Annotated in this window: 114 protein-coding genes (2 of these 114 running past the window's edge); 2 read left to right on the forward strand and 112 right to left on the reverse strand. The window is 42.4% G+C overall.

The features are described from left to right. The 111 genes from BMW59_RS02870 to smc form a co-directional block, all read right to left on the reverse strand. Positions 1-335, reverse strand: the 5' portion of a protein-coding gene (locus BMW59_RS02870) for a YlbF/YmcA family competence regulator (protein WP_093047518.1). Its footprint begins 91 nt before the window's first position; the window shows 335 of its 426 coding nt (coding positions 1-335); its start codon is at positions 333-335; the stop codon falls past the left edge of the window. Between the two features lies 1 nt (position 336). Beyond that, positions 337-1881 carry a tRNA (N6-isopentenyl adenosine(37)-C2)-methylthiotransferase MiaB gene (gene miaB, locus BMW59_RS02875; protein WP_093047519.1) on the reverse strand — a complete coding sequence of 515 codons (1545 nt, stop codon included), beginning with the start codon at positions 1879-1881 and terminating at the stop codon, positions 337-339. A gap of 192 nt (positions 1882-2073) precedes the next feature. Continuing rightward, the gene (locus tag BMW59_RS02880) at positions 2074-3249 is read right to left on the reverse strand and encodes a glycine C-acetyltransferase (RefSeq protein ID WP_093047520.1); all 1176 of its coding nucleotides are present in this window, start codon (positions 3247-3249) and stop codon (positions 2074-2076) included. A gap of 19 nt (positions 3250-3268) precedes the next feature. Further along, positions 3269-4309, reverse strand: a complete 1041-nt coding sequence (tdh, locus tag BMW59_RS02885; RefSeq protein WP_093047521.1) for an L-threonine 3-dehydrogenase — start codon at positions 4307-4309, stop codon at positions 3269-3271. Between the two features lie 381 nt (positions 4310-4690). Next, positions 4691-5557: a 2-oxoacid:ferredoxin oxidoreductase subunit beta gene (locus tag BMW59_RS02890; RefSeq protein WP_093047522.1), complete on the reverse strand. Its 867-nt coding sequence runs from the start codon at positions 5555-5557 to the stop codon at positions 4691-4693. Beyond that, complete coding sequence (locus BMW59_RS02895) at positions 5544-7301, reverse strand: 2-oxoacid:acceptor oxidoreductase subunit alpha (protein ID WP_093047523.1); 1758 nt, start codon at positions 7299-7301, stop codon at positions 5544-5546. Before BMW59_RS02895 ends, BMW59_RS02890 begins: the two co-directional genes overlap by 14 nt. 412 nt (positions 7302-7713) lie before the next feature. Beyond that, positions 7714-7974 carry a stage V sporulation protein S gene (locus tag BMW59_RS02900; protein ID WP_093047524.1) on the reverse strand — a complete coding sequence of 87 codons (261 nt, stop codon included), beginning with the start codon at positions 7972-7974 and terminating at the stop codon, positions 7714-7716. A gap of 187 nt (positions 7975-8161) precedes the next feature. Next, positions 8162-8956, reverse strand: coding sequence for a TIGR00282 family metallophosphoesterase (locus tag BMW59_RS02905; protein ID WP_093047525.1), 795 nt, complete (start codon positions 8954-8956; stop codon positions 8162-8164). Positions 8957-9083: 127 nt separating this feature from the next. Next, positions 9084-10646: a ribonuclease Y gene (gene rny, locus BMW59_RS02910; protein ID WP_093047526.1), complete on the reverse strand. Its 1563-nt coding sequence runs from the start codon at positions 10644-10646 to the stop codon at positions 9084-9086. A gap of 275 nt (positions 10647-10921) precedes the next feature. Then, positions 10922-11977: a recombinase RecA gene (gene recA, locus BMW59_RS02915; protein WP_093047527.1), complete on the reverse strand. Its 1056-nt coding sequence runs from the start codon at positions 11975-11977 to the stop codon at positions 10922-10924. Positions 11978-12182: 205 nt separating this feature from the next. Continuing rightward, a complete protein-coding gene (locus tag BMW59_RS02920) occupies positions 12183-13766 on the reverse strand; it encodes a DEAD/DEAH box helicase (protein WP_093047528.1) in 1584 nt (527 codons plus the stop codon). 1 nt (position 13767) lies between these two features. Beyond that, positions 13768-15018, reverse strand: a complete 1251-nt coding sequence (locus tag BMW59_RS02925) for a competence/damage-inducible protein A (RefSeq protein WP_093047529.1) — start codon at positions 15016-15018, stop codon at positions 13768-13770. A 23-nt stretch (positions 15019-15041) separates the two neighbouring features. Then, on the reverse strand, positions 15042-15620 hold the full coding sequence (gene pgsA, locus BMW59_RS02930; RefSeq protein WP_093047530.1) for a CDP-diacylglycerol--glycerol-3-phosphate 3-phosphatidyltransferase: 579 nt from the start codon (positions 15618-15620) through the stop codon (positions 15042-15044). 192 nt (positions 15621-15812) lie between these two features. Next, complete coding sequence (locus BMW59_RS02935) at positions 15813-16718, reverse strand: helix-turn-helix domain-containing protein (protein WP_177174167.1); 906 nt, start codon at positions 16716-16718, stop codon at positions 15813-15815. 16 nt (positions 16719-16734) lie between these two features. Beyond that, positions 16735-17508, reverse strand: coding sequence for a DUF3388 domain-containing protein (locus BMW59_RS02940; protein ID WP_093047532.1), 774 nt, complete (start codon positions 17506-17508; stop codon positions 16735-16737). Between the two features lie 263 nt (positions 17509-17771). Beyond that, a complete protein-coding gene (locus tag BMW59_RS02945; protein WP_093047533.1) occupies positions 17772-18020 on the reverse strand; it encodes a DUF3243 domain-containing protein in 249 nt (82 codons plus the stop codon). A 70-nt stretch (positions 18021-18090) separates the two neighbouring features. Beyond that, the gene (gene ymfI / locus BMW59_RS02950; protein WP_093047534.1) at positions 18091-18828 is read right to left on the reverse strand and encodes an elongation factor P 5-aminopentanone reductase; all 738 of its coding nucleotides are present in this window, start codon (positions 18826-18828) and stop codon (positions 18091-18093) included. Further along, a complete protein-coding gene (gene yfmH / locus BMW59_RS02955) occupies positions 18821-20125 on the reverse strand; it encodes an EF-P 5-aminopentanol modification-associated protein YfmH (RefSeq protein WP_093047535.1) in 1305 nt (434 codons plus the stop codon). The genes ymfI and yfmH overlap by 8 nt, the downstream gene beginning before the upstream one ends. Continuing rightward, positions 20118-21407, reverse strand: a complete 1290-nt coding sequence (gene yfmF / locus BMW59_RS02960) for an EF-P 5-aminopentanol modification-associated protein YfmF (RefSeq protein ID WP_093047536.1) — start codon at positions 21405-21407, stop codon at positions 20118-20120. The genes yfmH and yfmF overlap by 8 nt, the downstream gene beginning before the upstream one ends. 303 nt (positions 21408-21710) lie before the next feature. After that, positions 21711-22433 carry a GntR family transcriptional regulator gene (locus BMW59_RS02965; protein WP_093047537.1) on the reverse strand — a complete coding sequence of 241 codons (723 nt, stop codon included), beginning with the start codon at positions 22431-22433 and terminating at the stop codon, positions 21711-21713. A 114-nt stretch (positions 22434-22547) separates the two neighbouring features. Further along, complete coding sequence (locus BMW59_RS02970) at positions 22548-24929, reverse strand: FtsK/SpoIIIE family DNA translocase (RefSeq protein ID WP_093047538.1); 2382 nt, start codon at positions 24927-24929, stop codon at positions 22548-22550. A gap of 157 nt (positions 24930-25086) precedes the next feature. Next, positions 25087-25293: a YlzJ-like family protein gene (locus BMW59_RS02975; RefSeq protein ID WP_093047539.1), complete on the reverse strand. Its 207-nt coding sequence runs from the start codon at positions 25291-25293 to the stop codon at positions 25087-25089. Beyond that, positions 25290-26021, reverse strand: coding sequence for a ClpP family protease (locus BMW59_RS02980; RefSeq protein ID WP_245732928.1), 732 nt, complete (start codon positions 26019-26021; stop codon positions 25290-25292). The genes BMW59_RS02975 and BMW59_RS02980 overlap by 4 nt, the downstream gene beginning before the upstream one ends. A 144-nt stretch (positions 26022-26165) precedes the next feature. Beyond that, complete coding sequence (locus BMW59_RS02985; RefSeq protein WP_093047540.1) at positions 26166-27836, reverse strand: ribonuclease J; 1671 nt, start codon at positions 27834-27836, stop codon at positions 26166-26168. 151 nt (positions 27837-27987) lie between these two features. Continuing rightward, positions 27988-28851, reverse strand: a complete 864-nt coding sequence (gene dapA / locus BMW59_RS02990; protein ID WP_093047541.1) for a 4-hydroxy-tetrahydrodipicolinate synthase — start codon at positions 28849-28851, stop codon at positions 27988-27990. A gap of 118 nt (positions 28852-28969) precedes the next feature. Further along, positions 28970-30190 (reverse strand): aspartate kinase, encoded by a 1221-nt coding sequence (dapG, locus tag BMW59_RS02995; protein ID WP_093047542.1) that lies wholly within the window; start codon positions 30188-30190, stop codon positions 28970-28972. Between the two features lie 31 nt (positions 30191-30221). Continuing rightward, positions 30222-31268, reverse strand: a complete 1047-nt coding sequence (gene asd, locus BMW59_RS03000; protein WP_093047543.1) for an aspartate-semialdehyde dehydrogenase — start codon at positions 31266-31268, stop codon at positions 30222-30224. A gap of 228 nt (positions 31269-31496) precedes the next feature. Then, positions 31497-32090 carry a dipicolinate synthase subunit B gene (locus tag BMW59_RS03005; RefSeq protein WP_093047544.1) on the reverse strand — a complete coding sequence of 198 codons (594 nt, stop codon included), beginning with the start codon at positions 32088-32090 and terminating at the stop codon, positions 31497-31499. A 1-nt stretch (position 32091) separates the two neighbouring features. Continuing rightward, positions 32092-32994: a dipicolinic acid synthetase subunit A gene (dpaA, locus tag BMW59_RS03010; RefSeq protein WP_093047545.1), complete on the reverse strand. Its 903-nt coding sequence runs from the start codon at positions 32992-32994 to the stop codon at positions 32092-32094. Positions 32995-33158: 164 nt separating this feature from the next. Then, on the reverse strand, positions 33159-33392 hold the full coding sequence (locus tag BMW59_RS03015; RefSeq protein ID WP_093047546.1) for a YlmC/YmxH family sporulation protein: 234 nt from the start codon (positions 33390-33392) through the stop codon (positions 33159-33161). 64 nt (positions 33393-33456) lie between these two features. Further along, positions 33457-34701, reverse strand: coding sequence for a M16 family metallopeptidase (locus BMW59_RS03020; protein WP_093047547.1), 1245 nt, complete (start codon positions 34699-34701; stop codon positions 33457-33459). Between the two features lie 22 nt (positions 34702-34723). Continuing rightward, complete coding sequence (locus tag BMW59_RS03025) at positions 34724-35686, reverse strand: polysaccharide deacetylase family protein (protein WP_093047548.1); 963 nt, start codon at positions 35684-35686, stop codon at positions 34724-34726. Between the two features lie 132 nt (positions 35687-35818). Then, positions 35819-37918, reverse strand: a complete 2100-nt coding sequence (pnp, locus tag BMW59_RS03030) for a polyribonucleotide nucleotidyltransferase (RefSeq protein ID WP_093047549.1) — start codon at positions 37916-37918, stop codon at positions 35819-35821. 269 nt (positions 37919-38187) lie between these two features. Then, positions 38188-38457, reverse strand: a complete 270-nt coding sequence (gene rpsO, locus BMW59_RS03035) for a 30S ribosomal protein S15 (protein WP_093047550.1) — start codon at positions 38455-38457, stop codon at positions 38188-38190. 223 nt (positions 38458-38680) lie between these two features. Continuing rightward, a complete protein-coding gene (locus BMW59_RS03040; RefSeq protein WP_093047551.1) occupies positions 38681-39610 on the reverse strand; it encodes a bifunctional riboflavin kinase/FAD synthetase in 930 nt (309 codons plus the stop codon). 32 nt (positions 39611-39642) lie between these two features. After that, on the reverse strand, positions 39643-40566 hold the full coding sequence (gene truB, locus BMW59_RS03045) for a tRNA pseudouridine(55) synthase TruB (RefSeq protein ID WP_093047712.1): 924 nt from the start codon (positions 40564-40566) through the stop codon (positions 39643-39645). Positions 40567-40648: 82 nt separating this feature from the next. Beyond that, on the reverse strand, positions 40649-40999 hold the full coding sequence (gene rbfA / locus BMW59_RS03050) for a 30S ribosome-binding factor RbfA (RefSeq protein WP_093047552.1): 351 nt from the start codon (positions 40997-40999) through the stop codon (positions 40649-40651). Between the two features lie 152 nt (positions 41000-41151). Beyond that, entirely contained in the window at positions 41152-41433 is a 282-nt protein-coding gene (locus BMW59_RS03055) for a DUF503 domain-containing protein (RefSeq protein ID WP_093047553.1), read from the reverse strand. Beyond that, positions 41430-43583: a translation initiation factor IF-2 gene (gene infB / locus BMW59_RS03060; protein WP_093047554.1), complete on the reverse strand. Its 2154-nt coding sequence runs from the start codon at positions 43581-43583 to the stop codon at positions 41430-41432. The genes BMW59_RS03055 and infB overlap by 4 nt, the downstream gene beginning before the upstream one ends. Before the next feature lie 62 nt (positions 43584-43645). Then, the gene (locus BMW59_RS03065; RefSeq protein ID WP_093047555.1) at positions 43646-43948 is read right to left on the reverse strand and encodes a YlxQ family RNA-binding protein; all 303 of its coding nucleotides are present in this window, start codon (positions 43946-43948) and stop codon (positions 43646-43648) included. Next, positions 43948-44223, reverse strand: a complete 276-nt coding sequence (gene rnpM / locus BMW59_RS03070; RefSeq protein ID WP_093047556.1) for an RNase P modulator RnpM — start codon at positions 44221-44223, stop codon at positions 43948-43950. Before rnpM ends, BMW59_RS03065 begins: the two co-directional genes overlap by 1 nt. Positions 44224-44235: 12 nt before the next feature. After that, positions 44236-45414 carry a transcription termination factor NusA gene (gene nusA / locus BMW59_RS03075; RefSeq protein ID WP_093047557.1) on the reverse strand — a complete coding sequence of 393 codons (1179 nt, stop codon included), beginning with the start codon at positions 45412-45414 and terminating at the stop codon, positions 44236-44238. A 56-nt stretch (positions 45415-45470) separates the two neighbouring features. Next, positions 45471-45941, reverse strand: a complete 471-nt coding sequence (gene rimP, locus BMW59_RS03080; protein WP_093047558.1) for a ribosome maturation factor RimP — start codon at positions 45939-45941, stop codon at positions 45471-45473. A gap of 246 nt (positions 45942-46187) precedes the next feature. Beyond that, entirely contained in the window at positions 46188-50489 is a 4302-nt protein-coding gene (locus BMW59_RS03085) for a PolC-type DNA polymerase III (protein ID WP_093047559.1), read from the reverse strand. A gap of 88 nt (positions 50490-50577) precedes the next feature. Continuing rightward, on the reverse strand, positions 50578-52278 hold the full coding sequence (locus tag BMW59_RS03090; protein WP_093047560.1) for a proline--tRNA ligase: 1701 nt from the start codon (positions 52276-52278) through the stop codon (positions 50578-50580). 57 nt (positions 52279-52335) lie between these two features. Then, complete coding sequence (gene rseP, locus BMW59_RS03095; RefSeq protein ID WP_093047561.1) at positions 52336-53595, reverse strand: RIP metalloprotease RseP; 1260 nt, start codon at positions 53593-53595, stop codon at positions 52336-52338. Positions 53596-53611: 16 nt separating this feature from the next. After that, positions 53612-54760 carry a 1-deoxy-D-xylulose-5-phosphate reductoisomerase gene (locus BMW59_RS03100; RefSeq protein ID WP_093047562.1) on the reverse strand — a complete coding sequence of 383 codons (1149 nt, stop codon included), beginning with the start codon at positions 54758-54760 and terminating at the stop codon, positions 53612-53614. Between the two features lie 33 nt (positions 54761-54793). Beyond that, a complete protein-coding gene (locus BMW59_RS03105; protein WP_342739533.1) occupies positions 54794-55615 on the reverse strand; it encodes a phosphatidate cytidylyltransferase in 822 nt (273 codons plus the stop codon). Then, the gene (locus BMW59_RS03110; RefSeq protein WP_093047713.1) at positions 55602-56372 is read right to left on the reverse strand and encodes an undecaprenyl pyrophosphate synthase; all 771 of its coding nucleotides are present in this window, start codon (positions 56370-56372) and stop codon (positions 55602-55604) included. Before BMW59_RS03110 ends, BMW59_RS03105 begins: the two co-directional genes overlap by 14 nt. A 286-nt stretch (positions 56373-56658) precedes the next feature. Further along, positions 56659-57216 (reverse strand): ribosome recycling factor, encoded by a 558-nt coding sequence (gene frr, locus BMW59_RS03115; protein ID WP_093047564.1) that lies wholly within the window; start codon positions 57214-57216, stop codon positions 56659-56661. Continuing rightward, positions 57216-57941, reverse strand: coding sequence for a UMP kinase (gene pyrH / locus BMW59_RS03120; RefSeq protein WP_093047565.1), 726 nt, complete (start codon positions 57939-57941; stop codon positions 57216-57218). Before pyrH ends, frr begins: the two co-directional genes overlap by 1 nt. Positions 57942-58024: 83 nt before the next feature. Beyond that, a complete protein-coding gene (gene tsf / locus BMW59_RS03125) occupies positions 58025-58915 on the reverse strand; it encodes a translation elongation factor Ts (protein WP_093047566.1) in 891 nt (296 codons plus the stop codon). A 104-nt stretch (positions 58916-59019) separates the two neighbouring features. Further along, entirely contained in the window at positions 59020-59718 is a 699-nt protein-coding gene (gene rpsB / locus BMW59_RS03130) for a 30S ribosomal protein S2 (RefSeq protein WP_093047567.1), read from the reverse strand. A gap of 156 nt (positions 59719-59874) precedes the next feature. After that, on the reverse strand, positions 59875-60399 hold the full coding sequence (locus BMW59_RS03135; protein ID WP_093047568.1) for a DUF6115 domain-containing protein: 525 nt from the start codon (positions 60397-60399) through the stop codon (positions 59875-59877). Between the two features lie 107 nt (positions 60400-60506). Further along, entirely contained in the window at positions 60507-61883 is a 1377-nt protein-coding gene (locus BMW59_RS03140) for a flagellar assembly protein A (RefSeq protein ID WP_093047569.1), read from the reverse strand. A 98-nt stretch (positions 61884-61981) separates the two neighbouring features. After that, positions 61982-62740 (reverse strand): FliA/WhiG family RNA polymerase sigma factor, encoded by a 759-nt coding sequence (locus BMW59_RS03145; protein ID WP_093047570.1) that lies wholly within the window; start codon positions 62738-62740, stop codon positions 61982-61984. A gap of 50 nt (positions 62741-62790) precedes the next feature. After that, positions 62791-63279, reverse strand: a complete 489-nt coding sequence (locus BMW59_RS03150) for a chemotaxis protein CheD (protein WP_093047571.1) — start codon at positions 63277-63279, stop codon at positions 62791-62793. Beyond that, the gene (locus tag BMW59_RS03155) at positions 63272-63913 is read right to left on the reverse strand and encodes a chemotaxis protein CheC (protein WP_093047572.1); all 642 of its coding nucleotides are present in this window, start codon (positions 63911-63913) and stop codon (positions 63272-63274) included. Before BMW59_RS03155 ends, BMW59_RS03150 begins: the two co-directional genes overlap by 8 nt. Next, complete coding sequence (locus tag BMW59_RS03160; protein ID WP_093047573.1) at positions 63913-64389, reverse strand: chemotaxis protein CheW; 477 nt, start codon at positions 64387-64389, stop codon at positions 63913-63915. Before BMW59_RS03160 ends, BMW59_RS03155 begins: the two co-directional genes overlap by 1 nt. A gap of 123 nt (positions 64390-64512) precedes the next feature. Continuing rightward, positions 64513-66540 (reverse strand): chemotaxis protein CheA, encoded by a 2028-nt coding sequence (locus tag BMW59_RS03165; RefSeq protein WP_093047574.1) that lies wholly within the window; start codon positions 66538-66540, stop codon positions 64513-64515. A 15-nt stretch (positions 66541-66555) separates the two neighbouring features. Then, entirely contained in the window at positions 66556-67614 is a 1059-nt protein-coding gene (locus BMW59_RS03170) for a protein-glutamate methylesterase/protein-glutamine glutaminase (protein WP_093047575.1), read from the reverse strand. A gap of 4 nt (positions 67615-67618) precedes the next feature. Then, entirely contained in the window at positions 67619-68512 is an 894-nt protein-coding gene (locus tag BMW59_RS03175; RefSeq protein ID WP_245732930.1) for a MinD/ParA family protein, read from the reverse strand. Between the two features lie 7 nt (positions 68513-68519). Beyond that, positions 68520-69632: a flagellar biosynthesis GTPase FlhF gene (flhF, locus tag BMW59_RS03180; protein ID WP_093047576.1), complete on the reverse strand. Its 1113-nt coding sequence runs from the start codon at positions 69630-69632 to the stop codon at positions 68520-68522. Continuing rightward, positions 69629-71674 carry a flagellar biosynthesis protein FlhA gene (flhA, locus tag BMW59_RS03185; protein WP_093047577.1) on the reverse strand — a complete coding sequence of 682 codons (2046 nt, stop codon included), beginning with the start codon at positions 71672-71674 and terminating at the stop codon, positions 69629-69631. Before flhA ends, flhF begins: the two co-directional genes overlap by 4 nt. Positions 71675-71712: 38 nt before the next feature. Next, on the reverse strand, positions 71713-72792 hold the full coding sequence (flhB, locus tag BMW59_RS03190; RefSeq protein ID WP_093047578.1) for a flagellar biosynthesis protein FlhB: 1080 nt from the start codon (positions 72790-72792) through the stop codon (positions 71713-71715). A 3-nt stretch (positions 72793-72795) separates the two neighbouring features. Beyond that, positions 72796-73572, reverse strand: coding sequence for a flagellar biosynthetic protein FliR (gene fliR, locus BMW59_RS03195; protein WP_093047579.1), 777 nt, complete (start codon positions 73570-73572; stop codon positions 72796-72798). A gap of 4 nt (positions 73573-73576) precedes the next feature. Then, complete coding sequence (gene fliQ / locus BMW59_RS03200; protein ID WP_093047580.1) at positions 73577-73846, reverse strand: flagellar biosynthesis protein FliQ; 270 nt, start codon at positions 73844-73846, stop codon at positions 73577-73579. Between the two features lie 12 nt (positions 73847-73858). After that, positions 73859-74527 (reverse strand): flagellar type III secretion system pore protein FliP, encoded by a 669-nt coding sequence (gene fliP / locus BMW59_RS03205; RefSeq protein ID WP_093047715.1) that lies wholly within the window; start codon positions 74525-74527, stop codon positions 73859-73861. 5 nt (positions 74528-74532) lie between these two features. Then, positions 74533-75207: a flagellar biosynthetic protein FliO gene (locus BMW59_RS03210; protein WP_093047581.1), complete on the reverse strand. Its 675-nt coding sequence runs from the start codon at positions 75205-75207 to the stop codon at positions 74533-74535. 21 nt (positions 75208-75228) lie between these two features. Further along, positions 75229-75591: a response regulator gene (locus tag BMW59_RS03215; RefSeq protein ID WP_093047582.1), complete on the reverse strand. Its 363-nt coding sequence runs from the start codon at positions 75589-75591 to the stop codon at positions 75229-75231. Between the two features lie 33 nt (positions 75592-75624). Then, complete coding sequence (fliY, locus tag BMW59_RS03220; protein ID WP_093047583.1) at positions 75625-76854, reverse strand: flagellar motor switch phosphatase FliY; 1230 nt, start codon at positions 76852-76854, stop codon at positions 75625-75627. Next, positions 76847-77842: a flagellar motor switch protein FliM gene (gene fliM / locus BMW59_RS03225; RefSeq protein ID WP_093047584.1), complete on the reverse strand. Its 996-nt coding sequence runs from the start codon at positions 77840-77842 to the stop codon at positions 76847-76849. The genes fliY and fliM overlap by 8 nt, the downstream gene beginning before the upstream one ends. 35 nt (positions 77843-77877) lie before the next feature. Continuing rightward, positions 77878-78309, reverse strand: a complete 432-nt coding sequence (gene fliL, locus BMW59_RS03230) for a flagellar basal body-associated protein FliL (protein ID WP_093047585.1) — start codon at positions 78307-78309, stop codon at positions 77878-77880. A gap of 2 nt (positions 78310-78311) precedes the next feature. Next, a complete protein-coding gene (locus BMW59_RS03235) occupies positions 78312-78536 on the reverse strand; it encodes a flagellar FlbD family protein (RefSeq protein ID WP_093047586.1) in 225 nt (74 codons plus the stop codon). Positions 78537-78631: 95 nt separating this feature from the next. Then, complete coding sequence (gene flgG / locus BMW59_RS03240; protein WP_093047587.1) at positions 78632-79438, reverse strand: flagellar basal body rod protein FlgG; 807 nt, start codon at positions 79436-79438, stop codon at positions 78632-78634. An 83-nt stretch (positions 79439-79521) separates the two neighbouring features. Next, positions 79522-79905 carry a TIGR02530 family flagellar biosynthesis protein gene (locus BMW59_RS03245; RefSeq protein ID WP_245732932.1) on the reverse strand — a complete coding sequence of 128 codons (384 nt, stop codon included), beginning with the start codon at positions 79903-79905 and terminating at the stop codon, positions 79522-79524. Between the two features lie 26 nt (positions 79906-79931). Beyond that, on the reverse strand, positions 79932-80402 hold the full coding sequence (gene flgD / locus BMW59_RS03250) for a flagellar hook assembly protein FlgD (RefSeq protein WP_093047588.1): 471 nt from the start codon (positions 80400-80402) through the stop codon (positions 79932-79934). A 12-nt stretch (positions 80403-80414) separates the two neighbouring features. Next, a complete protein-coding gene (locus tag BMW59_RS03255; protein ID WP_093047589.1) occupies positions 80415-81722 on the reverse strand; it encodes a flagellar hook-length control protein FliK in 1308 nt (435 codons plus the stop codon). Positions 81723-81744: 22 nt separating this feature from the next. Further along, positions 81745-82305: a MotE family protein gene (locus BMW59_RS03260; RefSeq protein ID WP_143051185.1), complete on the reverse strand. Its 561-nt coding sequence runs from the start codon at positions 82303-82305 to the stop codon at positions 81745-81747. A gap of 14 nt (positions 82306-82319) precedes the next feature. Beyond that, positions 82320-82757, reverse strand: a complete 438-nt coding sequence (fliJ, locus tag BMW59_RS03265) for a flagellar export protein FliJ (RefSeq protein WP_093047591.1) — start codon at positions 82755-82757, stop codon at positions 82320-82322. Continuing rightward, entirely contained in the window at positions 82757-84076 is a 1320-nt protein-coding gene (gene fliI, locus BMW59_RS03270; protein ID WP_093047592.1) for a flagellar protein export ATPase FliI, read from the reverse strand. The genes fliJ and fliI overlap by 1 nt, the downstream gene beginning before the upstream one ends. Beyond that, entirely contained in the window at positions 84066-84872 is an 807-nt protein-coding gene (gene fliH, locus BMW59_RS03275; protein ID WP_177174168.1) for a flagellar assembly protein FliH, read from the reverse strand. Before fliH ends, fliI begins: the two co-directional genes overlap by 11 nt. Then, on the reverse strand, positions 84865-85875 hold the full coding sequence (gene fliG / locus BMW59_RS03280; RefSeq protein ID WP_093047594.1) for a flagellar motor switch protein FliG: 1011 nt from the start codon (positions 85873-85875) through the stop codon (positions 84865-84867). Before fliG ends, fliH begins: the two co-directional genes overlap by 8 nt. Before the next feature lie 15 nt (positions 85876-85890). Continuing rightward, positions 85891-87477: a flagellar basal-body MS-ring/collar protein FliF gene (fliF, locus tag BMW59_RS03285; RefSeq protein WP_093047595.1), complete on the reverse strand. Its 1587-nt coding sequence runs from the start codon at positions 87475-87477 to the stop codon at positions 85891-85893. A gap of 196 nt (positions 87478-87673) precedes the next feature. After that, complete coding sequence (gene fliE / locus BMW59_RS03290; RefSeq protein WP_093047596.1) at positions 87674-87982, reverse strand: flagellar hook-basal body complex protein FliE; 309 nt, start codon at positions 87980-87982, stop codon at positions 87674-87676. A gap of 21 nt (positions 87983-88003) precedes the next feature. Beyond that, positions 88004-88453: a flagellar basal body rod protein FlgC gene (flgC, locus tag BMW59_RS03295; RefSeq protein WP_093047597.1), complete on the reverse strand. Its 450-nt coding sequence runs from the start codon at positions 88451-88453 to the stop codon at positions 88004-88006. A gap of 6 nt (positions 88454-88459) precedes the next feature. After that, on the reverse strand, positions 88460-88861 hold the full coding sequence (flgB, locus tag BMW59_RS03300) for a flagellar basal body rod protein FlgB (RefSeq protein WP_093047598.1): 402 nt from the start codon (positions 88859-88861) through the stop codon (positions 88460-88462). A gap of 350 nt (positions 88862-89211) precedes the next feature. Next, complete coding sequence (codY, locus tag BMW59_RS03305; protein ID WP_093047599.1) at positions 89212-89988, reverse strand: GTP-sensing pleiotropic transcriptional regulator CodY; 777 nt, start codon at positions 89986-89988, stop codon at positions 89212-89214. A 16-nt stretch (positions 89989-90004) separates the two neighbouring features. Beyond that, the gene (gene hslU / locus BMW59_RS03310) at positions 90005-91405 is read right to left on the reverse strand and encodes an ATP-dependent protease ATPase subunit HslU (protein WP_093047600.1); all 1401 of its coding nucleotides are present in this window, start codon (positions 91403-91405) and stop codon (positions 90005-90007) included. A 43-nt stretch (positions 91406-91448) separates the two neighbouring features. After that, positions 91449-91997, reverse strand: coding sequence for an ATP-dependent protease subunit HslV (hslV, locus tag BMW59_RS03315; RefSeq protein ID WP_093047601.1), 549 nt, complete (start codon positions 91995-91997; stop codon positions 91449-91451). Between the two features lie 29 nt (positions 91998-92026). Next, positions 92027-92923: a tyrosine recombinase XerC gene (gene xerC / locus BMW59_RS03320; protein ID WP_093047602.1), complete on the reverse strand. Its 897-nt coding sequence runs from the start codon at positions 92921-92923 to the stop codon at positions 92027-92029. Between the two features lie 180 nt (positions 92924-93103). After that, complete coding sequence (gene topA, locus BMW59_RS03325; RefSeq protein WP_093047603.1) at positions 93104-95176, reverse strand: type I DNA topoisomerase; 2073 nt, start codon at positions 95174-95176, stop codon at positions 93104-93106. Positions 95177-95447: 271 nt separating this feature from the next. Beyond that, the gene (dprA, locus tag BMW59_RS03330; RefSeq protein ID WP_245732933.1) at positions 95448-96329 is read right to left on the reverse strand and encodes a DNA-processing protein DprA; all 882 of its coding nucleotides are present in this window, start codon (positions 96327-96329) and stop codon (positions 95448-95450) included. 251 nt (positions 96330-96580) lie between these two features. Next, positions 96581-97489 (reverse strand): succinate--CoA ligase subunit alpha, encoded by a 909-nt coding sequence (gene sucD / locus BMW59_RS03335; protein WP_093047604.1) that lies wholly within the window; start codon positions 97487-97489, stop codon positions 96581-96583. 16 nt (positions 97490-97505) lie between these two features. Continuing rightward, a complete protein-coding gene (gene sucC / locus BMW59_RS03340; RefSeq protein WP_093047605.1) occupies positions 97506-98669 on the reverse strand; it encodes an ADP-forming succinate--CoA ligase subunit beta in 1164 nt (387 codons plus the stop codon). 694 nt (positions 98670-99363) lie between these two features. Next, the gene (locus tag BMW59_RS03345) at positions 99364-99552 is read right to left on the reverse strand and encodes a hypothetical protein (protein ID WP_093047606.1); all 189 of its coding nucleotides are present in this window, start codon (positions 99550-99552) and stop codon (positions 99364-99366) included. A 62-nt stretch (positions 99553-99614) separates the two neighbouring features. Then, on the reverse strand, positions 99615-99896 hold the full coding sequence (locus tag BMW59_RS03350; RefSeq protein ID WP_093047607.1) for an EscU/YscU/HrcU family type III secretion system export apparatus switch protein: 282 nt from the start codon (positions 99894-99896) through the stop codon (positions 99615-99617). Beyond that, entirely contained in the window at positions 99893-101632 is a 1740-nt protein-coding gene (locus tag BMW59_RS03355; RefSeq protein ID WP_093047608.1) for a hypothetical protein, read from the reverse strand. Before BMW59_RS03355 ends, BMW59_RS03350 begins: the two co-directional genes overlap by 4 nt. Positions 101633-101808: 176 nt before the next feature. Beyond that, positions 101809-102579, reverse strand: a complete 771-nt coding sequence (locus BMW59_RS03360; protein WP_093047609.1) for a ribonuclease HII — start codon at positions 102577-102579, stop codon at positions 101809-101811. Positions 102580-102779: 200 nt separating this feature from the next. Beyond that, entirely contained in the window at positions 102780-103628 is an 849-nt protein-coding gene (gene ylqF, locus BMW59_RS03365; RefSeq protein WP_093047610.1) for a ribosome biogenesis GTPase YlqF, read from the reverse strand. Between the two features lie 15 nt (positions 103629-103643). Beyond that, complete coding sequence (lepB, locus tag BMW59_RS03370; protein ID WP_093047611.1) at positions 103644-104195, reverse strand: signal peptidase I; 552 nt, start codon at positions 104193-104195, stop codon at positions 103644-103646. Between the two features lie 211 nt (positions 104196-104406). Beyond that, complete coding sequence (rplS, locus tag BMW59_RS03375; RefSeq protein ID WP_093047612.1) at positions 104407-104754, reverse strand: 50S ribosomal protein L19; 348 nt, start codon at positions 104752-104754, stop codon at positions 104407-104409. Between the two features lie 123 nt (positions 104755-104877). After that, the gene (gene trmD / locus BMW59_RS03380; protein WP_093047613.1) at positions 104878-105618 is read right to left on the reverse strand and encodes a tRNA (guanosine(37)-N1)-methyltransferase TrmD; all 741 of its coding nucleotides are present in this window, start codon (positions 105616-105618) and stop codon (positions 104878-104880) included. Next, positions 105618-106139 (reverse strand): ribosome maturation factor RimM, encoded by a 522-nt coding sequence (gene rimM, locus BMW59_RS03385; protein ID WP_093047614.1) that lies wholly within the window; start codon positions 106137-106139, stop codon positions 105618-105620. Before rimM ends, trmD begins: the two co-directional genes overlap by 1 nt. Next, complete coding sequence (locus BMW59_RS03390) at positions 106132-106545, reverse strand: YlqD family protein (protein WP_093047615.1); 414 nt, start codon at positions 106543-106545, stop codon at positions 106132-106134. Before BMW59_RS03390 ends, rimM begins: the two co-directional genes overlap by 8 nt. Positions 106546-106630: 85 nt before the next feature. Then, positions 106631-106858, reverse strand: a complete 228-nt coding sequence (locus tag BMW59_RS03395) for a KH domain-containing protein (RefSeq protein ID WP_093047616.1) — start codon at positions 106856-106858, stop codon at positions 106631-106633. Positions 106859-106894: 36 nt separating this feature from the next. Further along, on the reverse strand, positions 106895-107167 hold the full coding sequence (gene rpsP / locus BMW59_RS03400) for a 30S ribosomal protein S16 (protein ID WP_093047617.1): 273 nt from the start codon (positions 107165-107167) through the stop codon (positions 106895-106897). Positions 107168-107326: 159 nt separating this feature from the next. Next, complete coding sequence (gene ffh / locus BMW59_RS03405; protein WP_093047618.1) at positions 107327-108685, reverse strand: signal recognition particle protein; 1359 nt, start codon at positions 108683-108685, stop codon at positions 107327-107329. A gap of 12 nt (positions 108686-108697) precedes the next feature. Beyond that, complete coding sequence (locus tag BMW59_RS03410) at positions 108698-109027, reverse strand: putative DNA-binding protein (RefSeq protein WP_093047619.1); 330 nt, start codon at positions 109025-109027, stop codon at positions 108698-108700. Positions 109028-109134: 107 nt separating this feature from the next. Continuing rightward, complete coding sequence (ftsY, locus tag BMW59_RS03415; RefSeq protein WP_093047620.1) at positions 109135-110133, reverse strand: signal recognition particle-docking protein FtsY; 999 nt, start codon at positions 110131-110133, stop codon at positions 109135-109137. Positions 110134-110166: 33 nt separating this feature from the next. Continuing rightward, the gene (gene smc, locus BMW59_RS03420; RefSeq protein WP_093047718.1) at positions 110167-113730 is read right to left on the reverse strand and encodes a chromosome segregation protein SMC; all 3564 of its coding nucleotides are present in this window, start codon (positions 113728-113730) and stop codon (positions 110167-110169) included. Positions 113731-113808: 78 nt separating this feature from the next. On the opposite strand from smc, the gene BMW59_RS03425 reads away from it, so the two are divergent. Both BMW59_RS03425 and kapB read left to right on the forward strand, forming a co-directional pair. Further along, positions 113809-114132 carry a DUF1128 domain-containing protein gene (locus BMW59_RS03425; RefSeq protein ID WP_342739549.1) on the forward strand — a complete coding sequence of 108 codons (324 nt, stop codon included), beginning with the start codon at positions 113809-113811 and terminating at the stop codon, positions 114130-114132. A gap of 136 nt (positions 114133-114268) precedes the next feature. Next, entirely contained in the window at positions 114269-114655 is a 387-nt protein-coding gene (kapB, locus tag BMW59_RS03430; protein ID WP_093047622.1) for a kinase-associated lipoprotein KapB, read from the forward strand. A 112-nt stretch (positions 114656-114767) separates the two neighbouring features. Here kapB and rnc read toward each other — a convergent pair whose 3' ends face one another. Beyond that, on the reverse strand, positions 114768-115343 hold the 3' portion of the coding sequence (gene rnc, locus BMW59_RS03435; RefSeq protein ID WP_425441251.1) for a ribonuclease III. Its footprint extends 135 nt past the window's final position; only the last 576 of its 711 coding nucleotides appear in the window; the start codon falls outside the window, past its right edge; the stop codon is at positions 114768-114770.

Consider the following 115343-nt stretch of genomic DNA (forward strand, 5'->3'; position numbering starts at 1 on the left):
TTTGAAATCGTGTTGCTGACCATCTGCAGAAGCTGGTTTACTTCAGTCTGCGATTGTTTAAATTCCCTTACTAAAGGAATCTCGTCCAATTCATCCTGAAGCGCGTCAATTTTAGCATCCGTTGCTTTTAAAGCTTCTGACTTCTGGTAATGTTTCAAATTAACAGCTTCTTTTTGAAGCGATTTAATCTTGCCGATAATTTCCTGGACTCGTAAATTTTCATTTATTTGTCCTTCAGCTCTTTTAAAGAAATCCACTTCTTCCGTTTCGGCAATCATAGACGCCAATTCCCGGGCTTTTTCTGTAATCTCTTTTTTAGTATACAACTCACTCATGTTATTTCACCTCTGCCGTTTCTGTAACTTCACCGTCTAAAGACCAGGTTTTTGCCTCTGTAATTTTAACATTAATTAATTCACCGATCGATGTTTTCTGCCCTCTGAAGTTAACTAGTTTATTTGTTCGGGTACGCCCCATTAATACATCAGGGTTTTTCTTACTTTCACCTTCAACTAATACTTCGACTACTTTTCCTTCATATGCCTTATTTTTTCTGGCTGAAATATCGTTCACAACAGCGTTCAGGCGCTGGAGTCGGTCTTTTTTAACGTCCATTGGGACATTGTCTTCCATCTTGGCTGCCGGCGTGCCTTCACGAGGCGAGTAAATATACGTGTACGCGCTGTCGTAGTCCATTTCTTTCATGAGAGAAAGCGTGTCCTCGAACTGCTCTTCCGTTTCATTAGGGAAGCCGACAATAATATCAGTAGTAAATGACGCGTGCGGCATCGCCTTTTTAATTTTTTCTGCCAACTCAACGTACTGTTCTCTCGTATATTTACGAGCCATCAGTTTAAGCACCTCGCTGTTTCCGCTTTGGACGGGCAAATGAATATGCTCAACGAGGTTGCCTCCTTTAGCAAGCACTTCAATAAGATGATCATCAAAGTCGCGCGGATGGCTGGTCGTAAAGCGGACACGGGGAATGTCAATTTTGCGGATTTCGTCCATTAAGTCTCCCAGTCCGTAGTCCATATCCGCCAGATCCTTACCGTAAGCGTTAACGTTCTGGCCAAGAAGCGTAATTTCTTTATATCCATTGCGTGCTAAATGGCGTACTTCTTCAATAATATCTTCAGGGCGCCGGCTTCGCTCTTTCCCTCTTGTATAAGGCACAATACAGTACGTGCAGAACTTATCGCAGCCGTACATAATATTAACCCACCCCTGGAAATGTCCTTTACGGGCGCGAGGCATATTTTCAATAATATCCCCCTCTTTAGACCACACTTCAACGACCATTTCCTTGTTAAAAATGGCATTTTTAAGCAACTCAGGAAGACGGTGAATATTATGAGTGCCGAAAATGAGATCGACATGCTGGTGTTTTTGAAGAATCCGGTTAACGACAGACTCTTCCTGTGACATACAACCGCATACACCAACAATAAGACCCGGATTATCACGTTTCATAGGCTTCAAGTTACCGATCTCGCCAAACACTTTATTTTCAGCGTTTTCACGGATGGCACAGGTATTTAATAAAATAACATCTGCTTCTTCAGTAAGTGACGTGGATTCAAAACCCATCTGGAGAAGGATGCCAGCCATATTTTCTGAATCGTGTTCATTCATTTGGCAGCCGTAAGTCCTGATTAAGAACTTTTTACCTTTGCCGATGCCCTGCATATCTTCAGGGATCTCAAAGTCATAATGGACAGACACGTCTTCTTTTCCGCGTTTTTTGGCCTGCTTTAAGTCAGGCGGAATATAGGTGGTCTGGAAATACTGGGAGTAGTCCTTTTTCTGGCCGGATTTTTTGTCCGCAGAAGAAGTTCCCTCCATCGCTTGCGTCTGCTCCTTGCGTTGTTCTTCATTCATATATTAATCAATCTCCTTTATATTATTTCTCACAACCTATAATTATAAATGGTTTAAGACCTTTATACAACTGTGATTACAGGATAAAAGACAGAGGTCATCCTTAAAAAACATCCGGACAATATTTTACGAATATTGTCCGGATGTTTTTCTAGTGAGTATTCTTTTACTTCAGCCACTTTTGCTCCCGTATTAAATAATACCGAGCTCTTTACCGGCTTTTTCAAATGCTTTCAATGCTTCGTCCAGCAGTTCTTTCGTATGGTCTGCAGTAACGATTGTTCTTACACGTGCTTTCCCCTTAGGCACAGTTGGGAAGGCTATACCTTGGGCAAAGACACCATATTCCAGCAGCTTATCAGACAGCTGGTGAGCTTTTGCCCCGTCCCCAATGACAACCGGAGTAATAGGGGTGTCACTTTTTCCTGTATCAAAACCGAGTTTCTCCAACCCTGCTTTAAAGTATTTTGTATTATCCCATAAACGGTCAATACGCTCTGGTTCTTCAAGCAGGACATCAATTGCTTTGGAACAAGCCGCTGTGACTGCCGGCGGGTGGGAAGTACTGAATAAGAACGGACGTCCTTTATGAATGAGGTAATCCCTGACCGCCTGAGTACTGGCAATATAACCGCCCAGCACCCCGATCGCTTTACTTAATGTCCCTACCTGAATGTGCACACGGCCGTTCAAATCGAAGTGGTCAACGGTTCCGCGGCCATTTCGACCCAGCACACCGCTTGCATGGGCATCATCCACCATTACAAGAGCATCATATTTTTCACACAGCTCCACAATTTCAGGAAGCGGCGCGATATTTCCATCCATAGAGAAGACGCCATCAGTCACTACAAGACGTTTTCTGTAATCCTGAGTTTCTTTTAAAGCATCTTCCAGGCTCTTCATATCGACATGTTTGTAAATTTTTCGGCCGGCTTTAGTAAGCCTGATGCCGTCAATAATGGAAGCGTGGTTTAATTCGTCGGAGATAACGACATCTTCTTTCGTTAAAATAGAAGAAAGAATCGCCTGATTAGCGGTAAAACCGGACTGTAAAACAAGTGTAGCTTCAGTATGTTTAAATTCAGCTAATTTTTTTTCAAATTCCTCATGCATAGAAAACGTCCCGGCTATTGTTCTTACTGATCCGGTTCCTGCACCATACTGGTCAACTGCCCGGACAGCCTCAAGCTTCATTTTCGGGTGGGTGGTCAAACCAAGATAGTTATTGGATGAGAGCTGAATGACTTCTTTCCCGCCAATTTTAACTTTTGCCCCTTGATCAGACTGAAGCGGAACAAGAGACCTGAATACTCCGTCCTCTTTCATTCCTTGTAATTCTTCTTCTAAATATTCGAAACCTTTCATAAAACTGATTCCTCCTTGTCTATGGATGTAGTACTACTTTCCCGCACTTACCTTCAATCATTAAATCAAAACCTTTTTCAAAGTCTTCCAATGGAAAATGATGTGTGATCATTGGTTTCAAATCAACCTGACCCGAACCGAGAAGACCGGAAACCTGCTGCCACGTTTCATACATTTTTCTGCCTGTAATCCCTTGAACAGTAATACCTTTAAATACAATATCATTAGTAACGTCGATTTCGACCGGTTTAACAGGAAGACTGAGGATTGATACTCTTCCTCCGTTTGTAACCATTTTAAAACCCTGGTCCATAGCAATCGGATGTCCGCTCATTTCACAGACGATATCCACGCCATTATTCTCAGTCAGTTTACGGACAACTTCAAGCGGATTTTCCACACCGGAATTAACTGTACGGGTGGCTCCCATTTTTTCTGCCAAGTCAAGGCGGTAATTATTCAAATCAAACGCAATGACCTGCGAAGCACCGGCTGCTTTTGCGACCCCTACTGCCATAATTCCTATCGGCCCGCATCCAATGACTGCCACCGTCTTTCCGGTGACATCGCCTTCTAAAACAGTATGGACAGCGTTTCCAAATGGCTCCTGGACGCTCGCTTCTTCGAAAGAAAGCTCCCGGTCATTCTTCCACAAGTTTTCGGCCGGCAGCGCGACATACTCAGCGAAGCATCCATCACGGTCCACCCCGATAATTTCTGTGTTAGCGCATATATGCGCCTGGCCGGTCAGACATTGCGGGCAATGGCCGCATACGATATGAGTCTCCGCAGAAACGTGGTCTCCTACTTCGACATTATTGACCAGTTTACCTTTCTCTACCACAATTCCTGCAAATTCGTGCCCAAAAACATACGGAGGTTTGACACGGCTTTCTGACCATTCATCCCACGTATAAATGTGAACATCCGTGCCGCAAATAGAAGTTGCTTTTACCTGGATAAGGACTTCCTGGTCACCGATTTCCGGTACAGGCACTTCTTTTAAAATCGCCCCCGGGGCCCTTTGTTCTTTTACAATCGCTTTCATTTTACCCCTCATTAATTATCCACCCCTTTATTTCCTCTCAATTAGACCTTTAAAACGTTAAAAATATACACGAAAATCATCTCGGCAAATCACTGTCTTTATTCTAGCATGATGCTATGTCCACGTAAACAAAACTGTACACCTCACAAGGACAAATGATTCTTCAGGAAAATTTATTTTAAAAAAATTTATTTAGTGCAACCTGAAGCTGGTGAGTGGGTGATAAAACCGAAAAAAAAGCTCCCTGAGAAGCCTGCACGAGAGGTCAGCAAGGTTTAAGTTAATTATGAAAAGGTCTATTTACCCAAAATGAAAGCCCCCCTATTTACTATAAAAATAGGGGGGCTCTATAATTAGAACATTCAATTAAAAGGGCTTCGTGATGCCTCCTGTTTACATGAATTCTGCAGTGAGTTTATCAAATTGCTCTTTTTCAAGATTAATATCCTGTGTCGCAAGAGCTTCTTCTTTAAATCCATTCACTAAAGCCTCATATGAAGGTTTATCTTTATCCTGGTAAATAAGGCCTGTCACTAGACCGTCATGCTCCATGAGCGTATTCATTGCCTGCATGCGGCTGGACGGATTGTAATCCTCAATTGTTGAAAGGGACGTAAGGTTCTCTTTAAACCAGTCATACGTATTGACTTTGTTAAACGTGACGCAAGGACTGAATACGTTAATTAATGAGAAACCTTTATGTTCAATACCTTTTTCAATAAGTGAAGTCAATTCTTTTAAATCACTTGAGAAACTTTGTGCTACGAAACTGGCACCTGCTGTGAGAGCCATTTCCATAACATTTAAGGAAGACTCAATTGAACCTGCCGGTGTACTCTTTGTTTTGAAGCCCATTTCACTTCGCGGGGAAGTCTGCCCTTTAGTCAGGCCGTAAATCTGATTATCCATAACAATGTAAGTCACATCGATGTTTCGCCGGATTGCATGTACCGTATGACCCATCCCGATAGCAAAGCCGTCTCCATCACCTCCGGAGGCAATGACAGTGAGTTCACGGTTTGCCATTTTGACTCCCTGTGCGATCGGCAGGGCGCGTCCATGAATACCGTGCAAGCCATAAGAGTTAATATAGCCGGAAATCCGCCCGGAACAGCCAATACCGGAAACAACTGCAAGCTCTTCAGGAACTACTCCTGCGTTGGCAGCTGCCCTCTGAATTGCTGCCTGGACAGAGAAGTCTCCGCAGCCTGGACACCAGTTTGGTTTAACGTTATTTCTAAAATCTTTAAAGGTTGCCATATGCGAACAGCTCCTTGCATTCGTGATGGATTTCGGAAGGTAAAAACGGATTTCCGTCATACTTCAAAATTGATTCAACTTTTTCCACATTTGTATTCATTTTCAGTAATTGGGCGATTTGACCAGTTGCGTTGTTTTCCACCACAACCACTTTTTTGGCTTTATTAATCATAGACTGAAGTTCTTCAGCCGGGAACGGGTGCAGAAGCCTGATATGGCCGTGGTTAACTTTCACACCGTCTTCCTCAAGGCGGGGCAATACTTCCTCAATAGTGCCTTTTGTTGAGTTAACCCCGATAATAAGCATATCTGCTTCCTCGTGCTGTTCATTCTTAAGCACAGGTTCGGGGAACCGGTCAACAAGGCTCTCAAGTTTTTTCATCCGTTTATCCATTTGAGCTTTTCGGTTTTCAGGGCTTTCTGAAGGTTTGCCCTGTTCATTATGTTCAACCCCGGTGACATGGTGCAGTCCGTGTTTCATGCCTGGAATGACACGCTTGGAAACGCCGTCTTCTGTTACTTCATACCGTTTGAAGTAGGTCCCTTTGTCAAGTTCAGGCAGTTCTTCATTAATGTCCAGCTTTCCTCTTCGAATTTTAACTCTGTTAAAGTCCAGCGGATCAACCGTCTGTTTTCCTAATGAGAGGGCTAAATCTGTAATAAGAATGACAGGCACCTGGTACTCTTCCGCAATGTTAAACGCCTCTACCGCGTCATAAAATGCTTCCTCTACACTTGAAGGAGCCATAACAACTTTAGGAATCTCACCGTGAGTACCATAAATCATAGCAAATATGTCCGATTGCTCCTGTTTTGTAGGCAGGCCGGTACTTGGTCCTCCCCGCTGAGTATCAACAATGACAAGCGGTGTTTCAGTAATGCCGCTCAGACCGATTGCTTCCATCATCAGTGAAAGACCAGGACCGGCGGAAGCTGTCAATGACCGCACTCCGGCATAATTGGCACCGATAGCCATCGTACACGCTGCAATTTCATCTTCTGTCTGTATAACTGTTCCACCGTACTCAGGCAGTTTTTTAATTAAATATTCCATTATTTCAGAAGCAGGAGTGATTGGGTAAGCCGGCATAAATCTTGCTCCTCCTGCAAGAGCTCCAAGAGCAATAGCATCGTTTCCAATCATAAACAGCCGGTGGTTTCCATCAGCTTTTTCGAGCTGGAAGTCTCCAACACTGCCGGCTGATTCTTTCTCAAAATATTTCCTGCCCGCTTCAATGGCATCCATATTTTTCAAGACAACTGCTTCACCTTTTTTAGAGAAAATCTGTTCGACGACAGATTTAAAGATATCTGACTGCAGACCTAATAGTGAAGCTGAAGCTCCTACGGCTACCATGTTTTTCATAAGAGATGTCCCTAATTCCGTGGCAATTTCAGTGAACGGCACAGAAAATAATTTAGCCTGGGAACCTTCCGGCAGTTTCGGGCCGAATTTGCTGTCGCCGATTACAACGCCTCCAGCAGAGAGCTCATGGTGATTGACGTCAATGGTTTCCTGGTCGAACGCGACTAATATATCTAAATCATCAGAGATTGAATTCGTTTGAAAGGTACTCACACGTATTTTATTATTTGTGTGGCCCCCTTTAATTCGTGAAGAAAAGTGCCTGTACCCGTATAAGTAATAGCCTTGTCGATTCAAAGCCATTGAGAATATTTCCCCGGTACTTTCAATACCTTCACCTTGCTGTCCCCCAACTTTCCATGAAAGTTGTTTTATCATTTTCGCTACACCCCTTTTTGATTTCACAATGCCACTTTTCTGCTTTACAACCTTACTGCATCTCTGCTGTGTGTGAATGTGAATACATTCATATAAGATTCTTTGTTTATGTAACTGCTAGTATGTCACTTGAATGGTTGAACGTGTATGAAACACCTCGACTTTCAAGACACTACCCGCATCTCTTATTTTAACGGAAAAATTATGTGAAAAGGCCCTTCATAGGAACCGGAAGTATTGCCCCGCAGCTAAGTAAGCGTTTTCACTGTCTTTTTCCTATCCTCCTTTATATTGTAACATAACTTTCACATTTACTTAAAGCACGAAAATTCTTATATTTTCGGATAGAGAGATTCTGGGAAAAATGTTCACAAAAAAACTGCTTAACAGCAGTCTGTTAAGCAGCCGATTATCATCTTGGTTCAATGATCAGTTTAATAGCCGTTCTTTCCTCACCATCAATTTGAATATCTGTAAAGGCAGGAATGCAAATTAAGTCGATACCGCTTGGAGCCACAAAACCTCTCGCAATGGCAACAGCTTTGATAGACTGATTGAGAGCACCTGCTCCAATCGCCTGAATCTCGGCAGATCCTCTTTCTCGAATTACTCCCGCTAATGCTCCGGCTACAGAATTTGGATTGGATTTTGCTGAAACTTTTAATACTTCCATTTCAGTACCTCCTCAAGGTTGTAGGTTTAAAAGTGGATTGCTCTACCAGTTAGGAATTAACTATGCGGTGTTTGTCAGTTATTTATCTATCTTTCATAATATAACTGATTAGGATAAATATGACTTATATAATCCTTACCTCTTTTTGTATATATTCAAAACATGGAAATATATACTTTTTTTCAATTTAATCGAAAAAAGGTCTGTCTTCGTTAATTGAAATCCTTTTAATGTCACTTGCACGGCCGGTTTGATTATCTGCTTTAATAAATACTCCGTTACATTGTTCCCTTCCTTTAGTGACTTCAAACCTTGCGGGTAAACTTGTCAGAAATCTCTGAATAACGACATCACGTTCTACACCGAGAATGCCATCGTATGGCCCTGTCATTCCAGCATCGGTAATATAGGCTGTCCCATCCGGCAAAATGCGTTCATCTGCTGTTTGAACATGAGTATGGGTCCCTACTACCGCCGATACCTTTCCATCCAGGTACCAGCCCATAGCCAGTTTTTCACTGGTCGCTTCCGCGTGAAAATCCAGAAATATTAAAGATGTTTCTTTTTTCACTTCCGCTAAGATGTCGTCAATTTTTTTAAACGGACAATCAATGGCTGGCAAAAACGTCCTTCCCTGCGCGTTAATCACGGCTATTTTCTGATTGCCTGCTTTATGAATGACATAGCCTTTACCAGGGGTGCCTTCAGGAAAGTTAGCCGGCCGTATAAGACGGGGAGCATCATTAATAAATTCAAAAATCTCTTTTTTATCCCACGTGTGGTTCCCCATCGTAACGATATCTGCGCCTGCCTGAAGAATCTCATTATAAATTTTGTTCGTCAATCCTTTGCCTCCGGCTGCATTTTCTCCATTGACAATCGTTATATCCGGACGGTATTTCGCTTTAAGCTTAGGTAAATATTCATTTAATGCCTGTCTTCCATTGGAACCGACAATATCCCCAATAAATAAAATATTCATTATTATAAACTCCTTCAATAGTGTTAATGCTGTAAGATCTCAATTAAAAAGGCTTCCCTATCAGTATTTTGGTAACTAATGACGTTTAAACGTCATTAAAGAAAAATAAAGTGGTATAGTTACCACTTTATTTCGCATACTCGACTGCCCTTGTTTCACGAATGACTGTCACTTTAATGTGACCCGGGTAGTCAAGTTCATCTTCAATTTTTTTAGTAATATCCCTTGCAAGACTGTAGGAATCTTCGTCTGTAATGAAATCCGGTTTAACCATAATACGAACTTCCCGTCCAGCCTGTATCGCGTATGTTTTCTCAACGCCTTCAAAGGATTCAGAGATTTCTTCAAGTTTCTCCAGACGTTTAATATATGTTTCCAATGTTTCCCGTCTGGCTCCTGGTCTGGCAGCAGATAAAGCGTCAGCTGCGGCCACCAAGGTAGCAATCACTGATGTTGCTTCTGTATCCCCATGATGTGATGCAATACTGTTTATGACAACTGGATGTTCTTTATACTTAGTTCCTAGTTCGACTCCTATTTCCACGTGACTGCCTTCCACTTCATGGTCAATCGCTTTACCGATATCGTGAAGAAGACCGGCGCGGCGGGCAAGCTGAACATCTTCCCCTAATTCAGCGGCCATGATTCCGCTTAAGTGAGCCACTTCCATAGAATGTTTAAGCACATTCTGGCCGTAACTTGTACGGAATTTTAAACGTCCTAAAATTTTGATTAAATCAGGATGCAAATTGTGAATTCCCATTTCAAATGTCGTTTGTTCGCCGTATTCACGTATCAGTTCATCAACTTCTCTTCTCGACTTATCCACCGTTTCTTCAATACGTGCCGGGTGAATTCTCCCGTCCTGGACAAGTTTTTCAAGAGTTGTTTTAGCAATTTCCCTTCGAATAGGGTCAAACCCTGAAAGAATAACCGCTTCTGGCGTATCATCGATAATGAGATCAATACCGGTCAGCGTCTCTAACGCACGAATATTTCGGCCTTCTCTACCAATAATACGGCCTTTCATTTCATCATTAGGCAAGTTTACTACTGAAACAGTAGTTTCAGCTATGTGATCCGCTGCACACCTTTGGATAGACAATGAAAGAATTTCTTTTGCTTTCTTGTCGGCTTCTTCTTTCGCTTTGGTGATAGCATCCTTTACGAGAACAGCCTTTTCATGGGTTAATTCATTTTCTACAGTCTTCATAATAATATCTTTCGCTTCATCTCTGGAAAACCCGGAAATTCTCTCTAACTCTTGCTGCTGCTGGTTCATTAATTCCTCGACTTTGCTATTCATCTCGTCGATTTCATGCTGACGTTTTGACAATTGCTCTTCTCGCTTTTCAAGAGTCTCTTCCTTTTTGTCCAACGTTTCACTTTTTCGATCTAATATTTCTTCTTTTTGAACCAACCGGTTCTCCTGTTTCTGAATATCGTTTCGACGATCACGGACTTCTTTCTCAGCATCCATACGCAATTTATGAGCTTCATCTTTTGCTTCAAGGATAGCTTCTTTCTTACTTGCTTCCGCTTCTCGCTTAGCATCTTCAACAGTTTGACGGGCAAGCGTCTCTGCACTTGAGATTTTCGCTTCAGCGATAGATTTTCGAACGAAGTATCCAACCAGGATACCGATTGCTACAGTGAATAGCAAAATGAGGATTTGTAAGATCAGATCCAAGACTGATTCACCTCCTCATGCTATTTCTTTGGTAAAACTGGTTTCACTGTTCATAATTCTTAAGTAAATAAAGCATATTATACATCCAGCACGACGTAAAAATATACAGTCGTTTAATGCAGTATTCTCACTAATTGTATGACTCATCACTAATAATGTCAAGCATTGGCAAGGGGGTCTTCCCTCTTTTTTCACAAGCATTTAGGCCTGTATGCCAGAAAAAAACCTGTAAAAAGTAAAAAACCCAAAAGAATCCTTTTGGGTTTTTTGTCACCTTATTTTAAGTCGAGGGAAAGATTGTCGTCATCTTCCTCGGGAGCATCAGGCGCCGGAACATCCTGAGGTGTTACCAGGCCGTGGTATTCCCGAATACGAAGTTCAATTTCATTCATAACCTCTTCGTTTTCTTTAAGGTATTGCTTCGCATTTTCTCTTCCCTGCCCCATACGTTCGCTATTATATGAGTACCAGGCACCACTTTTCTGTACGATATCCAGGTCAGAACCAATATCAAGAATCGACCCTTCTTTAGAAATACCTTCACCGTACATAATATCCACTTCAGCTGTTCTGAACGGAGGAGCTACTTTGTTTTTCACTACTTTAAGCTTAGTTTTATTTCCGATCATATCGTTACCTTGTTTCAATGTTTCAGCACGGCGCACTTCAAGTCTTACTGAAGAGTAGAACTTAAGCGCACGGCCGCCCGGGGTAGTTTCAGGGTTACCGAACATCACCCCTACTTTTTCACGAATCTGGTTAATAAACACAGCTATAGTCTTAGATTTGCTCACAGCACCTGACAACTTACGCAGCGCCTGGGACATAAGACGAGCCTGAAGGCCGACGTGGCTGTCTCCCATTTCCCCTTCAATTTCTGCTTTAGGAACAAGAGCAGCTACTGAGTCAACGATCACTATATCGACTGCCCCGCTTCGTACAAGAGCTTCGGCAATTTCAAGCGCCTGCTCACCTGTATCCGGTTGCGATAAAAGAAGTTCATCAATATTTACCCCAAGTTTCTGTGCATACACAGGGTCAAGCGCATGTTCTGCATCAATAAACGCCGCTTGTCCGCCATTGCGCTGGACTTCCGCAATCGCATGGAGCGCCACCGTTGTTTTACCTGAAGATTCAGGACCGTATATTTCAATAACCCGTCCGCGTGGATAGCCACCCACTCCAAGTGCAATATCTAAAGCAAGCGCACCGCTTGAAACAGTAGAAACACGCTGCTCAGCCTGTTCACCCAACTTCATAATAGAACCTTTTCCAAATTGCTTCTCAATTTGTTTTAGAGCCATATCCAATGCTTGTTTCCGATCTGACATATTCCGCTCTCTCCTTTATATATATAATCAATCATTACATTAAGCCGAAACTGTAATCTCTCTGTTTCTGTAATGACATTGCAAACATTCGTTCGCTTTTTATTATAAACGGAAAAATCCGCCTTGTCAAAAGAAATGTAGAAGGCGGATTTAAACACCGGCATGATAAGCATGTCTCACCTTTTCTATAAGAAAAGGCAATGGTTTATTTTCTTTTTGGACGAGGTTTTGCAGGCTCAAGGTTAATTCTCGCACCGCTCACCCTCGCGTATTTTAACCCTTCATATACGAACGGGGCCACTTCTTCAGGGACTTCCATAAACGTAAAGTTTTCAAAAATATCAATTTTGCCGATAGACTTAGGATTGATGCCGATCAGTCTCGCTACTTCATCGACTAGTTTCTTAGGTGTAAGGTCGACGTTCCGGCCCACATTAATGAAGAAACGTGTCATGCCTTTCTGGGCGCCTGTTTCTCCAAAGTCGTAGCCGTCATCATTTAAATCGTCTCTTGTATAGAAGGCAAGCTTCATTAAGGATGTAACTACTTTCTCAGGAGAATACTGATCAAGAAGGTCAGCTACAAGCGAATCATATAAACTTCCTTCTTCGTCATCATTTTCGATGAGATCAATTATCTGCCCTTTCCACACGTGCTGCTGTTTCTCAACTACTTCCTCGACGGAAGGCAGACTTTGAGCAGGGATTGTCATTTTAATTTCTGCCTCAATTGAGCGCAGGTGTTTCATTTCTCTAGGCGTTACCAGCGTTAAAGCAATTCCGTCCCTTCCTGCACGGCCTGTCCGGCCAATTCTGTGGACGTAACTTTCCGGATCCTGAGGGATGTCATAGTTGATTACATGGCTGACATTCTGAACATCAATGCCTCTTGCCGCCACATCTGTAGCAATTAAAAATTCAACCGATGAATCACGGAATTTCTTCATTACCAAATCTCTCTGGGACTGAGTCAGATCTCCATGAAGTCCATCAGCCATGTACCCGCGTGCCTGGAGTGCTTCTGTAAGCTCTGCCACACCTTTTTTTGTCCGGCAAAAAATAATTCCGAGTTCGATCGTTTCACTGTCAATGACCCGGCATAAAGAATCGAGTTTGTTCTTTTCGAGTACTTTATAGTAAACCTGGTTGATAGAAGGAGCTGTGACTTCTCCTTTGCTGATCGTCACCTGTTTAGGCTGCTTCATATACTTATTTGACAGCTTCCTAATTGGAGGCGGCATGGTTGCAGAGAACAGTAAAGTCTGTCGCTCACGGTTAACCTGCTGAAGAATCTTTTCTATGTCTTCAATAAAGCCCATATCGAGCATTTCATCTGCTTCATCCAGAATAAGTGTATGCACGTTTTGAAGCTTAAGTGTCCGGCGGTTCAAATGGTCAAGAATTCTTCCAGGCGTTCCGACTACAATATCTACCCCGCGCTTAAGTGACTTAATTTGCTGTCCGATGGATTGTCCGCCGTAAACAGGCAATGTTTTCACATTTTTAAACCTCGAAAGTTTTTGCAGTTCTCCGGCTACTTGAATAGCCAGCTCTCTCGTCGGAGTTAAGATAAGCGATTGAACATGTGACTCTTCTGTGATGTGCTCCAGCAAAGGAATACCGAAAGCGGCTGTTTTTCCTGTTCCTGTCTGGGCCTGCCCGATCACATCATGCCTTTGTAAAATTTCAGGAATGACTTTTTCCTGAATTGGAGAGGGCGCTTCAAATCCCATTTCTGTTATCGCCCGTTTTAATTGGTCAGATATTTGAAAATCTTCAAATTTCATCATTCTATTCATCCACCTTTTCCTTGCTTAAATTGCGTAATAAATAGTACATTCCATATTTCACTGCGCGTTCACGAATATTTTCACGGCTTCCTGCCAATTGAATTTTAAATGCTTTACTCCATTTCCCCGTCGCCAGACCGATAAACACCGTTCCCGGTTCATGACCCTCCAGAGGGTCAGGTCCTGCAACGCCTGTAAAGCTTATACCTACCTCACTGTTCAATTTTTGTCGTACATTCCCGGCAAGCTGCTCAGCACAAACTGCACTCACAGCCCCGTGCTGTTCGAGAACTTCTCTTGACAGCCCAAGTTCTGCTTCCTTTACTGAATTACTATAACATATAATGGCTCCCCTAAAAACAGCCGATGAGCCGGGAAGGTCTGTCAGCGCAGAGGAAAACTGGCCGCCGGTCAGACTCTCTGCTGCTGCCACCGTTAACTTCCGGTTTTTCAGTTTATCGAGCAGAAGGCGGGCTAAGTTGCTGTCACCTTCCCCGTAATAAAAATCCTCTGTCCGTTCGAGAATCCTGGCTTTTAATTCTTCAAGTTTGTTTTCATTTTCACTAATATCTGACCCTTTAACTGTTAAACGGAGAGTCACTTCCCCTCCGGAAGCCAAGGGAGCGATGGTAGGATTAGTCTGCTTTTCGATCAGATCATCCACTTTTTCTGCCAGCTGGGATTCCCCGATATCAAAAAAGCGGAGAACTTTTGACTGGATTTGCTCTTTAATTTTAATTTCATTAAGTAAATATGGCTGGGTATAATTTTCAAACATAGGAATGAGTTCGTTTGGGGGGCCCGGAAGTAAAATAATTTTTCTTTTATCCTTCTCAAGAACCATGCCGCAAGCTAATCCATGGTCATTCGGCAATATAGTGGAGTCTTTAAGGACGAGTGCCTGTTTTCGGTTGTTTGCCGTCATTACCCGCTGCCTTCTGGCAAAAAATGCTTTAATACGTTCTTCTGTTTCAGCATCATAAACAAGCCCTGTACCAGTGACCTTTGCAATTACTTCTTTTGTAAGGTCATCTTTTGTCGGGCCAAGCCCTCCTGTAAAAATCAATAAATCAGATCGTTTAATTCCCGCTTCCACGACATTAAACAAGCGGTCAGGGTTATCGCCTACTACGATATGATGGTAAACATTAATCCCCATTTTAGACAGCTCTTTAGATAAATAAGTCGCATTGGAGTTCTGGATCTGGCCAAGCAGCAGCTCAGACCCAACCGCAATGATTTCAGCATTCATGTTTTTTCACCCTTCCAGAACAGTTACATTGATTTGTTCAGGACGTGTTTATTTTTAATGAAATAATCTACCCCGGAAAAAATCGTTAAAATAACTGCCACATAAATCATAATAGTTGCAAAAGGAATTGAAAGAAGCTCAAAAAAGATGTTGTGCAGCAAAATGGCTGAAGCAGCTACTATTTGACTCACAGTCTTCCATTTCCCCCAGATGCTTGCTGCAATCACTTCTCCGTCTCCGGATGCCACAAGCCGCAGCCCTGTAACGGCAAATTCCCTGCTTAGAATAACCACAGCCGCCCAGGCAGGAAACATATCAAGACCTGTAAGAGAAACAAAAGCCGCAGTAATTAACAGTTTATCCGCTAATGGATCCAGAAATTTCCCCATATTGGTAACAAGTTTATGTTTTCTTGCATAGTAGCCGTCAAGCCAGTCTGTCGCAGCAGCAACTATAAAGATAATAGCGGCCGCCAGATGGTGTACAGGTATATCCGCACCCAGGATGCTCCACTGTCCCCAGTTAAAAGGGATCAAAAGAAAAATCATAAATAAAGGGATTAAAATTATACGGGAGATGGTGATTTGGTTTGGAATATTCACGATGATCCTCCTGTCTTATTCAGGTTTTCATTCCATATGTAAGAAACCTACTCAATTTTATCAAAAAGAAACGCACATTGCGAATACTAGCAGCGACAATCTTAATTTAATAACACTTATCCATGAAAATAACCATTTAACCATTAAAGAACGGCAGCCCTGTAAATTCAGAGCTGCCGGTTTGCGGCGTTATCATTCTTCATGCTGGATAATAACATACTGGCGGTGGTCATTACTTTCATACTCTAATAACTCACCGTTCACGTAAATCTCTGCGGTCCGCGTGTTTCCCATATTAAACGTAATTTCGGATTCCCCGGTCACATCTGCCGAAAACTCATCCCCCTCTGTATGGGACTGCTCATGAAGTTCTTCTCCATCAGAATCAGTAATCATAAGCCAGCTGTCACCTGAAAATTCCATTGAAATGTCGAAGTTATCCGTCCCGCTGAGGGAATACGTATAAGTATTACCTGAGCTTTCCTGGAAAGTCAGCGATTGTTCGTCCTCTTCTTCATTTGCTTCTTGTTCATTTGCCTCTTCTTCATTGCCTTCGTCAGTCTGATTGTTATTATTCTCACCGTCAGAATTGTTAAGGCCAGCTTCATTATCGCTGTTATTATCATTATTTACATCGCTATCTGTAATTTCAATTTGCGGGGAGCCTTGCTGGTCTTCTCTCGGAACACCGGCTGAATTGTCAGTATCCCCCTGTCTGAATAGCCAGATTGCCAAACCGATTGCAATAATAAACAACACTGCAACGAGAGTTGGAAGAAGCGAACCGGCCTTTGAATTATTAGCCACCGTTTTTGTTTTGGAGCGGTTCACCCGGGGCGGAAGTTCTACAGGCTCTCTTTTCGGCTGTGGAAGTTCATCTCTGTGTTCCTCAAAGATCATGTCAGGATTAAGCCCGACAGCTTCAGAATAGCTTTTTACGAATGCCCGTCCGTAAAATTCCCCCGGCAGTCTGGAAAAATCCCCTTCTTCAATTGCTGTTAAGTAACGTTTCTGTATTTTAGTTATTTTCTGCAGCTCGTCAAGGGAATAACCCTTTTCTTCTCTTGCTGTTTTTAATCTAGTTCCTAATTCAGACAATCTTAACACCTACCAACTAACTGATATCAAATGATGAGAAGCCTGATTCTACAGCGTCATATGTAATTTCTTCACCCTCATCACTTCGGAGTTCTATAATGTAATCAAAGTCTTCCAATGTATATTCTGTTTCTCTGACAAATATGTCAGGATGTTCCACTACTTTTGTAGCCGGAAGCCTCATCATCTCTGAGACAAGCATTTGATGACGCTCAGATGCTCTCATCGTCGATACAATTCCGTCGATAATATAAATGTGGTCTTCAGACATTTCATCATCTGCCAGCTGACTCCTGATGGTCTGCCGCAGCAGAGTAGAAGATAAAAAGGACCAGCGCTTATTTGCACATACACTTGCCGCTACAACAGATTCTGTTTTACCGACACGCGGCATTCCCCTGATGCCTACAAGCCTGTGGCCGTCCTTCATGAATAATTCAGCCATAAAATCTACTAATACACCTAACTCGTCACGGACGAAGCGGAAAGTCTTCTTCTCGTCCTCGTCCCTTTCGATGTATCTTCCGTGCCTGATCGCCAGCCGGTCCCGTAATTTTGGTTCTCTGATTTTCCTGAGAGTGATCACATCCATCGTTTCCATTATATAACGCAGACGCATAATCGCTTCGTCACTTGCACTTTTAATTAACATTCCACGGCGCCTGTGCTCGACACCGTTTATAGTTACAATATTTATTCTCAGCATTCCCAGCAGGGATGCGATTTCTCCTAATAGTCCAGGTCTGTTTTCATGGATTTGGTATTCCATGTACCATTCTTTCTGCTCCATTGGACAACTCCTCCCTCTCGGTTCGAATCCGTTTGCCCACTTATATGTTTCTGTTAACATCATAATTGATTTTTTTGTTCATTAAAAGACATTTGTGACAAAATAGAAGAAAACCCTACGTTTTTTACTGTTTTCAGTTCTTTTTAATCATAAAGGCAGACAATATATAAAAACTGTATCACATTAGATACAGTCGGTGTTCCTGACTCTTCGTTTTCAGCGCCAAGATAAAAAGCATCGTCTGACGACGATACTTTTTTGAATTATTTGCTTTGGACAAGTTTAACCATCATGTTTGCAATGGCGTGCTGTTCTTCTTCTGAAGCGACATGCCATAAGTCAGCCAGCACTTGCTCCTGTTCGTTTTTCGGTTTAACTTCATCTGCTAAATATTCGCCTACCTGATAAGCCACTTCAGAGATCGTTTGCTGATCCATTCCGTCTGATTGACCTTGCTCTAACCTTTGACTCAAAAACTCTTTCCACTGCTGCCAATTGTCCAGTACTGACATTTGTCATTCCTCCTTGTAATAACTTTCATCACTAGCATTTCACAAGCAAGGAATATTATTCATCGGTTTTTCAGCAATGCCATGCGCCGTTCACGGAAAGAATCTGCCCGTTAATATAAGACGCTTCATCTGAAGCCAGAAAAGCAGCAGCACTGGCCACTTCCTCCGGCAGCCCTAAACGCCCTGCCGGAATTTCCTGTTTCAGTTCATGCATATCCTCATCCGTATAGCAGGCCAGCATCCCGGTTTCTATAGCACCTGGCGCCACACCGTTAACCTGTATTCCACTTGGGGCAACTTCCTTTGCGAGAGCTTTTACAAAAGAATTCTGGCCGCCCTTTATCATGGAGTAAGTCACTTCACAGGCAGCTCCTGTCAGCCCCCATATGGATGTAATCATTATAATTTTACCTTTCTTTTTTGAAATCATTGAAGGTAAAACTAATTTCGTCAGTAAAGAAGGCGCTGTAAGACCGGCAGAAATCCGGGAAGTCAAATTATCCATCGTTTCGTCCTGAAACAGCCGCGTATCAGCCGTGCCTGAATTATGGATAAGCACGTCAGGTGCCGGATTAAGGCTTAAAAGCTTAGCTTCAGTGCCCTTAATATCAGTAAAATCAGCCTGGAAGAGGACAGCCTGAAGACCGTATTTTTCTTCAATCTCACTCTTCAGAATCTCTGCAGCCTGTTTGTTCCGGCAGTAATGCAAAATCACATTATACCCGGCAGAAGCCATTTTCAGGCTGATAGCCCTGCCGATTCCACCGCTTGCTCCCGTAATAAAAGCTTCAGGAGCCGTTTTATTCACTAGTCCGCTCTCCTTCGGGAACAATAAGGCATTGGGATAACTGGGAATCGACGGCAAAATGGTTTTCCATTGTCTCAGTCAGTTCTTCAGCAGTCAGCGACTCCAATACCGGAATGACCTCAAATAAATCCATGTCATTAAACAGATAACGGGTAAACTGGTTGGCAATAAATTCAGGAGAATTCATAGCTTTCAGGAAGTAGCCAATTTTCTTTTTGCGAATGCGGTCAACCGCGTTCTGATCCAGCTCTTTGTTCGTAAACTTAATAATCATTTCCCGGATTCTGTCAGCCAAAGCTTCAGGATTGCTTGAATCTCCGCCTATGACGGAAAAACCGAAGCCGTATTCTGCCGTATAATCAAAACTGAACGTATCATCAATTAACCCCTCTTCATAAAGAGTCTGGTAATTCTCCGAACTTTGGCCAAACATCATTTCAAGCACCAGCTGCAGAGACAATTCATGACGAAGAAGGTCTTCTCCTTGTTTATCAGGCTCTTTCTCTTTTATGCCGACGAGACATTTGCCTGTATTAACCGCCATAGGGATCACTTTTTTCTTTTCAGCCACCTCTGCAGGTTCTTCCGGGGTAATCCTGTTAATATCTTCAGGGGCTGCGAATTTTTTATTCTCCTGATTCTGGCGGACCTGTTTAATTAATTTTTCAGGCTCTACATTTCCCACTATAAATAAGACCATATTACTTGGATGGTAAAACGTGTGGTAACACGTATATAAAAGGTCTTTAGTCGTATTGTTTATTGAGTCCACTGTACCTGCAATGTCTATTGCCACCGGATGTTTTTTAAACATGCTCTTTAACAGACCGAAGAAATTCTGCCAGTCAGGATTATCTTCGTACATCTTTATTTCCTGCTCAATAATACCTTTCTCTTTGTCCACTGAATCTTTAGTAAAATACGGCTTTTGTACAAAGTCTACGAGGGTTCCCAGGTTTTTTTCAATCTCTGACGTGCTTGAAAATAGATAAGCCGTCCTTGTGAAGCTCGTAAAAGCGTTAGCAGAAGCGCCTTGTTTACTGAATTGCTGAAACACATCGCCTTCTTCATCTTCAAACAGTTTATGCTCTAAAAAATGAGCGATCCCGTCAGGTACTCTTACCGGCTCCTGTTCTCCGATAGGAGTAAAGTAATTATCAATAGACCCGTATTTCGTGGTAAACGTAGCGAAAGTTTTATTAAAACCCTTCTTCGGAAGCACGTATACTTGAAGACCGTTAGACAGCGTCTCCAAATATAAAGTTTCCTGAATCTGCTCAAACGTCGTTTTATTCATTTGAGAGAGCCTCCCTTCCTTTAAGGAAATAAATCGTATCCAGTTGAATTTTACCGGCGACTTTTACAATATCTTCTTTTGTCACCTTATCAATTCTGTCTATCCATTCTTCAAGCGGGATCTTATTAGGAGATACCTGGTTATGGTATTCAAGCTCAATTCTTCCTCTCGGAACATCCATCGTTTCCAGAATCTGATTTTTGTAAACTGCTTTCGTCTGCTGCAAATCATCTTCAGTAAACTTGCCTTCTTTCATCTCTTCCATCTGTTTAAAAATAATATCGGTCGCCTTCTCATAGTTGGCGGACTGGATTCCTGACATGACAATTAAAAGACCTTTAAAGCTCTCAACTCTCGATGCAGCATAATAGGCAAGGCTCGCCTTCTCTCTCACATTTATAAACAGTTTAGAATGGGAAAACCCTCCAAACAGACCGTTAAAAAGCTGAAGGGCAAAATAATCGTCCTCTCCATATACGACGTTGGTGCGGTATCCGATATGAAGTTTTCCCTGCTGAACGGATTGCTCGTCGACTACTTCGCGAGCTTTTTTCTTAAGAGCTGGAGTGGAACCGGCAGGGGGCTGCCCTGAATTTTCTTTCGCCTGGTTCAGAGGGAAATATGTGCTGATTAAATCCTTAACATGATTCACGTCCACATCGCCCATGACATATATATCAAGCTGGTCTTCTTGAAGTGCCTGTTTATAATATTCGTAAAGGTTTGCCTCATTTAAATTGTCGAGATCATCTTCCTGTCCGAATACATGAATGCCAAAAGGCTCTTCTTTACACATTTCCTCAGTCAGCCTTTTATTGGCAAACCTCATTTTGTCATCATAAATAGAAGCAATTTTTTGTTTATGCGAACGTTTTTCTTCGGCTACAATTTTCGGGTCAAACTTGTTGTTAGACTGTTTAGGGTTAAGCAGCACAGAAGAAAGCAGCTTAAGGCCTCTTTCCATAAGGGGGGTCTGGTCTTTTAGAAATTTCTCATTTGCTATATCCATGCGGAAAGAAATAATATGCCTCTCCCCTTTTTTAGTCACATCAGTCGTCAGGGAAGCTCCGTACAGCTCATCCAGCGCGCTTCGTATCTGCTGCCGGTTCGTGTAATCTGCCGTGCCATTTTGGAGCACATTCGGAAGCAGAGCCCTTTTTGAAGCGGTCTCTTTAATTAAAGGAGCATTCATCTGAATAATAAATGTATTGGTTTTAAATGTAGCAGTCGGAATGATATGCACATCCGCCGCTCCCAGTCTGAAATTTTTCATCTGTTCCATTTTATTCCCTCCTCTTGTTATTCATAATATACCTAAAAAAACGTTGATTATGTTAAGCCATTTCCCTGTAAATTTTACTTAACTGGAGGACGTATAGCAAATATTACCTCAGGAAATTAAAACATGAGGCTGTGATAGAAGCGAGAGAGTGACCGTATTATAAAAACAACAGAATAATGATTTAAGTATGGCGGGAACCAGCAGCCACCAGTGGAAGGAGCGTACTAGGAAATAATGTAAAAAGCGTTCACAATGAACTATCATGAAGAAAAAAAATCTTCAAGAGAGGGGGCTCTTGAAGATTTAATACACTCTTTTTCTCAATACGTGAAATTTAAACTTATCCGCTCTGAAATAATTAATTGAATAAAGCACAGGCCGCTCCTGTTCATCGAAATGCATCTGTTTTAAAACCAGGAGGGCGGTTTCCGGTTCACAATCAAGTATTTCAGATATTCTTTCATGATAGCCGATTGGCTCTATTTGTGTCATAGCATACGCTATCGATATACCCGATTTCTCGAGCTGGTCAAAGATTGACTGTTCTTCATGGGACACATAGTCCGGCAAGCAGTTTTTAGGAATTTTATCCAGACAGTAAACGACCGGTTCGCTATCGGCTGTCCTGACACGTTCAATTACAATCATTTCCTGTAATTCCTCGTCCTGAAAACGCTTCTGGTCTTCGTCTGTTGGTTTCTCAATAGATGAAGATAAATAGTTCGTCCCCGGTTCTTTATTCCCCCGCTTTATCATATCTGTGACACTGAACAGTTCTTCTATGCCTGAAGAAAAAAGCGGTTTCGTGTTAATAAAGGTCCCTACCCCGTGCCTTCTTATGATTACACTTTCATCCTCAAGCATTCTCAGTGCTTCACGTAATGTCGCTCTGCTTACCCCGAGCTGTTTCGACAGCTGGAATTCAGAAGGCAGTCTTTCTCCTGCTTCGTAGACTCCCTGCTCAATATCTGATTTAATTTTATCAATGACTTGTAAATAAAGCGGCCGCTGATCCGATTTTATCATCTAAACTCCCCCTGCAAAACAAGTTACTATAGCTATAGTAAACATACCATGAATTTAGTCGTCAGACTACGTTTTCTTAAACGTTTTCACCAATAAAATGAAATTGTCCTGTATTTAAGACGATTCGTTCGTCAGCTGATCGTCTTCTTTACCAACTAAAACCTCACGCGGCTTGCTTCCTTCATAAGGCCCGACCACACCTCTTACTTCCATTTCGTCGATTAACCTGGCTGCCCGGGCATATCCGATACGAAATCTGCGCTGAAGCATAGATACTGAAGCCGTCTGCATTTCAGTAATTAACTGGACGGCATCGTAATAAAGGTCATCATCTACTTCACCGCTTACCGTATCCTGCTCTCCTTCCTGAGGCATCATCTCTTCTGCGTATTGAGCCTTTTGCTGTTCCACACAGTGCATGACAATTCTCTCGACTTCTTCGTCAGATAAAAATGCCCCTTGAATTCGTGTCGCCTTAGAGGCTCCGACAGGCATAAACAGCATATCTCCTTTACCTAACAGCTTTTCTGCTCCATTACCGTCCAAAATCGTTCTGGAATCAGTAGAACTGGATACCCCGAAGGCAATTCGTGAAGGGATATTCGCTTTGATTACTCCTGTAATGACATCTACAGACGGTCTCTGCGTAGCAATGATCAGATGGATTCCCGCCGCACGGGCCATTTGCGCCAGTCTTGTGATTGCATCTTCCACTTCAGAAGAAGCAACCATCATTAAATCGGCCAATTCGTCTACGATTACGACAATAAACGGTAAAGGTGAGTAGGCTTCTGCTTCGTCTCTCTTCTCGTTTTCTTTTTTAATGTAACTGTTATAACCTTCTATATTCCGTGTACCTGAAGCCGCAAAAAGTTCGTAGCGGCGTTCCATTTCATTTACTACTTTTTTAAGCGCCTGTGCCGCTTTTTTAGGTTCAGTCACGACAGGCGACAATAAATGCGGAATTCCGTTATACACATTAAGTTCCACCATTTTAGGGTCAATCATCATTAACTTCACTTCATGAGGTTTGCTTCTCATAAGGAGACTTATAATGATGCCGTTAATACATACACTTTTCCCGCTGCCTGTTGCCCCGGCAACAAGCAAGTGGGGCATTTTATTAAGCTCCGCCACCACTGCCTCACCCGATATATCTCTGCCTAAAGCAATCGCCAGCTGGTTCTGTTTTTCTTTCATAACAGGTGAATCGAGTACTTCTCTTAAAGTCACCAGAGAAACTTCCTGGTTAGGTACTTCAATGCCGATAGCAGACTTGCCGGGAATTGGAGCTTCCATGCGGATATCCTTAGCAGCGAGAGCTAAAGCTAAATCGTCTGTCAGATTCACAATCTTGCTTACTTTTACTCCTGTACTCGGATAAACTTCATATTTTGTAACTGAAGGTCCCAGATGCACTTTTGTCACTTTAGCGTCAACCCCGAAACTTTCCAGCGTCCTTTCAAGCTTTCTCGCATTTTTGGAAAGCATGGAATGTTCTTTAGACTGGCTGGCTTTAGCGGGATTTTGGAGCAGATCCATACCGGGCAGTTCATAATCTGCATTTTCTGTTTCGCTTACTACAAGGGAGGTTGTCTGCTGCTCCTCAGCTGGTTTTGTCTCTTTACTGTCCGGTTTTTCAGAAGGAGCGGCGTTAACCTTTTCTTTATCGTCTTTTTTGCTCTCTACAGGCGCCACATCAATATACTCTGCTTCTTCCTCACTGCTTTTATCGTACGCTGTCTTAGTAAAATCATAAATGATCGGTTCATCTGGCGTCAGCTCACTCTCCTGAGGTGAACTTTCATTTAATGCCTGCCTATGTTTACGGGCTTCCTTTCTCTTTTCAGCCTGGTCTTTAGCATTCACAAACATTGACTTGACCGAATCCGCTGCTTTATCTTTAACCGCAACTGCGAGCGACACAGGGGCCCGAGTGTTGTTTCTCACAAAATCAATAAATGATCTGCCGGTGATCAGCATCAGGGAGGCTATAATCAGCCCGATCGCAAACACCACAGTTCCCCCGGACGAGAACAGAACATGGCTGACAGAGTAGCCCACGGCACCGGTCATTCCCCCGCCAAGATCCTCTGTAACGGCTGTTCCCTGCAACTGCTGCCAGTATAAATCCCATGTATTTCTGATGACTGACCGGTCGATAAATTCAACTCTCTCACCCAGTTCCCTGAATAACTGCACATGGCTTAACAGGGTTAAAGAAAAAATAAATAAATAAATGCCTATAAACCTTCTTGTCCACAGTGTGGGAAGCTTCCTTTTCAGCATGATATATAAAGAAAATATAAAAAGAGCCACAGTAAGAAGGATATGCCAGCTTCCTAAAAAGAACCTGAACAGCTCAACGAGCCCTTCCCCTACTATCCCTAACCGGGCAAAAGTTACAATCGACACTATAAATAAAAACAGCCCTGTTAATTCATATGTTAACTGCGTCCGCCATTTTTTAGACTTTTTCCTTCGGGCTTTTGCCATAAAACCACCTCTAATCTCATTCTTATTCTCTATGTACATGGAAGAAGCAGCCGACGAGTCGGCTGCTGATCCGGTTTTTAACGAACGCTTGTTTCATTAATTATAGCATAGACTTAAGATTTATTACTAGAAGAGGATGAAATTAACACGGTTAATTTCAAGGTTTGAATTTTTGCCCGGGCGTGTACTTAGGATTCAGGTACATATTAGGGTCAGTCGCCAGCAGCCGGCAGATAATGTAATCTTCGCCGTTTTTTTCACACATTAGTTGACCCCCGGGGATTTCCAGCATTTCATAAGAAGTAAAATCCTGTTCTTCAGGAGGGAAAACGGTGTGTGAGCTTTGATAAGTGTATAAGATCACTGCACAACCTCCTCTGGTTCATCCTTTTTGTTTTCGTCAATAAGCTCATTTAATTTTTTAATCGCTTGTCCTAATCCGCCCACTTCTTTAATAAGCCCCTTCTCAACTGCTTCAGCGCCGATCACATTTGTTCCAATGTCACGTGTAAGGTTGCCTTTTGAGAGCATAAGATCTTTTAATTCTTCTTCTGTTATTGCGGAATGATTAACAACAAAACGGACGACACGGTCCTGCATTTTATCCAGATATTCAAAACTTTGCGGAACACCGATAACAAGACCTGTCAGTCTGACAGGATGAATAGTCATGGTCGCACTTTCTGCAATAAACGAATAGGAACCCGATACGGCAATAGGAACACCGATTGAATGACCTCCTCCAAGAACAAGTGTAACAGTCGGTTTAGACATGGAAGCGACCATTTCAGCCAGAGCCAGACCGGCTTCTACATCTCCCCCCACTGTATTGAGAATAAGAAGAAGGCCTTCAATATTAGGATTTTGTTCTGCAGCTACGAGCTGGGGGATGACATGCTCATATTTAGTTGTTTTATTCTGGGGCGGCAGCTGCATATGCCCCTCTATTTGACCGATGATTGTCAGTACGTGAATGTTGCTCGCTTCCATTTGGGGAACATTTGTCTGACCCAGCTGCTGAATTTTATCAAGTATTCCTCCGCTTTTATCCTGCTCAGGCGGTTTTTGAGGCTGTTCCTGATCGTACGTCACGTTTATCTCCTCCCTTTTCTGTTAGTATGTTAGAGAATTTGCGCTTTCATACAAAAAAAGCCTGGACTTCCTGACTGGCAGAAGAAAAACAAAAAGCCTTATCAGCCTGTCCACCAGGCTGATAAGGCAAAAAATGGTTATTTTTTAAGCTTCCATAATAATCGGCATAATCATAGGACGACGTTTTGTTTTTTCATATAAGAATCGGCTTAACTGGTCGCGTACCTGGCTTTTCATTTGGGACCATTCGGTCTGCTTTTGTTCCATCGACTGATGGAGGGTATCAGTGACCAATTTTTCAGCCTGTTTAATGAGCGCTTCAGATTCCCTCACATATACGAAACCTCTGGAAATAATATCCGGCCCGGAGAGGATTTCACTATGCTTTTTATTTAACGTAACTACGACTACTAGTATCCCGTCTTTTGAAAGTAAACGTCTGTCTCTTAAAACAATGTTTCCGACATCTCCTACACCAAGCCCGTCTATTAGCACATGGCCTGAAGGCATTTTATTGGCTCTTTTTCCTTTACGCTTTGTAAACTCAGCCACTTCACCTTTTTCCAGCAGAAAAATCTTACTGTCATCAATTCCGACGGACCTTGCCAGATGCCTGTGGGCATACTGCATGCGGAATTCCCCGCTCATTGGAATAAAATGCTGGGGTTTTACGAGATTAAGCATCAATTTTAATTCTTCCTGGCTGGCATGGCCAGATACGTGTATCTTTTTCGTTTTTCCATAAATGACATTTGCACCTGTTCTGGAAAGCAAGTCCACCATTTGAGACACGGCTTTTTCATTGCCGGGGTTCGGCATAGCCGCGATGAGAATCCTGTCATGTTTTTCGATTTTGACCAGCGGATGGGAACCTTTTGCCATTTTAGCCAGACAGCTCATCGGCTCACCCTGGCTTCCGGTTGTTAACACAACTAATTGATCCCGGCCGTATTTTTTTATATCTTCTTTAGGAATAAGCACGTGGTTATTGTCAAGTAAATAACCCAATTCCAATGCAATCGAGACAGCTCTTTCAATATCCTTTCCTACTATAGCTACTTTTCTTTCCTCATTCTCAGCTGCATTAAGTACTTGCTGAATCCTGTGAATATGAGTTGAATAAACCGTGACAATTATGCAGGCATCCGCTTCGTGAAAAGCATCTTTCACACCTTCTGCTACAATCGAATCCGACGGTGTATTTCCAGGAATTTCTGCATTATGGCTGTCTGAAAGGAGACATAAAACACCTTTGTCCCCAATTTCTGTCAGTTTTCCCATTTCTGTCGGCCGCCCATCCACTGGGTTCTGATCAAATTTAAAGTCCCCTGTGTACACAATAGGCCCCTGTGATGTATGAATAATTACACCAAGCGAGTCAGGAATACTGTGGTTTGTAGCAAAGAAACTTATAGGTGTTTTTCCAACTTTAACTTTAGAGTCAGAATGGATTTCTTTTAATTCAGGTTTCTTTTTAACTTTGACTTCTTTAAACTTATCCCTTACTAATGCCAGAGTAAATTTAGTCCCGTAAACCGGAACGTTTAAATCCCTTAAAATATAAGGCACAGCCCCAATATGATCTTCATGGCCGTGGGTTAATACAATTCCTTTTACCCGGTCTTTGTTTTCCACAAGGTAAGTGATATCAGGAATGACGATATCTACCCCTAACATATCATCTTCAGGGTGCATACATCCGGCATCTATAATTAAAATGTCTTCGTCCAGTTCAAGAACGTACATATTTTTCCCTATTTCATCGAGTCCTCCAAGGGCAAATATGCGTATTTTTTCAGTTTGTTGATTCGACAATGGTAAATCCTCCTAAAATATTCTATTTCGATCAGACCTCTGTTCATTAGTATAACTTATTATTGTTTTTAACTACAAGTCACAAAAGCGCCAGGCAGTTTTTACGTTAGAAAAAAAGCCGTATGCCCTAAGCATACAGCTTTTGTTTGCGTTAAGCTAAAGCGTTATTAAGCACCGAGCGTTCCTCTGGAGTAAGCGGGATCAGCGGAAGCCGGACGCCGCCCACATCAAGGCCTTTAATTTGTAAAGCTGTTTTGACAGGTGAAGGATTTGGGGCAATAAACATGCTTTTCATAATTGGCAGCAAGCTCTGGTGAATGGAGGAAGCTGTTTTAATATCTCCCTTTTTCAGTGCCTGAACCATTTTCTGCATATCTTTACCTATGACATGGCTTGAAACGGAAACCACTCCGTCACCGCCGATCGCCATGAATGGAAGAGTCAGGCTGTCATCCCCGCTGAAAACCTGAAAATCATCGGGTGTACTGGTAATAATTTCCGTCACCTGATCCAGATCCCCGCTTGCTTCTTTTATTGAAGTGATATTAGGAATTTTCGAAAGAGCAATGACTGTCTCCGGCAGAATATTAACTACACAACGGCCCGGAATGTTATAAAGCATAACAGGGAGAGACGTTTTTTCAGCTATGGTTTTAAAATGCTCGTATATCCCTCTCTGGGAAGGTTTATTATAATACGGAGTTACAAGCATGATGCCGTCAACTCCGGACTTTTCAGCTTTAACCGTCAATTCCGCAGTCGCGTACGTATCATTCATCCCGGTCCCTGCAATGACAGGAATTCTACCGGCTGCAGCTTTGACTGAGTGTTCATATAAAGCTGATTTTTCTTCCATGCTTAATGTTGCCGATTCACCGGTGGTTCCTCCTACTACAACCCCTTCAGTTCCGTTGTCAATCAGGTAATCCATCAGTCTGTTTATTTTTTGAAAATCAATATTCCCTTTGGAATCAAAAGGGGTTACCATGGCTGTTAAAACATTACCCAATGCCATAACCTTCCACTCTCCTTATACTTCTTTTTCTTATGGAGCTTTACTGCTGATATTCCCTCATCGCATCGCTCTTACAGGAGGAGTGACGCCTATTCCGGGAATATCATTTTTATCTATTTTAACAAAGGTTTTCTTTTAAAAACTTTTCATGAAGAGCATTGACTGCCTCAACCATATCCTCTTCTTTAACTAATACCCATATAGTGGTATGTGAATCAGCCGATTGCAGTATTTGGATGTGGCGATCAGTTAAAGCTTCTACAATCTTTGAGGTTATCCCGGGGACGCCTGTCATACCTGCTCCTACAGCAGATACTTTCGCACAATTTCTTAATATTTCAGGATTAAAATTCATTTCTTTTAATAGTGCTTCTGCCTTATCGGTCAAGTGATCAGGAACAGTATAAACCACTCCAAAAGGGTTAATATTTATGAAATCGACTGATATTCCGGCATTAGCCATTGTCTTAAACACTTTAGCCTGCAGGTCATATTCCCCTTCGTCTGCAAACACTTTTATTTGCGAGACATCTTTTACGTGGGCGATTCCCGTGATCAGGCGTTCATCCAAATCTTTTCCAAGAACGGACGAGGTCGTGCTTGTAATTAATGTGCCTGCTCCCCCGTCTGCCACCGATCTGATCCTTATCGGAACTTTAGCCTGCATAGCCACTTCGACTGCCCGGGGATGAATGACTTTAGCTCCCTGGTAAGCCAGATTGCATATTTCATTGTAAGTGACTACATTAATCGGCTGAGCGTCTTTTACAATTCTCGGGTCGGCCGTCATAACACCGGCTACATCTGTAAAAATATCCACCGCTTCTGCCTGCAGCGCCGCACCTAAAGCAGTAGCTGACGTATCTGAACCTCCGCGGCCAAGTGTGGCAGTTGTTCCTTTGGCTGTTTCCCCCTGAAACCCGGTGACAACCACGGCGTCATAAGTCTCAAGGGCAGAAAGAACCCCATCTACCTTCATTTCGGTAATTTTTGCATTCGTATAATCTTCAGTCGTCCGGAATCCTGCCTGGGCACCTGTCATCGCCAGTGCCTTTACTCCTTTTTGCTGAAGAATAGATGAGAAGACGACTGACGAAATCGTTTCTCCACACGACAACAGCAAATCCTGCTCGCGATTAGAAACCGAAGGGGTGACCCCTCCGATTAAACTAAGCAGTGTATCTGTGGCGTATGGATCCCCGGCTCTTCCCATGGCAGAAACAACTATGACCGTTTTATATCCTTGCCGCAGCGCTTCCAGCACGTGCTGGGAAGATCTCTCACGCATTTCTGCTGTTTTTAAAGATGTTCCGCCAAATTTCTGGACTAAAATCTTCATATCTTTATCCCTCTGTCTACGATTAATAAATTTATTTTAGTAAACCTAATTTAATTAAAGAGAAAGCAATTTGCACGGAGTTAAGCGCCGCACCTTTTAATAGGTTATCAGCAACGACCCACAGGTGAAACCCATTTTCCCGATCTAGATCCTGACGGATTCTTCCTACAAAAATATCATCTTTCCCTTTACATTCGGAAGCTAGCGGATAAACCTGGTTAGCTGGATCATCTTCTAGTGTCACACCTGGCGCTTCTTTCATTAAATTGCGTACCCCTTCTACATCCAGGCCGTCTTTCTCTACTTCAATATACACAGATTCAGAGTGTCCTGTTTCTACTGGCAGACGCACGCAAGTAGCCGCTACTTCAAGTGACTCATCATTCATTATTTTTTTCGTTTCGTTAATCATTTTCATTTCCTCAAAAGTGTAGCCGTTGTCCTGAAAGACATCAATTTGAGGAACAGCATTGAATGCGATTTGGAAATGCTTCTTATCTCCTGACACAGGAAGTACTTCAGGATTAATTTCCTCCCCGTCCATGATTTGGCGGGACTGCTCATACATTTCATCAATTGCCGCTGCGCCTGCGCCTGAAACAGCCTGGTATGTAGATACGACTATTCGTTTCAATCCATGTGATTTTCGCAGAGGTTCGAGTGCTGCTACCATCTGAATCGTTGAGCAGTTAGGATTGCTGATAATTCCGTTATGATTTTTAAGGTGGTCTTCATTTACTTCCGGAACGACGAGCGGAACGTCTTTATCCATACGGAATGCGCTCGTATTATCTACGACAATTGCGCCTCTTTTTACTGCTTCAGGAGCGAGCGCTTTTGAAACAGAGCCGCCAGCACTGAATAAAGCTAACTGAATGCCTTCAAATGATTCAGGCTTGGCCTCCTGTACAGTCAGTTCTTCTCCCTTAAAGTTAATTTTTTTACCTGCTGATCTTTTTGAAGAAAGAAGAGTTAAAGATGCAATTGGAAAATCCATTCGGTCCAGGGTGTTAAGCATCTGTTCACCTACCGCCCCTGTCGCTCCTAATACTGCTACATGATAACCTTGTTGTGTCATTATTTTAATCCCCTTTCAAAATTTTAGAAAAGCTTACCGTAAAATCCGGCTGACTGATAAATTTTTTCTTATACTATTATTCTTTTAAAAAATATGAACTTTCCCAGCGTATAAGAAAATGCCTTCTTATATAATTATATACAACATAGCCGCCGCCGTTAAGGGGGTACCTTAACGACGACTTTTGTAACTAAGTCCTTATTTTAACAATAAGACCTCATAATTGCATTAATTTTTATATCTCTCAATTAACACCGGCTGCAATTGACGGCCATTTATCGCTTCTTCTACAGTCTCAGGAATTCTCGACATATCAGCAACAAGGGAGTTTGGTTTTTTGAATGGATGATCCTGCCCTAAAGGAACGAAATAAATATTTTTAGCGGCCATCAGTTTCATTATGTTTACACCATTCAGTCCAAGAGCATCATTTGTGGATACAGCCACCACGACCGGCCTGCCCGTTCTCATAGTTGCTTTGGCTCCCATTAATACTGGGGAATCTGTCAGCGCGTTTGCGAGCTTACTGGTGGAATTACCTGTCATAGGAGCAACCACCATACAATCAAGGGGATATTTAGGCCCGAACGGCTCGGCTTTTACAATAGTATCTACAATCGGTTCAGGAGTAGTTTCGGTTATTTCTTTCAGCCATGAGTCACTCGTTCCAAATTTAGTATCTGTGCTTTGAACGGTATAAGAAACAAAAGGTGTTACTATAGCCCCTAAAGACACCAGCTTTTTCATTGCCGGCATGACTTCTTCATACGTACAGTGAGAACCGGTCAAACCAAATCCGATATGTTTTCCTTTTAAAGACATCTTATCTTTTGCCTCCTTTTTGTTCTTGCCACTGCTCTTCTAAAAGAGAAGATAAAAGATTCGCAAGCTGGATCCCTGCTGTTTTGGGAGCTACTAAGCCTGGTAAGCCAGGAGTCAGGATGGCATGAATTCCACGCTTTTTGGCAAATTCGAAATTTGTTCCTCCCGGTTTAGATGCTATATCGACAATCAGAGCGTGGTTGGGCATTTTAGCGATCACTTCAGCTGTAAGAACTTCAGCAGGAATAGTATTTATAACGACATCTGCCTGTGCTGCCCGGTTGCCAAGCTCCGACAGTGAAACCGGCTCCATCCCCATCGTATAAGCTCTGGCTAACAAGTCGGTTTCCCTTGCAGCTACAGAGACGTCAGCTCCCAGCTGGGAAAATGTTTTAGCAATGGTCTGCCCGACTCTGCCAAACCCTGTAATGACAACTTTTGCTTTATGCACAGTAACATTGGTGTTCTGAATGACAAGCATCAATGCGCCTTCTGCTGTAGGAATAGAATTGTATATTGCGAGATCATCCCTGTTCATAAGTTCAATAAGCTCTTTTTCTGCATGGCTGGCCATTTCTGATAAAGCCTTATTAGCGATACCGGTATATATACGGGTATGTGCAGGCGTCTCAGCCAGCCAGCTTTCTTTAAAAAACTGCTGCTTCCCTGCAAATACACTGTCGATTTCACGTTTGGAACTTATGCCATTAACAGGTAGAATCAGCGCGTCAAGTTTATCAGCCCTGACCGTATCAAATGTTGATTTCTCAACTCCCAAAAATCCGTTATCCAGCTGTTCATAGCCTATTAAATGAATTGAAGCATCTAGTTTAGACAGTTTGCGAATGACTTCAATTTGCCGCAGATCTCCTCCAATAATTGCAATTTGCATTCCAGTTAACACTTGATTCTCCCCTTTCTGGTACTGGTAAATGGAAAGGGAAATAAGAGCCTTGCGAAACGCTCAACACATTTTATGTAAGAATTACCGTTTGGTGATTTGTACACAAAGAAAAGCCCGCTGTAAGCATAAGCTCATAGCGGGCATAGCCGTGTTTATTATTTTATTTAAGATACTTCAATAATAATCATGTCGGTACCGATTTTTTTAATCTGATTCCAGTACACGGTGACTTCTTTTTCTCTTTTTCCAAGGCCGAACCATTTTAAAGTAGGAATAACAAAAGCTTCAATCTTACCGCTTTTCTCATCAATCATCAGATCTGTCTGGCCGAGCACGCCAAGCCGCTCACCTTTTTGATAATCAATGATTTCTTTCTGGCTGATCTCACTTAACCGCATCCGTCAACCACCCACCCTTCAGTTTACTACAAGCTTATGCGGGGCTGAGGGGCTTATATTCTATTTATTGCTTTAAAGATTGCGGCAGCCTGCCATCAGGGCTGATGAGAGTCAGTGAAAAGTCCTTCGATAATATATCTTCACTCGTATTCATAATTTCTTCCATCGTCACCTGATCAATTGACGTTACTATTTCATCAAGTGATTTATGCCTGCCCAGAAGAAGTTCATTTTTCCCGTTCCTGCTCATCCGGCTGTTTGTACTTTCAAGCCCGAGCATTAAGCCGCCTTTCAATTGCTCTTTCCCATTATGAAGTTCCTTGTTTGTTAAGCCGTTCTCCCGGATCTCTTGTAACGTATTCATAATCACTTCAAACGTCTGTTCAAGCTGTTCCTGTGCTGAACCGGAATAAATAGTCAGCATCCCGGAATCTTTAAAGGCCGAATGGTAGGAGAATACTGAGTAAGCGAGTCCCCTGTTCTCCCTTATTTCCTGAAACAGGCGGCTGCTCATGCTTCCGCCTAGAGCGTTATTCAACAGGATCAGTGAATAAATACGTTCATCACTAACCTTGTAACCATCAAATCCAAGGCATAAATGCGCTTGTTCAGTATCTTTTTGGCGGACCAGCTTTTCCGGTAAAAAGGATGGTTTTTCCAGATTTACAGAGTTCTCCGTTTTCTTTTTTAATGGAGCGAATAATTCTTCAATGTAGTCTATATAACTTTCATCCACATTTCCGCATACAGAGATAACGACATTTTCAGCATGGTAATATTGATTCATATAGGAAAATAAATCTTCTGAAGAAAACGAATCCAATGTCTGCTCTGTTCCGAGAATCGGGTAACCAAGCGGATGTTCACCGTAACTTGCTTTACTCAATAAGTCGTGTACGAGATCATCAGGTGTATCTTCATACATTTTGATTTCTTCAAGTACGACGCCTTTCTCTTTTTCCATTTCTTTCTTTGTAAATGTAGAATTAAAATACATATCAGCCAGTACATCCACCGCATACTTCGCGTGAGTATCCAGCACCTTGGCATAATAGCATGTATATTCTTTTGAAGTTAAGGCATTGACATGGCCGCCGATCGAATCAAAAGATTCGGCAATATCCTGGGCCGTGCGCGTTTTAGTCCCTTTAAAAAACATATGCTCAATAAAATGGGACATACCGTTCTCTTCTTTTTTCTCAAATCGCGATCCTGTACCAATCCATATCCCGACAGATACTGATCTGACATTGTGGTTAGGTTCAAAGACGATCCGAAGACCATTCTTGCTGCTAATACGTTTAATCACAATAGATCCTCCTACTGATTGGTTATTCAGATGATCTTTTCTCACTTAAGACATCTGATAAGTTACCAAGTTTTAGTCCTTTTTTCTGAATGCCCGTAATCATTGTTTCTAGGCCTTCTTTGGTTGAAGAGGTAGGATGCATAAGAATCAGAGAGCCAGGTTCTGTTTTTGTCACTACCCGGTCAGCCATACTGGCCGGATCCGGCTTCTTCCAATCCACAGTATCCACCGTCCATAAAACGGTATACATTCCATGTTCCCTTGCAACTTTTACAACCTCATCCCTATAGCTTCCGCTGGGCGGTGCAAACCACTGGGGAGTCACGTTAAGTGCTGCGTTTATAACTTCATTCGTTCTCCGTATTTCATCGTGAATGCGTTCGCGTGAAAGCTGCTGCATATTAGGGTGAGAATAAGCATGGTTGCCAATTTCATGGCCTTCCTCTTTTATCATCATAGCAAGATTCGGATTGTTTTTCACCCATGAACCGTCTAAAAAGAAAGTTGCCTTCACATCATATTTTTTAAACGTTTTTAACATATCCGGCAAATACTCATTTCCCCATGCTACATTCACCATCATACCAGCCATTGGTTTCCCGGGATTTCCTTTATAGACAGGCGCAGGCGGCAGATCTTTTAAAGTGACTTCCGGAGGTATTTCTTCAAACGTCAGCAGGCCTTCCTGAAAGGCACCCGCAGGCTTCATCTTATCATATGATTTCTGTACATCAATTCTTTTGCCGTTCAGTCCGGGAATCGCTTTCCAGACCGGGTCTATCACTGCATCAACAGCAGGCTGGTCATATTCCTGCCGTTTACGGATAATTTCCATATAAAGAGGGTCTTCTTCTTTTAATACTTGTTCGGCCTTCCCTGTTATTTCTTTGATGTAGTTTCCAGTCACCGGATTCTGCAAAGTAGAGAAGGTCATAAACAGCAACAGTAGCAAAGTCCCTGATTGAACGAAAGCTTTCTTCAGCATTTTAATCACCCCATTAAAAAATATGTTTCTATTGGACAAGGTAGAACTGAAGAAAGTTGTAATTCAAAAACAGGGAACAGATTAAAAAATCCGGCAAAAAAAGCTGCCAGCTACTGACAGCTTTTAAATAAATTATTTAGATTCATTGTTTTCAGGCAGTACCGCTTTACGGGACAAGTTAACGCGTCCCTGATTATCGATTTCAGTCACTTTTACAAGCACTTCATCACCGATGGAAACGACGTCTTCAACTTTTCCTACGCGCTCTTTCGCAAGCTGTGAGATATGAACAAGGCCGTCTTTGCCTTTGAAGATTTCCACAAAAGCACCGAATTTTTCAATTCGTTTAACTTTCCCGAGGTAAGTCTGGCCGACTTCCACTTCACGGACAAGATCTTCAATAATTTGTTTAGCTTTATTATTCATCTCTTGTTCGGACGAAGAAATATAAACCGTGCCGTCCTGCTCAATATCAATTTTAACTCCTGTGTCATCAATAATCTGATTAATGGTCTTTCCGCTTGGTCCAATAACGTCGCGAATTTTATCAGGGTGAATCTTCATCGTTAAAATCTTCGGCGCGTACTGACTGAGTTCTTCACGAGGCTCAGGAATAGCTGACAGCATATTCTCAAGAATCTGCATTCTGCCTTCCTGCGCCTGCTCTAAAGCTTCTTGCAACACATTTTTATCGATACCTTCTATTTTGATATCCATTTGAAGAGCTGTGACCCCTTTTGAAGTCCCGGCGACTTTGAAGTCCATATCGCCAAGCGCGTCTTCCATACCTTGGATATCTGTTAAAACGGCAACCTTATCTTCATGTTTTACTAACCCCATAGCAATACCTGCAACAGGAGAAGAAATCGGCACACCGGCTGCCATCATAGCTAACGTGCTTGCACATATACTCGCCTGAGAGGTTGACCCGTTGGATTCCAGCACTTCTGAAACGAGACGGATCGTATAAGGGAATTCCTGTTCAGATGGAATCACTTTCTCCAATGCCCTCTCACCGAGAGCTCCGTGTCCGATTTCTCTTCGGCCAGGTCCTCTGATCGGGCCTGTCTCCCCTACACTGAATAACGGGAAGTTATAGTGGTGCATAAATCGTTTAGATTCTTCAATTCCTAAGCCGTCAAGTACCTGCACGTCTCCTAATGCCCCTAGCGTACACACAGAAAGAGCCTGTGTCTGTCCGCGGGTAAAGAGGCCGGATCCGTGCGTCCGCTGCAAAATATCAATTTCTGAAGCAAGCGGGCGGATTTCATTCACTTTTCTGCCATCAGGTCTGATATTATCCTGCGTAATGAGTTTACGGACGGTCTCTTTTAATAATTTATCGAGGATTTCTTTCACATCTTTTGTGCGGTCTTCCTCTTCCTCGGCATACCCTTCGAGAACGTTGTCATATACTTCTTTGATCGCTTCTTCACGGGCATGTTTCTCTACCACGGTGGCAGCTTTAACAAGGTCAGCCTCTGCCTTGCCGCGGATTTCTGATTCAAGTTCTTCATCGGTAGTTACCAGCTGGACTTCCATTTTAGTTTTTCCGACTTTTTCAAAGATCTCTTCCTGGAAAGAAACTAATTTCTTAATTTCTTCATGGCCGTACATAATGGCATCAAGCATGATTTCTTCAGGCACTTCGTCAGCACCCGCTTCCACCATATTAATTGCGTCTTTAGTACCGGCAACAATTAAGTTAATATCGCTTTTTTCCATTTGGTCTGTTGTCGGATTAATTAAAAATTCACCATCCACTCTTCCAACAGTCACTCCGGCAATCGGGCCTCCAAATGGAATATCTGATATGCCAAGAGCAATAGATGACCCTACCATTGCAGTCATCTCTGGTGAGCAGTTCTGGTCATTACTCATTACCATGCTGATCACTTGAACATCATTACGGAACCCGTCAGGGAACAATGGGCGGATTGGTCTGTCAATCAGCCTGCTTGTTAAGACAGCGTGGTCACTCGGACGGCCCTCACGTTTAATAAATCCGCCCGGAATTTTACCCGCAGCATATAAGCGTTCCTCATAATTTACTGTTAACGGAAAGAAAGGTAAATCTTTCGGTTCTTTTGATCCTGTAGCAGTAGATAATACGGAGGTGTCACCATAACGTATCATGGCTGCTCCGTTTGCCTGTTTAGCAAATTGGCCTACTTCAACCGTAAGTGTACGGCCGGCCCATTCCATAGAAAAAACCTGTTTTTCTTGACTCATATTTGACTTGACTCCTCTCAGCGTAATAATAATATCAAAAGCCTTTTTATTATTGTTAACTTTGTTTTTATGTACTAAACATGGTGTATATTAAGTGAAGGTAACAATTTATAAACATTTTTAACATTTAAAAGAAAATCTATCCATTGATAAACCCTGACTTTTATATCATATCAAAAAAATATATGTAACGAAACACTATATTCCCTGTCAGCAGGCACCTCTATTTAATCCATAAGAAAAAGCGGGAGAATCTCCCGCTTTGGCTATTATCGACGAAGACCAAGCTTATCGACAACTTGACGGTAACGAGTAACGTCTTTATTACGTAAGTAAGTAAGCAGGTTACGACGTTGACCGACCATTTTTAAAAGACCACGGCGTGAATGGTGATCCTTCTTGTGTGTACGCAAATGATCATTTAGCGTATTGATTTGCTCAGTAAGGATAGCTACCTGGACTTCAGGAGAACCTGTGTCGTTCTCATGAGTTTTAAACTGGTCAATAATTTCATTTTTACGTTCTTGAGTTAATGCCATCCTGTTCCACCTCCTTTATCTTAATCCCCAATTGCTGAGCAGACGTCGGTGACTCGTGCTGCCAAGCATCGGTTCATAGCAATACTAATCATACTAGTTAAAAGAAGAGATTTCAAGTTTTTCATAAAAAATTTAATTTATTATAGCAATCTTTCTAAAAAATGAGACGCTGTGTGCAGAAAATGAAGCTTTTGCTGCTACATAAGGAAAATCAGCAGCTGATTTAAAAGAAGCTGCGGGCCTCTGCTATATCCTTATTAATCTGGGCAATTAAGGCCTCCGCGCCATCAAACTTAATTTCTCCCCGAATCCGCTTAAGAAAAACGACTTCAACTTTCTCATCGTATAAATTCTTTTCTGTATCAAGGAGATGGACTTCTATCGTTTGTTTGGAGGTTTCATCGTGAAAAGTAGGCTTAGAACCAATGTTGCATACACCTGAATACGCCTTTCCGTTCACCTTAAAGGTGACAGCATATACGCCGGCAGCAGGAATTTCCTTTTGGGCATCAGTGGAAACATTGGCAGTAGGAAAACCGATCGTGCGTCCGCGCTTTTCTCCATGTTCCACCACTCCGGCTATCTTATAGTTTCTGCCTAAATAACTGTTCACTTTATCTATTTCACCTTTAGCCATTGCCTCACGGATGGAAGTGGAACTGATTTTCCCTTCCTGGCCTGCTACTTTTTCCACTGTCGTCTGCGTGATTAAGTTTCTTGAATGGAAAGGCATTGTTTCCATTGTCCCTTTTCCCAGTCTGCCGTAAGAATAATCGAAACCAGCGACCACGTGTTTAACATTTAAATCAATTAAGTAGTCGTCCACAAATTGCTGGGGGGATAATTCTGAAAAGCGGGAAGTAAATTCTACAATAAATAAGTAATCCACACCTGTCTTTTCTATCAGCTTTTCTTTTTCTTCCAGGGGGGAAAGATAGCGGACAGGGTGTCCGCCATTCTTCCGCAAGACTTCTTTAGGATGAGGGAAGAAAGTCATGACAGCAGAATTAATATGTTCATCGGCAGCTTTTTTTACAGCCGTTTCTATCACTTTCTGATGCCCTAGATGAACACCGTCAAAAAAGCCTAAAGCAGTCACTGTCGGCGGAAGGTTCATCGGGCGATGAGGGTGTGTTAAGTGAATAATTTCCAAAGGAGCCACCTCATTTTTCCCAAAAAATAGTATTAATCATGAATGGTCCGGATCATCTTTTCCGGTTTCATCATGCCGTTTCTTTTCTCGTCTTTTTTATACAGAGCTAGAACGCGGCCTTCTTGATTATATATAGCAAAGATGGATTCGTCCATAGAAAAAGTTTGTTCAGGAACTGGTAAAATAGCTCCCTGCAGCACCTTGTTTTCAATTTCCCCGCTGATTGTAATGGAAGAAAACCTTTCCAGCGCCCGTTCTACAGGGATAAGCAGGTCGTTCGCTCTTCCTTCAGCTGATGCGTGATCAAGCTCGTCAAGAGTGACACAATCTTCTCCAACAAAAGGACCGGAAGCTTCTCTGACTAAATGGGACATGTGAGACGGGTAACCGAGTTTTTCACCGATCTGCACGGATAATGTACGGATATACGTTCCTTTACTGCATTTGGCACGGAATTGAAACGACACTGTCCCGTTATTATTTACCCTGGGCGCACTTAGGAGATCCAGATCGTATATAGTCACTTGCCTTGACGGACGATCGACCGTTTTTCCTTCTCTGGCGTATTCATAAAGTTTTTTTCCTTTGACTTTAACAGCAGAATACATAGGCGGCGTCTGTTCCAAAGCGCCTGTCAATTGCTTAAATACACTGTTGATTTCATTTTCGGTGATCGTACGGTCTACATGCGATTTGTCAACCACCTCACCGCCTGCATCCTCAGTTGTGGTCGAAAACCCTAACGTAACTTCGCCTTTGTATGTCTTATGATCAGCTGTCAGATATTCTACTATTTTAGTGGCTTTTCCTAAACAGACCGGCAGGACCCCTTCCACATCGGGATCGAGGGTACCTGTATGACCTGCTTTTTTAGTATTGAACCTTTTCCCGACTTCCTTAACTGCTGAAAACGAAGTCATGCCTTTCGGTTTCCATAATGGAAATACACCCATTATTTCATTTTTCATTTGTATCTTCCGCCTCCATATGTACAAACAGAAAAGGGGATAGAAAGTCCTCCTCTATCCCCTTTTCATTTTATTTTTCGTCTTCGTTAAGTTTCCGAAGCAGCTGGTCGATCCGGTTGCCCCGTTCAATACTTTCATCAAATGTAAAGGCCAGTTCCGGGGTTTTCCGAAGCTGAATTCTTTTTCCGATTTCTGATCGGATAAAACCTTTGGCTTTTTCCAAAGCATCCAGCGTTTTTTTTCTCTCTTCATCTTCCCCATACACGGTGATAAAGGCTGTGGCCTGCTGTAAATCTCCGGTTACATCTACAGCAGTAACAGTCACAAATCCTATCCTGGGATCCTTCAGTTCACGCTGGATAATATCAGTTAATTCTTTTTTAATTTGTTCTCCGACGCGATTGGCACGAACTTTACTCATTGTACGCCACTCCTATCTCAAAAGGTCATTTCATACTTCAGGCTCTAATATAGAGAAAGAGTATTACTGGCTTTATAAAAAACCGCCTGACTTTTAAATGATCTTGAATTATCACTTTTCCTGGCTGATTCAGGCAGAATGCAGAACTGCCCTTACAGCCATTCCCACGTAATATTAGTGATTTCCAAGTCATTGTAAGTTTCCAGGATGGATATGGCTTTTTGTAACTCTTTTTCGGCCTGTTTTTTTTCTGCACTTACAGACACAATAGCCCATTCTGTCCGCTGCCAAACATCCTGATGGTTTATTTCAGCAATGGAAACGTTCAGCCGCTGTTTCAGCCTCGCGGCAACACTTTTAGTGACCGAACGTTTCTGTTTTAATGACTGTGCATTATAAATCATTGCTTCAATAATCAGTGACCCGATGCTCACCTCTTAATTTCCTCCATCACATAAGCTTCAATGGTGTCTCCTTCTTTCACATCATTGAAGTTTTCAAGGGTAATTCCGCACTCATAGTTTTTAGCTACTTCTTTTACATCGTCTTTAAAACGTTTTAAGTCACGGAGTCCGCCTTCAAATATGACGACACCATCCCGGACAAGCCTTACGGAAGAATCGCGGGTAATTTTGCCTTCTGTGACATAAGAACCGGCAATTGAACCGATTTTAGACACTTTGAATACTTGCCGGACTTCTGCCTGGCCGATTACTTTTTCTTCGTATTCAGGGTCCAGCATGCCTTTCATAGCAGCCTCTACTTCTTCAATAGCATCATAAATGACGCGGTGTAAACGAACCTCTACTTTTTCTACTTCTGCCGTGCGTTTCGCATTAACATCCGGGCGGACATTAAAGCCGATCACAATGGCATTCGATGCAGAGGCGAGGATAATATCCGATTCCGCAATTGCCCCGACTCCGGTATGGATGATATTTACTTTTACACCTTCAACTTCTATTTTTTCGAGAGACCCTTTCATTGCCTCGGCAGAGCCTTGAACATCTGCTTTTACAATGACGTTGATTTCTTTAATTTCTCCCTGTTGAATCTGGTTAAATAAATCATCCAGGCTGACTCGGGAACTTTCTTTACGATCCGCTTCACGCTGCTTAGCGGCACGTGCTTCACCAATTTGACGGGCTTTCTTTTCATCTTTAAACACCCGGAATTGATCTCCGGCCTGAGGCACAGCGTTAAGGCCTGTAATTTCTACCGGCATTGAAGGTCCCGCAGTTTTCACACGTCTTCCCAGATCGTTGACCATAGCCCTTACTTTACCAAACGCATTACCTACGACGATCGGATCTCCAACATTCAGTGTACCTGCCTGTACAAGCAATGTTGCAACAGGTCCGCGGCCGCGGTCTAATTCAGCTTCTACAACTGTTCCCATGGCTTCTTTTTCCGGATTGGCTTTCAGTTCTTCTACTTCAGACACGAGCAAAATCATTTCAAGCAGGTCATCAATACCTGTACCATTCAGGGCAGATACGTTCACGAAAATTGTCTCTCCACCCCATGCTTCAGCCACTAACTCATGCTCAGTTAATTCCTGCATCACACGGTCTGGATTTGATCCTTCTTTGTCAATTTTGTTAACTGCAACGATAATAGGCACTCCGGCAGCTTTAGCATGGTTAATGGCTTCCACTGTCTGAGGCATAACCCCGTCATCAGCCGCAACGACCAGGATTGTAATATCTGTTACTTGAGCCCCGCGCGCACGCATCGTAGTAAACGCGGCGTGTCCTGGTGTATCAAGGAAAGTAATTTTCTTGCCGTTTTCTTCAACTTGGTAGGCACCAATATGCTGGGTAATACCTCCAGCCTCACCGGCTGTTACCTTCGTATGACGAATGCTGTCCAGTAAAGTGGTTTTCCCATGGTCAACGTGCCCCATAATCGTTACTACAGGAGAACGCTCCTGAAGCTTTTCAGGATCGTCATCCTCAATGATTGACTCAAATTCTGTCTCGTCAACGATCACTTCTTCTTCCACTTCTACACCGAACTCCTCGGCAAGGATATCAATTGTATCCTTATCAAGCTCCTGGTTAATTGTGGCCATTACACCCAGAAACATAAGCTTCTTAATAAGTTCCGACGGCTCTTTATTCAGCTTGTCTGCAAACTCCCCGACTGTAATAGGTTCAGAATAAGTAACTTTTGATGGCATTTCTTTTTTACCGCCGTTATTTTTGCCAGGCTGCTGACGGTTTGGCTGCTGGTGGTTTTTATTCTGATTTTTATTGCGCTTGTTTTTATTCTTATCTTTTTTACCAGGCCTGTTTTTAGGGTCATCTTCCTTGGATGTGCGTTTTCTCGGTTTTTCTTTTGAAGGCTGATCGTCATTCACATGCTGATTGGAAGCCCCCTGGTTTTTTTGTTTGTTGTCATTACCGGCTTTTTTGCTGCTTTCTGCAGGTCCCTGGGAGCCGTCCAGCTTTTTAATAGTCGCTTCATTGATGACGCTCATGTGGTTGGCTACTTCTATTCCCATATTTTTCAGACGATTAATAATCTCTTTACTCGTCGTTTTTTTCTCTTTGGCATATTCATAGATCCGCATTTTACTCATATACATACCTCCTGTATTCATGCCAGCACTTATTACTTAAAAACTTGCTGCTGTATGAATATCTACTCAATCATTGAGCGAAATTTATTTGCAAAACCTTTGTCCTGTACCGCTATCGCTACCCGCTCCGCTTTACCAATTGCCTGTCCGATTGCAAAACGGTTTTCAAAAATAATATAAGGAATATTATAATAGGTGCATTTATCAGTAATCTTTTTTGTCGTATTATTTGAAGCGTCTGAGGCAACGATAACTAAATGGACTTTTTTATTTTGAATTGATTTTACGACCAGTTCCTCCCCGGTCACAAGTTTACCTGCTCTTTGCATTAACCCGAGGAGCTGTCTCCATCCTTTATCACTCATTAAAGAGACCCTCTTTGATGAAAGTGAAGGAGACTGTCGTATAACGTTTCAGGAACTTCAGCTTTTAAATGTCTCGCTAAACTGTTTTTCTTTTTTGCTTCATTAATTACTTGCGCGTCGTTTGAGATGTATGCGCCCCGGCCTGATTTTTTTGAAGTCGGATCAATAAATACTTCCCCTTCAGGCGAACGCACCACTCGGATGAGCTCTTTTTTAGGCCTCATTTCCTGAGTTACGACGCACTTTCGAAGGGGAGTTTTCTTCTTTCCTGCCATCCTTCCCCCTCCTTATCTTTCTTCTCCGTCTTTTTTATAAAAATCTTCATTCTGTGGTACTGCGTCCTGATCGAACTCTTCCCATTCAGTTTCCCCGCCAAAGTCTTCCCAGCCTGTCTCCTCTTCAGCCGGGCCGTCAGGATTGTAAATCCCCAGCTCTTCAGCATCTGTCTGGCTTTTTATATCAATTTTCCAGCCTGTTAATTTAGCTGCTAAACGGGCATTTTGTCCCCGTTTTCCAATCGCAAGTGATAACTGGTAATCAGGTACAACTACTTGAGTCATTTTCTCTTCTTCATTAACCGTCACTTGTAAAACCTTGGAAGGGCTCAAAGCGTTTGCCACGTAAACTTTAGGGTCTTCAGACCAGCGTACGATATCAATTTTTTCCCCTTTTAACTCATTAACAATTGTCTGGACTCTCTGCCCTTTTGGTCCAACACATGAACCTACTGGATCCACATCCGGATCTTCGGCGTGGACAGAAATTTTAGAGCGCTCCCCCGCCTCACGCGAGACAGATTTCACTTCAACTGTACCATCATAAATCTCAGGGACTTCCAGCTCAAACAGGCGTTTTAAAAGACCGGGGTGAGACCGGGAAATCATAATCTGTGGTCCTTTAGTCGTTTTTTCGACTTTTGTAATAAATGCTTTAATACGGTCGTTATGACGGTAAGTTTCATTCGGCATTTGTTCGCCGATCGGCATTAAAGCTTCCACTCGCCCTAAATCTACATAAATAAAGCGGTGATCCTGCCGCTGGACGATCCCAGTCATAATATCTTCTTCCCTGTCTATAAAATCGGAATAGATAATGCCGCGTTCTGCCTCTCTGACTCTCTGTGTGACTACCTGCTTGGCAGTCTGTGCAGCAATCCGCCCGAAATCCCGGGGAGTGACTTCAATTTCCACCACGTCATCCACCTCATATAGAGGGTTGATGCCTTTTGCTTCTTCAAGTGAAATTTCAAGTCTGGCGTCAAACACCTCTTCTACTACTTCTTTCCTGGCGAAAACTCTGATAACGCCCGATTCCCGGTCAATATCCACCCGGACATTCTGAGCTGAATTAAAGTTTCGCTTATAGCCAGTAATCAAAGCCTGTTCAATCGCTTCGAGTATAATTTCCTTATCAATTCCTTTGTCCTTTTCAATGGTTGCTAATGCTTCCATAAATTCACTGTTCATGGAACTCAGTTCCCCCTTTCGTTATTAAAAGCCCCGCTGACAAACCTGTAAGCAAGCTAAAATACAACAGCTAAACGGGCTTTAGCCACTTTATCGTAAGGCACCGACACAGGAACGGTCCTCGTTTTATCTTCTGTTTCTATGACGAGGGTCGTGCCATCAAACTGTGCCAGCTTTCCTTCAAATGCTTTATCGCCATTAATTGGTGCATAGGTTGTCACATAAACATTTTTCCCTACTGCATTTTCAATGTCTTTTTCCTTTTTGAGAGGCCGTTCTGCCCCAGGAGAAGACACTTCCAAATAATAAGCCTGTTCAATAGGGTCATGCTCATCAAGGGATTCGCTTAATCGTTCACTGACTGCTGTACAGTCATCGAGATCCACACCGTTATCGCCGTCTATATAGACGCGTAAAAACCAGTTTTTGCCTTCTTTCTCAAACTCTACATCCACGAGCTCTAAAGAGAGCTCTTCCACTATCGGGTGTGCAAGCTGTTCCACTTTACTCTGTATACCGCCTGACATACCTTCAACCTCCTTTTCTGTAAAAAGCTTCATCCTATTACTTGCATTTTCACTGTTTTTTTATACAAAACCAGCCGTTATTACCGGCGTTTCCTAGTAATGGAAAATCATTTAGTGCAAAAGAAAGAGTGGGTTTCCCCACTCTTTCTGCCGCTGCTATACCTGTGTCCTTCATTAATATAACACAATCAAATAGGGGTTGCAAACCGCCCCCTGTAAAGGGCATCTCCATTTTCATACAGATATTTAGAATAACGAAAGCTGATTGGAATCAGGCATGCCTTCGAGACACCCATGGTCGTCCAGGTTTTCCAGGACAGTTTTTGAGATTTTACTTCTCTCTCTCAAGTCTTCTTTAGACAGGAATTCGCCTGCTTCCTTTGCTTTCTCAATATTTATAGCTGCGTTCGTTCCCACTCCTGACAGAGCATTAAAAGGAGGAATCAGTGAGTCCCCGTCTACCAGAAATTCAGAAGCTTTTGAACGGTACAGGTCTACTTTCTTAAATGAAAATCCTCTTTCGCACATTTCAAGGGCGAGCTCCAGAACGGTAACAAGACTTTTTTCTTTTGGAGTCGCATCAAGCCCTTTACTGTATATTTCTTCAATTCTTTTTCGGATTGTGGCTGAGCCCCTGCACATCGTTTCAAGTTCAAAATCATCTGCCCTTACAGTGAAGTAAGCCGCATAAAACAAGATCGGATGATGAACTTTAAAATATGCAATACGGATGGCCATCAGCACATAGGCCGCAGCGTGGGCTTTAGGGAACATGTATTTGATTTTGAGGCAGGAGCCGATATACCAGTCGGGAACACCGTGCTTTTTCATTTCCTCAATCCATTCTTCCTGCAGTCCCCTCCCTTTACGTACAAACTCCATAATTTTAAACGCCAGAGAATGCTCGACACCTTTATATATCAGATAAACCATTATATCGTCACGGCAGCCAATCACGTCTTTCAGCACACATGTGCCGTCAGCTATAAGATCAGCTGCGTTATTAAGCCAAACATCAGACCCGTGGGACAAACCGGAAATCTGCACCAGTTCACTGAAAGTCGTTGGTTTTGTTTCCTCAAGCATCTGCCGGACAAAGCGGGTACCAAATTCTGGAATCCCGTATGTGCCTGTCTTACACATAATCTGATCTTCTGATACCCCTAATGCTTCAGTCCCTCCAAAAAGCTTAAACACTTCAGGATCATCGACTGGAATATCTTTCGGGTCCATGCCGCTTAAATCCTGCAGCATACGTATCACTGTCGGGTCATCATGCCCCAGAATATCCAGTTTCAATAAATTATCGTGGATGGAATGGAAATCAAAGTGCGTCGTTTTCCACTCTGATTCTCTGTCATCGGCGGGAAATTGAATCGGCGAGAAATCATATATATCCAAATGGTCAGGTACGACAATAATCCCTCCAGGGTGCTGCCCGGTCGTTCGTTTAACCCCGGTGCATCCTGAAACGAGCCGGTCAATTTCTGCGCCTCTCAACTGCACCTGCTCATCGCTTTCATACCCTTTGACAAACCCATATGCTGTTTTCTCGGCCACCGTTCCAATCGTTCCGGCCCGGTACACGTACTCTTCCCCGAATAATTCTTTTGTATAATTGTGGGCGACAGGCTGATAATCACCTGAGAAGTTTAAGTCAATATCCGGCACCTTGTCTCCCTTAAAGCCAAGAAACGTTTCGAAAGGAATGTCGTGGCCGTCTTTACTGTATTCTTCTCCGCATTTTTCGCATGCTTTGTCAGGCAAGTCAAACCCTGAACCGACGCTTCCATCATCAAAGAAATAGGAATGATTACAAGCTGGGCAAACATAATGGGGCGGGAGCGGGTTAACCTCCGTAATTTCCATCATGGTGGCTACAAAACTTGAACCTACCGACCCACGGGACCCTACTAAATATCCGTCTTCGAGAGATTTTTTTACAAGTTTCTGCGAGATTAAGTAAATAACAGAGAAGCCATTGCTGATAATACTTGTCAGCTCTTTTTCAAGCCTGTCGATAACATTCTGCGGCAAATCGTCCCCGTAGATACTTTTTGCTCTTGTATAGCATATGTCTCTGATTTCCTGGTCTGCCCCTTCGATGTGAGGGGTATATAAGTCATCTGGTACAGGTTTTATTTCCTCAATTTCATCTGCGATAGCGCGGGTATTAGATACCACGATTTCTTTCGCCTTATCTTCAGGTAAAAAACTGAAACATTCGAGCATTTCGTCTGTCGTTCGGAAATGAACCTGAGGAAGCGTCTGTTTATTTAAAGGGTTCGCCCCTCCCTGGGAAGCGATCAGGATTTTTCTGTAAATATGGTCTTCAGGATGAAGGTAATGAACATTTCCTGCAGCCACGACCTTTTTACCTAACTTTTCGCCAATTTGAATGACGTTTTTAATCATATCTTTTAAAGCTAATTCGTCTCTTACAATCTCTTTCTCTATTAAATGATAATAGTTGGAAGGCGGCTGTACTTCTAAATAATCATAAAACGCTGCCGTTTCTTCTACTTCTTCCGGCGATTTCTGCATAATCGCCTCAAACACTTCCCCTTTATCACATCCGGATCCTATAATAAGACCTTCCCGGTGCCTGATTAATTCAGAGCGCGGGATCCGCGGTACACGGTAAAAGTAATTGATATGTGATAAAGATATAAGTTTATAAAGGTTTTTCAATCCTTCTTTAGTTTTAGCAAAAATAGTGCAGTGTGTTGGGCGCTGTTTTTTATAATCATCGGAAGTCGCCTGTTCATTGAGCTGTTTGTGGGAAACTATGTCTTTTTCAATCGCGTCTTTTACCATTTTCCAAAGTAAATGACCGGTTGCTTCAGCATCATATATAGCTCTGTGGTGAGAGACTAATTCTATATTAAACTTTTTACAGAGTGTATTTAGACGATGGTTTTTAAAAGATGGATAAAGCAGCCTGCCAAGCTCCAGGGTGTCAATGACAGGATTAGGCACTTTTTCGTATCCCATTTTCTGATAACCTGCATTTAAAAATGCCATATCGAAGCTGGCGTTATGGGCAACGAGTATATCGTCTCCCATCCATTTATGGAACTTTTCGAGCACGTCTTCAACTTCCGGCGCTGTCTCTACCATATCGTCTGTGATTCCTGTTAATTCAATTATAGTAGGGCTCAGTTTCTCGTGCGGGTTGGCAAAGGACTCAAATTTATCAATAACCTCCCCATCTTTCACTTTTACAGCTGCTAATTCTATAATCGTGTTATAAACAGCAGACAGACCGGTCGTTTCAACATCAAACACCACATAGGTTTCGTCTGCCAGCACACGTTCTGCCGGATTATAAGCAATAGGAACTCCGTCATTCACCAGGTTGGCTTCTACACCGTATAAAATTTTCACTCCGTGTTTGCTTCCTGCTCCGTAGGCTTCCGGAAATGACTGTAAAACAGAATGATCTGTAAGTGCAATCGCGTGATGGCCCCATTTTTTAGCCTGTTCGACATACGCGCCCATGGAAGTTACCGCGTCCATCTGACTCATCGGAGAATGTAAATGCAGTTCCACCCGTTTTTCATCTTCGGAGGCTGTATCCCGTTTTTCTTCAGGCGTTATTTGCTGGAAATCTTTAGCCATCATGACAAGGTCCCGTATGAACGTATCCATTTGAACGCTTCCGCGTACTTTCAGCCACATGCCTTTACCGACCGATTCAAAAACGGGGACATCTTCCTTATCATTGGAAAACATTTTGACGGTTATTGAATCCGTATAGTCAGTGATCTTAAATGTAAGGAGGGTCCGGCCGCTCTTAAGCTCTTTTGTCTCTGCATGAAAGACGTATCCTTGTACAGTTATACGCCGTTCTTCTTCAACAATATTTTTGATCGGCTGGCTGTCATCCTTGATTGCTACTCCCATGGAGACTTTTACATTGTGCTGCATATCTTTTGCATTTTCTTCTTGTTTTTGTTTCTCTAACATCGCTTCTACCACTTTATTGTGGTCTTCTTCTTTTTTCTGCTCGGCAAACTTTTCCATTGCTTCCTTTGATTCTTTTATTTCTGTCTGCAAATGTAAGGTGCCGAATCCTGTCTCATTACAGACTTCTTTTAAAGGTTCAGCGACTCTTCTCTGTACCATTTCGGCTTCTGTCTCATTAAGAACCGCAAGAATCAGTTTCTGTCCATCAATGACAGGTGTCTGTTCCTGAAGGCGGTGAATCAGTCCGTTAGTTGAAGCTCTTAATTTCTCAACAAAATAAGGCCAGTAAGCAGGCAAATGCTTATTTAAATTAACTTCACTTTCATAAGTAAATAAAATGTCCACTTCAGCTATATGCTCAAGCCCCTGGATTATTCTGGAGCGGAATAACTCGAATACCTGGAAAGGAAGCATCTCCGGTAATACAAACTGGAACCGCCACTTTTTAGCTTTTGTATAGACTTCAAGTTTTTTTATGTAGGCACCTTGCAGATAACCGGAAATTAAATCATCAGGCATAACTACCTGTTCCATTAACAGCTGGAATCTTTCCTGCCTGATTTTTATTTCTTCACTCATGTCTTACCTCCTAACGCAATCACGGAACTTAACAAACAGCAGAGGCTGCCTCTTCAGAAGGGTGATTCTGAGCAGGCAACCTCTCTTATTAACCTAAATATTTCTCTATTGTTTCCAACAGCTCATCTGTATGGACTTCCAATACGTCTCCTGTTTTTCTGATTTTCACTTCAACGATCCCCTCATCTGCCTTTTTCCCGACAGTGATCCGGAGAGGAAGGCCAAATAAATCAGCGTCTTTGAATTTCACACCCGGGCGCTCAGGTCTGTCATCATACAGAACGTCATATCGTTTACTTTGTAATTTGTCATAGAGTAAGTCTGCCAGCTCACGCTGAGCGTCCTGCTTAATATTCACAGGAACGAGGTGAACATGGAAGGGAGCAACACTTAAAGGCCACACAATGCCGTCCTCATCATGATGTTCCTCTATAATGGCAGCTACTGTCCTTGAAACTCCTATTCCGTAGGAGCCCATGACCATAGGTTTAGATTTTCCCTGAGCATCCAGAAAAGTCGCTCCCAGCGCTTCACTGTACCTGGTGCCTAATTTAAATACATGCCCGACTTCGATACCCTCTTTAAATTTAATGGTCCCTTTCCCATCCGGTGATGGGTCGCCTTCTTGAATATTCCTTAAATCCGTGTAAGCTTCTGCTTTAAAATCCCGGCCGGGGTTCACGTTTTTCAAATGCTTGTCCTTTTCGTTTGCTCCGCAGACAGCATTTACCATTGCCTCGACAGCTGTATCTGCAATAATTTTAACCTGTTTATCAGCCTCAACAGGACCAAGATAGCCTGATTCTGCCTTTAACCACTGCTTTGTTTCTTCTTCAGTCGCAAGCTCTGCCTGAACTGCATCAAAATAATGTTTAATTTTCACATCGTTCACTTCATGGTCCCCCCGCACTAACACAAGGACCGGCTCTTCATCGACTATAAAAAGCATGGATTTAATACATCGGGTATGATCTGTATCAAGGTAGGCTGCCACGTCTTCAATCGTCTTTTGGCCTGGCGTTGAAACAGTTTCCAATTCTGCAGGTGCTTCGTCCGGTTTTTCGTACTGGACCTTTACAGGTGCTATTTCGATGTTTGCTGCAAAATCAGATTCATCCGAGTAAGCGATCGTATCTTCTCCAATATTAGAAAGCACCATAAACTCATGAGTGTCTTTCCCGCCCATCGCGCCGGAGTCAGCTACCACTGCCCTGAAATTTAAGGCGCAGCGGGAGAACACTTTCGTGTAAGCATCGTACATTTTTTGATAACTTTCGTCCAGTCCCTCAAAATCTGTATCAAAAGAATAAGCGTCTTTCATCAGGAATTCTCTGCCTCTGAGCACTCCAAAACGCGGTCTGCGTTCATCCCGGAATTTGGTCTGTATCTGGTAAAGCGTCATTGGCAGTTTTTTATATGATCTGATGTCATCCCGCACAATCGAGGTAATGACTTCTTCGTGTGTAGGACCGAGCGCAAACTCTCGTTCATGGCGATCTTTCAGTCTCATCAGTTCAGGTCCGTAAGCCTCCCATCGGCCGGACTCCTGCCATAATTCAGCAGGCTGGATCGATGGCATGAACATTTCCTGTGCACCGGCAGCGTTCATTTCTTCCCGTATGAGAGCTTCGACTTTTTGCAGCACTTTAAAACCGAGCGGCAAAAAAGAGTAAACTCCCGATGTGCTCTGCCGGATTAACCCTGCTCTAAGCATTAATTGATGACTTTTAACTTCTGCGTCACTTGGAATATCCCGTAATGTTGGTGCTAAATACGTACTTTGTCTCAATGTAAAGCCACCTCAACCTTCAGTAAAATAAAGTGATAACTAACTGTTTTCAACAGTCTACATAAAGAATTTATTTATATCGTTCCACGTTACAACAAGCATCAGAAGCATAAGCAAGGCAAATCCGACAAAATGGACTAACCCTTCTTTCTGCGGGTCAATCGGTTTGCCTCTTACAGCTTCCAAACCAATAAAGATTAACCGTCCTCCATCAAGTGCAGGCAACGGAAGCAAATTGATGATCCCAAGATTAACACTTAAAATGGCAGCCCACTGGAATAAAACAAGAATTCCCATTGCCGCAACTTCTCCTGTGTAATTATAAATCCCTACCGGACCTGCTAAATGATCCAGGCTGAATTGGCCGGTGATCAGCATTCCAAGCGCCTCGAAAATCAGCACTGTATATTCGTAAGTTTGAGTAAAACCGAATAGAATGGCTCCTCCGAAGTTTCTTTCCATTGGAGCCGTAACGCCTATCACTCCCAGTTCTTCCTCTTCAGGGCCTTCTCTTTCCTGGGTAGTCATACTCACATCAAAAAGTTCCCCTTCACGCTCCACTTCAAATTGAAGGGTTTCATTCGGGTTTGCCTGAATAATAGACGTCATTTCTTCCCATGTATCAACAGACTGTCCGTCAATCGAGACAATTCTGTCCCCGCTTTCAAGGCCAGCTTCGATAGCTGCACCATCATCAGTCACATCGCCAACTACCGGTTCATCAACCGGCATTCCGGCAATCATCGCATAAGCCATCAGCACAACAACAGCAAGAACAAAATTCATTAATGGGCCTGCAAAAATAGCTGCTGCTCTTTGCCCGACTGTTTTAGAGCCAAACTGTCTATCGTAAGGAGCAATCTGAGTTGCCTGCTCATCATACACATATTCCGCTTTTTCATCTATGTGATATGTCGTTAAACCTTCATTATCATCCACATAGCCCTGCACGATAAGATCGTGCTCTAAATCGATTTTTTCAACCTGAATAATTTTACAATCAGGATGTTTCGATTTGTTATTTATAATCATCCGGTTTACTTTTCCTGAATCATTGAATAACAATCCGATTTCATAACCCGGTTTAATGTGAACCATTTCCGGATCTTCTCCAGCCATCCTTACAAATCCGCCAAGCGGCAGGAGACGAATCGTATATACGGTTTCATTCTTTTTAAACGAAAATATTTTAGGGCCAAAGCCAATAGCAAATTCCCGGCAGAGGATCCCTGCCCGTTTCGCAAAAATTAAATGGCCCCATTCGTGAATAAATACTAGTAAACCAAAAATAACAATGACTGCTATTAAGGTATTCATTTTTCTAACACACCCTTTAATTTAAATAGGTTAGTACACTGGACCGGGCAGCTTTATCGGCCGAAAGAACTTCTTCCAGAGACGGATTGCTTATTGGGGTGTGGCTGTCCAATGCTTTTTCAACGAAAGTTTCAATCTCAAGGAATGAAATTTTCCCTTCAAGAAAAAGTGAGACAGCTACCTCGTTTGCAGCATTTAATACTGCAGGCGCAGTACCGCCGGCTCTGCCTGCTTCGAATGCCATCTTCAGACATCTGAAACGGTCGTAGTCCATTTTTTCAAAATGGAGTGCTCCAACTTCCCATAATTTTAACCTGTCTCCACCCTTCAAATCAAGCCTGTCAGGTTCTGACAGTGCATACTGAATAGGAACCCTCATATCTGGCGTTCCGAGGTGGGCTAGTATACTACCGTCAATATATTCAACCATCGAATGAATAATACTTTCTTTATGAAGCAGAACGTCAATTTTTTCATAAGGCATGTTAAACAGCCATTTTGCTTCAATGACTTCGAGGCCTTTATTCATCATTGTTGCCGAATCAATGGTGATTTTAGCCCCCATATTCCAGTTTGGGTGCTTAAGGGCGTCTTTAACGGTCACATTTTCTAATTCTTTTCTGGAAAGGTCGCGGAAACTTCCGCCAGAAGCAGTCAATATTAATTTTGAGACTTCTTTTTCAGAATCACCGTGGAGGCACTGGTCAATTGCCGAATGCTCACTGTCGACCGGGATAAGCTTCACACCGTGTTTTCTGCTCATTTCTGTTACAATGTGTCCTGCTGTAACTAATGTTTCTTTATTAGCGATAGCAATGTTCTTGCCTGCTTCTATCGCTTTTAAGGTCGGCTCAAGGCCGATCCTGCCCATAACTGCGTTCACCAGTAAATCAGCGTCTCCATAAACAGCTGCTTCAACCAGCCCTTCCTGTCCATACAGGACCGGGGCAGTATAAGTCATTTCCTTTTTAACTTTCCCGGCAATATCATCGGAAGACACACTTATTAAAGCAGGTTTAAATTCTTCAATCTGCTGGATCCCTTCCTCGAAGTTTCTGCCAAAACTGAGAGCTTCCAATTTAAACTTTTCAGGATGTGAACGGATCACATCAAGCGTTTGAATGCCTATTGATCCTGTCGATCCAATAAGGTTAATTTTCTTCATGTCAATCTCCTTACAATAACTTTAAAGTCTTATTTATAAAAATCCTAACAAGTAGATAACAGGCATGACAAAAATCAGACTGTCAAACCTGTCGAGAATACCGCCGTGCCCCGGCAATACCTGTCCTGAATCTTTGACAGCGTAATGGCGTTTAAACGCTGATTCTACTAAATCTCCCAGTTGCCCTGTTAGAGAGACAACGAGCATAAACAGAAATGTGACGCTCCATGAGGCAAATACCGGGATAAACAGTGTGTACACCCCTCCGATTATCAGGGCTAACAACGTCCCGCCGAGAGAACCTTCGATTGTTTTTTTAGGGCTGATTTCCGGCCAGAGTTTATGTTTCCCGAAACTGCGGCCTGCGAAATACGCACCTGAGTCCGTCGCCCATACTAATATCAGAATAAAGAAAATCATCGCAAGGCCGTTTTCTAAAAAGCGTGCATACATAAAATAATGGAACCCTAATCCCACGTAGGCTGACGCAAGAATAACAAAGCCCGCCTCGTCAAAGGTGAATTTATTTTTAGTAATTACAGTTAAAGCCAGTAAAACGATAATCAAAAGCAAAAACAGTTCCAGTCTCTCCAAGTGAATCCAGTGGAAAGAAACCATATTTTCAGGAAGGAGCAAAAGCCACATAAACACCATTCCTGAGAGTCCTTTAACAGATAAAGGTGTGATTCTTTTCATTTTAAGTAATTCATGCATTGCTATTGTCGCCAGGGCAATCATAAGGAGGGCAAATGGAAGATTTCCAATGACAATTAATGTAATAAAAGCTGCTCCTGCTATGACTCCTGTTATAATCCGCTGTTTCAAACTTGCCTCATCCTCTCTATACGCCGCCATACCTTCTTTGCCGCTTTTGGTAAACCCGGATGGCTTCTTCGAAATGCTCCTCTGTAAAGTCCGGCCATAACACTTCTGTAAACCAGAATTCAGAGTAGGCAAGCTGCCAGAGCATAAAATTACTCAGCCTGAGTTCCCCGCTTGTTCTAATAAGCAGGTCGGGATCATCTAAATCAGCTGTCATTAAGTAGCTTGAAAAAGTTGAGTCGTTTAAGTCTTCTACGGCCATCTTGCCACCCTCGACATCTTTAATGACAGACTTAATTCCATCTATAATCTCAGAGCGGCTTCCATAATTTAAAGCAAAATTTAAAACGAGCCCGTCGTTATGTTTCGTTTCTTCAATCGCCTTCTCCACTGCCCGTTTTGTATATTGAGGAAGATTTTCTTTCTCACCAGTAACCCTGACTACGACATTTTCTTCTATAAGGGTCGGCAGTTCGACATTTAAAAAACGTTCGGGCAAACGCATAAGAAAATCTACTTCTGTTTTAGGCCTTTTCCAGTTTTCAGTGGAAAAAGCATATAACGTTAATATATTTACCCCTAACCGATTAGAATATCTCACGATTTTACGGATGACATTCATGCCTTCCCGGTGTCCTGCCACCCTGGGCAATCCCCTTTTTTTAGCCCACCGGCCATTTCCATCCATAATAATAGCTATGTGCTTCGGGATATTCTCGGCAGAAAGGTCTTGATAAGAGTGTGTGTCACTCTGTGTGCTTTTTTTCTGCTTTTTCAACTTATTTAGCATTATTCTTCCCCCAGCATTGACCTTCTCCCGGACGCCGAAGCCCGGGTCTATGTAGATCATCTTTTAATTCTCTTATCCTTTTTATTCTATCACGAACAGTGTCTATGTATAAGAGATATTATAAATTGCTTCATCTCTAAAATTTAAGCTCTTTTAAAGCCGAGTGTTGAACTCTTAAAAAATAAAGACATTTGCATTCCAGCAGGCCACTGACTCGCAGTGTTTTCCAAAGTATAAAAGACCCCCTGTATAAAAGAGGGTCTTTTATATAATACATTTTTTAAGCTTATACTTCCCTGATATCTGCCTCTTTGTTTTTCGCGATTTCATCAATGGATTTAATAGTGGAATCTGTCAGTTTCTGAACATTATCCTGGGAGCGCCGAAGCTCGTCTTCTGTCATGTCTCCGTCTTTCTGCATTTTCTTTAATTCATCATTGGCTTCCCGGCGCACATTCCTTACCGCCACTTTTGCATCTTCTGAGTAACGGCCAACAAGCTTAACCAGCTCGTTTCTCCGCTCTTCAGTCAGTGCAGGAATAGTTATGCGGATAATATTTCCGTCATTGGAAGGTGTCAATCCAAGGTCTGCTTTTTGGATGGCTTTTTCAATGTCTGAAATGGATGACTTGTCAAAAGGCTGAATAAGCAGCATTCTTCCTTCAGGCACTGTGACAGACGCTAATTGGTTTAACGGAGTCATCATACCGTAGTATTCCACCTGGACCTTATCCAGAAGAGATGGGTTTGCCCGTCCGGCTCTTAATGTTGATAGTTCTCTCGTAAATGATTCCACCGACTTATTCATTTTCAGTTCAGCATTTTTGAGTACTTCTTGAGACATTATTCTTTCCCCCTTATTATTGTTCCAATGTCGTCGCCCGTTACTGCTCTCTTAATATTTCCATTTTCAGAGATGGAGAATACGATGAGCGGAATATTATTATCCATACAGAGTGATGAAGCTGTCGAATCCATTACGGCTAGTCCATCTTTCAGTAAATCCAAATACGTTAACTGCTGGTATTTTTGTGCATTTACATCAACAGAAGGGTCAGCGCTGTAAACGCCGTCCACTTTATTTTTAGCCATCAGAATGACATCTGCTTCAATTTCAGCAGCTCTGAGGGCAGCTGTCGTATCTGTAGAAAAATAAGGGTTTCCTGTACCCGCAGCAAAAATAACTACTCTCTTTTTTTCCAAATGGCGGATGGCTCGTCGTCGTATGTATGGCTCTGCCACTTGTCTCATTTCAATGGAGGTTTGTACTCGCGTCTGCACACCGATATTTTCCAAACTATCCTGAAGTGCCAGGGAGTTCATTACTGTAGCAAGCATGCCCATATAATCAGCTGTTGCTCTGTCCATCCCTTTAGCGCTGCCTGCCATACCGCGCCAAATATTGCCGCCGCCGACAATAATAGCCACTTCCACATCAAGGGCAATAATTTCTTTAATCTGCTCGGCGTATGATTGGATCATCGTCGGATCAATTCCGTAACCCTGCTCTCCGGCCAGAGCTTCTCCACTTAATTTTAACACAATGCGATTGTATTTTGGCTCCTCCATAGTACCCTCCATATCTATAAATTAATGTCTCTTTTCCCCTGATTTCCGGAAAAAGGGAGACAGAATGTCCCCCTCCGGAAATATTACTTTTTAACTTGAGACATTACTTCTTCAGCAAAGTTATCTTCGCGCTTCTCAATACCTTCTCCTACTTCAAAACGGTAGAAAGTTTTTACTTTTCCGCCTTTAGAAGCAACGTACTTGCCTACTTTCTGATCTCCGTCTTTAACAAAAGCCTGCTCATTTAAGCATACTTCTTCAAAGAACTTGCCAAGACGGCCTTCAACCATTTTTTCAACAATGTTCTCAGGCTTTCCTTCACTCATAGCCTGCTGTTTAAGTACTTCACGCTCACGGTTTACTTCTTCTTCAGCCACTTCGTCACGGCTTACGTATTTAGGGTTAAGGGCTGCAGCGTGCATAGCGACATCTTTAGCTGCCTGCTCGTCTGTTGTTCCTTCAAGAACTGAAAGAACACCAATACGTCCTCCCATATGGATGTATGAGCCGAATACTTCGTTCTCCCCGCCTTCAACAACAGCAAAACGACGAAGGGAAAGTTTTTCACCAATTTTAGCAATCTGGTTTGTAATGAAGTCCTGAAGTGTCTCACCTTCACCTTCACCTTCAAAAGACTGCTCAAGTGCTTCTTCTACTGTAGAAGGATTATTGTTCAGGATGTGGCGCGCTACTTCATCAACCATTTTAATAAAGTTTTCGTTTTTAGAAACGAAGTCAGTTTCTGAGTTAATTTCTACTAATACCGCACGGTTTTCTTCTGTCACAATATGGGCAAGACCTTCAGCTGCGACACGGTCAGCTTTTTTAGCTGCTTTTGCAATCCCTTTTTCACGAAGGAAATCAATTGCTTTTTCCATGTCACCGTCTGTTTCTGACAGTGCTTTTTTACAATCCATCATACCCGCACCAGTTTTTTCACGTAATTCTTTTACCTGTTTAGCTGAAATAGCCATGGGAATTCCTCCTTGAGTTAAGTCAGATTAAAATTTTAAGCGTTCTTTTCTAAAAAAAAGAGTGATAAAGGGTCCAGCCCTCTATCACCCTTTGGACAAACAATTTAAGCAGTTGTCTCTTCACCCTGGTTGGCTTCGATAATAGCATCTGCCATTTTTGCTGTTAATAAACGTACTGCACGGATTGCATCATCGTTACCCGGGATGACATAGTCAATCTCATCAGGATCACAGTTTGTGTCTACAATACCGACAATCGGGATGTTTAATTTATGTGCTTCCGCAACAGCGATGCGCTCTTTGCGAGGATCGATGATAAATAAAGCATCCGGAAGACGGTCCATCTCTTTAATTCCGCCAAGGAACTTTTCAAGACGGTCCATTTCTTTTTTAAGAAGTACAACTTCTTTTTTAGGAAGAACATCGAATGTTCCGTCCTCTTCCATAGTTTCCAGTTGGACAAGACGGGCAATACGCTTACGAATAGTATCAAAGTTCGTAAGAGTTCCACCTAACCAACGCTGGTTGATAAAGTACATGCCGCAACGCTCAGCTTCCTCTTTAACAGAGTCCTGCGCCTGCTTTTTTGTACCAACGAAAAGCATTGTACCGCCTTGCGCCGCTAAGTCACGGACAAAGTTAAATGCTTCTTCTACTTTCTTGACCGTTTTTTGCAGGTCAATAATATAAATACCGTTTCTTTCTGTGAAGATGTAGCGATCCATCTTAGGGTTCCAACGACGAGTCTGGTGTCCGAAATGTACCCCTGCTTCTAATAACTGTTTCATGGAAATCACTGCCACTTCACTCACCTCCTCTGGTTTTTTATCCTCCGCTTATATCATTTTTTAACAAGACTCCTGCTGGAGCACCTTTGCTAAAATCCATAAGCGTGTGTGTTTTAACACCGAAAGATAATATATCACATCCAGGCTTTAATGACAAGCGGTGCAGGGAAATTATTTGTAAAATTTGAGAAGAAGCTCCACTTCTCCCGCTCCCATCTCAAGCTGTTTTGCTATCTCATCTTTAGAATATCCTTGTTTACTTAATGAAAGAACTTTGGAAGTACTGGATGGTTTTAAGGACTCTTCCTCTTCTTCCATGCCGGGAACAGGCGGGGTGTACCTGCTGAATTTTTCAGGCATTTCACTCCCAGTTGCCTGCACACTGTCCGGAGTCCTCTTTCCCGCCGGCTCTTTATTTATTTGAAGCGGACGGGTCCCCTCCGGCCGGGCATCCTCCCCAGCCTCACTCTTAAACACCTGGTTCCTTTCACGAACAGGCAATTCAGATATCCTTTTTGCAAGTTTCTCATTATTTTCCTTCATTTCAGCAGTATAAGAAAGAAGTAAATCTTCAATTTCTTTCACTGTCTTCTCCTTATCAAACGGTTTTTGGTTTTCAATCCGCTGATAAAGGATCACAATGACTAAAAAACTGACCAAATGTAACAAAAGGCTTATAAATACTAAATATATCATATGTAACTCCCTTTACCTCAAGGCATTAATTTAATCGGCCGAAGGCATGACACTCATCCTGAATTAAGGCTAACAGCTGGAGACAAATAGCTGATCTTTGTACAGAGTTAAAGAGCCTCAAATTTTATTTCACTGCGTTCTTTTCTGAATTGCACATGCTGGTGGGCAGTTGTAATTTTCTTCACGTACTTTCCAAAGTGCAAGTCAGTGTTCGGATAAACAGACTGGTATATACGTATTTTTGTATCTGTCTCGCCATCAAAGATTTCCTGAAAGTCGAGCAGCTGGTCTTTCGCTTCATTTAATTTCTCATTCGCCTGTATAAGAGAATTTCTGACTCGCAGCAGCATCACTTTTTCTTTAGGTGAAAGCGGAGAACCTTTCCCTTTTTCAGTCAGTCTTTTAAGCAGCTTAGCAAGCTTTTGACACTCCTGTTGAGAATCATTTAATTGTATTCTATACTTTTTCTCAGCAGCTGTCGTCTTCGCACTAGAGCCGAGGTACAACGCAGTAGGCGTACTCATATGGTTGCCTGCTTCATTTACTTCAATGCCTTTACCGGAGGAAACAGACCCTCCTACTATATTTCCCCGGCCTTCTTTACAGAAAACGAATCCCCTGGCATCAACCTGGCTGTGGAGAATAGAAGTGGTTATATGGACGTCCCCACCCGCTTCGATGGTTGCCTGGTTTAAAAAGGAGGTCCTCACATCTCCTTTGACTTTAATAAGCCCGGCATTTTGGGCCACTACTCCCTGGTGAATGAATACAGAACCTTCAGACTGGATATCGGCCGCTTCAACCGTCCCGTAAATACGGATATCCCCTATAGCCTTAATGGAAAATCCTGAGGGCACATTCCCTCTGACCACCACGTTTCCGACAAAATCAATATTTCCGGTTTTCATATTAAGGTCTCCGTTTACTTCATAAACGGGATAGACATGAATCACTTTCGGGGCCACAGATAGTTGTCCATTAATAGAAGAAATAATTTCTGATCCTTCAATCCGGGTGTTTTTCCCTGGGCGCAGTGTAATGTCGCGGGGCTTTTTAGCTGTTATCGTTTCCCCATAGACTGTCAGGCCATTTGTTCCCGGCTCAGCTTCTATTTTTCGGCCTATCACCGCCCCTGCATTAACTTGGGGAATATCTATAACTTTTTTTAGATTCACTTCTCCCTCGCTTTTTTCATTCAGCTGAGCCGCCCTGTCAGCAGTCTCATCCAAAAGAGACCATATATAAGCATCCCTGCCATGAACCGGTTCTTTTCCTCTCGCTGCGACAACCGGCAAACTGATTTTCCCGGCTGCAAACTTATGTAACTCATCTTCTAAGATCCCGTAAGTTATTCCATGCTCTGATATAAAATCACATAATGAGTCAGCCTTTATCTCTCCCATCAGCGGCTGACGCTCTTTAAGCACAGCGAGGAGGTGATCCTTACTAACCTCCACTTCCAGTAAATCATGCAAATCCCCCATCTTGACCCCTCCTGATTGCTTATACTTTTTTTACGGTAATAAGTACGGAAAAATTGGTAAACACAACTCTCCGCCAGCCAGGAACACTTACCCTCTCTCTATTTTAATTTTTGCTGCAGTTTGAATATTGTTTTAGAATGGATTTGTGAAATTCTTGAGGTGGATAAACCAAGAGCTTCTCCAATCTCTGTTAATGAAAATTCTTCAAAATAAAATAATGTGATAACTAATTGCTCATTGCGGGTTAATGTTTTTAATACTTCAGCCAGCTCCTCAATATCTGCTTTTTTACCAAGCCTCTGATCAGGAGTGAGTGTGCGGTGATCCACTATGGTTGAAGAGTACGTCTCCTTATTTTCAGTCTCCTGTGCCGGCTCATCAATAGACAATACATTTGAAAAGAAAGTCTCGTTCATCGTGTGGATGATTTCCTCTTCCTTTAACCCTGTTTCATCCGCAACTTCCTTCGGCGAAACGAATCTGCCATACTTTTGCTCCAGAGATTCTGCTGCTTGTTCAATTTTTTTTGATTTATCCCGAAGAGACCGGGGAAGCCAGTCTTCCTGTCTCAATCCATCAATTATAGCTCCCCGGATACGGAAGGAAGCATATGTATCGAATTTAAGTTCCCGGGCAGGGTCAAATTTCTCCAATGCATCATACAGCCCTAACAAACCGTGGCTTCTCAGATCATCCGCCTGAACACTGCGCGGTAAATTCGCACTGATTCTTTGAACATGGTAATCTACCAAATATAAATAAGCTTCAACGAGATAGTCTCCGGCAGAAGGGGCCCTTTCAGTTACCCACCGTTCCCACTCTGTTTGGAGATATTTTTTTTCTTTTACTCGGGGCATAGGGATCCTCCTCCTGAACATTTGCTTTGTTAACGCTGTGCACTTTTTGCCTATACTTGAACAAGCCCTTTACTGACAGTACGTATTTCAAGTATGGATGTCGCCGGATTAAATTGTATTGTCCGTCCCATGTTTCCTCCTACATCCTCAAATAGTACTGGGATATTCAACCTGTAAAGGATTTCCTTTACCGCTTCCACGTTTCTTGGCCCAATTCTCATTGATTCATTTTTAGACGAGAATTTAAACATTTGTGCCCCGCCTGCAATTTTAGCTTTCAATAAGCAGCTGGGCACGCCCTCTATACCTAAAAGCTGTACAAGATCATTAATTGCGGTATCTGCATATTTTGCCCTGTTTAAAACGCCTGCCCTGGCGCAGGAAGAATCAGGAAGCATAATATGAGCCAAACCGGAGACCTTTGCTTTTTCGTTATAAAGGATAATTCCGACACAGGAGCCGAGGCCGGAAGTCCGTATAATCTGAGGTGACTTGGCAACTTTCAGCTCAGCCATCCCGACTTTAATTAAATTATTCATTTTGCCGGACTCCAAAAGCATTTAAAATTTTATCTAACGATGGAGGGTCCGGCAAAAGAAAGAAGTGACCTTTAAAAGAAACAGCATGACCAGAACCCTTCTCATTAATTTCGGTATTAATAACAATCGCATGGTCGCCTGCCTCGGACATTTCAATCAGGCCAAAGGATAAAATGGCCGTAATCATATCTACCGCAATAGCTGGAGGTGTCGGCTGCATATTCAGGTGGGTGAAATCAGCTAATGCAGAAAGGTAGGCACCGGCCAGAATGTTTCCGGCTTCGTTAAGAGCGGATATTCCCATCTCGTTTAATGAATCTCCCATAAAATCGATTGAAAGGTCCCCTGTCAGTCGTTGAGCCAGTCTGTTCGCTTCCTTGACAGGAAGTATAAAAAACATATTGCCGGGCGCTTCGCCTTCAATACGAAGGAAAACAGCTGCGACAATGGTTTCATCGCCGCCTGTATATTCCCCTATTTCATTGAAAGGAATGACTTTGACACCCGGCACTTTCATCTCAATCGTCTTATTAAGCATCTGGGATAACGCTGCTGCTGCATGCCCAGCTCCTATATTGCCGGCCTCTTTTAGAATATCTAAATGCTGGGATCTGACCTTGTTTAAATCTCTCATTATACCTGTCCTTCAATCTCTTTCATTTCATCCATTTCTTCAGAATTGAGCACTTTGTCCAGATTTAATAAAACCAGAAGCCTTTTTTCCAGTTTTGCAACTCCCCGTATATACTCTGCTTCAAGTCCGCCTACCACTTGAGGCGGCGGTTCAACTGCGCTTCTTGGAATATCTATGACATCGTTTGCTGCATCAACCACCAGCCCTACATCCATCTTTTCAACTGTAACAATAATGACACGGGTAGTGTCGGAATGATCAAGGCCTTCTATATTAAAACGTTTTCTTAAATCTATAATGGGAGTTACCACTCCTCTAAGATTAATGACACCTTCTACAAAATCAGGCGTGCTTGGCACTCTTGTAATATGCTGGACTCTTTCTATAGACTTTACCTGTTCTACTTCGACTCCATATTCCTCATCTTTCAGCTGGAATACTATTACTTTTATATCGTCCAAACTGCTTTCACTCATACGATTACCTCCCTGTTCCAGTCAATTTTTTTGATTTAGTTTAACGATGTGTTCAATATGCAGAACGAGTGTAAGAACTTGCTTCTGCTGAAAACTTCAGAGCATATTATTAAAATTAAAGGATTACTTAATTAACGCATTGCAATCTATAATTAATGCAACTTGCCCATTTCCCAGAATGGTCGCACCTGAGATAGCAAACGTGCCGGATAAATAATCTCCAAGAGACTTAAGAACAATTTCCTGCTGGCCTATAAAAGAATTAACTACCAAAGCAGCCATCTTTTCGCCTTTACGCACAATAATCACAGAACAATGGTCATCTTCTTCTCTGGATACTGGAACATCAAAAAAGTCAGTTAGATTGATAAGCGGGACCACGTTCCCCCGAAAGTCGATGACTTTCTGATTATGAGCTGACATAATCTCTTCTTTTTTTATAATCGCTGTCTCAATGATTGAAGATAAAGGCACGGCATAAACTTCGTCCTGTACTTCCACCAGCATGACCGAAATAATTGACAAAGTCAGAGGAAGCTGAATTGAAAACACGGTTCCTTCATTAAGCCTGGAGTTTATACTGACATTACCGCCCAAAGATTCGATTTTACTTTTTACTACATCAAGGCCCACTCCGCGCCCCGAAATGTCGGAGATCTTATCGGCTGTACTCAGTCCGCTGGAAAAAAGGAGCTCGTATACTTGGCGGTCAGTTAATCCGGCACCATTTTCTTCTGAGATGACTTCACGGGAAATCGCTTTTTCTAATACTTTGTCCCGGTCGATTCCCGCCCCGTTATCTGCCACTTCAATGAATACATGATTACCGCTGTGGTAGGCCTTTAAAGTAATCTGGCCTGTATCAGTTTTTCCTGATTTTCTGCGCTGTTCAGGTTCCTCGATACCATGATCAAGGGAATTCCTGAGTAAATGAACAAGCGGGTCACCTATCTCATCTATGACCGTTCTGTCCAGTTCAGTTTCTGCACCGATAATCTCCAAATTGACTTTTTTATTTAACTCTTTCGCCAGGGTGCGGACCATTCTGGGAAACCGGTTAAATACCTGCTCAACCGGAACCATTCTCATGTTTAAAATAATCGTTTGCAGGTCACCCGAAATCCGGGTCATATGTTCAACTGTTTCAGTTAATTCACTGCTTTTTAAATCCCGCGAAATCTGTTCAAGCCTGCCTCTGTCAATAACTAATTCTTCAAAAAGATTCATCAAGCTGTCGAGCCGGTCAATATTCACTCTGATTGTTTTGTTTGCCGCAGGCACTGTCTTATCTTCTTTAATCATAGGCTTATTAAGATCATCTGGATCGTGTGCTTGATCACTTTGTATGTCCGTTTGTTCCCGGCTTTCCGGGATCCCGCTTTCATCCTGGGACTGATGCTCTATTTCCTCCACAGGTGAGAGGACAACATTATCAATCTCTGATACTTTCATTATTCGTGCTTCTACTTCTTCTTCCGTTTCTTTAGTCACAAGTGTCACAGTAAAACTGAGATCAAAGTTTTCTGCCTCCAGCTGGTCGACTGGCGGGAGGCATTTAATCACTTCTCCAATTTGCTCTAATACTTCGAAAACCATAAAAACGCGGGCGGCTTTCAAAATAACATCTTCTCTTAATACTACTTTCAGCTGAAACGCATTAAACCCCTGCTCTTTCGATTGGGCAAGCACAGTAAGTTCAAAATCATCAAAAGCATACTTCTCTTTACTTACTTCAACGTTTTCCACTGTCGCTGCTGCTTCTTCGAATAACTCGCCTTTTTCAATTTGCGCAAGCTTATCCTGTACCCGGGTGACGTCCCTTTTTCCTTCTCCCCCATCTGAAATATCAGAGACCATGGCTTCAAGGTCATCGATGGCTTCAAAAATGACATCTATTAAACGGGTGTCAGCTTCAAACTTCCTGTTCCTTATTCCATCGAGGACATTTTCCATATGATGGGTAAGGTTAGCCAGATCTTCATACCCCATCGTAGCTGCCATACCTTTCAGTGTATGGGCAGACCGGAAAATTTCATTAACAAGTGATAACTCCTCAGGACTGTTTTCCAATTTTAAAATGTTGTCGTTTAGAGCTTGCAAATGTTCTGTGCTTTCATCAATAAACATGTCTAAATACTGATTTTTTTCCAAATAAAATCCCTCCTGTCAGCTGTGTTTTAGAAGTGAAGCGGCAATGGCATCTATATCTTTCACTTCATCAACCAGGTTCGTTTCTATTGCGGCCTTAGGCATTCCAAAGACCACTGCTGTAGACTCTGATTCAGCTATGGCTGCTGTTTTGACTGATTTTTTCAAATGAAGTAAACCGTTTTTGCCGTCTTGCCCCATCCCTGTCATTAGGACAGCAATTACTTTGTCTAACTTTACGGCAGATAGGGAAGTGAACATCACATCAACAGAAGGCCGGTGGCCATTTACTGACGTAGACTGATCTAAATGTATTGCGACTGAAGTCCCTATTCTTCTTACTTTTAAATGGTATCCTCCTGGAGCAATATAGGCAACACCTTTTTTTATAATCTCTCCGTTTTCCGCCTCTTTCACCTTTATTTTAGATAGAGCGTCCAGCCTTTCACTTAATGATTTAGTAAACCCCTCAGGCATGTGCTGAACGACTAAAACAGGATGGGGAAATGTTTCAGGCAGCTGGGGGAGAACTTTTTGAAGGGCTTTAGGCCCTCCTGTTGAAGTCCCTATAACCACCATGGCGGACACACCGGACTTTAGACCTTCTTTTGGTGTTTTAATAGAAGGGTCCAGGTGATCAGGGGCAGTTTTTCCTGCCGGACTATGTGTTAATTTAGTCACCTTTACTGAAGAGGCAAGGCGGACTTTGTCTATTAATTCTTTTTCCACTTTATGTATATCGAGCGAAATGGAGCCTGACGGTTTAGAAATAAAATCAAACGCCCCGTATTCCATAGCTTTTATAGTGGTATCGGCGCCTTCTTTAGTAACACTTGAAATCATAATTACCGGTTTAGGATTCTCAGCCATTATTTCTTTTAATGCTTCAATCCCTGACATCACCGGCATCTCTACATCCATGGTGATGACATCCGGGTTCAGCTGTTTAACTTTTTCGACAGCATCCTTTCCATTACGTGCTTTATCAATGACATAAATATCAGGCTGGTTATCCAGCATCTCTGAAATCATTTTTCTCATAAAGGCTGAATCGTCGACTACGAGAACGCTGGTCAACCCCTCACCCCCTCTGTTTTTTTATAAAAGTTTTTAATTTTGTCAAAAAGGAGCGGACTGATGTGCCATCATCCTCGCTGCTCACAGTCCCAGTCCCTTGAGCTAAGTAAGCCTGGGCTGACTGATTTACAGAATAAGACGTCCTTGAGGAGGGAGCAGACAAGACAAAAGGAAGCTGTTCTCTTACTGCTTTCCAGACAATTTTATCCTCTGGCACATAACCTAACATTTTAATTTCCTTTCCCAGAAACCGCTTAGTAACTTCTTCCAGATTCCTTGATGTCTTCTCTCCGTCTTCTTTAGACTGAACTCTGTTTACAACCATATAAACTGGAAGAGCGGGAGCGTTTAAATGGACATATTTAATCATTCCGTAGGCATCTGTTACAGAAGTAGGTTCAGGGGTGGTTATAAGAAACAATTCATGGGCAGACAGTAAAAAATAACGGCTGTTGCTGTTTATACCAGCTCCCATATCAAAGAAAATATAATCAAATTCTGATTCCAGAGACTCTATTTGCCTGCAGAAGAACTCTGTTTTATCAAAATCCATTTCAAATAGTTCTTCAAGGCCGCTGCCGCCTGCAATATAAGAAAGGCCCTCTGGTCCTTTTTCAATAACTGACCAGATGGATAGTTCATTATTAACCATATCCGCAATGGAATAGCGGGACGTGCGGCCGAGCAGGATATCTATATTGCCCATCCCCACATCCAGATCAATTATTAGTGATTTTTTACTTGCTTTTTGAAGACTTAAGGAAAAGTTAAGCGTAAACGTAGACTTGCCTACTCCGCCTTTTCCGCTGGCCACGGCAATTATTTTTGAAGGCGGCTTTTGGCTTTCGTATAAGGAGCGGCTCATTTTAGTTCGTAAAACGTCTGCTTGATCGCTCACCAGCCATTCATCTCCTTAACAGCCTTTCAATCACCCTTTCAGGAACAGCTTCTTCTATATCATCTGGAACATTTTGCCCCGTAGTCAGATAACTTGCCCCTGTCTGGCAATCAGCCATAATATTAATCAGCGCCCCCAGCGTGTCTGTTTCGTCCAGTTTGGAAAAAATCAGTTTATCCACCGCGATCAGCTGGAATTGTTCGAGAATCTTTTTCATATCTCTGTATTTTGATGTCATGGCAAGAACTAAATGTGTTTCCATTTCCTTATTAAAATCAATAATCTTATTTAATTGGTCCACATATAACGAATTTCGGAAATTCCTTCCTGCTGAATCGACTAAAATAAGATCATAATCTTTAAAGTGCTTAAGCGCCTTATTAAAATCATTGGCCGAATAAGCGACCTCTAAAGGCACATCAAGTATTTTGGCATACGTTTTTAACTGTTCGATCGCTGCAATTCTAAACGTATCGGTCGTAATAAAAGCCACCTTTTTATTGTCTTTGAGCACCGCTTTTGCAGCCATTTTAGCGAGTGTTGTCGTTTTGCCTACCCCAGTTGGCCCTACCACATTTAAATATTTTTTTTCGTATTTAAAACTTCCAAACCCTTCCTCAGGGAGTAAAGATAATAGTTCCTCACTGACCCACTTGTCGAGCTGCTCCCTGGTTTTGTTATCCCCTTCATGCCTGTACCATTTTTCTAACAGCTTTTTCATTATTTTTAACCTGTAAAAGTCCTCGACTTCCTGGTCAATAAACAGCTGGTTGTATTCTTCAAGCTGCGGAGGATAATTTTCTGCTGGTAGTTTTATTTTCTCTACCATTGATTTAAGCTCTTCAATTTCCCTTGAAATACTGAGCGTTTGAGCGTCAGTATCGCTTTTTTTACCGGTCACCGGTGCTGGTTTTGCAGCTGGTCTTTTAAACGGCCGGGAGGTGCTTATTTCCGGATCAATAGCAGCTGTCACTTCCATGTTCTTTTTAGTGAAAAAACCGAGAAAGCCTCCCGCCTCCACCTGCTTAGAATTTAATATGACAGCGTTCTGGCCAAGGTCAGCACGTATTTTTTCCATTACCTCTGCCATGTCTTTTCCTGTGAATTTTTTTACTTTCATCTGCCATTCACCACCCCTACGCTTTGAACTTCTATATGAGGCTCAAGTTCGTTATAAGACAAAACAGGCACCTGTGGCATGTACCGTTCAATTAAATGGCGGATATACATACGGACAGCCGGCGAACACAGCAGGACGGGCATATGCCCGGATTCCTGCATCCTTTCAACCTCAGTCATCATTGACTCTATGATCGTCTGGGTGTGATCCGGGTCTAAATTCAAAAAGGCTCCATGTTCTGTCTGTTGCACGGCATCTGCCACCATTTTTTCAACAGCGCCGCTGACAGTCACTACAAATAACGGCTCTCCGTCTTCGGCATACTGCCTGGAAAGCTGTCTCGCCAGCGCCTGCCGCACATACTCTGTCATTAAATCTGTATCTTTTGTCATCTGGCCGTAGTCAGCAAGGGTTTCAAAAATAACAGGAAGATTTTTAATAGAAATCTTTTCTTTTAATAAATTGTTTAAAACTTTCTGAATGTCCCCGATAGATAATGGATTCGGAGTCACCTCTTCAACAAGAGTCGGGTACGTTTCATTTAAGTGATCGATCAGCTGTTTAGTCTCCTGGCGGCCGAGCAGTTCATGTGCATGACGTTTTATAACTTCTGTTAAATGAGTAGAGACCACGGAAGGAGGATCAACCACAGTATAGCCTGATAATTCAGCCTGTTCTTTCATTTCTTCTGAAATCCAGAGAGCAGGCAGGCCGAAAGCAGGCTCAACTGTTTCTATTCCTGTTATATTTTCATCATCCACTCCAGGACTCATGGCCATAAAGTGGTCAAGCAGAAGCTCCCCTTTTGCCACTTCATTCCCTTTGATTTTAATGGAATAGTCATTAGGCTGAAGCTGGATGTTATCCCTTATACGTATCACAGGAACAATCATCCCCATTTCAATCGCAAGCTGCCGGCGAATCATAACCACCCGGTCCAGCAGGTCGCCGCCCTGGTTTGCATCAGCGAGTGGAATAAGGCCGTATCCAAACTCGAACTCTATTGGATCAATCTGCAGAAGGTTAACGACACTTTCCGGCGATTTAATATCCTCTTCTTCCCCTGTACTTTCCTCGTCCTCCGGCTCATCTAATTCCATAACATTTTTATCGTTTCTACCCAGGAGAAATCCGCCAACTCCGAGCGCTGCGGCTACTGTAGACGTAACCATAGGTTCAATCGGGGTAAAAAAACCGAGAGCGGCGATAGTTCCGCCTGCTACATAGAGCATTTTAGGATAAGCCAGCAATTGCTTTGTGATATCATGGCCCAAGTTACCTTCAGAGGCGGCTCTCGTAACGACAATTCCGGTTGCGGTCGAAATAAGCAGCGCCGGTATCTGGCTTACCAGCCCGTCACCTACCGTTAATAACGTATATTTATTAGCCGCTTCACCTAACGGCAGACCTTCCTGTACCATACCGATGACGAGTCCAAAAATAATATTAATGATTACGATAACAATACCGGCAATGGCATCTCCTTTAACAAATTTGCTTGCCCCGTCCATGGAACCGTAAAAATCAGCTTCCTGTTCAATTTTTTTCCGCCGTTCTTTTGCTTCTGTATCTGAAATCATCCCAGCATTTAAATCAGCATCAATACTCATCTGTTTCCCCGGCATAGCATCGAGTGTAAAGCGCGCGCCTACCTCTGATACTCGTTCGGCACCTTTTGTAATAACTACGAATTGAATGACCACTAAAATAATAAACACTACAAAGCCGACGAGTGCATTGCCCCCGACAACAAACTGCCCAAACGTTTCTATAACGTTCCCTGCATCGCCTTGGTTTCCAAGGATTGCCCTTGTCGTAGAAACGTTTAAACCTAATCGGAATAAAGTAACCAGCAGGAGCAGAGTAGGAAATATAGAAAACTGCAACGGTTCTTTTGTATTCATCGAAACTAAGATAATAATAAGCGCAAATGATATATTAATAATAATCAGAAAATCAATCATCCCTGTTGGCAGCGGGATAATTAACATGATGACTATTAAAATAACTGATAATAAAATGCTGAAATCTTTTAGTGGCATTTGCGCTTCTCTCCTTTTATATAACCGTGCGGCACTTCTTAAATATTCTGCTGGATACGGTAAACGTAAGCCAATACTTCGGCTACCGCTTTAAACATCTCTTCAGGGACCTGGTCTCCTATGTCTGCCTGTGAATACAAGGCCCTGGCCAGAGGCCGGTTTTCCACTGTCATAACGTCATTATTTTTCGCGACATTAATGACTTTTAAAGCAATATAGTCCACTCCTTTTGCGATAACTACAGGAGCGTCCATACTTGTTTCATCGTATTTGAGGGCGACAGCATAATGAGTAGGGTTTGTGATGACCACATCTGCCTGTGGAACTTCCTGCATCATCCGGCTCATTGCCATCTGCCGCTGCTTTTCTTTTATTTTTGATTTTATCAGCGGGTCCCCTTCTGTCTTTTTGTGCTCATCTTTCACATCCTGTTTTGACATTTTAATATTTTTTTCGTGATCATACTTCTGGTACATATAATCCAATATAGCGAGAAAGATCAGAAGCAAGGCTACTCCAAGCCCCATTATGACTATTAAATTGCCAATCAGCGTCATCCCGTCTTCAACCGGAAACAACCCGAGCTTTAAAAGGTCCTCCAAAAAGAACCAGAGCACTCCTCCAGTCACCATACCGACAAGTGAGATTTTCAGCATTGACTTCAGAAATTCGACCAGCGCCCTGATTGAAAAAATACGCTTAAATCCTTTAATCGGATCAATTTTGCTCAGCTTCATTTTCACAGCTTCAGGAGCAAACAGAAAGCCGACTTGCAGGTAGTTGCTGAAAATACCTGCCAATGCGGTTACGAGCATAACCGGCGCTACAGCTACAGCAGCCTGGTAAGAAAACTCCACCAGCATTGACCGAACATTTTCTTCAGAAAGTTCCATTAATAAATAATCGCTAAAAGTATACTGGAGTATTTCCAGCATCTGCCCAACAACAAAAGAACCGATAAACCAGAAAAATAGAAAAACAAATAATAGTATAAATGCGGTATTAACGTCTGTGCTTTTAGCAACCTGGCCTTTATTTCTTGATTCTTTTCTTTTTTTAGGAGTGGCTTTCTCCGTTTTTTCCTGTGCAAAGTATTGAAGATCAAGGGTAAGATACATCCCTTACACCCCTCCGTAAAGCTCCATTAATGTTCTCATTGCTAACGTCAGTGTTTCCACCAGGTTTTGGACGAGAATAAAAAACGGGGCCATAGTAAGAACCATAACAATTAGGCCAAGAAAGATTTTTAACGGCAGACCGACTACAAATACGTTTACCTGCGGTACCGTTCTTGCGATCATTCCAAGGGCAACATCTACAAGAAAAATAGACCCGACAATCGGCATAGACATTTGAAAAGCGATGATGAACATCGTATTAAAACTCACAATGATATGTTCGATTACGGCATACTCTCCAAAAGGGAGAAACAATTGGTCGAGCGGAACAAACTGATAGCTGTAATAGACCCCATCCAAAAGCAGATGATGAGCATTCGACGCCAGAATAAATAATAGTGAAAAAGTATACAGGTAACTACCGATTAAAGGTGACTGTGCACCCGTCTGGGGATCAATGACGTTGGCAATCATAAATCCGAGTTTTAAATCTATTAATCCTCCGGCAACCTGAATAGCGTAGAGAAGAATAGTTGCAATCAGGCCTACTGTCAGGCCAACTAAAGCTTCTTTTATTATTAAAAGAAAAAATTCATAATTCACTTCAAAAACAGGCCAGTCTCCAGTAAAAAAGATGATCCAGGACATAAAAACCGCCATTCCGATTTTTAATTGTCCCGGAATATTCTGGTAGGAAAAGAAAGGAAGCGTCATAAAAAAAGCTGACAAGCGTACAAGGATCAGCATGTAAGCCGGAAACCATTCAAAAATTTCTGCCATAACCTTACCCTACAAACTGGTGCAAATTGCTGAATATTTCTTCAGCCAGGGCAATGGCCTGAGTCAGCATCCAAGGCCCGAAGACGATCAGTGCAATGAGTACCCCTGCAATTTTCGGAATAAAAGCGAGTGTCTGTTCCTGAATCTGTGTGGTAGCCTGAAAAATACTGACGGCCAGGCCAATAGCCAAAGCTGTTATTAATAATGGCCCTGCGATTAGTAAAACTGTAAAAACTCCTTGTTCTGCCCATGAGATGACCATTTCCGGACTCATAATGCTCCTCCTTTAAAAACTGAATAATAACGAACGGACTACGAGATGCCAGCCGTCAACCATAACAAACAACAGCACTTTAAACGGCAGTGCAATCATAACCGGCGGGAGCATCATCATCCCCATAGACATAAGCACACTGGCTACAACCATATCAATTACTAAAAAGGGCACAAATATCATAAAACCTATTTGGAACGCCGTTTTTAATTCACTAATAGCAAAAGCAGGTACAAGAGAGGTTAAAGGAATGTCATCCAGTGACTCAGGCCTCTCCTGTCCGGCATATCCCATAAACAGCGCTAAGTCTTTTTCCCTCGTATGCTCGGCCATAAAAGCTTTCATAGGTGCTGCCGCTTCCTCAAAAGCCTCTTCCTGCGTCAGTTCCCCGTCGAACAGAGGCTGCAGGGCATTATCATTTACATCTGAAAAAACCGGCGCCATGATGAAGAATGTTAAAAAAAGAGCCAGCCCAATTAATACCTGGTTTGGCGGCATCTGCTGCGTCGCTAAACCTGACCTTACAAAAGACAGAACAATGACAATGCGTGTAAAACTGGTCATTAAAATTAAAATAGCGGGAGCCAAAGATAAAACAGTTAATAAAATCAATAATTGAACGGTTGCTGTAAGATTTGCGGGATCCTCGCTGAAAATATCTAATGCCGGTATTTCAATCATTGCTATCATTGTTCTTTCTCCTCTAATACAGAATGAACCTTAGTTTGAGTTTTTTTCACTTCAGTCATCTCCCTGTCAAGGAAACTGTGAAACGGGGAGCTGTCGTTTAACCGGCTGTCTTTCTTCTGTTTAAGCCATCCGGTTAATTTTGAAGCAGACTGGTCGAATAAATCCTGCGGCGACTCGTTTTTTTCCATAAGAGCCTTTATTTCATCAGGGTCGTCAATTTCTTTCAGTAAATTAACCGAGTCTCCTACTCCCACTACGAGAAGACGGTCTCCTACTTTGACAAGTTGCACAGACCGGTTTGTACCTACTCCAATTCCCCCTACAGACTGGACAGTTGAGTGGCTGCTGAAATTGCGTGCTCTTTTGTTAATAAACTTAAGCAAAGCGTAAATTCCAAATAGAACGGCGCCAAGAGCCAAAAGAAGCTGCAGCATGATAAAGAACAAATTAGGTGAGTGAGCCCCGGCCGCTGCCTCATTTTCATTAGTTTCTTCCTCTGAAGATGAACCGGCCGGCTCAGTTTCATCTGTGCTGTTTTGGTTCTTATTCTCATAAAGGTTTAAAAATTCGCTCACATTCCGGTCTTCTTCTCCGAAATCACCCGTTTCCTCAGCTGCTGCTCCTGCTGGTATAAGAAGAAATAGAATAATAGCCCATACAATCTTTTTCAATCCAGTCACTCCCCGAAAACTCTACCCCAATGTTTTATTAATTGCTTCCAACACACGTTCAGCCTGAAAAGGCTTGACTATAAAATCCTTTGCACCTGCCTGGATAGCGTCAATAACCATCGCCTGCTGGCCCATGGCTGAGCACATAATTACTTTGGCATCAGCATCCATTTTCCTGATTTCTTTCAAAGAGGTTATACCATCCATTTCCGGCATCGTAATATCCATCGTCACTAAATCAGGGGAATGTTCCTTATACAGCTCTATCGCCTGCTGTCCGTCTGCTGCTTCTGCCACTACCTCAAACTCATTCTTTGTCAATATATCTTTAATCATCATGCGCATAAATGCTGCATCGTCAACAATCAGTACTTTTGTTGCCATTCTGTCTTTTCCTCCTTCGTTTCAATCGAGCTTTTAATTTTTCAAATTGCTTATACGTTCTTTCTGGCTGACAATATCTGTCACTCTTACGCCGAAGTTTTCGTCGATCACGACGACTTCTCCTTTAGCTATCAGCCTCTGATTCACTAAAATATCAACCGGTTCGCCAGCAAGCTTGTCCAGTTCCACAATAGATCCCGGAGCAAGTTCCAGTATTTCTTTAATCGACCGTTTCGTCCGGCCCAGCTCTACTGTCACCTCAAGCGGTATGTCGAGAAGCATATCAAGATTTTTTGCCTCCTGCTCATTTAAAGCCGGTTTTTCAAAATTTGAAAAAGCAGCAGGCTGGACATTTGCTGTCCGTTCAGGCTGATTAGGACCGGAAGACACATGCTGAGGTTCCTGCTTTGGCGCGGGTTCTTCCCGAATTTGCTGCTGGCGGGATGACGATGTCTCAGTTGAAGTCCCGTGTTCTAATTTTTCTCCTTTATGTATGGCTTGCTCTACCTGAACAGGTTCCGTTTGTGATGAACCTGCTTCGTCCGTCTGCTCATCAGGATTCATCAGCTGTTCAACCATTGATTTAGCAAAAGAGACGCTTAGCAACTGCATGATCTTGGAATCTATTAAGTTTCCAACTTTCAAGTTAAATGAAATTTGGACGAGAACCTCTTCCTCAGGAAGTTTAACCTTGTTAGGGTTTTCCGGAAGATCCAGTAAATCTATTCCCGGCGGCGATATATCGACTTTCTTGTTAAAAATAGTCGACATGGAAGTTGAGGCCGAGCCCATCATTTGATTCATAGCTTCCTGAACAGCACTTATTTCCATATCCCCAAGGTCCCCACTCGCATTAGTGCCGTCATTCCCAAGCATTAAATCGGCTATCACCGCTGCATCAGACGTTTTTATGACGAGTAGATTTAACCCTTCAAATCCTGCGGTATACTGTACAGATACTGCTACATGGGGTTTAGGAAACTGATGGTGCAGGGCTTCCTGTTTAATGACTGACACTTCCGGAGTCGTCACATCCACCTTCTGGTTTAATAGGGTCGAGAGCGCTGTTGCGGAACTCCCGAAAGAAATATTTCCGATTTCCCCTAACGCATCCTGTTCAATTCCTGATAAGTAATTTTCTATTTGCAGACTGCTGTCTGTATCTTCTGTTTTATTGGCGGGCTGGTCATTTAATGAATTGCTGTTATCCATGCCGTTTAAAAGGGCATTTATTTCTTCCTGGGAAAGCATATCGTCATTCATCGACAGTCCCCTCCTCTTCTATGATATCTGTAATTTGTACCGCAGCATGATTTTTCATTTTTCCTGGCTGGACTTTATATTTAGCTTCATTTCCAACACGGGCTAAAAGGGATTCTTCTATTAACTGGTCGAGTTCTATAATGTCGCCCGGAGCTAAGTGCAGAAACTCTTCAATTGAAATACGGGATTTTCCTAATTCCACTATAAAATCCACAGGAGCTTTCTTCAGGTTAAACTCCAGTGATTCCAGTTCTCCCGGCTCGCGGTCTTTCTGAATCGTCTGCATCCACAGATGGACAGATAATTTAGGCAATAGAGGTTCAATGACGACATGCGGCAGACAAATATTAATCATTCCGGATGATTCTCCGATAGTTGTAGAAAGAGAAATGACAACCACAGTTTCATTCGGTGAAACAAGCTGGAGAAATTGCGGGTTGACTTCCATGTCATCCATCACAGGGTCTAATTCTTCTACAGATAACCACGCTTCCCGAAACGTATCCATCGTCCGCTGAAACAGCTGGGACATTATTTTAGTTTCTATTTCAGTTAGATTTTCCACTTTATTGTAAGCTTCGCCTCTTCCGCCAAGCATACGGTCCAACATCGCATACGCGATGTTCGGGTTGACTTCCATAACAAACCTGCCGTCAAGAGGAGCAGGCTCAAATACATTTAATATAGTCATTTTAGGGACAGACCTGATAAATTCTTCATATGGCAGCTGATCTACAGAAGCCACAGTTATTTGCACAAATGTCCTCAGCTGAGCGGACAATTGTGTCGTCAGCAGTCTTGCGTAATTTTCATGGATTCGTGTTAAACTCCGAATCTGGTCTTTTGAAAAACGCAGAGCCCTTTTAAAATCATACGATCTTATTTTTTTAGCTGTTTCTTCTTTCTTCAGCTCGTCTGCATCCATTTCGCCGGTGGAAAGTGCTGACAGCAATGCATCAATTTCCCCTTGTGATAGTACATCAGCCATATAACGTCACCTCTATTCAACTGCTGACAGTTACTTTATTGAATGACTCTTTGATTCATATATACTTGAATTACCTGGCCATCCTGCATTATTTCGTTTACCCGGCTTCTGATTTGCTCTTCCAGTCTCTGAATACCTTCTGAACCTTTAAAATCCCTGTCAGTCATATCAGAGAGTTCCTGAATGATAATGTTTTCCACTTGGAAGTTGCGTTTCTCAATCTCACTTTTAGCGTCATTATTCTCCAGTTCAATTACAAATTGTGTACGGATAATATGATTGGATGATAAATTCGTTGTAATTTCTTCTGTCTCTACTGACCTCTCAAGTACCTGGTCAATTGTCGGTTCCCCTACTGCTTCTGTCTCCTGAAAAAATTGAGTAAATAAAACGAGAGCAAGAATGCCTATTAAAGACAACGCTGCAAGAATAATGAGCATAATATTGACTAAACGGTTTGCAAACATAATTATCTCTCCTCTTTCCGGCTTTCCTGCGCTTTTAAGAAAGGGATCAAACCAATTCGCTTGTAAAAATGTTCAATCCGGGTTGCCACTTCCTGTTCGGTTTCCTTTACTACGAGCTTTTTGCCATTCGTTAAGGTAATCGTTGTGTCTGGAAAAGCTTGTATTTGCTCAATATAGATTGCATTTAGGGTGAAAGACTGATTATTCAGGCGTGTTAAAATTACCATTAGTTATCTCGAGCGTCACTTTTACAAGCGGGGCTCTTACCTCCCTTTGTTAGGCGGCCAGGGCTTAGCGTGCTCTTACGCTAAGCCAGGCCTGTCTATCGTTTTAAGTTGACAAGCTCCTGAAGTATCTCATCGGAGGTTGTAATCATACGGGTGTTGGCCTGAAAACCACGCTGGGAGACGATCATCTCTGCAAACTCTTCAGACAGGTCTACATTTGACATCTCAAGGGTGGAGCTCACGATTCCACCTCTGCCTTCTATTCCAGGGGCTCCGCCATTCGGTTCTCCTGAGTTAGGAGTTACGGCAAAAAGATTATTGCCGGCTTTTGATAAACCTCCCGGATTGGAAAAAGTAGCGATTTGAATCTGGCCTAATTCAACAGGTGGTTCACCATCTGACGGAATTCCAAGTACTTCACCTGAGGGGGAAATAGTATAGCTTTCATACCCTGCATCATTTGGAATTATAATTGGCTGGCCATCTAAACCACTTAGATAGTAGCCATCAGCATTTACCATCGTCCCTCCCTCATCAAGGTAAAAATTTCCTGCCCTCGTGAAGAAGTCATTTCCTGAGCCGTCGTTAACGACAAAATAACCGTCTCCTGAAATAGCTAAATCCAAATCTCTTCCGGTAGACTGAAGTGAGCCTTGAGTGGTAATCGTGTCAACAGATGAGAGCCCTCCGCCTAACCCGACCTGCTGAGGGTTGGTACCGCCCCTTCCTTCTGCTACAGGGGTACTGGCCCCGGCGAGCTGCTGGCTGACTAAATCGTTGAATGTTGCCCGCCCTTTTTTGTAACCGTACGTATTCACGTTTGCTATATTGTTTCCAATCACATCAAGTTTGGTTTGGAAATTTTTCATACCGCCTATACCTGAATATAAAGATCGAATCATATTGTTCGTTCTCCTTTCGCCCTTGCCTGTTAGTTAGCTGCTTCAGTCGGTCCGCAGCATACGGCTCCCTTACGGTCCGGCCGTTAATCATTTACAATAATCGCTCCGTTAATATTCGTAAAAACTTGTGAGGCTGCTTCTTCACGGTTCATGGCAGTGATGACTGTCCCGTTTTCGGCACTAATCACAAAAGCCGCTTCATTTGTTAGTACAAGCGAATCCTTAATGCCCCTTTGTTTCGCTTCTTTTATTTTTTGTCCTATCTCAACCCACGTGTCACTGGCGAGTTTAATATCCCGGTCAATCAATCTCTTTTCTGCATGTTTACTTATTTTCAGTTCCTGCTGTTTCTCAATGTTGTTTTCAAGCAGGTGTTTGAAATTCGGGCTGCCGGATTTTCCACTTTCAGTTTTTTTCACCGGCGGCTTTGGTAAAGGATGCTGCAGGTGATGGGGCATGATTTTCATATTCGTGGAAATCACCTTCTTTACATTTAGTCACGATTCGAAACTGACACTAGAGCCCCTGTCTGAACTTTAGTCGTTCCGTCTATAACGAGCTGGGCCTGTCCGTCCTTAAAAACAACTGAAGTCACCATTCCAGTCAGTATTTCTGATTCTTTTGGATTCCCTTGCTCATCTTTAGAAATGATTTTTTCCCACTCAATTTTCTTGCCTATCAGGTCACTATGGGAGACAAAATCACTTTTCCTGTGCAAATCCATAAATTTCTGGAGATTTTCATTCATATTAGTCATTTGTTCCAGGCTGGAAAACTGGGCCATTTGAGCAATAAACTCTTTATCTTCCATTGGATTTAACGGATCCTGATTTTGCAGCTGTGTTAAAAGCAGCTTTAAGAAGGCATCTTTATCAAGAGTGGGGCTGCCTGTACCTTTATCTTTTTTGTTTTGAATATGGTCGTGATAGTAAAGACTTTCTGTAGCCTGAATCATAGCCGGCATTCACTCCTCTCCTTAAACTTCTGTATTAAATGTCGCTTCTAAGAAATCGGAGAATTCTTCATTTTCCTGTTCCTCATCATCTTCAGAAGAGCCGTCGTTTCTTTGATTTTCCTCATACCTGTCTTTCCCTGTGCCTTCCCGTTCAGCGTCTTTTAAAGATTGCTGTGTGTGCTGTTGAGTAATTTCAATTTTATCCACTTGAATATTCTGGGCTTGAAAGGCATGGCGAAGCTGTGTCATCTGGCCTTCTATAAGGTCTCTCGCTGTTTTTGTGGTCGTCATAAGCGTCGCCGTCATAACTCCGTTAACCTGCTGAATAGTAACATCCATCCGTCCTAACGAAGCCGGGTGAAGTTTTAAGCTTAATTGCTGTACACCATTGGAAAGCTGCTGAAAAGCACTGCGCCCTAATAGATTATGAAACTGACGGATGACTTGCTCCTGTGATGCCCGGCCGGCTTCATTTTCTCCCGAAAGCATAGCCGTATGCTGGAACCTGGCTAACTGGCTGTTCGCCGTATCAGGCATTAATACTGGCATCTGCATTGTTTTTATTGAATTGGCTGGCTCTTTTTGATCTGCAGCAGGTGTATGAATTAAATATGGCAGTTCCAATGCACGCGCCGGATTTGCCGCTTGTTTTTTCCCTTGATAAGGGATCGCTATTAAGCCGCTCTCTTCTATTTTTGTCCGGGACAAAAACTTACCAAGCTGGTCTGCCAATTGGCTGAAAGCAGTATTTTTTTCCCTTTGCTTCAAATCCGGAAAATACGCTTCTGTAAGTTGCGTAATAACATGGAGAACTTTATCCCTGTTCCATTCTGTCTCCAACTGCTCTTTGTATGTAAATGCTGATATAAGAGCGAGCAGGTTAGCGGGAGTGCCTTCATCTTTCAAATCCTCTGTTAAACCTTCTAAAGATATGCGACGCTCAAAAAGAAGCTGAAAGTCTTCTGCCCATTGAACAGGTAAGCTGCTTAAAAGCTGTTTTATTTCCTTATTTTCGAGCATTTCCTCTGAAATAAAACTGTCCTCCAGAGGCAGTTGCTCTATCACCTTTAATATTTCTTTTATGTCATTTACGAGAGTCGCTGCTAGTTCCTCTAATTCACGGTAAGCAATTAACGATGGCGGGCCGTCGTTTTTTTTCGTATCCTTCAGGTACTCAATGTCCAGGTTTTCTTCTTCAGAAATAGAAGTCAGAAGTTGCAGAAATTCCTCTTCCAGCCCTTCTTCTTCTCGAGTTTCAGGGTGATTGCTCCCGTTATGAAAGACACTTGCTAATGGTACTATTGGTTTAAGTAGCGGCATTTCATCCATTTAGTCACCCCCCTTCAAGGGTTTAATTGGAAATCTGACTTAAGAGCTGTGCAGCAGATTCCGGTTCCACTCTGCTGAGTACCTCCGCCCGGTTATTCACCCTCATCATTCGCAGATAAGTCACAGCTTCTTCCTGGGGCAGTTCACTGATAATATCAGCTGCTTTAGAAGCTGTCATGCCTTCCAGAGTTTTCACAATATCAGTAAGGTCTGCTGTCACTTCTTCTATATCCTGAGATGCAATCTCATCTGTCTGCAGAGTAAGCAGTTCTTCTTCAAGGTCAGCCACCTCTTTTTCTTTTTCCTCAAGGCGGCTTTCCAACTGCCCAATTTGCTGAACATAGGACTCATTTTCATGCTCCAGTTGAGCAAGCTTTTCTTCTTCCGGCAGCTCTTCTTCCTGCTCATTTTCAATAAAAGGCATAAACCCGGCTGTCTTCTGAAAAGTTTCTCCTACATTAAAACCAAGGTAATAGAGTAAAACTACCGCTAAAATTACCGCAAAAGCAGCTGGAATAATAATGACCATAAAAAAAACCTGAAATTTATTCTGAGATTTTTCTGTTTGCTTATTCTCACTCATAGCATCACCTGATTTCATCGCCTGAGAAACTGTTGAACAGAAACGTCATCAAGGAATTTCGATTCTTGGCGCTTTTCTTCTTGCAAGAATTCACCCTGCTTAATTTCTTTCATCTTTTCGTATTTTTTCAGATCGATAGATTTATACATTAAATATTTTTCTTTTTCGTTCATATTCTTTCTGGCATGTTGAGTACTTAACTGCAACCTGTCAATTTCGCTTTGAAGATAACTGATAGTTTTCTCATTGAACTGGATTGCAGAAATGGATAATCCTACGGTCAATTTCCTTTCAATTTCTTCCATTAATTCTTCTTTTCTTTTTAAGAACTCATAGAGTTGAGCAGCTGTCTTTTTAAACTCTTTAACAGATTCCGTATAAGCCCGTTCCGCATCTCCTTTTTCGTGATCTTTAAGTTCCATCACTTTTTGAAGAGTAAATTGAAAACTCATCAGTTTCCTCCTTTACCAAACTGCTGCATCATCATGTTTGTGGTCTGATGGAAATCATGGCTGTCGTTGAGCCCTTGTTTAAGAAAGTCTAAAATGGCAGGGTATCTTTTTATCGCCTCATCAACTTCTTTATTTGTCCCTTTTTTGTAGGCGCCAATAGTTATTAAATCTTCTGACTCCCTGTATACGGCGAGCATATGCCTTATATAATCGGCTGTTTCTCTGTGGGAAACAGAGACAAGGTCGTTCATTACCCGGCTGATGCTTGTAAGGACATTGATGGCTGGAAACTGGCCCTTGTTGGCAAGTTTCCTGTCGAGAACGAGATGCCCGTCAAGAATTCCTCTCACACTGTCGGCGATCGGTTCATTCATGTCGTCTCCGTCAACAAGAACCGTATAAAAAGCAGTAATGGAGCCATTTTCATTCATTCCGCTCCTTTCGAGCAGGCGTGGCAGAAGAGCAAAGACTGACGGCGTATACCCTTTAGTAGTAGGAGGTTCACCTATTGCCAAGCCTACCTCTCTCTGAGCCATTGCTACCCTCGTGACAGAATCCATCATGAGAGTGACATTCAGCCCTTGATCACGGAAATATTCGCTGATTGCGGTAGCCGTCATCGCTCCTTTTATTCGCATTAATGCTGGCTGGTCGGAGGTGGCGACGACGACTATCGTATTTTTTAAGCCGTCTGAGCCGAGGTCACGTTCTATAAAATCCCTTACTTCTCTTCCTCGCTCCCCGATTAGAGCAATCACATTCAAATCAGCATCTGAATTTTTTGCGATCATGGCCATTAACGTACTTTTTCCAACTCCGCTACCCGCAAAAATCCCCATCCGCTGCCCTTTCCCGACAGTAAATAACCCGTCAATTGCTTTGACTCCCAAGCTTAAAGGCTCTTTAATTCTAGGCCGTTTCAATGGGTTTGGGGGAGGATTATCTGTCGAAAAAGCCTGTAGCCCTTCTTTAGATCCTGCCTCATCAAAAGGACGCCCTAAACTGTCCACCACACTGCCGATCATGCCTGCCCCTACTTTTATCTGGAGCGAATGGTTTTGACTTTCCACTAAACTTCCAGGAGCTATCTCATCAACTCTGTCATAAGGCATAAGCAGAACATTCTGTTCCCTGAATCCCACTACTTCCGCAAGAATTGCTCTTTTTTGGCCGTTCCCTACGATAATTGAACACAGATCACCAACTGATGTCTGGGGGCCTTTTGACTCAATCATCAGGCCAACAACCTGCGTGACTTTTCCATAATGCTTATAGGGAGATATAGAGTGAATGTGAGAAAGCAATCGCTCAATGCTCATTGGCGGCTCCTTCTTTCAGCTTTTCGAAAAGTATTCTTTTCATTTCCCTCAATTGACTGTCCACTGACGCATCAATCTGTCCATAAGGCGTTTCTATCACACAGCCCATTTTCTCCAATGAACTGTCCGGAAAAATGAGTAACTCCCTCGTATGCAGGGCTATACCTTCAAGCTCTTTCTTATGCTGGAGGGTGGCTTCATACCATTCAGGGTGAACATAAATCTTAACTTCTTCTTGTTCACGCACTTCCGTGACCGCTTCTTTAATAAGATTTGCCCAAGCGGATTCATCATTGCGAACAGTATGGGAAATAATTTTTTCTGCCAGATTAATCGCAAAATTCAGCATGACAGGTTCTGATTCAGCAAGCTTCCTGCAGTAATCTTCTTTTGCATTAAGGACCACTTGCCGGGCTTCTGAAATATAGGATTCATACTCTGCTTTCGCTTTTTCAGCTCCATCACAAAAGCCTTGATTAAACCCTTCTTCTGCTGTCTGTCTGTAAAGCTGCTCAGATTCTTCCTGGATTCTGTTCTTTTCCTCATTCATTGCCTTATGCCACTCGTCTTTTTGTATCTCCAGTTCTTTTTTTAACCGTGCAAGTTCATCTTTTTTATTTGAAACAATTTCAAGTTGTTCTTTATAGTGAAAATGATGCTCAGCTGATTGATTAGCCGTTGTATTATTATTGGCGGTACTTCTTTTTTCGTGAATAAATGGTGCAATTTCGCGAATCCGTATTGTCTTGCCGGATTGTTCTCCACTTGCAGAGGAGGATTTAATAATTTTAGACAATAATATCATCTCCTCCACCGCGGGCGATGACAATTTCGCCTGCTTCTTCAAGACGGCGGATCACAGCTACGATTCTCGTCTGTGCTTCTTCGACATCTTTCAGGCGGACTGGCCCCATAAATTCCATTTCTTCCTTGAATGTTTCTGACATACGCTGAGACATATTATTAAAGAGAATTTCTTTCACTTCGTCACTTGCGACTTTTAATGCAAGCTGCAGGTCTTCATTTTCGACATCCCTGATGACACGCTGAATAGAACGGTTGTCCAGCGTCACAATATCTTCAAACACAAACATTCTTTTCTTAATTTCTTCTGCCAGTTCAGGATCCTGGATCTCGAGAGAATCGAGAATCGTTCTCTCAGTACTCCGGTCCACACTGTTTAAGACTTCCACCACAGACTCAATCCCGCCAGCCTGTGTATAATCCTGTGTGACTGTGGCAGAGAGTTTCCTTTCAAGAATACTCTCCACTTCATTAACGATTTCAGGAGAGGTGCTGTCCATCAGGGCAATCCTCTTAGCGACATCGGCCTGCACTTCCTGTGATAATGAAGATAAAATCTGGCCTGACTGCTCACTGTCCAGATAGGACAATATAAGCGCAATTGTCTGCGGGTGTTCATTTTGTATAAAATTAAAGATTTGCCCAGCTTCGGCCTTTCTTGCAAAATCAAACGGCCTGACTTGCAGAGTAGAAGTCAGCCTGTTTATAATCTCCATCGCTTCATCGGCTCCCAGGGCTTTTTCCAATACATCTTTTGCATATCCGATTCCGCCCTGAGTGATATATTCCTGCGCAACAGCCAGCTGATGAAACTGATTAATAATCTCTTCTTTTGTGTCCTGTTCAACTTTTTTTACGCTGGCAATTTCCAAAGTCAGCTTTTCAATCTCTTCTTCGGACAGATGTTTATAAACTCTTGCAGAGACATCCGGACCTAAAGAGATTAATAAAATGGCTGCCTTTTCTTTGCCAGTGAGTCCTTTTCGTTTCGCCACTCTTTGTTCCTCCTTTTAGTCCTCTGACAGCCACGTACGAACGAGTTTGGAAAATTCTTCAGGTTTATCTTTAGCTAATTTTTCCAGTTGTTGCCGGCGGGCTCTCTCTTCTGTATCCGGCTCTTCATCAATTGGAGGAAAATCATACCCGGACTGTTTACTGATAGAAAATTCCTCTGTTTCGTCTGTACTGTTCCGCTTACGCAGCAACAGAACACCAAGGATTATAACTGCGAGTGCCAGTGCGCCTGCAATGTAATACCAATAAGGCGTATTTGAAGCAGGCTCTTCAAATTCCACTTTTCCAAAGAAAGGCTGAGAAGAGACATAAATCCTGCTTTCAACTTCATCATTGTCCCAATCAGCTGTTAACTCTGCATCAATTGAGGTTCTGACTACCTGCCCTAAAATCTGTTGAATATCATTAAGTCTGTCTTGCGGAAGAGAAGCCGGATTTTCAGGATCAGGGGGCTCTACCATCACCTGTATACCTATATCTCTGATCTGGTAAGGACTTTTTACGATCTCCCTGGAGATCCGGTTCACTTCATTATTAATTCGTTCTTCAATACGCTCATAATCTCCCTGACCGCCTGCACCTGCTCCAGGATATCCAGGTATGTCAGTTTCACCTGTTCCTGCCACTCCGCCTTCTTCCATCTCTTCACCTTCGTACGTTTCAGTAATTCTTTCCACACTAACAGCAAGGCCCTCCATTGTTTCATCATCTACCGGTTCTATTAATTCTTCATGCCTGTTCTCCTGAGTGAAATCAAGATCCGTAGAAATGGATACAAGCACCTTATCAGGACCTACCATCGTCCCAAGCATTTGCTGCAAATCCCGTTGAATGTCTCGTTCAATATCTTTTTGGATTTTCCGCTGCTGTTCGTAAACGGATAAGGCTGAATTCCCCATGGAAGGCTGTTCCTGCAACTCCAAATACCTGGACATCTGGTCCATAATAACGATATTTTCAATCGGTAACTTAGGAACACTCCGCGAAATAAGATGGTACATTGATCTGATTTGATTCTCATCCAGCGAAACACCGGCTTGTAAATTTAGAAGCACGGAGGCGGTTGCTTCATCTGGTTCATCACCAAGCCAAATGCTTTCTTCTGGCATCGTTATCATAACCTGGGAGTTTTGGACGCCGTCAACATTTCTAATTAAATCTTCCAATGAAGTTTGAATCGCTGCTCTTTCAAGAAGCTGGAATTCACTGTCTGTTGTCCCGAACCCCATATTATCTCTGAATGTGGAATAATCTATTCTGCCCGTCTGGGGAATGCCTTCTGCAGCCAGGCTCACTTTTAACTCATTTACCATCCCCTCAGGAACTGAGATAGACGTGCCGTCACTGCTGATTTCATTAGAAACCCCTCGGCTGTCAAGCGTTGCTTTAATTTCCCCGGTTTCCTGAACCGTTAAATTGGAATATAAAGGAACGTAATTTGTACGGGACCCCGTCCAGGTAAATAACAGGAGCAAGACTAAGAATAAAGCGATTGAGGCAGTAAGCAATCCCTTCTGTTTCTTTGTTCTCGATTGCCAAAATTCAGTTGTTTTCGTCTTATATTCCATCAGTTTTTCGTTCATGTTTCCTCCCACACTGCCTGTACATCCTGTACATTAATGGACAACCCGTTGAATGGCGTTATCCTGTTAATTTTTATTTATGTATTAAAATATTCCGTCGAATTACCGATAATTATGTTTAGACCCCCAAAAATACTCAGCCTTTCACGAATGACCTATTGAATAGGGTGGATCTGTTTTTTATAAACGAGAAAATTTACACTTGCATTCTCATCATTTCCTGGTAGGCCTCTATTGCTTTATTACGTACTTCAGTGGCTGTCTGTAACGTTACAGAGGCTTTTTCAGCAGTGATCATAACGTCGTGCAGGTCAACTTGTTCCCCTCGGGCGACTTTCTCTGTCATAACTCGGGAAGCGGTTTGAGCCTGATTAATGTCTGTAATGGCTGTATTTAACCACGACTTGAACGTCTTCTGAGCTTCATGGGGAGTCACTTTCCCTGTAAATCCCTGCGACTGAGGCTGCATGATCGTTCTTATGTGCTGAGTTCCGTTTATTTCCATGATTTCCTCCTGAATGGCGTCTTATCTGCCTATTTCTAAAGCTTTCAATAATAAATTTTTATGGGCATCTACTGCCGTCACATTCGCCTCATAAGATCTGGTGGCACTCATTAAATCCACCATTTCCTTTAACGGATCAACGTTAGGCAGTTCTACATAACCATCTTCGTTTGCATCAGGGTGACCAGGCTGGTACACCTGCCTGAACGGTGTCTGGTCTTCAATAATTCGTCCAATTTTTACACCTTGCCCTATTTCTCCATTTCCGCTCATAGCTTTGTGAAGGTGTGACTTAAAGCCTGACGAGTTATTAGGCTGCATTGTTACCATTTTTCTCCTGTAAGGCTCCCACTCGCCATCTACCACTCGTCCTCTTGTTGAATCTGCATTGGACATATTTCCCGATACGACATCCATACGGAAACGCTGTGCTGTTAAAGCAGAAGATGAAATGTTGAATCCGTGAAACATAAGTTGTTACCTCCCTTGTCCAAGAACTGTCCTGACACTATTGAACCGGCCGTTCAGTCTGTCTATCAGAGTATTATAATATATCTGATTTTTGGCTAATTCGCTCATCTCATGGTCAATGTCAACATTATTACCGTTATGATTGAACATAGTATTATTCCGGGTTACAACAGCGGCTGAATCGTCAGAGGGCTTCCCTCCAAATTCGAGGTGCCGTCTATCGGTCTTCAATGCTTTCAGCTGCCCTTCCTGAGCACGGTTCAATTCATGGGAAAAAACTGTCTTTTTAGCTTTATAGTTCGGTGTATCTGCATTAGCGATATTCTGGGAGATCGTGTTTTGCCTTGTCATCGAAGAGGACAGAGCAGTTTCCAATAATTGAGTCGTAGGGTTTTGAAGCAAATCCATTCCTATTCCCCCTTTTGTAAAAAATAAACTATCCAACTTATAACCTCTGCCTTAAGTGCTACTGCCGAGAATTATTTTATATAATAAACTAACTTTTGTCTAACGTTCTCAGAAATTGTATTAATTTAGATAAGAAAGACCTAATTAGTCAAATATTATATCCTTCCAAAAGACACAGTTATGTAAACCGACGTAATGTGACAAATATTTCATGAAAGCTAACAATTGCACTTTACCACATTTCTACATATTTCTGCGTGTGTTTCTCAAACTTTTTGTGAAAACCTAAAAAAAGAAGACTAATGAACCATTAGTCTTCTTTCTAAAGTAGTTAAATTGTTGATCAGTAATTAGTGTTTATGCTTTTCCAGTTCTACAAGGAATTTATTGTTTAGCACTTTGATATAAGTGCCTTTCATACCTAATGATCTGGACTCAATGACACCGGCACTTTCAAGTTTTCTCAGAGCATTGACGATCACTGAGCGGGTAATTCCTACTCTGTCTGCTATTTTACTCGCAACAAGCAGCCCTTCATTTCCTTCTAATTCTTCGAAAATATGATCAACTGCTTCCAATTCGCTGTATGATAGTGAACTGATAGCCATCTGAACAACTGCCTTGCTTCTTGCCTCCTGTTCGATCTCTTCAGCTTTTTCATGAAGAATCTCCATACCTACTACAGTTGCCCCGTACTCAGCAAGAATAAGATCATCGTTATCAAATGATTCATCCAGCCTTGCCAGAATTAGCGTGCCTAAACGCTGTCCTCCTCCTTGTACAGGTACTACTGTCGTGAGACCATTGGCAAAAAGGTCTTTATTCTCAACCGGGAAAGCTGTAAACTCACTGTTTATATCCAGGTTGGAGGACGTTTCTTCGATCTTAAACAACCCTGATGTATATTCTTCAGGAAACTGTCTCTCCTCAAGCATTTGCTGCATTCGGGAATTCTCAATTTCCTGTTTAATTGAATAACCAAGTAATTTTCCGCGGCGGCTGACGATAAAAATGTTTGCTTCGATGACATCTCTTAATGTGACAGCCATATCTTTAAAATTAACTGACTGGCCCGCACTTTTCTGCAGTAATTCATTAATTTTCCTTGTTTTAGTTAATAGGTCCATCATACTTCCTCCTGTGTTATAAAATATATTGGCTCAAGTCGCGATTTTTCGCTACATCCTGCAACTTTTCTTCTACATATTCAGGTGTAATCGTTATTTCTTCCATTGTTATTTCAGAAGCTTCAAACGATAAATCTTCCAGTAATTTTTCTAAAATGGTGTGGAGCCTTCGCGCACCAATGTTCTCAGTTTCTTCGTTCACTTCTGTGGCAATTTCTGCTATCCTGCGAATAGCATCGTCAGAAAATTTCAATTTTATTCCTTCTACTTCCAATAAAGCCTGGTATTGCTTGGCAAGAGCGTGTTTCGGTTCTACAAGTATTCTCACAAAGTCCTCTACAGTCAGGCTGTTAAGTTCAACTCGAATCGGAAACCTCCCTTGCAATTCAGGGATCAAATCAGATGGTTTGGAAAAGTGAAACGCACCTGCGGCGACGAAAAGCATATGATCGGTTTTGACAGGCCCGTACTTAGTCATCACAGTAGAACCTTCCACTATCGGCAGGATGTCCCTCTGAACCCCTTCTCTAGATACATCGGCAGATTGCTGCTGATTTTTACCTGCAACTTTATCAATTTCGTCAATGAAGATTATTCCCAATTGTTCCGCTTTTGAAACAGCTTCCTGTGTGACCTCATCCATATCAATGAGTTTCTGGGCTTCATCCTCGGTCAGTACTTTCCTCGCTTCTTTCACACGAAGCTTTCGGCGTTTTTTTCTTTTAGGCATCATATTCCCCAGCATGTCCTGCATATTCATACCCATCTGTTCCATCCCTGACCCCTGGAACATATCGGTGAAATTCGCCTGCTGTTCATCTACTTCAATCGTAACTTCCTCGTTTTCCAATTCTCCGGCTGCCAATTTTTGGCTGACTTGCCTTCGTTTGTCTCTAATCGAACTGTCCTGACTAGTCTCTTCTTCCTCCTGGTCAGTTTCGCCCTGGTTTCCTTGGAAAAGCATTTCAAATGGATTGCGGTAAGCAGTTTCTTTCTTTTGGGAAGGCACAAGTAATTCGACAAGACGGTAATTAGCATTCTGTTCTGCCCGTTCTTTCACTTTGGACATTCTTTCTTCTTTAACAATCCTGATAGCCGTTTCAATTAAGTCCCTGACCATCGACTCTACGTCCCGGCCTACGTAACCTACTTCGGTAAATTTGGTAGCCTCTACTTTAACAAAGGGAGCCCCTACTAATTTAGCAAGCCTTCTGGCAATTTCAGTTTTACCTACACCCGTAGGCCCGATCATTAAAATATTCTTAGGGGTAATTTCATCTCTTAAAGCATCATCTAGCAAGCTGCGCCGATATCTGTTCCTTAAAGCAACAGCTACTGACTTTTTCGCTTTAGTCTGACCAACAATTGACTGATCCAGCCTTTCAACAATTTGTTTAGGGGTTAACAATGAACTCATTTACATCCCTCACTTATTCGCTCATCTTTTAGTAAAATATCTTTTAATCCTCTGATAATTCTTCGACAATAATTTGGTGATTCGTGTACACACAAATATCTGCCGCAGTTTTCAGACTCGCTTCAGCAATTTCTTTTGCTTCTAAATGCGGCGCGTGTTTTTTCAAAGCACGTCCGGCCGATAACGCATAATTCCCCCCGGAACCTATGGCTAAGATACCATCATCCGGCTCTATAACTTCCCCTGTCCCGGCAATCAGGTACAGGTTTGTTCGGTCCATCACAATAAGCATTGCTTCCAGTTTACGGAGCACTCTGTCACTTCGCCAGTCTTTAGCCAGTTCCACAGCTGCCCGCTGGAGATTTCCTCCGTATTCTTCAAGCTTCGTTTCAAATTTCTCATACAGCGTAAATGCGTCAGCCACCGATCCGGCAAAACCAGCGATAACTTTCCCTCTGTAAAGTCTACGAACTTTCCTGGCAGAATGTTTCATTACCACCGCATTTCCAAACGTGACCTGCCCGTCACCTGCGATAGCAGACTTACCATTATGCTGTACAGCAAAAATTGTGGTTCCTTTAATTTGATCCATTTGTTCACCTCTTTACTAACAGTTGTAGGTCAAGCCCTCGGATGTGTATTTCTGTAAACTTCCCGCAAACGGTCTTTTGTTACATGCGTATATATTTGTGTGGCAGAAAGGTCACTGTGGCCGAGAAGTTCCTGAACAGTCCTTAAATCAGCCCCCTCATTTAATAAATGCGTTGCAAATGTGTGACGGAGCACGTGCGGGCTTATCCGTGACGAGATGGCTGCATCATCAACCAGTTTATTTAATATTTTCCTTATACTCCGATCGTTTAAACAACGCCCACGGTAACTGAGAAAAATGGCCTGGGCCGGTTCTTTAGCAGCCTTTAACAGCTTTGGCCTGCTTTCAGTAAGATAAACGTGCAAAGCCTCCATAGCATAACTGCCGATCGGCACATACCTTTCTTTCCTTCCTTTCCCTTTAACCAGAATCGTGCCCAGTTCTTCATCATAATCAGCCAGGTTTAATCCAGTACATTCGCTCACTCTGATCCCAGTTCCGTAAAGAACTTCTACTAACGCGCGATTCCTTATTCCAAGGGGGGTCTCCGTATCAATTGAATCAAAGATAGACTGCATTTCATTCTCATAAAAAAAAGATGGCAGGCGTTTTTCAATTTTTGGCGTCGTTACCATCTGGAAAGGATTATCCTTCACCAAACCTTCCCGAGTGAGAAATGACCAGAATGACCTTAACGATGAGAGCTTTCTAGCTACTGTTGTCCGGGCATAGGAAGAAGAATGAAGTTCAGTTAAATACTCTCTGATATCTGCATACGAAACAGCAGCGATTGATTTTCTCAAATGCTGCTCTGAAAACTCACAGAAATCATGCAGGTCTTTTTTATAATTTTTAATCGTGTGCACAGATGCGCGTTTTTCAATTTGCAAGTATTCTGTAAACAATTTGATCCATTGGTCAATCATTGGTCTTCACCTTTTTATTCAACTTTAAGAGCTACTAAATCTTATCACAGTTTAGTAGCTCTTTCAATAAACTTTGCTCTTTTTTCATACAATTCTGAATTGTTGCCAATATACATCCAATTTTTTTGGAGAGGCATTGTTTTAAGCCTGCAGATTAATTTTAGGTCGGTAAAAATAAACCTAATTTCTTTCTTCTTTATAGTCGCATTCTGTACACTGCACATGAATGCCCTTTTTGGATTTTTTCTCCACAAGAAGATTTTCACATTTCGGGCACGGGCGGGCGATCGGTTTATCCCAAGAGATAAAATCACATTCAGGATAGCGGTCACACCCGTAAAACAGCCGCCTCTTTTTACTTTTACGTTCAACGATATTGCCTTCTTTACACTTTGGACAGTTGACACCAATTTCTTTCATAATGGCTTTTGTATTACGGCAATTAGGAAAATTTGAACAAGCCATAAACTTACCGTAACGTCCCATTTTGAAGACCATTTCATGGCCGCACTTCTCGCAGTCTTCCCCTGCCGGTTCGTCTTTAATTTCCACTTCTTCCATTTCTTCTTCAGCGGTCTTCAGACGTTTTTCAAAATCATTGTAGAACCGGTCGATAATTTCAACCCAGTCCTGCTCGCCTTCTTCAACGGAATCAAGGCTCGATTCCATTTCCGCAGTAAATTCAACATTGAGTATTTCTGGAAAAAACTCTTCAATTAGTTCCAGTACAATTTCACCCAGTTCTGTCGGTATAAAACGCTTATCCTCGAGAGCAACGTAACCGCGCCGCTGAATTGTATCCAATGTAGGTGCATAAGTAGAAGGACGGCCTATACCGAGCTCTTCCATTGTTCTTACCAGCCTGGCCTCTGTGTAGCGCGGAGGCGGCTGTGTAAAGTGCTGGTTAGGTTCTATTTTTTCGGATATTGTGCTGTCTCCCTCTTCCATTGCAGGGAGAAGGCGGTCCTTTTCTTCTTTACCTTCATCGTTTCCTTCAATGTAAACTTTCATAAAACCGGCAAATTTAAGTTTAGAGCCGTTGGCACGGAACATGACACCGTTATTAGTCAGGTCTACGGCCATCGTATCCATAACAGCAGGTGCCATCTGGCTGGCAACCATCCGTTCCCATATCAGCTTATACAGTCTGTACTGGTCTCTGCTTAAATAGGATTTTACAGCTTTAGGGTCTTTCATAACTGACGTTGGTCTTACAGCTTCATGCGCATCCTGCGAATTGGAGCTCTGTTTGGATTTGGATTTGGATGTATTATGGTACTCCTTGCCGTAATGGGTTTCGATATAATCTTTCGCTTCAACTTTGGCAGTATCAGAAAGACGCGTGGAATCTGTTCTCATATATGTGATCAGACCTACAGTTCCTGATTTCCCAAGGTCAATCCCTTCATAAAGCTGCTGTGCCAGCATCATTGTCTTCTTAGCTCTAAAGTTGAGTTTCCTTGCTGCTTCCTGTTGAAGAGAGGAAGTCGTAAAAGGGACGACCGGATTTCGTTTCCGTTCTGTCTTTTTTACTTTATCAATTTTAAATGTTTGTCCTTTAATTTGTTTAAGGACCTGATCAACATCGTCTTTCGTCTTTAAGTCTGTTTTCTTGCCATTTACAGACATAAACTTAGCTTCAAACGGCTGATCATCTTTTTTCATTTTAGCTGTTACTGACCAGTATTCTTCAGGTTTAAAGGCTTTAATCTCATTTTCCCTGTCAATGATCATTTTAACAGCCACAGATTGAACACGGCCAGCGCTTAGTCCTTTCTTAACTTTCTTCCACAGTAACGGACTGATGTTATAACCTACCAGCCGGTCAAGCACACGGCGGGCCTGCTGGGCGTCAACTAAGTGTGTATTAATGGTTCTCGGGTGTTTAAACGAATCTTTAATTGCCTGTTTCGTAATTTCATTAAATACAACACGGCATTCGGAATTTTTATCAATATTTAAACTGTCTGCCAAATGCCAGGCTATTGCTTCCCCTTCTCTGTCGGGGTCAGCCGCCAGATATACTCTTTTAGCTTTTTTAGCTGCTTGTTTTAATTCTTTCAAAATCGGGCCTTTCCCGCGAATAGTTATATACTTAGGTGTATAGTTTTGTTCCACGTCTACTCCCATCTGACTTTTCGGCAGGTCAATCACATGACCCATTGACGCTTTAACGGAATATTTTTTACCTAAATATTTTCCAATTGTTTTTGCTTTAGCGGGAGATTCCACGATTACTAAGTAATCGGACATACTTCCGTTCATCCCCTTCAGAGGTAAATTAAATCTTCCCTATTATTAAACACTATTTTGTAGTTTGTCAAACATTCTTTTTATTCACACACTTTTGGTATTTAATGTTAAATGTTTTTTAATGCTCTGTAAAGCCTGTCCTAAAGGCAGGTTTTTGTTTTATTCATTTTATTGACACATTTCTGCTTTTTTAATATAAAAAGTTTTTTAATTAGTTTGAAAGCACTTTCTATACAATAACATAAGAATGAACAGAATACATACTGACTGCTTAAATATACTCTTCTAAAATGTCTTCAGGTTTAAGGATCGGTTTAGCTCCTTGCTGAATTAAGTAATTCGTTCCGGCAGATTCAGAGTGGGATATTCTCCCAGGGAGAGCAAACACATCTCTTCCTTGCTGGATTGCGCAATCTGCCGTAATTAGTGATCCGCTTTTTTGTTTTGCTTCTATTATAAATGAGGCTTGGGACAAACCGCTTATTATTCTGTTACGGGCAGGGAACTGCCATCTGTTTGGTTTAACGTAGGGAGGATATTCCGTAAGAATTAACTGATTTTTTTCAAGTGTTTCTTTTAAGGCTTTTAAACTGGAGGGGTATAAATGATCGACCCCGTATGCTAACACCGCGATAGTCAAGCCATTTTCCTTCAAAGTAAGACTGTGGGCCATTGAATCAACACCTAATGCCATCCCGCTTACAATGGTTAAAGGATATTTAATGGCTTTTGTAAGCACAGAAGCCATTTCATTTATTGCATACTGGGAAGGATGCCTCGTTCCTACTACGCTGAGACGTAAAGGCGGGTTGAGAATGCGGGGGTGCCCCTTATAATAGAGAATCGAGGGCGGATCGTATATTTCTTTTAACAGGGCGGGGTATTTAGGATCATAAATATCTAAATAGCCGATGCCCTTTTCATAAAATTCGTGTTTTAAATAATTTACTTGCACTTTTGTTAGATTATCATATACCTCTGCTGCGAACTTATCTGATTTTGGGAAAAGTCTTAAGAATTCTGTTTTGCCCATTTTATAAACGGCTTCTAAAGAAGCGTCTCTGTCTAAACACTTTTTAACGAGAGAGTAACTGCCAAAAGAAGAATAGTGGAGATGGAGGAGACGGTCAGAAAGACTTTGAGGAATAAACAAAAAGCATGTTCCTTTCTATATTTAGTTTTAAGAACTCAAAAGATTTTATTACTGGATATTTTATTAAGAGGCTTTTAAAAATTTATGCGGATTTAAACACTCATGGGTGATTGGAGCGGAAAGTGGTCTGGAGCGAACATCAGCAGAAGAGTTTAACACAGAGATCCATAAGAGGGAAATGCAAAGAGGAAAGGTAGAAGAAAGTCTCAAAAGGTCCGTGCCTTTTGAGACTTCTTAAATCATTTAACTATTTAAACTTCGTGTGTCACACATTTCTCAAGTAAGTTATTCTCTTTAAGAGCGGAGATCAGTGTTTCACCCATTACGGCAGGTGTTTCAGCTACTTTTACGCCTGCTGCATTTAATGTTTTGATCTTTTCATCTGCCGTACCTTTGCCTCCGGAGATGATAGCGCCGGCATGGCCCATACGCTTCCCTGGAGGTGCTGTCTGTCCGCCGATAAAGCCGACAACAGGCTTGGTCATATTCTCTTTAATCCAGTCAGCAGCTTCTTCTTCAGCCGTACCTCCGATTTCACCAATCATGATGACTGCATATGTGTCCGGATCTTCATTGAATTGCTTCAATACATCTATAAAATCTGTGCCGTTAACAGGGTCCCCGCCGATTCCAACTGCTGTGGACTGGCCGATTCCTTTTGTTGACAGCTGATGTACCGCCTCATAAGTGAGAGTACCGGAACGGGAGACTACCCCGACGTGGCCTTTCTTATGGATATACCCAGGCATAATACCGATTTTACATTCTTCCGGTGTAATGACTCCCGGGCAGTTAGGACCGACCAGACGGGTCTTTTTCCCTTCCATATACCGCTTTACTTTAATCATATCAACGACAGGAATACCTTCTGTAATAGTAATCACAAGGTCTACTCCTGCATCCGTCGCTTCCATAATCGCATCGGCAGCAAACGGTGGCGGAACATAGATTACTGAAGCATTCGCGCCTGTTTTCGCCACAGCTTCAGAAACAGTGTCAAATACAGGAATGCCTTCTACTTCTGTTCCACCTTTTCCAGGTGTGACGCCGCCTACAATTTTAGTGCCATATTCAACAGCTTGTTTTGTATGGAATAAACCCGTTGCGCCGGTAATTCCCTGAACAATGACTTTCGTATCTTTATTGATCAAGATGCTCATTCATATCCCGCCTTTCTTACGCTTTTACAAGTGAAACGATTTTTTCTGCTCCGTCAGCCATAGAATCTGCAGCAGTAATATTTAAACCGGACTCTTCAAGAATTTGTTTGCCCAGTTCCACATTTGTTCCTTCGAGACGGACAACCAGAGGAATCTCCAGGCCGACTTGTTTAGTTGCTGCTACAACACCATCTGCTATTACGTCGCACTTCATAATTCCACCAAAGATATTCACGTAGATCCCTTTAACGTTTTTGTCAGATAAAATAATCTTAAATGCTTCAGTAACTTTTTCTTTTGTGGCGCCGCCCCCAACATCAAGGAAGTTTGCCGGATCACCTTTGTAATGCTTAATGATATCCATTGTAGACATAGCAAGTCCTGCGCCATTAACCATACAACCGATATTTCCGTCAAGGGAAATATAGCTTAAGTCATACTTAGAGGCTTCAATTTCCTTTGGATCCTCTTCATCAAGGTCCCGGTATTCGATGATGTCTTTCTGCCTGAACAGAGCATTGGAATCGAAGTTCAGCTTGGCGTCAAGAGCCATAACTTTTCCGTCTCCAGTTGTTACAAGCGGGTTAATTTCCGCAATAGAGCAGTCTTTGTCGGCAAAAACTTTATACAGCCCCATCATAAATTTAACAGCTTCTTTTAATAAGTCTTTTGGAATATTGATATTGAATGCCAGCCTTCTTGCCTGGTATGGCATTAATCCGGTAACCGGATCGATCACTTCTTTAAAAATTTTCTCAGGTGTCTCAGCTGCTACTTCTTCAATTTCCGTTCCTCCCTCTTCAGAAGCCATCATTACGATACGGGAGGTCGCGCGGTCTACCACAAGGCCTACGTAATATTCCTGTTTAATATCGCAGCCTTCTTCAATTAATAACCGTTTTACTTCTTTTCCTTCAGGGCCAGTCTGATGAGTGACAAGCGTCTTGCCTAATATCTCATCAGCGTATGTACGAACCTCATCCAGGTTCTTTGCCACCTTTACTCCTCCGGCCTTTCCCCGACCACCTGCGTGGATTTGGGCCTTGACAACGTTTACATCTGTCCCTAAAGATTTAGCTGCTTCTACAGCTTCATCAACTGAATAAGCAACCTTTCCATTGGGGACAGCAACGCCGTATTTTCTCAACAACTCTTTACCTTGATACTCATGGATATTCATAGCCATCCTCCTTACTGAGTCAAAATGATATCTTTTTTACCGCGCAGACATGTACGCTACGCATTTCACAAACCCTTTTATTAGAATACAAAATCTAGTAAAAGGAAAGTGAGAAAGACAGTTTTTATTTCCTTCGTCTTTTCACACAATATCTATTTTACTATACATTCCGACAATTTTGTGAATATTACACGTAAAAATTTAAATTTAATGTTAAAAACTCTGAATATATAAATATGACAAGTAAAAGGTTCCGGTAATTTCATATTTTTCCAGACATAATTACCACCTGAATCGGTGATAGCAGGGGTTGATTTGCCATCCATTTACTCGCTTTCCGCGGGCGAACCGCGAGCCTCCTCGAACTCCACTCCGTTTCGTTCTGCGGGGTCCCGCCTGGCTCGCTTTTCCCGCAGGAGTCTCGTAAATTCCTGTCATATCACCGGTACTCTTATGTAAGACTGTTTCAATCGAAGGAGTGAAAGGCGGCGAAAAGCAACGGCGGAAGACCCCACAGGGAGCGTGTTTTTGCGAATGAGGAGGCTGAAGCGTTGCCCGCGGAAAGCGTCGTCAGTATCGGATTCGAGTGATTACCCCAACTAACCAATAAACTAAAGTCTATAGAATATATAAAAAATTATTTGGTTCATCAAGGATTCAGGGTACCAGAAAAACCTGGATAAAAACACAGGTTTTACCGGCGGCGCTCCTTTTTATCTTTACTCTTTTTCTTAGAAAGAAGTTTAGTTAATAAATGAATATCCGCTTGCTTTTTCAACTGGTCCTGAGAGTAAAAAATACCGAACTCGTGTGCAATCTCTTCTCTGTAATGATCCAGATACTTGTCTATTTCAGGCACAATTAACGGCGATTGTTTTTTCATATGCAATGACCTCCTTACAGAGTAGGATGGCCAGTTAAAGTCTTTCTCATGCGCCAGGCTTATTACTTATCTGTCTTTTCACGATCTACATAATATATAAAGGCAAACACTTCAGCGACCACTTCATATAAACTTTCAGGAATTCGCTCATTTATTTCCAGTTGGGATAAGAGAGCAACTAGAGAAGGGTCTTCCTGGACAGGTATACCGTTTTCTTCAGCTGTGTACCCTTTTCCTTTCGCTTTAATCTGAGGCGCTGAATCCTTTTTTTCATCGTAGCCCATGGCTACAGCTCGTTTCTGTTTAAGCCTGGTGTGACCCGTTTTATAAAAGTCGTCAGTCATATTTTAATGTCCACCCCATTGTACCCGTACTCAAATGAATTAACATGCATAGCAGGAGTGCTCCTGTTCCCCTCTTTTTCTTTCGCCTTTTCCCATTTGATTACGGACAGCTGATAATTATAAGATGCAAGCTTTTCTTTCAGTAATGGAAACCAGACGCTTTGTATCGAGGCTGGTTTTGAGCTTTCGTTATATACCGTTAAGGCCATGATCCTGTTTTGTATTTGTACATCAATTAAAGTATGCCTTAACGTTTCCAATTCTAAATAAAACAGGATACGGCAGTGGGATTCGTCCACTGTTCCGTCATTCTTTTCTCTTCCTTGCCACTGCAAGGTCAAATCCGTATATTTTTCGGACAATTTAACAGGTATTTGAAAAACAGTATGCTGAACAGGCCCTTGCTGTTCTGAAGAGAGAAGCTGATAAGCAGTAAGGCGCTGAAGCAGAAAATCCGCCTGCTCACGGGTCCCCTGCGGAAGACCGTGGCTCTGATTAAGAAACTGTATTAACTTGGCTTTTAAAGTATTTAGTTCCTCTTGATTAAGCTGCCCACTTCTTATATTATTTTCATGCTGCAGGCCGAGCTGGTTCAGAAACGCTTTTAAAGGGTGTTGCGTTTGCCCTTCATTTAATAACTTACCATTGCCTGAATGATTATCGCGGATTAACTGCCAGATTCCTTTTGTGCTGTCTTCAGGTTCAGAAGCCAGCCACTGGGACAGACGGGTTACAATAGAGCTGGCGGAAGCCTGAGGATTTATTAAAGTAAGAAGCTGGGTGACAGAATGAAGCGGAGCGCCTCTCAGGGAATCAGTCAAGTAGGAAAACAAAAGTTTAGGATCCATATTTTTCAGAGGCAAAGCTGTTTGGCGGCTTTTAAATAAACCAGGCCATAATTTACCGGACATATTTTCATTTGCAGGATTGAGAACTGTTTCTTTAAACGAGGTGAAAAACCGTATGGAAGAATCTAAACTGTTAATTAAACCAGTTTCTTTTAAAACCTTAATAGCCGCTTCCTGAAGCTCTTCATCCTTTCCAGTTAAATGCTTAAAAATAACAAAAATGTCACCTTCTCCAAAGCCGCTAAAACGCCCGGATATATTTGCAAGAATGTGTTGCAGGTGCTGTGCCCTGCTATCCGGTAATTTCTCCAAGGTTGAGGCGAGCTGAACCATCGTCTCTCCTGTAGATTTTTCTGACTGAACGGAAGCCAATGCTTTAAAGGCGGCTCTGGTCAGCGGATATCCCCTTTGGATCATCATAGTGATAAGCTTCAAAGAATCATTTGAAGCTAAGGCAGACTCCTTAACTAACTGCGCTCCTTGCAATATATTGCTTCTGGTAAATGGCAAATTGACCCTGATGAGTTCCCGTATAATTTTTTTGTGAAGGCCGTCTGTCGGAAGACCAAGCTGCTTCAGCATTCCGGGAACGTTTGTAACAGAAGCAGGACTGCTTCCCGGCCTGTTCACAGAGACATTTTCCAGGACTTTTAATTGAGGGACCCTTTCACCTGATATTACTTTAAACCAATATTTCTCACCTTTTTCAAGTCGTGCCTCTAGACGGGCTGATAAATTCATTGTGCCCATCTGAAGGCGGGCCAGCTGTCCAGGGTACAGTTCACTAATCCTCCCTTGGAAAACCTGTCCCTCTCTTAAGTAAAGAGTTTTAGCCCGTCCCGTATCCATTCCTCGAATTAAATTATCCAGCATGGCTGCAGCAATCATAGATGTTCTCCTCCCGGGAACCTTTTTATATCATAAAAGCTTAGTTAATCTGCCGGTCTTCACACCCGGCGAGGTCAGCTAATAGCAAAAGAGACTTTAGAGAATAATGCCAAGCATGTTTTTTGCCGGGAGGTCTCTTTATTCAGTAAACAGCCCATATTAACAAGGCGATTGACTTAAGCATAGGATTTAACCGGCGCAAAACTTCGACGATGCTCCTCAAGTATTCCGTGTTCTTCTATTGCTTCCAAATGGGCCCGGGTCCCGTAGCCTGCATGTTTATCGAACTGGTACATCGGATACTGCTTATGTAACTTATCCATATAACGGTCTCTGGTTACTTTGGCAATGATAGAACTTGCTGCAATAGAAACGGACCTGGAATCTCCTTTAACTAGACTTTTTTGAGCAATATCTAAAGGAAGTTCCATAGCATCAATCAGCAAATAGTCTGGAGAGTCTTCAGAAATCTGCTTCACAGCCCGTACCATAGCCTGTTTAGAGGCTTGATAAATATTAAGCTCATCAATCTCCTGTGCTGAAACTATCCCCACTCCCACTGCTTCTGCCTTTCTCATAATTTCATCATAAAAATACTCCCGTTTCGTCTTAGTCAGCTTTTTAGAATCTGTCAGCCCGAGCAGTCTGACGTCTGAAGGAAGAACAACGCAGGAAGCAATGACAGGACCTGCCAGAGGGCCGCGCCCTGCTTCATCTATTCCAGCTATTCGTAAATACCCCTTATTCCACGCTTCTTTTTCAAAAGAACTCATTTCAGTATAATGAGATTCGAGTTTCTGCCTTTCCACTTGCTGTTTTTTCCATCGCGCAATTAATCCCTTAACTCCTTTTCGCTCATCATTATGTAATTCTTCCAAAAATGGATCATTTTCATCCTGAAGAGTTTCGAGTTTGCATTTAATCTCAGCAATTGTTTTTTTCTTCATTAACAGCTTTCCTTTCTTAATTTATCGGTTCATTTAATCCATTATTTAAATAATATCGTTATTTAATAATGCCTCTCTTGAAGACAGTGCTTATCCTCCAAGGATCCCCGCCTTTGTTCAAAAGGGACGTTTACATAGCTTGCGTGTCAATCATTACCGGCAGAATAAAATAAAAGATACGCTGTCAGTCGCGTATCTCTCTATTCCTTAGGGCGCTCAAGACTTATGTGCCCGAGTTTTCCCTGGCGGAAATCCCTGAATATAATTTCAGCTGTTTTATCATAATCAACCAGGCCTCCGGAGACGAGGCATCCCCTCCGCTTGCCTATTTCATCGAATAAATCAGCGACATCCTCTGATAAGTCCTTTAAATTAAACCGTTCTTTAAGCCGGTCAGGATATTCCTTAGTTAAATATCTCAATAGAAAAACCGAAGTTTCCTGGAAGTCAAAAATTTCTTCTTTAATTGCACCAGTAAGAGCGAGTCTGAAACCTACGTCCTGATCTTCAAATTTTGGCCATAATATTCCCGGTGTATCGAGCAGTTCCATTTCCTTGCCTACTTTAATCCATTGCTGGCTTTTAGTGACACCCGGTTTATCGCCAATTTTAGTTATTTTTTTATTGGCAAGGCGGTTAATCACAGTAGATTTCCCTACATTTGGAATACCTAAAATTAACGCGCGTAACGCTCTTGGATGGATTCCTTTAGCATGGAACTTGTCCAGCAGAGGTTTGGCCAGTTCTCTTACCTTCTCAGGAACCTGTTTGATTCCCTTTCCTCTTTGGGAGTCCACTACCAAAGTCGCCCAGTTTCTTTTTTCGAAGTAATGGACCCATTCCTTAGTAACTGCAGGGTCTGCTAAATCAGACTTATTCAGCAGGATAAGCCGGGGTTTATTAGCAGTCAGTTCATCAACCATAGGGTTCCTGGAGGAAACAGGAATTCGCGCATCTACAATTTCAATTACTACATCAATAAGCTTAAGTTTCTCCTGAACCTCTCTTTTGGCTTTCGCCATATGTCCAGGATACCATTGTATGGCCATATTAAATCATTCCTCCTAATCAACAAGCCGGACTTCCTGCACAGGCCAGAAAACAAAGTTGGCTTTTCCGACTACTTCATCATAAGGTATAACACCTATGTGACGGCTGTCTTTACTGTGCTGCCGGTTATCCCCCAGCACAAATACATGGCCTTCAGGTACTGAGTCATAGCCGGTAACCTCAGAAAGAGTAAAATCTCCGGTAAACGGCATCTGATCTGCTTCCTGTTTATAGTCTTCTAAATAAGGCTCTTCAACCGGCTCGTCATTAATATATAACATATCTTCTTCATATCTAATCTGGTCACCAGGCAGACCAATTACCCGTTTAATATAGTCTTTATTTTGGGGGGCATGAAATACAATAATATCAAACCTGTCCGGTTCTGAAATATTATAGCCTATTTTATTAACAATCATCCGGTCATTGTGTTCCAGGGTTGGCATCATAGACTGACCGTCCACCACAATCGGCGCAAAGAAAAAATACCTGATCACCACGGCCAGAATTAAGGCCACAGCAACGGCTTTTACCCATTCCCATGATTCAGATTTTGCCATTTCCATCCATCCTTTTATTGAATAACAAATTATTAACAGCACATGAAAAAAACAAGAGAGGCCAGGAACTTCTGATAGTTACATTAAAAAGAATTCATCCCCTTTTATTTAATCATCCATATATTTTACCATATTTTAATAAAAGTGTGTTTAATAAATGTATAAGTAAATGAAGGCATGAAAAAAGGAGCTTGAAAACAAGCTCCTTTCATAACAGTTATCTTGCACGTTCTTTAATACGAGCTGCTTTACCGCGCAGTGCACGCAAGTAGTAAAGCTTGGCACGGCGTACTTTACCACGACGAGATACTTCGATCTTATCGATACGTGGCGAATGTACTGGGAATGTACGTTCCACACCCACACCGCTGGATATCTTACGAACAGTGAATGTTTCACTGATCCCGCTTCCGCGGCGCTTGATTACCACACCTTCGAATACCTGGATACGCTCACGAGTACCTTCTACAACTTTAACGTGTACACGCAATGTATCTCCGGCGCGGAATTCTGGAAGATCAGTTTTCAATTGCTCTTTAGTAATATCACGAATAATTTGTTCCATCTTCTGTTCGCCTCCTTCCCTGCAGGTCTTCATGTCTCACAATAGGGACAGCGGAACACCTTGATCTGGCTAAAGCCACAAAAAACATAATACCATACCGTTAATAAAAACTCAACCGCTTTTTTACTCTGATTCTAATTCGTTTAAATATTTTTGATCTGTTTCCGTTAAGTCAAGTTTCTTTAACATATCTTTTCGTCTCTCATAAGTACGTTTCAAGGATTGCTGCCGGCGCCAGGTTTCAATTTTTTTATGATGCCCTGAAAGAAGGATATCAGGCACACGCAGCCCTCTGAAATCAGCCGGCCTTGTATAATGAGGATATTCAAGAAGCCCTGTGCTGTGCGAGTCAGTTACAGCTGACTGCTCGTTCCCAAGGGAACCAGGCAGAAGACGTGTTACACTGTCCGCAATAACCATTGCTCCAATTTCTCCTCCGGTTAAAACATAGTCACCGATAGATATTTCATCAGTAATCAAATGCTCACGGATCCTTTCATCGTAGCCTTCATAATGGCCGCAGATTAATATCAACTGCTCTTCTTCCGAAAGTTCCTCCGCTTTTTTCTGCGTATAGGGTTCCCCTTGAGGGCAAAGCAGAATGACTCTGGGAGGTTTCTTTAAAGAATCCGCTCCTTTTTTCAGATCCGCCACAGCGTCGAAAACAGGCTGGGGAGTTAGAACCATCCCTCCCCCTCCCCCGTAAGGATAATCGTCCACCCTGTTATGTCTGTCTTCAGTATAATCTCTGAAATTAACCACGTCGTAAGTTACAACGTTTTTTTCCTGTGCCTGTTTTAATATGGAGTGGGAGAATAATCCTTGGAACATTTCCGGAAACAAGGTTAAAATCGAGATTTTCATCAGTCTAACAGCCCTTCCATCGGGGTAATAATTATCTTTTGCTCGTTCAGTTTAATCTCTTTCACTACGTCATCAATGTAAGGAATAAGCACCTCTTTGCCTTTACCTTCAGGCTGGACGACCCATACATCATTTGCTCCCGGTGACAATATTTCTTTCACTGCCCCTATAAGCTTGCCCTCTTCTGTCTCGACAGAGAGTCCAATAATCTCATGGTAATAAAACTCTCCCTCACCTAAATGATCATCAAGCTGAGAGGTATGCACCTGAAGAAGCGACCCTTTATAAGTTTCCACAAGATTAACATTTTCCATGTCTTCAAATGAAACCAAATCAAACTGTTTATGCTGGCGCCATGAGCGGACCGTGACCGGAACACGGTGATTCCCGTCTTTCAGGATATAAAGCATATTTCCAGCCTTATAACGCTGTTCCGGAAAGTCGGTTTTAGAAATAACCCGCACTTCTCCATGAATACCGTGAGTATTAACGATCTTACCCACATTCAGCCAATCAGTCATCCTGCATGCCTCCGTGTCGGAGTTCGTAAACCACCCCGTCTTTAATGACAATTTCTGTCCCTTTCATTATTTCTTCCCAATTGTCCCCTTCTTCCACTTGCTCAATCATCTGAATCGTACCTTCTCTTAGCTCAGCGCCAAGATCCAGCTCATCCAGCTGACCCAGTTTTAATTCTAACTGCCGGAGCCTGTCTTTTCTCCGGGCTACTTCTTTATTGAAACTTTCCTTTAATGATTTCTGGTAACTTGCACTCTGATTTTCTTTCATTTTCTTATGTAGGACAAATTCTAATTGTTTTAACTCTTTTGTAATCTGATACTGGCGGGATAAAAATTGTTCCTTCAGTTTGTCCCGGCTCTCTTCGGTTAATATTTGTTTTACGACGACTTTTTTAATAATTTCCAAAATAGGACACCTCCAAGTATTCCTTTTATTGTACCATATCATACATATATATACGGAAAAAAAGGGAGAGGTCCCCCTCACCCTTTTAACCAATTTCCAACTGAATTCGTTTGTTCTGATTTGCTCCGGCAGCGTTAACTACTGAACGGATAGCTTTAGCAATCCGTCCCTGCTTGCCGATCACTTTCCCCATATCGTCCTCGTGCACTTCCAGCTTCAGCGTGAGTGAACGGTCATTTTCCACTTCAGTTACACGGACATCATCGGGGTGATCTACAAGCGCTTTAGCAATCGATTCAACCAATTCTTTCATGTCACTCACCTTCTTGGATTATTTCCACACGAAGGACTATTTTGCGTTCTTCGCGTTGTGAAGTTGTTCCATTAAACCAACGTTTGAGAACAAGTTACGAACAGTATCGGATGGCTTTGCTCCATCTAACATCCATTTTAACGCTTTTTCTTGATCAACGCTAAATTCTACAGGATTTTTTAATGGATTATAAGTTCCTAGTTCTTCAATAAAACGACCATCACGCGGCGCACGGGAATCCGCAACAACCACACGATAGAACGGAGATTTCTTTGCTCCCATTCGCTTTAAACGAATTTTAACTGCCATGTGTTTCACCTCCATAAATCTTTCACACAATTAATTATACTATCATAAAAGGATTCAGGGATCAACCCCAGTAAAGTAAAAAAACTTTACACCATAGATTGAGCTCCCACTGTACTAATGCATAAGCTGCTTGTACAGATTTCAGGATGGGTAATCAGGTTACATAAACGGAAACTTCATACCGCCAAGCCCGCCTTTTTTCTTACCTTTACCCTTTTGCATACCGGACATCTGTTTCATCATTTTTTTCATTTCATGGAATTGCTTAATAAGACGGTTAACCTCTTGAATAGAGGTGCCACTGCCTTTAGCGATCCGTTTTCTCCGGCTTGCATTTAAAAGAGATGGATCATCTCTCTCTGCTTTTGTCATTGATTTGACAATCGCTTCAATATGCCCGATCTGCTTCTCATCCACTTGAACATTTTTTAAACCTTTCATCTTACCCGCTCCAGGCATCATATCAAGGAGCTCGTCAAGCGGCCCCATATTGCGCACCTGGGATAGCTGTTCAAGGAAATCATCGAAGGTCAGATCATTAGTCCTCATTTTCCGTTCTAACTCTTTGGCTCTTTCCTCATCCACATTCGTCTGGGCTTTTTCAATAAGTGTCAGTACGTCGCCCATACCTAAAATTCTTGAAGCCATCCGTTCGGGATGGAAAGGCTCTAACGCATCGATTTTTTCTCCCATACCTGCAAATTTAATTGGCGTGTCAGTGACTGATTTGACAGAAATAGCTGCACCGCCGCGGGTATCTCCGTCAAGCTTGGTGAGAACGACCCCACTTATACCGAGGCGCTCATTGAAACTTTGAGCAACATTAACAGCGTCCTGACCAGTCATAGCATCAACGACAAGGAGAATTTCCTCAGGGGATGTCACTTCCTTAATTTCATCAAGTTCCCCCATAAGTTCTTCGTCTACATGCAGCCGGCCGGCTGTATCAATCAGTACATAATCATGATGTTCTTCTTTAGCTTTAGCGAGTGCCTGTTTAGCAATTTCCACCGGGCTCACCTGGTCCCCTAAAGAAAACACAGGCATATCAAGCTGCTTACCTAATGTTTCAAGCTGCTTGATCGCAGCAGGCCGGTAAATGTCTGCCGCTACCATTAAAGGGTTACGGTTGTGCTTTTTCCTTAAGTGATTAGCAAGCTTTCCTGTAGTCGTTGTTTTACCTGCCCCTTGAAGGCCCACCATCATCACAACTGTCGGCGGCTTCTGAGCGACCGCAATTTTACTCTGCTCTCCGCCCATAAGCTTGGTCAGTTCTTCATTTACTACTTTAATAACCTGCTGACCCGGGGTCAGGCTGTCGAGTACTTCCTGGCCGATTGCCCGTTCTTTCACATCTGCTATGAATTTTTTTACTACTTTAAAGTTCACATCTGCCTCTAAAAGGGCAAGACGGACTTCACGCATCATTTCTTTAACGTCCTGCTCAGACACTTTCCCTTTACCGCGGATCTTCTTAAGTGTTCCTTGCAGTCGTTCTGCTAAGCCTTCAAATGCCATTTTGTTTGCCCCCTATTCCAGTTTCTCGAGAGATTCAACGATCTGGATTATACGAGTGGGACTTTCTTTCTCGCGAATCATTACTTTTAATTCCTCTATATAGCTTAGGCGCTTTTCATAGCGGGAAAAGAGCTGTAATTTTTCCTCATACTCTTCTAATAAGGCTTCCGTGCGTTTTATATTGTCATAAACTGCCTGCCGGCTTACATCAAAGTGTTCGGAAATTTCTCCAAGCGACCAGTCATCCAGATAATACATTCGCATATACTGATTCTGCTTACTGGTCAACAGCGCCTGATAGAAGTCATACAGGTAGTTCATACGGATTGTTTTTTCAATCACGAAGCCCACCGCCTTGTTAAGGTAATTGCCTTTACAATTTGTAATGATACAAGAGGAGATGTCCCCTGTCAAGTTTTTATCTTGTCATCCAAGCGGGAAGGGCCGCTTTAGTCTTCAGCCGCTTCATCAGCCTCTTTAAGCACCTCTGAAAACAACCCATGGACATATTGTTCGGCTCTGAATTCCTGAAGATCATCCATGCCTTCTCCCAGACCGACCAGTTTAACTGGAATATCCAGTTCGTTCCTGATAGCGAGAACAATACCTCCCTTGGCTGTCCCATCCAGTTTAGTCAATACGATGCCTGAGACATCAGTAGCCTGGCCGAATGTTTTAGCCTGGCTCATCGCATTTTGTCCTGTTGTAGCATCAAGTACCAACAGCACCTCATGAGGAGCATCAGGTATTTCTCTTGTTAACACCCGTTTGACTTTTTCAAGTTCTTTCATAAGATTAACCTTGTTTTGCAGACGACCCGCTGTGTCGCAAAGCAGAACATCCGCTTTCTTAGATTTAGCCGATTGGACAGCATCAAACATCACAGCAGCCGGATCAGAACCTGCCTGCTGTTTTATTACATCGACTCCTACACGCTCTCCCCAAACTTCCAGCTGCTCAATGGCCCCTGCACGGAAAGTATCCCCTGCAGCCATCAGCACATTTTTCCCTTCCTGTTTAAACTGATGGGCGAGCTTCCCTATTGTCGTCGTTTTACCAACCCCGTTGACACCTACAAACAGAATGACCGTCAACTCATTCTCTTTTATGTTGAGTTTCGATTCTTCCTCTGACTTCTGCAAAAGTTCTGCCAGCTTCTCGGAGATTACAGGCTGTATGTCTTTTGCATCCTTTATATTCCTTCGCCGAGCTTCATCCTTCAGCTCATCAATGAGTGTCATTACCGTGTGGACTCCCACATCCGCTGAAATCAGAATATCCTCCAGTTCTTCAAAAAACTCTTCATCCACTGTCCGGTAATCTTTCACAAGCTCGTTCATCGCTCCGACAAACGAGTCCCTTGTTTTTGACAGGCCATCTTTAAACTTTTCGGTTACTGAATCAGTCTGGTCAGTTATTCTTTCTTTTAATTTTTTAAAAAAGCTCATTTGCATTCCTCCACTATTGTTATGGTCAGTTTATCATCCGATAAGTTCCTTTGTTTCTTCAAGACGGACAGAGACTAAGTTAGATACACCGGATTCCTGCATAGTCACCCCGTAAAGAACATCTGCTTCTTCCATAGTCCCTTTTCTGTGAGTAACAACAATAAACTGGGTCTCTTCACTGAAATCTTTTAAATATTGCGCGAAACGGGCTACATTGGCCTCATCAAGCGCCGCTTCAACTTCATCAAGGACACAGAATGGCACCGGACGCACTTTTAAAATGGAAAATAACAGAGCGATGGCTGTTAAAGCTCTTTCTCCTCCTGATAGAAGAGCGAGATTTTGCAGTTTTTTACCAGGGGGCTGAGCGACTATTTCCACCCCTGTCTGTAAAAGATCATCAGGGTTGGTCAGTTCAAGGCTCGCTTTGCCTCCGCCGAACAGTTCAGCAAAAACTCCCTTAAAGTGACCTTGGATCTGGTTAAACGTTTCCCTGAAACGCCTTGTCATTTCATCATCCATCTCAGAAATAACCTGGTGCAGAGTCGCTTTTGCTTCTTCGAGGTCTGTTCTCTGCTCCGTTAAAAAGTCATACCGTTCTTTCACCCGTTCAAACTCGTCAATGGCGCCTACATTAACAGTTCCCAGCTCTTCTATAGCCATTTTAATAAGCTTAACCTGGTTTTTCGCATCCTCCAGCTCACCTGTAAGCGTGTAATTTTCTCTGGCTGCTTCGAAGCTCATTTCATACTCTTCCTGTAATTTTTTTAACCTGGTGTCTAATTCGACATCCAGCCGGTTTACTAATACTTCTTTCTCGTGCAGTGTCTGAGAAATAAATTTAAGCTGCCGTTTTTGCTCTTTTAAGTCCTGTTCTGTATCATCATGCGTCTGCTGAAGGTTCAGCCTTTCCGACCTTCGCTTGGAAATTAACTGTATGGTCTTTTCTTTTTCTGCTTTTCGCTTCTCAATTTGGTCTTCAATTGTGGAGGCGTCAACTGTCTGGTCAGAAAGTTCCTTTTCAAGCTGGTTATACTCGTTATCTTTATCTATTATCTCCTGGGAGACACTCTGAAGTTCCCCTTTTAAACGGTGGTAGTTTTCTTCCGTATAAGACTTTTGTTCGTCTTCTTTTGCAAACTTTATTTTAATTTCGGTTAATTCTGCTCTTAAGCTTTCCCGCTCAGACTGGTCCTTTTTCTGCCGGCTGGCAAGCTCTTCTATTTCACTGTTTAATTCTTCAACTTTTTCTTCAGATGCTTTAATTGAAACGGTAAGCTCTTCAACCCGCTGCTGCCTTTCTTCCATTTCTCTTTTATAATCTTCGTATTCGAGGTCATACACTTCCAGCCGCTCATTCAGGTTTTCTTCGGCTAACTGCAGTTTATTAAGCTCAGCTTTCTTGATTTGTTCAATTCTTCTGGCTTCTTCCCCGCTTTCAGTTAGCTGTTTCAGTTGCTGTTTAAGTGAAGCGGCCGTTTCTTTAAGTGTGGAGACCTCTTTTTGCAAACCGTCTGTCTGAGTTTCTAGAGTATTTAATTTATCTGTCACTCTCTCCAGTTCCTGCTGGCGTCCAAGAATCTGGCTTTGTTTTTGTTTAATGCTGCCGCCTGTCATAGCACCGCCGGGATTAACAATATCCCCGTCTAATGTCACTACTCTGAACCTGTAGTTCAGCTTTCCGGCAATCTTCTGGGCAGATTTAATTTCTTCCGCAAGCACCACATTCCCTAAAAGGTGTCTCACTACGTCTCTGTATTCAGGCTCGTACGCCACTAATTCGCTGGCAATCCCTAAACACCCTTCCACCGCTTCAGCACGGTAAAGATCCTGAGGCGGAATCGACCGGGGTTTTACCACATTCATAGGAAGAAAAGTTGCCCGTCCTAGACGCCTTTCCTTCAGAAACTGAATTGCTTTTCGGCCTGTAGGTTCATCTTCCACAATGACGTGCTGCTGGGCCGCCCCCAGCGCAATTTCCATCGCTGTCTGATACTCACGGTCGACTTCAATCATTTCCGCAACTGCCCCGCGAATCCCCTTAAATGTTCTGTCCCGTTCTTTCAGAATTTCCTTTACCCCCTGAAAAAAACCGGCGTAGTCATTTTGCATATCTTCAATAATCTCTTTTCGGGATTGAAGCTGCTGAAGATGCCGAATCCCCTCATAAAGCAGTTTTTCTTTTTTTTCATATTCACTTTGTTTCTTTTCACTTTCCTGGTTAACCTTTTGGTATTCCAGGAGCAGTTTATCGATTGTTTCTTTCTCAGCTTCCCATTCTTTTTCGGCATTCAGCCGTTCGCTAAGAATCTGTTTTCTTTTAACGAGGAGCTCCTGATTGTCTTTTTCGAGACGCTGGCGTTTCTGCTCATTTCTGGCTGCCTGGTCTTTTAAATAGTTCATTTCATTTGTCTTTGATGCTTTTTCATTCAGCCATTCTATGTAATCAGATTTGAGCTGCTCTAACCGTTCTTCTGAGCCTTCTTCCAGGTCGCTGAGTCTCATCTCAAGTTCCTCCTGGTGTTTGCTTGTCTCGGCTGATTTTAATTTCCGCTCATCCAGCAATTTTCTCTGTTTTTCAAGTTCGGTATTCAGCTTATCTTTTTTCTCTTTTAACTGAGCGATCTCTTGTAAAAACTGCTCTTTATTTTGTGCGAAATTTTTACGCCGCTCTTTCCAGACTTCTTTTTGGCCCTCTTGTTTTTCCAGATCCTCACTTGTAGTCAGAAGAAAGTTCTGCAGATCATCTATAGAATCATCGATTGTCTGCATATCAGCGCGAAAACGCTGAAGTTTTGCTTCCCCGCTTCTAACCAGGGACTGAAATTTTCCTTCTTCTCCTTCGAGCTTTTCCCATGCTTCTTTTCCTTCGTTCCATTCCTTATGAAGCATCTCTATTTCTTTAACCAGGACACCCACTTCAATATTTTTAAGGTCGCGCTTTTTCTCAAGGTACTCTCTCGCTACGGAAGCCTGTTCTCTTAACGGCTCAACCTGCGTTTCCAATTCATGCAGAATGTCTTTCACACGGTTTAAATTATCCTGTGTATCCTGCAGTTTTTTTTCGGACTTCTGTTTCCGGTTTTTATATTTCAATACTCCAGCCGCTTCTTCAAATATCATGCGCCTTTCTTCCGATTTGCTGCTCAGAATTTCTTCGACGCGGCCTTGTCCGATAATAGAAAAAGCCTCTTTTCCAAGGCCTGAGTCCATAAATAAGTCTACAATATCTTTTAATCTGCACGATTGTTTATTTATAAGATACTCGCTGTCCCCTGAACGGTAAACTCGCCTTGTAACAGCCACTTCACTGTAATCTATCGCCAAGTGCTGATCTTCATTATCCAATATCAGAGAAATCTCTGCCATATTTAACGGTGCTCTGCTGTCACTTCCGGAAAAGATGACATCCTCCATTCTAGACCCGCGGAGATTTTTTGCCGACTGTTCGCCTAACACCCACCTGATAGCATCCGATATGTTACTTTTCCCGCTTCCATTCGGTCCTACCACGGCAGTAACACCCGGGACAAAATCAATGGATAATCGTTCAGCAAACGATTTAAACCCCACAAGTTCCAACCTTTTCAGGAACAATGTCATTCACCTCTATTTCCTTATTCTCATGCCTGCCTGAAACAGACCTTAACTTGTTTATTTTATCATAAAACATGAGTGAGATTAAACGATATTAAGGCAGTTATGGTCTTTTTCAAAGTTCATGTTAAAATAGACAAGACAAATAAACTGGAAAGGGTGTTATCATTGGCAAACAATGAAAAAAATAGAGAAGAGCTTTCAGCAATGATCGAAGATATTAAAACAAAATTGCAAGTAGTAAATGGCGCAGCTATAAAGCCTGAACATTTCTCACTAAAAAAGTATGATGATATTGAAGAAATTCATGCGATGGTGATGAAAAAAGATAATTTCAGTGTGAGCGAAATGGATGCTATTGTATCTGAACTCGGTTCAATGCGTGACCAGTCGGATAATTAAATCATAAGATTACCGCCAGGACATGGCGGTAATCTTATATTATTTTCTTTGAAAATTTAAGGTGCGGCATCCAGCTATACTTGAAGACGCCAAGCTGGCAATCTATTACAGCGATTTCAGAAAGGAAGATTTGTATATGGAAAACAAATTGGCAGAAGGTCAGATTGTTACAGGCATCTATAAAACAGGAAAATATACAGGAGAAATTATTTCGGTCAATGAGGCACGGTCTACAGCGGTGGTTAAAGTGCTTGCAGTTAACAAGCATCCGGTCCAAGGGGATCTTCATAATCCTGGCTCAACTAACGTGCCTTTATTCCACGAGAGAAAAGCCTTGAGCTTCAATGAAAAAACAAATATTCCGCTTGCTTATATTAAACCATATACGGGATCGGTCCCCGAGTATGACTCTTCTTTAAAAACAGCTGTGGAAAAGCAGAAAAAAGAGCTTGAGGAGGATGGAAGCGCCTGGGCGAAAAAAGCACTGGAGACTCTGGAAGAAGTTGCGAAGGATTACTATTAAACATTAAAACAGGGAAGGCAGATTTTAATCTGCCTTCCCTGTTTTAAACTGAAATAAGACGGTCCCGTCTACTTCAAGGGTTGAAGAGAGCCACTTCCCGGCTCTTACTGAATTACTTGGAATTAAGCTTTTCAAGCGCTTTTTGGGCCGCCATCTGTTCTGCTTCTTTTTTGGATTTTCCTGTACCTATACCGAGCTGCTGTTTATCCAGAGTTACCTCGGAAACAAATTCCCGGGCATGGGCAGGACCTTTTTCTTCAATTATTTTATAATGAACCTGTCCTTGGTTTTCACGCTGAATAAGTTCCTGCAGCTGGCTTTTAAAATCCATCATATGAGAAAAAGAGCCATTATGGATTTTCGGGTAGACATAATCTTTCAGAAATCCGTATACAGCATCCATACCAAGATCCAGATAGAGGGCACCTATAAAAGCTTCAAATACATCTGCCAGAAGTGCAGGCCGTCTGCGCCCGCCTGTCATCTCTTCACCTTTTCCAAGCAGGACGTAATCACCAAAATTCAACTCGTCAGCTATCTTCGCGAGAGATGGTTCGCATACGATCGCAGCTCTGAGTTTGGTCATCTCACCTTCGCTCATATGATCAAAGAGCTTATATAAGTACTGGGAGATGGCCAATTCCAAAACTGCATCGCCTAAAAACTCAAGCCGTTCATTGTCGTCATG

The organism is Salipaludibacillus aurantiacus (assembly GCF_900111295.1).
Classification (GTDB): Bacteria; Bacillota; Bacilli; order Bacillales; family Salisediminibacteriaceae; genus Salipaludibacillus; species Salipaludibacillus aurantiacus.

Excerpts from the sequence above, each read along its gene's own strand:
- flgC (WP_093047597.1), bottom strand. The coding sequence starts at position 88,453 with ATGTTTCACGGATTCAACATTTCATCTTCTGCTTTAACAGCACAGCGT.
- asd (WP_093047543.1), bottom strand. The coding sequence starts at position 31,268 with ATGACACAACAAGGTTATCATGTAGCAGTATTAGGAGCGACAGGGGCG.
- BMW59_RS02880 (WP_093047520.1), bottom strand. The coding sequence starts at position 3,249 with ATGAAAGGTTTCGAATATTTAGAAGAAGAATTACAAGGAATGAAAGAG.
- BMW59_RS03260 (WP_143051185.1), bottom strand. The coding sequence starts at position 82,305 with ATGAGTGAGAATAAGCAAACAGAAAAATCTCAGAATAAATTTCAGGTT.
- hslV (WP_093047601.1), bottom strand. The coding sequence starts at position 91,997 with ATGGATCAAATTAAAGGAACCACAATTTTTGCTGTACAGCATAATGGT.
- tdh (WP_093047521.1), bottom strand. The coding sequence starts at position 4,309 with ATGAGGGGTAAAATGAAAGCGATTGTAAAAGAACAAAGGGCCCCGGGG.
- pnp (WP_093047549.1), bottom strand. The coding sequence starts at position 37,918 with ATGAGTCAAGAAAAACAGGTTTTTTCTATGGAATGGGCCGGCCGTACA.
- BMW59_RS03065 (WP_093047555.1), bottom strand. The coding sequence starts at position 43,948 with ATGAGTGATAAAGGATGGAGACAGCTCCTCGGGTTAATGCAAAGAGCA.
- topA (WP_093047603.1), bottom strand. The coding sequence starts at position 95,176 with ATGTCCGATTACTTAGTAATCGTGGAATCTCCCGCTAAAGCAAAAACA.
- fliQ (WP_093047580.1), bottom strand. The coding sequence starts at position 73,846 with ATGAGTCCGGAAATGGTCATCTCATGGGCAGAACAAGGAGTTTTTACA.
- flhF (WP_093047576.1), bottom strand. The coding sequence starts at position 69,632 with ATGAAAGTAAAAAAATTCACAGGAAAAGACATGGCAGAGGTAATGGAA.
- BMW59_RS03085 (WP_093047559.1), bottom strand. The coding sequence starts at position 50,489 with ATGAGTGAAGAAATAAAAATCAGGCAGGAAAGATTCCAGCTGTTAATG.
- frr (WP_093047564.1), bottom strand. The coding sequence starts at position 57,216 with ATGTCTCAAGAAGTACTCAAAAATGCTGAACTGAAAATGAATAAGTCG.
- BMW59_RS03100 (WP_093047562.1), bottom strand. The coding sequence starts at position 54,760 with ATGAAGAAAATTAACCTTATTGGATCGACAGGATCAATAGGCATTCAA.
- BMW59_RS02945 (WP_093047533.1), bottom strand. The coding sequence starts at position 18,020 with ATGTCAGTACTGGACAATTGGCAGCAGTGGAAAGAGTTTTTGAGTCAA.
- BMW59_RS03105 (WP_342739533.1), bottom strand. The coding sequence starts at position 55,615 with ATGGCGGCGTATAGAGAGGATGAGGCAAGTTTGAAACAGCGGATTATA.
- BMW59_RS03235 (WP_093047586.1), bottom strand. The coding sequence starts at position 78,536 with ATGGTAATTTTAACACGCCTGAATAATCAGTCTTTCACCCTAAATGCA.
- BMW59_RS02965 (WP_093047537.1), bottom strand. The coding sequence starts at position 22,433 with ATGATAAAATCGGATCAGCGGCCGCTTTATTTACAAGTCATTGATAAA.
- ylqF (WP_093047610.1), bottom strand. The coding sequence starts at position 103,628 with ATGGCCATACAATGGTATCCTGGACATATGGCGAAAGCCAAAAGAGAG.
- BMW59_RS02890 (WP_093047522.1), bottom strand. The coding sequence starts at position 5,557 with ATGGCAACCTTTAAAGATTTTAGAAATAACGTTAAACCAAACTGGTGT.
- BMW59_RS02920 (WP_093047528.1), bottom strand. The coding sequence starts at position 13,766 with ATGATGAAATTTGAAGATTTTCAAATATCTGACCAATTAAAACGGGCG.
- BMW59_RS03395 (WP_093047616.1), bottom strand. The coding sequence starts at position 106,858 with ATGAAAGAATTGGTTGAATCGATTGCTAAAGCGCTTGTAGATCACCCC.
- miaB (WP_093047519.1), bottom strand. The coding sequence starts at position 1,881 with ATGAATGAAGAACAACGCAAGGAGCAGACGCAAGCGATGGAGGGAACT.
- BMW59_RS03140 (WP_093047569.1), bottom strand. The coding sequence starts at position 61,883 with ATGGGGGATTTGCATGATTTACTGGAAGTGGAGGTTAGTAAGGATCAC.
- flgB (WP_093047598.1), bottom strand. The coding sequence starts at position 88,861 with ATGGATTTGCTTCAAAACCCTACGACTCAATTATTGGAAACTGCTCTG.
- BMW59_RS03145 (WP_093047570.1), bottom strand. The coding sequence starts at position 62,740 with ATGCCCCGAGTAAAAGAAAAAAAATATCTCCAAACAGAGTGGGAACGG.
- fliF (WP_093047595.1), bottom strand. The coding sequence starts at position 87,477 with ATGAACGAAAAACTGATGGAATATAAGACGAAAACAACTGAATTTTGG.
- BMW59_RS03245 (WP_245732932.1), bottom strand. The coding sequence starts at position 79,905 with ATGAAAATCATGCCCCATCACCTGCAGCATCCTTTACCAAAGCCGCCG.
- BMW59_RS03160 (WP_093047573.1), bottom strand. The coding sequence starts at position 64,389 with ATGAGTGAAAGCAGTTTGGACGATATAAAAGTAATAGTATTCCAGCTG.
- BMW59_RS03135 (WP_093047568.1), bottom strand. The coding sequence starts at position 60,399 with ATGATATATTTAGTATTTATAAGCCTTTTGTTACATTTGGTCAGTTTT.
- flgD (WP_093047588.1), bottom strand. The coding sequence starts at position 80,402 with ATGCCGGCTATGATTCAGGCTACAGAAAGTCTTTACTATCACGACCAT.
- recA (WP_093047527.1), bottom strand. The coding sequence starts at position 11,977 with ATGTCAGATCGGAAACAAGCATTGGATATGGCTCTAAAACAAATTGAG.
- rbfA (WP_093047552.1), bottom strand. The coding sequence starts at position 40,999 with ATGAGTAAAGTTCGTGCCAATCGCGTCGGAGAACAAATTAAAAAAGAA.
- BMW59_RS03025 (WP_093047548.1), bottom strand. The coding sequence starts at position 35,686 with ATGCTGAAGAAAGCTTTCGTTCAATCAGGGACTTTGCTACTGTTGCTG.
- rpsP (WP_093047617.1), bottom strand. The coding sequence starts at position 107,167 with ATGGCAGTTAAAATTCGTTTAAAGCGAATGGGAGCAAAGAAATCTCCG.
- flhB (WP_093047578.1), bottom strand. The coding sequence starts at position 72,792 with ATGTATCTTACCCTTGATCTTCAATACTTTGCACAGGAAAAAACGGAG.
- infB (WP_093047554.1), bottom strand. The coding sequence starts at position 43,583 with ATGAGTAAAATGCGGATCTATGAATATGCCAAAGAGAAAAAAACGACG.
- BMW59_RS03255 (WP_093047589.1), bottom strand. The coding sequence starts at position 81,722 with ATGGATGAAATGCCGCTACTTAAACCAATAGTACCATTAGCAAGTGTC.
- pyrH (WP_093047565.1), bottom strand. The coding sequence starts at position 57,941 with ATGGAGGAGCCAAAATACAATCGCATTGTGTTAAAATTAAGTGGAGAA.
- fliE (WP_093047596.1), bottom strand. The coding sequence starts at position 87,982 with ATGGAAATAAACGGAACTCAGCACATAAGAACGATCATGCAGCCTCAG.
- fliY (WP_093047583.1), bottom strand. The coding sequence starts at position 76,854 with ATGAATGACGATATGCTTTCCCAGGAAGAAATAAATGCCCTTTTAAAC.
- dapG (WP_093047542.1), bottom strand. The coding sequence starts at position 30,190 with ATGAAGATTTTAGTCCAGAAATTTGGCGGAACATCTTTAAAAACAGCA.
- BMW59_RS02925 (WP_093047529.1), bottom strand. The coding sequence starts at position 15,018 with ATGAATGCTGAAATCATTGCGGTTGGGTCTGAGCTGCTGCTTGGCCAG.
- fliL (WP_093047585.1), bottom strand. The coding sequence starts at position 78,309 with ATGTTTGCAAACCGTTTAGTCAATATTATGCTCATTATTCTTGCAGCG.
- nusA (WP_093047557.1), bottom strand. The coding sequence starts at position 45,414 with ATGAACAGTGAATTTATGGAAGCATTAGCAACCATTGAAAAGGACAAA.
- trmD (WP_093047613.1), bottom strand. The coding sequence starts at position 105,618 with ATGAAAATCTCGATTTTAACCTTGTTTCCGGAAATGTTCCAAGGATTA.
- tsf (WP_093047566.1), bottom strand. The coding sequence starts at position 58,915 with ATGGCTATTTCAGCTAAACAGGTAAAAGAATTACGTGAAAAAACTGGT.
- BMW59_RS03360 (WP_093047609.1), bottom strand. The coding sequence starts at position 102,579 with ATGAAGAAAAAAACAATTGCTGAGATTAAATGCAAACTCGAAACTCTT.
- rnpM (WP_093047556.1), bottom strand. The coding sequence starts at position 44,223 with ATGGCAGGAAAGAAGAAAACTCCCCTTCGAAAGTGCGTCGTAACTCAG.
- flgG (WP_093047587.1), bottom strand. The coding sequence starts at position 79,438 with ATGATTCGATCTTTATATTCAGGTATAGGCGGTATGAAAAATTTCCAA.
- yfmF (WP_093047536.1), bottom strand. The coding sequence starts at position 21,407 with ATGGAACAGATGAAAAATTTCAGACTGGGAGCGGCGGATGTGCATATC.
- BMW59_RS03150 (WP_093047571.1), bottom strand. The coding sequence starts at position 63,279 with ATGAATAATTTAATTAAAGTCGGGATGGCTGAGCTGAAAGTTGCCAAG.
- fliR (WP_093047579.1), bottom strand. The coding sequence starts at position 73,572 with ATGGCAGAAATTTTTGAATGGTTTCCGGCTTACATGCTGATCCTTGTA.
- lepB (WP_093047611.1), bottom strand. The coding sequence starts at position 104,195 with ATGGAAATGGCAAAATCTGAATCATGGGAATGGGTAAAAGCCGTTGCT.
- BMW59_RS02905 (WP_093047525.1), bottom strand. The coding sequence starts at position 8,956 with ATGAATATTTTATTTATTGGGGATATTGTCGGTTCCAATGGAAGACAG.
- fliI (WP_093047592.1), bottom strand. The coding sequence starts at position 84,076 with ATGAGCATTGAGCGATTGCTTTCTCACATTCACTCTATATCTCCCTAT.
- BMW59_RS03215 (WP_093047582.1), bottom strand. The coding sequence starts at position 75,591 with ATGGCAACAAAAGTACTGATTGTTGACGATGCAGCATTTATGCGCATG.
- sucC (WP_093047605.1), bottom strand. The coding sequence starts at position 98,669 with ATGAATATCCATGAGTATCAAGGTAAAGAGTTGTTGAGAAAATACGGC.
- codY (WP_093047599.1), bottom strand. The coding sequence starts at position 89,988 with ATGGACCTATTAACTAAAACAAGGAAAATTAATGAATTACTGCAGAAA.
- BMW59_RS02900 (WP_093047524.1), bottom strand. The coding sequence starts at position 7,974 with ATGGAAGTATTAAAAGTTTCAGCAAAATCCAATCCAAATTCTGTAGCC.
- hslU (WP_093047600.1), bottom strand. The coding sequence starts at position 91,405 with ATGAGTTCATTGTTAACCCCTAAACAAATTGTTGAAAGGCTGGATCAG.
- dapA (WP_093047541.1), bottom strand. The coding sequence starts at position 28,851 with ATGGCATTGGGTAATGTTTTAACAGCCATGGTAACCCCTTTTGATTCC.
- BMW59_RS03110 (WP_093047713.1), bottom strand. The coding sequence starts at position 56,372 with ATGCTAAATAAGTTGAAAAAGCAGAAAAAAAGCACACAGAGTGACACA.
- BMW59_RS03345 (WP_093047606.1), bottom strand. The coding sequence starts at position 99,552 with ATGAAAAAACAATCGCCGTTAATTGTGCCTGAAATAGACAAGTATCTG.
- BMW59_RS02895 (WP_093047523.1), bottom strand. The coding sequence starts at position 7,301 with ATGATAAAACAACTTTCATGGAAAGTTGGGGGACAGCAAGGTGAAGGT.
- sucD (WP_093047604.1), bottom strand. The coding sequence starts at position 97,489 with ATGAGCATCTTGATCAATAAAGATACGAAAGTCATTGTTCAGGGAATT.
- yfmH (WP_093047535.1), bottom strand. The coding sequence starts at position 20,125 with ATGAATAAAACGACGTTTGAGCAGATTCAGGAAACTTTATATTTGGAG.
- rpsO (WP_093047550.1), bottom strand. The coding sequence starts at position 38,457 with ATGGCATTAACTCAAGAACGTAAAAATGAAATTATTGACCAGTTTAAA.
- flhA (WP_093047577.1), bottom strand. The coding sequence starts at position 71,674 with ATGCCACTAAAAGATTTCAGCATTTTATTATCAGTTATTTTAATAGTC.
- ffh (WP_093047618.1), bottom strand. The coding sequence starts at position 108,685 with ATGGCATTTGAAGGCTTAGCAGAACGACTGCAAGGAACACTTAAGAAG.
- rplS (WP_093047612.1), bottom strand. The coding sequence starts at position 104,754 with ATGGAACAAATTATTCGTGATATTACTAAAGAGCAATTGAAAACTGAT.
- kapB (WP_093047622.1), top strand. The coding sequence starts at position 114,269 with ATGGAAAACAAATTGGCAGAAGGTCAGATTGTTACAGGCATCTATAAA.
- fliM (WP_093047584.1), bottom strand. The coding sequence starts at position 77,842 with ATGGCTGATGTACTATCACAAGGGGAAATTGATGCATTGCTGTCAGCA.
- BMW59_RS03350 (WP_093047607.1), bottom strand. The coding sequence starts at position 99,896 with ATGACTGACGACTTTTATAAAACGGGTCACACCAGGCTTAAACAGAAA.
- fliP (WP_093047715.1), bottom strand. The coding sequence starts at position 74,527 with ATGATTGAAATACCGGCATTAGATATTTTCAGCGAGGATCCCGCAAAT.
- ftsY (WP_093047620.1), bottom strand. The coding sequence starts at position 110,133 with ATGAGCTTTTTTAAAAAATTAAAAGAAAGAATAACTGACCAGACTGAT.
- xerC (WP_093047602.1), bottom strand. The coding sequence starts at position 92,923 with ATGATTGACCAATGGATCAAATTGTTTACAGAATACTTGCAAATTGAA.
- BMW59_RS02940 (WP_093047532.1), bottom strand. The coding sequence starts at position 17,508 with ATGGAGCAGAAAGAATGGTACATGGAATACCAAATCCATGAAAACAGA.
- BMW59_RS03155 (WP_093047572.1), bottom strand. The coding sequence starts at position 63,913 with ATGAGAGATTTAAACAAGGTCAGATCCCAGCATTTAGATATTCTAAAA.
- rimM (WP_093047614.1), bottom strand. The coding sequence starts at position 106,139 with ATGACTGATTGGCTGAATGTGGGTAAGATCGTTAATACTCACGGTATT.
- BMW59_RS03005 (WP_093047544.1), bottom strand. The coding sequence starts at position 32,090 with ATGTCTTTAAAAGGAAAACATATCGGATTTGGTTTGACCGGTTCTCAC.
- BMW59_RS03015 (WP_093047546.1), bottom strand. The coding sequence starts at position 33,392 with ATGCGGTTAAGTGAGATCAGCCAGAAAGAAATCATTGATTATCAAAAA.
- BMW59_RS02970 (WP_093047538.1), bottom strand. The coding sequence starts at position 24,929 with ATGGCAAAAGCCCGAAGGAAAAAGTCTAAAAAATGGCGGACGCAGTTA.
- BMW59_RS03355 (WP_093047608.1), bottom strand. The coding sequence starts at position 101,632 with ATGATTGCTGCAGCCATGCTGGATAATTTAATTCGAGGAATGGATACG.
- rseP (WP_093047561.1), bottom strand. The coding sequence starts at position 53,595 with ATGAATACCTTAATAGCAGTCATTGTTATTTTTGGTTTACTAGTATTT.
- fliJ (WP_093047591.1), bottom strand. The coding sequence starts at position 82,757 with ATGAGTTTTCAATTTACTCTTCAAAAAGTGATGGAACTTAAAGATCAC.
- rimP (WP_093047558.1), bottom strand. The coding sequence starts at position 45,941 with ATGTCAGGCGGTATACAGAGTAAAGTGGAACAGCTTGCACACCCGATA.